Below are 102,512 nucleotides of genomic sequence, written 5' to 3'. Positions count from 1 at the left end.
CGGAGAGACTTGAACTCTCACATCCTAAGATACTGGAACCTAAATCCAGCGCGTCTACCAATTCCGCCACTCCCGCATTTTCACTTTGAATAATCAAAGGAAGGTAGTTATTTTAAACTCTTCATTGAGCAACAAAAGAAAAATGGTGGCTAAGACGGGATTTGAACCTGTGACCCCATCATTATGAGTGATGTGCTCTAACCAGCTGAGCTACTTAGCCATCTCTTTTGTTATCACTTCATCGCTGAGTGCGGGGCGTATTATGCTGATATGACCCAAATCCGTCAACACCTTTTTTGCAAAAAAACACTTAACAGGGTTTGTTTGCAGGAAAATTAAGCTAAGAGGCTAAATTTTAATAAATTTGCTGTTTTTTTAACTGTAAATCAACTGTCAAAGTACACTAAGTAATAACAACTTAAAACCGTTAATATAAAAACTGCTGAGTATTTCAGCAGTCGCTTTGCGATCAAGTTGTATTAAAACCGAGTTTATTGAGTATTTTAGCTATTGAATGAAGTTATGATACTTAACAACCAGGCTATGTAATCATTTTAAGTCGCCATAACGTGCGCTAGTTGCGTTAAAAATTACATATTAATCACCGCGTGGAGGCAGTTGGTAGGGCAATTTGCTTATTACTGATGCGTATTTCTTACGTTAAATAAAGTATTTAGCTTAGCTCGTTAGTATCATACCAATCCGTAATAATACTTATATCATTTTGTGGGACTAAACGTGTCGCTATCTGTGTTAAAAAATTCTCATTCAGAACAACTAAATAGCGAATTTTCCTAGCTATCAACAGGTTTTTCCATCAACAAAATAAATCACTTAATTATGCTAATTGCTATAAAAAGCCAAAAGTAATTAAGGCCATTTGTCTTTTGGGATAAAACTTATTTAGATAAAGGCATAAAAAAACCCGCATTAAGCGGGCTTTTATAAACAGATTGTTTAGGCGTAATTATACGTTGAACAAGAAGTTCATTACATCGCCATCTTTAACAATGTACTCTTTACCTTCTTGACGCATTTTACCGGCTTCTTTAGCGCCACCTTCGCCATTAAAGGCAATGTAGTCGTCATAAGCAATGGTTTGTGCGCGAATAAAGCCACGTTCAAAGTCGGTGTGAATTTTACCAGCCGCTTGCGGCGCAGTTGCACCTACTGGAATAGTCCACGCGCGTACTTCTTTTACACCTGCAGTGAAGTAGGTTTGTAAATGTAATAGCTCGTAACCACCGCGAATAACACGGTTTAGGCCTGGTTCTTCTAAACCTAGGTCTGCCATAAATTCAAGCTTGTCTTCTTCATCTAGTTCAGAAAGCTCAGATTCGATTGCAGCACACACCGGAATTACTACAGCATCTTCAGACTCTGCAATAGCACGTACACGGTCAAGGTGTGGGTTATTTTCAAAGCCATCTTCTGCTACGTTAGCAATGTACATAGTTGGCTTAATAGTTAAGAAGTTTATTGAGCTAATAGCTGCTTTTTCTTCTTTAGTAAGCTCTAAAGAGCGAAGTGTTAACCCTTCGTCTAAGTGTACTTTTACTTTTTCAAGTACTGCATTTTGCTCTTTAGCGTCTTTATCGCCGCCTTTCGCTTTTTTAGCGTTACGGAAAATTGCTTTATCAGCGCTGTCCATATCGGCAAGTACTAATTCGGTATTGATAACGTCAATATCGTCAGCAGGGTCAATAGTACCTGCAACGTGAATTACGTTTTCGTCTTCAAAACAGCGAACTACATGGCCAATTGCATCCGTTTCACGAATGTTTGCTAAAAATTGGTTTCCTAAACCTTCACCTTTTGATGCGCCTTTTACTAAACCAGCAATATCAACAAATTCCATACTGGTAGGTAGAATACGTTGAGGATTTACAATTTTTGCTAGCTCGTCTAAGCGAGCATCGGGTACCGGTACTACACCTGTGTTAGGTTCGATGGTACAAAAAGGAAAGTTAGCGGCTTCAATACCCGCTTTAGTTAGTGCATTAAAAAGCGTTGATTTACCAACATTAGGCAAGCCAACGATGCCACATTTAAAACCCATAGTAAGATACCTTGTTAAGATTCGTTTAAACGATTATGGTTTAAAAGAATGTAGTCTGTTTTGTGCTTTTAACACACCATCTTTTGCAAGTATTTCCATACAACGAACTGCTTCATCAACCGCTGCATCCATTTTTTCTTGGTCTTCTTTGGCTGCTTTTCCAAGCACCCAACCGGTAACCATTTCACGATGCCCTGGATGACCGATACCTATGCGTAAACGCATAAAATCTTTTTGGTTTGCCATTTTTGCAATAATGTCTTTTAAGCCATTATGACCGCCATGACCGCCACCTTTTTTAAGTTTGGCAACGCCTGGGTCTAAATCCATTTCGTCATGGGCAACAAGTATGTTTTCCACGGGGATTTTGAAAAAATTGGCTAAACTACCGACCGCTTTACCACTTAAGTTCATGTAGGTGGTGGGGATCAATAATTTGAATTCTTGGCCTTGGATGATCACTTTGCCAGTTAGGCCGTGATATTTAGGATCGTGTTTGAGCGTGCAGTTGTAGCGTGCTGCGAGTTCTTCAATGAACCAAGCACCTGCATTGTGGCGTGTGTTTGCGTATTCGGGGCCTGGATTAGCCAGGCCCACAAGCATTTGAATAGAATTCAAGGTGCAAGACCTTAAATATTATTCAGCAGCGTCTGAAGCTTCTTCTTCAGTAGGAGCTGCTTTGTTAGCTTTGATTGTAACTACTGACAGGTCGTGGCCTTCGCCTTTACCTAGTTCAACAGACTGAACACCTGAAGGAAGTTCAAGGTCAGAAATGTGAACTGAATCACCAACTACTAAATTAGAAACGTTAACTTCAACGAATTCTGGAAGTGCTTTAGGAAGACAAGAAATCTCAACTTCAGTTAACTGGTGAACAACAGTTGCGCCAGCTTTAGTAACTGCTTCTTCACCGATGAAGTGAAGAGGAACTTTAGTTACTAATTTGTGAGTTGCATCTACACGTTGGAAATCAAGGTGAGTGATTTTTGGCTTGAATGGGTGACGTTGAATATCTTTTAAGATAGCTTCAACAGACTCGCCGCCAACATTTAGCGTAAGAATGTGCGTGTAAAAACCTTCGCTTTCTTGTGCTTTGATCATGTCTTTATGAGCAAGAGTAAGCGATACCGCTTCTTTATCTGCACCGTAAAGGATAGCAGGTACTTTGTCTTCGCGACGTAGGCGGCGGCTCGCACCAGTACCAGTTTCTACGCGAAGTTCAGCGTTGTAAGTATAAGTTTCGTTAGACATAATGTCTCCAATAATTAAAAGTGTTAGGGCCTTTGCGACCAAGGTCCCTACCCAAAAGGCGCGCTATCATAACACCGCCCCCCGATAAAATAAACAACACATACAAAAAAAGCGCCAAAAGGCGCTTATATGTTCCAACGAATGTGTGATTTTAGTGTTCAAACATCGCTGAAATAGATTCTTCATTGCTGATGCGACGAATTGTTTCGGCTAACATGTCAGCAAGAGTCAGTACTTTTACTTTATCAAGCGCTTTTAATTCATCAGATAACGGAATTGAGTCAGTTACAATTACTTCATCAATTACTGAGTTACGAATGTTCTCTGCAGCTTTGCCAGATAAAATAGGGTGCGTTGCATAGGCAAATACGCGTTTAGCACCGTGTTCTTTAAGTGCTTCTGCGGCTTTACATAAAGTACCACCGGTATCAATCATATCATCTACGATAATACAGTCGCGGCCTTCAACATCACCAATAATATGCATTACTTGAGAAACGTTTGCTTGAGGGCGACGTTTATCAATAATAGCAAGGTCTGTGTCGTGAAGTAGTTTTGCAATAGCACGGGCACGTACTACACCACCAATATCTGGCGATACTACAACAACGTCTTCAAACTCACGCTCTTCCATATCTTCAAGTAATACAGGGCTACCAAATACGTTATCTACTGGTACGTCAAAGAAACCTTGTATTTGCTCAGCGTGTAAATCAACCGTAAGAACGCGGTCAACACCTACACTTGATAAGAAATCGGCAACAACTTTAGCGGTAATTGGAACGCGCGCAGAACGTACTCGACGGTCTTGACGTGCATAACCAAAATAAGGAATGACGGCAGTAATACGACCTGCTGATGCACGACGTAGAGCATCAACCATAACGATAAGTTCCATTAGGTTATCGTTAGTAGGGGCACAGGTTGATTGCAAGATAAAAACATCCGAGCCACGAACATTTTCATTTATTTGAACACTGATCTCACCGTCGCTAAAACGGCCAACAACAGCATCGCCTAATTCAATATACAAACGTTTTGCAACTTTTTGAGCTAACTCAGGTGTTGCGTTACCAGCGAAGAGCTTCATGTCAGGCACGGTAGGGTTCCTCAGGCACTGAATTTTTGGACTAACGGGTAAAATAGGTAAAACCCACTACGCGTTAACTTATGATTACTTGTACGTTACTTCATTGATCGAATATGGCGGCAAGCTCCGTATGAGCAGGTGAGACATTTGCGCTAGAAGCAGCAAAACCCTGCCAAGTATGGGGGAGGTTATCAAGTACATCTTGTGCTTGAACTTGGCTAGCAAATTCGACAAAACAACATGAACCTGTTCCGGTCATCTTCGACGGGGCGTATTTTAGCAACCACTGCAGGGTTTTTTCAACCTCGGGGCAGAGCTTTTTAACTAAAGGCTCACAATCGTTGGTTAATTTATGGGTTCGCCAATCACCTGAAATTTTTGGTGTATCGCGTTTTAAATCTGGGTGAGTGAATATTTTAGCGGTACTGACATGCTGATTAGGGTGCACAACGCAATACCATTTTTGTTCAAGCTCTACGTCAACCAATTGTTCGCCAATACCGTGTGCTATGGCGCTTTTACCACGAATAAATACCGGCACGTCGGCGCCTAATTGCAGGCCTAAGTTTGCTAATTCATCAATATTTAGTTGTGTATTCCACATTTTATTAAGTGCAAGTAACGTGGTGGCTGCATCAGATGAACCGCCTCCTACACCGCCACCCATAGGTAAACGTTTAGTGAGATTTATTTTTACACCTGATGAAATGCCACAGTGATTTTTAAGCAATAACGCGGCTTTATAGATGAGATTATCGCAATCTGCTATGCCTTTCGTATCACCCGTTATTAAAATAGTGGGCGCTTCGTTAACTGAAAAGTCGAGTGTGTCGCCAAAATTTAAAAAGGTAAATAAGGTTTCTAGTTCGTGATAACCGTCATCACGGCGCGCATTGATGTGTAAAAATAAGTTAAGTTTTGCCGGTGCAATGACCGAAAAAGCTGTTTTAGTATTCATACTTAATTAAATTGCCAATTGTAGAGTTGAATTTTGATTTTAATTTGCTGATGTTTTAGCGTGACATTGCCAGGAACCCAAAAGCCACCTTGCTGTTTATAGTTTGAATACGTTATTTGCCACTTTTTATTGCTGTTATCGTACCAAATAACTTGTTGTGCACGGCCAAGTTCGTCTACTTTTAATGTTTGCGACGTTACCGTGCCTTTTAACCAGTTATCGGCGTTATCAACTGGCAGGTCAAAACCGGTTAAGCGTTTTAATAATAACGCGGCGTTAGTGTCTGTGTATGTTTTATCGTCGTAATCAAGTACCGCACCTGTGCGGGTTTGTTTAAGCGACAATATACGAGTACCAATAAACGTAGTGAGCACTAAGTTGTTTTGTTTTTCGTCTTGTTGCCAATTTAAGTTTGCAGATTGGCGCTCATCAGGGCTTATAAACGCTAATTTACCTTGTGCTTGCCAGGTTTTTTGCGCTGCTAAGCGTGGTTTCCAATCATCGTAAAGCGTTGTTTTTGTATCAATTTGGTGGGCGCAGCCCGCTAAAAACAAAAAAAGAGTGAATAAAATTAAATAATGTCTAATCAAATGTTGTTCCTTACTTTCCATATTCCGCTGATTTTTGGTAAAATTGCCGCCTTTAAAGTAGGGCGCAGCAATATTTGGCAAATATGACCATCATAGCACTTGGTATAAATCACAAAACCGCATCCGTAGAATTACGTGAAAAAGTGGCTTTTTCGCCTGAGCAAATGTCTGAGGCGCTCCAGCAATTAAGCGGTCATGCCGACTTTAACGAAGCCGTTATTGTATCTACCTGTAACCGTACCGAAATCTATTGTAGCCTTGAGCAGTCAAATTCCCAAGCACTGCTAGCCTGGCTTGCCAGTTTCCATGGTTTGGATGAACACGAACTGAGCAAAAATATATATTGCCACCAAGGTGATGCAGCCATTAATCATTTAATGCGTGTTGCGTGCGGCTTAGATTCATTGGTATTGGGCGAGCCGCAAATTTTAGGGCAAATTAAGCAAGCTTATCATAGCGCCAAAACACACGATGCTGTAGGCGTTAAGTTTGACAGGTTGTTTCAAAAAACCTTTTCGGTAGCTAAGCAGGTCCGTACCGACACCGATATTGGTGCCAGTGCTGTGTCAGTGGCGTTTGCTGCGGTTAATTTAGCAAAACATATTTATGGCAAGCTTGATAAAACCAATGTGTTATTAATTGGTGCCGGCGAAACAATAGAGCTTGTAGCTAAACATTTATATCAAAATGAGCCGCAACAAATTACGGTTGCCAATAGAACCATTGAGCGTGCACGCGGTTTAGCGCAGGAAGTGTCGGCCGATGTGATAGCGCTGGCACAACTACCTGAGCGTTTACACAAAGCCGATATTGTTATTAGCTCAACCGCCAGTACGTTACCAATAATAGGTAAAGGGGTGGTGGAGCAAGCACTAAAACAGCGCCGCCATAAACCTATGCTGTTTATTGATATTGCCGTACCGCGCGATATAGAAAGCCAAGTAGGCGAGCTTGACGCAGCCTATTTATATTCCGTTGATGACTTACAAGCCATTGTAAGCGAGAATATGGCCGCGCGTGAACAGGCGGCAGAACAAGCACAATTAATAATAAGCGAGCGCGTAAAAGAATTTGAAATGTGGGTTCGCTCTCTCGATTCGGTTGATTTAATTCGCCACTACCGAAACGACGTACAAACCATTAAGTCAGAACTTGTTGAGCGGGCGGTTAGCCAGCTAAATACAGGTAAAGACGCAGAAAAAATTATATTAGAGTTGGCCAATAAATTAACCAACCGCTTAATGCACGCGCCTACCCGTGCAATTCAAGATGCGGCTAAAAAAGGTGAAGTGGCACAACTAACTCAGTTGAAAAAAATGTTAGGTATTGATCAGGAATAACAGTTAAATGAAAGAGTCTGTATATCGTAAATTAGAAACCTTAGTAGAGCGCTACGAAGAAGTACAAGCGCTACTGAGCGATCCGTCGGTCATTAGTGATCAAAACCGCTTTCGTGCTCTTTCAAAAGAATACTCTGAGCTTGAAGAAATTGTAAAAACATTTTTAGCATACCAACAAGCGCAAGACGATGTAGCGACTGCTGAAGAAATGTTAAAAGATTCAGACCCAGATATGCGTGAAATGGCGCAAGAAGAATATAAAGAAGCTAAAGCGCAAATTTTATCATTAGAAGATGAGCTACAAGTGCTTATGCTTCCTAAAGATCCTAAAGATAACAACAATGTATTTTTAGAAGTACGTGCGGGTACCGGTGGTGACGAAGCGGCTATTTTTGCAGGCGATTTATTTAGAATGTACAGCCGTTACGCCGAAACACAAAAATGGAAAGTTGAAGTGGTGAGCACCAACGAAGGTGAACACGGCGGCTACAAAGAAGTTATAGCAAACATTAGCGGTGAAGGTGTGTACGGTAAGCTTAAGTTTGAATCGGGCGCTCACCGTGTACAACGTGTACCAGAGACTGAGTCGCAAGGGCGTGTACATACCTCTGCGTGTACGGTCGCAGTAATGGCCGAAATTCCTGAAGCTGAAGCCATTGAAATAAACACCGCCGATATAAAAGTAGATACCTTTAGAGCCTCTGGCGCCGGTGGTCAGCACGTAAATAAAACCGACTCGGCAATTCGTATTACTCATATTCCAACGGGTGTTGTGGTTGAGTGTCAGGATGAGCGTTCGCAACATAAAAACCGTGCTAAAGCGATGTCGGTACTTGCCGCGCGTTTACAGCAAGCCGAAGATGAAAAACGTCATGCGGCTGAGGCCTCTGAGCGTCGTAACCTAGTGGGCAGTGGCGATCGCTCTGAGCGTATTCGTACTTACAACTACCCGCAAGGGCGTATTACCGATCACCGTATTAATTTAACGCTTTATCGCTTAAACGAAGTGGTAACTGGTGATTTAGGCGCAATTATCGATCCATTAATGCAAGAGCATCAAGCTGATTTACTTGCCGCAATGGGCGATGAGTAATTGTGAGCCACACGCTTGAGCAGGCAATAGCGGTTGGTGCAACTAAACTTGCACCAACTAGCGACAGCGCTAAATTAGACGCACAAGTACTGCTGTTACATATTCTTCAAAAACCCCGCAGTTACTTATTTACCTGGCCAGATAACCTACTTAGCAGCGACGAACAGCGCCAATATGATGAATTTTGTGAACGGCGTTTAAATGGTGAACCCGTAGCGCATATTATTGGCCAGCGCGAATTTTGGAGCTTAGCGCTCGAGGTGAATGCCACGACGCTTATTCCTAGACCTGATACCGAAACACTCGTTGAGCAAGCTTTAGCACTTACCGTGCCTGAGCAAGCAAAAGTGCTTGATTTAGGCACTGGCACCGGCGCTATTGCACTTGCACTTGGTAGTGAAATGCCAACATGGCAAATTACAGCAGTCGACAAAGTAGCAGATGCGGTGGCCTTAGCGACTCGGAATCAGCAGCGTTTAGCCATTAATAATGTGCAAGTTAAGCAAAGTAACTGGTTTAGCGCGCTGAAAAATGAGCAGTTTAATTTAATTGTGACCAACCCCCCGTACATTGAACACGACGATAAACATTTAAAAGAAGGGGATGTGCGCTTTGAACCTCTTTCTGCGTTAGTGGCCGATGAGGCAGGAATGGCTGATATAAAACAAATAATTACACAATCACGTGACTATTTGCTCCCTAGTGGCTATCTTTTAATAGAACATGGTTTTGAACAGGGTGAAGCTGTTCGGCATTTGTTTAAGCAAATGGCGTATATAAATATTAAAACAGTAAAAGACTTGGGAAATAACGATCGTGTAACGCTCGCACAGTGGCCTTAATTTGATAATAAACAGCCATGATTGTGTGTTCTATAAATGCATTAAGGAACCTTTAATATGATGGGTGATTTTTTATTTTCAGATGAGCCAGATGAGTTAGAAAGTGAAGTAGAGCTTGGCACTTGGAAAGTATTAATCGTTGATGACGAACCTGAAGTTCATGCTGTTACAAAGCTTGCGTTGAGTGATTTTGAATTTCAGAACAAACGTTTAGAATTTTTAAGCGCATACTCGGGCGCTGAAGCAAAAGAATTAATAAATGCGCACCCAGATGCCGCTATTGTACTGCTAGATGTGGTAATGGAAACAGATGACGCCGGGTTACAGGTTGCTAAATTTATTCGCGAAGAAGCTAATAATAATCATATTCGCATTATTTTAAGAACCGGTCAGCCTGGGCAGGCGCCTGAGCGCCAAGTCATTATTAATTACGATATTAACGACTATAAATCGAAAACAGAGCTGACAGCGCAAAAGCTGTTTACTGTGATTATGTCGAGCTTACGCTCGTATCGCGATATTATTTCTATAGAACAATCTCGCGAAGGGCTTGAAAAAATTATTGTTGCCTCGCGCGATATATTTGCCACACGTTCAATAGAGCAGTTTATTGAAGGGGTGATGCAGCAACTTACCTCGTTATTAGGCATTGCTGATCAAGCGGTGTATGCCACTACGTTAGTGGCGCAAAATACGCAAGAAAATAGTAACGATAAGCTAATTGTGCGCTCTGGTACCGGTGAGTTTGAGCAAAGCGAAGGCAAAGAGTTAGATGCGGTGCTGCAAAACGAGCAACTAGAGGCGTGTCATCAAGCACTTAAAGATAAAAGCATAATTTATAAAGATAACTATTTATTTGCTTATTGTAGTAGCGAGTACAATCACAATTCGATGTTATTTATATCGGGGATCCCTAAAAATATAACCGATACGCAACGTAATTTAATTGAGATTTTTTCGCAAAATGTACAACTAGCATTTGAGAACGTGCAACGACAACAACGTTAATCGTTACTATAAATTTAAAAAGCACATAGCCTTGCGACTATGTGCTTTTTAGTTTGTGAGGCATAATAGCCAAAGCAGTGCGTAGTACTTGGTATTATACCAAGCAGCAATAATACTTAATCATTTTGAGGGGGCTAAACGTGTTGCTATCAGCGTTAAAAAATTCTCATTTAGAACAACTAAATAGCAAATTTTTTGCCTAGCTATTAACACGTTTTTCCATCCTCAAAATAGATCACTTAATTAAGCGGGTTGGTATTAAACGCACTTAACTAATTTTAACAAAACAAAAAGTACTGAGGCTTATGGATTATTTAGCAGTAAAACACTCACACATGGCAATTGCTATGCTAAGCGTTATCTTATTTTACATCCGCTCTTTTTCGCGTATGGGCAGTGGCAAGCTTGCCAAAAATAAACTGGTTTTTATTGGCAGTCACAGCATTGACACTTTATTACTTATTTCTGCAATAACATTGGTGTTCATGGCAACAATAAACCCCTTTGAGCAACTATGGTTATTAGAAAAAATAGTGCTTGTAGTGATTTATATTGCGATAGGTATTATTAGTGCTAAACAAACTAATACGCTGCCAAAAATTATGTATGTGGTAGTTAACACGCTTGTGATTTTAGCGATAGGGTATTTGGCAACGGCAAAATCGCCGCTACTTTTATAATACCTACTTTGTTGCAAGTTAAGTGTCGGTGCGTGTATATACTTTTTAAACACGCACGATACTTAAAGGCAAGGGACTTATACGTAAGGAGCTTAAACCCCTAAGGAAATTACGTAACAGTTAATACAGTTAATACACCTCTGCACGCTTTATAGCCTTCACCATTTTTCAGCCAGGCTGGCCACTCCTTTTACTATAAAGTAACCCTCTGGGGTATAATTACGGGTGGGAGCTTCGCTGTATTGGTAACTATCCGTAAAATTAGGTAAACTACGCCTTCGTTTTTTAATAAATGTTGTAGTATTGATGACCACCCTCGGGTATGACGAACACGACGAATCTTATTTAGATGATGCATATGATGAATTTACTCCACCGCCACTTTATCGGTGTATTAATGCAGAGTCGAAATGGGACCCTCAAATAGATTTAGCGCCAACTTTTTCTGTATTAACTGACTTTGAGCAGCAGATCACTGCTATGTGCGCAAAGCAAAAAGACCCACACGATAGATTAGAAGCCCTTCTTGATATTTTTTATAGCAAATGGCTATTTAGCGCCTCTGGGCTAAAGGTGCCGGAGCATAAAATAAATAGCTTAAGCTATACACTCACTATGCGCAGCGGCTCTATAACCACATTAGGTATTTTATTGAGCCATTTGCTTGAGCAAGCGCAATTAGATGCCAGTGTGTGTATTAACCAGGGCGATATTAGTGTGCATGTCGCAATAAGTGATGAAGAGGGCTACATTATTGAGCCTAGCAGTGGGCAACAAAGCTGGTACATCATTCCTGAAAATGTGGATGAAGAAAATGGCCAAGAGCAAGAGCCACTTGAGCTTATTTATAACGATGAAGTTTATAAATTGTTTTTAGCGCAGCAAAAATGGTCGTTTATTAGCGAAAATAAATTTGGCCACGCGCTGGTATGTGTTGAGTTGCTAATGGAGCTATTAGGCGATGATCCGTACGAGAGACGCGACAGAGGTTACTTACTCAATCAGTTAGATTGTCCTAAAATGGCACGCGATGATTTACAGTTTTTTATTGATGAGTGCCCGGACGATCCGGCAATCGAGATTATTCAGCATCAACTAGAAGAACTTGAAGATAATAATAAAACACACCATTAAGAATAGGAACAAATATGGCTGATACTCACACTGCATTAATTACTAATGATGCTGTTGTACTAGGTTTGCTTGCTGTAATTTTAGGGTTCATTTTTAAAACCTCTAGCAGCGAAAACCCCAAACTAAAAGCATTTTATAAATATGTACCAGCATTATTGCTGTGTTACTTTTTACCTTCTTTACTCAATACGTTTGGCATTGTAGATGGACATAGTTCAAATGTTTACTATGTTGCTTCGCGCTATTTGCTGCCAGCATGTTTAATCTTACTTACCATTAGTATTGATTTAAAAGCGATTATTAATTTAGGCCCCAAAGCGCTAATTATGTTTTTAGTGGGCACGCTGGGTATTGTGATTGGTGGGCCTTTATCTATTTTAGTGGTTAGTGTATTTAGCCCTGATTTAGTAGGCGGCCACGGCCCAGATGCTGTTTGGCGTGGTATGACAACGGTTGCCGGCAGCTGGATTGGCGGCGGCGCAAACCAAGCTTCAATGAAAGAAATGTTTGAAGTGGGCGGCGATATATTCTCGGTTATGGTGACCGTTGATGTGATTGTGGCGAATATTTGGATGGCTGTTTTATTACTAATGGCTGCAAACCATAAAAAAATTGATGCCGCAACAGGGGCTGATACAACCGCCATAGAAGATTTAAAAAACCGTGTTGAGCAATACCATGCAGAGCATGCCCGCATGCCGACACTCAATGACTACATGACCATTATTGCCATAGCATTTGGTATAACGGGGCTTGCTCATTTTTGTGCCGACTTTTTAGGGCCGTTTTTTGCAAACAATTATGCGTGGGCTAAAGAGTACAGCTTAAACAGTAAATTCTTTTGGCTAATTGTTATTTCAACCACGATTGGTATTAGTTTATCATTTACTAAAGTAAGGCAAATAGAAGCGTTTGGCGCATCAAAAGTTGCTTCAAGCTTTTTATATATTTTAGTGGCATCAATTGGCTTACATATGAACGTAACCGCTATATTTAGTAACCCTGGGTTATTTTTAATTGGGGCTATTTGGATGCTAACACACGCAAGTTTAATGCTGATTGTAGCCAAACTAATAAAAGCCCCGTTATTTTATATGGCGGTGGGCTCGCAAGCTAACGTTGGCGGCGCTGCGTCGGCGCCTGTGGTGGCTTCTGCGTTTCACCCTTCGCTTGCGCCAGTGGGCGTTTTATTAGCTGTACTAGGGTATGGTGTAGGTACATATATGGCCTACATTTGTGGATTAATGATGCAAGCAGTTGCACCTTAAGGAATTTAAATGAACAACCAAGTAATTGATATTAATAACATTGAGCTGGCAAACGACAAACCATTTGTATTATTTGGTGGTATGAATGTTTTAGAGTCGCGCGATTTAGCAATGCGTATTGCAGAGCACTATGTAGAAGTAACGTCTAAATTAAATATTCCTTATGTATTTAAAGCCTCGTTTGATAAAGCGAATCGCTCATCAATAAATTCTTACCGCGGCCCAGGTATGGAAGAAGGCTTAAAAATATTTGAAGAGATTAAAAATACCTTTAATATCCCGCTTATAACCGACGTGCACGAACCACACCAAGCAGCGCCTGTTGCTGAAGTGGTTGATGTAATTCAGTTACCTGCATTTTTAGCACGCCAAACCGATTTAGTGGTAGCTATGGCTAAAACGGGTGCCATTATTAATGTGAAAAAACCACAGTTTTTAGCACCGCACGAAATGCGTCATATCATTACTAAATTTAATGAAGCGGGTAACAACAATGTTGCACTGTGTGAGCGCGGCTCAAGCTTTGGCTACAACAACTTAGTTGTTGATATGCTAGGTATGGATGACATGAAAGCCATGGCACCGGTTATTTTTGATGCCACTCATGCACTACAGCGCCCAGGCGGGCGAGCAGACTCTGCTGATGGGCGCCGTGCACAAGCTGCCGAGCTTGCTCGCAGCGGCATGGCACTGGGCATTGCGGGCTTATTTATTGAAGCGCACCCTAACCCTAATGAAGCAAAGTGTGATGGCCCATGTGCATTGGCACTTAGCAAGCTTGAAGGGTACTTATCGCAAATGAAAGCGGTAGATGATTTAATTAAAAGCTTTGCACCACTTGATACAAGCGCAAGCGATTTATAATTTAACACCTATTTAGGTAATAGTTAAAAAGCGACTTAGGTCGCTTTTTTTATTCCATTAATATACACACACAACGATGCTGTATATAATCTTACGCATAAGAAAAACTAATTCTAAGCTTGGTTACTATGTCAAGACGAGTCCCCCCATTAAACGCACTTAAAGCTTTTGAAGCCGCGGCACGCCATTTAAGCTTTACTAAAGCAGCGGAAGAGCTGTATGTAACGCAAGCGGCAGTGAGTCATCAAATTAAAACCCTTGAAGAGCATTTAGGCTTAAAATTGTTTTTACGTAAAAATCGCTCGTTATTATTAACCGAAGAAGGCCAAGGCTACTTTTTAGATATTAAAGAGATTTTTACCCAGCTGATAGATGCCACCGAAAAGCTACTTGCTCGCGGTGCGAAAGGCTCGCTTACCGTAAGTTTAACCCCGAGTTTTGCAATTCAGTGGTTGGTACCTCGATTAAGTTTATTTAACGAACTCCACCCTGAAATAGATGTGCGTATAAAAGCGCAAGACCAAGACGAAAACTCGTTAACCGATGATGTAGATATTGCCATTTACTACGGCCGAGGCCACTGGAGTGGAGTTCAAACTTACAAATTGCACACCGAGTATTTAGTGCCGTTATGTAGCCCACTGTTATTAAGCGGGCATAAACCGCTTAATCAACCGAGTGACTTAGCCCAGCACACTTTGTTACATGATACCACGCGGCGTAATTGGAAAACCTGGATGAAAACGGCGGGTGTACGTAATGTACAAGTGAATCAAGGCCCTATATTTAGCCACTCATCAATGGTGCTCCAAGCCGCGGTGCATGGCCAAGGCGTAGCAATAGGCAATAGTGTGCTTGCTAAACCCGATATTGACGCGGGCCGTTTAGTGATCCCATTTAGCCACAGCTTAGAGAGTAAAAACGCGTATTACTTAGTGATTAGAGAGTCGCAAACAGAGCTGGGTAAAATAGTCTCGTTTAAAGATTGGATGCTGAGCTTAGTTGAACAAGAACAAGAGTATTAATAATGATTGAATGGTTTAAAAGCGCAACGCAGCCGGCTATTGCACAGTTTATATTTGCGCATGGTGCCGGAGCTGGATCAGAATCTGATTTTATGCAGCATATGGCTAAACTCATTAGTGCGCAGGGGATTGATGTAGGTCTATTTGATTTTGAATACATGCAAATTGCTAAACAAACACAAAAACGTAGACCGCCAGAGCGAGCCCCTAAACTGTTAGCTTATTACGAGCAAGTACTAACAAATGCGCAACCTAATTTACCGTTATTTATTGGCGGTAAGTCGATGGGCGGGCGTATGGCATCTATGCTTGCTTGTAGCTCTACACAACCGATTGTAGGTGTATTAGCGTTTGGCTATCCGTTTCATCCGCCCGGTAAGCTAGATAAGCTACGCACCGATCATTTTGCAGACATACCTTGCCCGTTTTTAGTCTTACAAGGCGAGCGAGATACATTTGGCACCCGTGAAGAGCTTAAAACACTTTCTATGCCAAAACAGCCAAGTTATGTGTGGCTTAGCGATGGCGACCATTCACTCAAACCACGCAAAAAAAGTGGTGTAAGCGAGCTGCAAAATCGTGAAACTGCAGCGCTTGAAGCAGGTAAATTTATAGCCAATAGAGTGGAGCAATTATGATTAAATTATTTTTACTCACGGGCAGCTTTTTTTGCATGCTGTCGGTTATGTTAGGGGCGTTTGCCGCGCATGGTTTAAAAAGCCGTTTAACTGAGTATTCACTCGGGGTATTTAAAACCGCAGCTGAGTATCAAATGGTGCATGGTTTAGCGCTTATAGCCGTGGCGATTCTTATTAAGTGGGGTATTAATTTAACCGTGGCAGGAGGTTTTTTTATTGCCGGTACACTGCTTTTTAGTGGCAGTTTATATTTATTAGCCCTAAGCGGCATGAAGTGGTTAGGCCCAATAACCCCATTAGGTGGGTTATGTTTTATAATTGGTTGGGTTGTTATTTTAGTGCAAGTTGCACGATTTAAGTTTTAAAGAGTTTAAGGGTTAATATGTCTAGTGTTGTGATTTATTGTCGTAGTGGTTTTGAAAACGATGCGGCTGCTGAAATAACGTTTCATGCTGCCGAGCAAGGTTTTGCCGGCTATGTAAAAGCCAAACCAAATACCGGCTACGTGATTTATGAATGTTTTGAAGCGCAACACAGCGACGAAATAATCAAAAAGGTCGACTTTAAAAATATGGTATTTGCGCGCCAGTGGTTTGCTGGCACGTTAATCGAAAATATGCCGGTAGAAGATAGGGTCACTGCATTAAAAGAAGCCGCAAAGGATTTTCCTTTGTGTAGTGAGTTGCGCGTAGAAACCCCCGATACTAACGAAGGCAAAGAGCTGCTTACCTTTTGTAAAAAAATATCAACGCCGTTAAAAAAAGCACTCGAAAAACAAAACACGGTATTACGTGAGCCAAAGGCAAACCGCCCGGTAATGCATGTACTATTTTTAGCAAACAATGCCGCGTATGTAGGGTATTCGTATAGTTATAATAATTCGCCGTTTTTTATGGGCATTTTACGTTTACGTATGCCAAGTGACGGACCGAGCCGCTCAACGTTAAAACTTGACGAAGCCTTTAATGTTTTTATTCCTGAAAAAGAGCGAGAAGCGCGAGTACAACCAGGCATGCGAGGGGTTGATTTAGGCGCTTGCCCAGGCGGTTGGACCTATCAATTAGTACGCAGAGGCATGTTTGTTAGCGCAATAGATAATGGCCCAATGAACGATAGTTTGATGGAAACAGGCCAAGTTAAACACTTTAGAGCCGATGGCTTTAAATACCGCCCAGAAAAAAGAAATATTAACTGGTTAGTGTGCGATATGGTGGAAAAACCAACCAAAGTGACTAATCTAATGATTGACTGGGCAGTAAACGCATACGCTAAAGAGCTGATATTTAATTTAAAGCTGCCTATGAAAAAACGCTTTGATAGTGTTTATGAATGCCTAACGATGATCAAAGAAGAGCTTACTAAGTACGGTATAACCTATGAGTTGCAAGCTAAGCATTTGTATCATGATCGTGAGGAAATTACCGTTCATTTAAACGTTGTTAAGGTGCCCCAAAATTTGTATAGCTAAATCATAGAGGCATAAAAGTGGTATTAAATAATGTTTATAAATGGCTAGGATTACTTTTTTTATCACTTTTAATAGCCGGTTGCGGCGGCGGTGGCAGCGATAGTGACGCCACCGATAGTGGCTCAACTGGCAATACCGCCCCTACTGTGAGTGTTGATGTAAGCAGCAGCGTTATTGTTGCTAACCAAACCTTTACTATTACGGCTCAGGCAAGCGATAGCGATGGGCAGGTGTCTAGTTATCAATGGCAGCAGCTATCGGGGCCTGAATTTACCTTTACTGCCAATGGCAACATACTCACAGTAACGGCCCCCAGTGTAGAGAGCGACACTGATTTTAGTTTTTCGGTGCTAGTAACCGATAATGACGGCGCCACTACAGAGCAAGTGTTTTCTGGGACTATCACGGTTCAAAACACCCCTCCCACAGTTAATATTACAGGCCCAAGCAGTACACTGGCTAATACCCAAGTGAGTTTAATTGCTAATGCACAAGACATAGATGGCACAATTAGCACCATAGTGTGGGTACAATCTGCTGGCTCCTCCATCGAATTTAGCCAAATTGAAGGTGAATTAAGCTTTACCGCCCCAAATGTAAGTGAAAATGAAACGCTTGGTTTTAGTGTTACTGTAACCGACAATGCCGGGGGCACTGTACAAAGCAGTGCGACGGTACTTATTACGCAATTAAATAGTGCACCTAGTGTTACCTTAGCTGGGCCTGACGAGGCAATGCAAAATGAGTCAGTGACAATAATAGCCACAGCGCAGGACAGCGATGGCACCATTAGCGAGCTAAGCTGGCAGCAAACAAACGGCCCCGTGGTCGAATTTACGCAAACCGACTCCAGCATTACGTTTAATGCTCCAACGGTTGCTCAAAATACCAATATTACCTTTTTAGCCACCGTTAGAGATAACGACGATGCAACTAATAGCGCCCAAAAAACGGTGATTGTGGTGCCGCCTAACAATCCACCTGTGGCAGACGATGTAACCGTTGAGGTGCAATATAACTTAAGTGCTGAATTTAATTTGACGGTAAATGATGCCGATGGCGATACGGTACAAATTACGTTTCCAGATGACCTAGAAGGGGCGCAGGTGAGCGTTATTGATGCCCAAGCGCTGCGTTTTAGCTATACACCGCCTGTAAATAGTATTTCTGCAAAAAGCTACACACTGACTGCTAGTGATGGTGAAGACAGCACCAACTTTTTACTTAATACGACAATTATTGATACCAGCGCTGCAACGGTGACAGAAATAACGCCTAATGGAGCAGATAAACCGGTATTGGTTGACACTCCCATTAGCATTACGTTTTCTGATGTGATGCTGAGCAGTTCGTTAACTGTAAATAGTACTGCGGGGAGCTGTGAAGGCAGTGTTCAGGTATCAAGTGATGATTTTTCAAGCTGTGTGGAACTTAATGTAGAGAGCGTATCTGGTGCGCCTGATGAGACGAGTGACTATTTTAAAAACGTTAACTTAAGCGCTGATTTTTCAGAAAACACGCTTTACAAAGTGCGTGTAAATGACCAATTAGTTAATTTTTCTGGTACTGCTGCGACAGCAGGCCAAGTGAGTGAATTTACCACCTCAACCCAAGATTTAAAAATAACCGAACTCATATCGGTGCAATTTACTAATGATACGCCCTGGGTAGAGATTTATAACGGCACAGGAGAGGCTGTTAATTTACAAAACTATTCATTAAAAACGCGCGCAATTAATATGCTTGATAGCTCAGTGAGTGCAGAGCAAGTATTTACATTACCCAACAAAGTATTAGAAAACGGCAGTTATATTTTACTGCAAAGTCGTTTTGGTGATGAGTTTTTAGCAAGTGCGGCACTTAATAACCCTAAAATTGTGCTGGTGGGTAACCAAAGCGATGCGCTACGCCCATACTGGTATATAAATGGCTTTGCAGAGTTATTAAATAGCGCCGCCACACAAACAATCGACTTTGTTAAATTTGGTAATTCTACCCAACAACCGGTTAGTACCACGCAATGGCAAGGCGATAACGCACCACAAATGCAGGCCGAACAAGGGTCAAGCTTAAAACGTGCGCTTAATGCAACAGATACTAATCAAGCAAGTGATTGGGTTTACTCAGTGTTTAATACGCCGGCAGGGCAAAATGATATTAGCTGTGGTACCGATACAGATTTAGATGGGATCCCTGATTGCAGTGAGCAAGAAGGCGCAACGTTTGGCGGGCTGCCTTTATACGAATGGGGCGCACGGGAAAATCAAAAAGATATATTTATAGAAATTGATTATATGGACAGTACCGATATAGGTATTACGCCACAGCGTACAGCATTAGAAAAAGTAGTAAGCGTATTTGCAAGTAACGGTTACACAGTGCATTTTGATGTAGGCGATTTGTTTGACCAAAGCACAGGTATTTCCACCGCTAACTTTGATTTAGGAGGCGGTACAACCGTACCGTTTAACAGTTACACGCCCTTTGAATATGACCAAGGTACCGCTAATTTATTTGCCTATAAAATGGAATATGCCGATACAACGCGCCGCCCAATTTTTCATTATTTATTAATGGCAAACAGTGGTAACGAAGATGGCAGCATTAGTGGTTCGGGCATTGCTGAAATAAATGGTAATGACCTAATGCTGACTATGGGCGGATGGGGGTTATCGGTTGATGATCAAACATCACAAAATGTGACGAATAATTACCAAGCGTCTACTATTTTTCATGAGTTGGGGCATAATTTAGGGCTTTCTCATGGCGGCGACGAAGAAGTGAACTTTAAGCCAAATCATTTAAGCTCTATGAATTATCTATATCAATTAACGGGGCTTGCAAGCATAGGTAATAACGAAGGTGACCGTTATTACGACCGGTTTTATACCAACAACATTAACTGCGACCTTGTGCCAAATACTAATAATCAAACAGGATCAACGGATGATTTTATCATTGATTATTCAAACGGCAGCGCTGCAAATATAAATGAAAGTGCTATTGATGAAAGCGCAGGATTGAACAGGCCTGGCTCTGAGGCGGTCGATTATAATTGTAATGCAATTTTAGGCGATACATTAACTAACTTTGATGCAAACCAAGACTCGCAAATTACTGTATTAACGGATACCGATGAGTGGAGCATGATTAACTTACAGTTTTACTCACAAAGTGCAGGTAACCGATTTGGTGTGGCAAATACGATGAGCCATAAGCTGTATCAACAGCAGCGTGTTCAAGCTGTTTCTACTTCATTGCCTAGCTATATAAAAGAAGCAGCGCCAAGCGAGGCTATAATTAATCAAATTAAAGCAATTAAAGAGCGCTAAATGAGCTACCTATTTATAAAAGCTGCACTTTTACAAGGAGCTATTATTTGTTTAGTTGCTGCCTGTAGCCAAGGCGCTATTAATAAAGCCAGTAGTAGCCATAGTAGTGAATGGTTACTAACTGATGCGCTTTATTATAATAACAAGCCAGTAAATTGGCAGCAAAGGCGTGTAAACGGGTGCAGCACGTGTTTAATAAAAAACGACTCTGTACTTCAGCCCGAGGGCATAACGCGTTTTAATACGCTTTATAAAGATGGGGAGTGGGTTGCAGTACAGGAGCAAAGCAGTTTAAATGTTATAAGGTTAAAACTGCCTTTGCACACCCCCTATTTGTATGTTGAGCAATTAGCAAACGGTGAACTTAAACTGTTTAATCAGCAACACACTCATAAAACTAAAATAGGCGAAGTCATTAACATTACTTTTAAAAAGCAGTTATTCTCGATAGTGATCACAGCGTTTACTTTACAAGATGAAAAAAATGCAGCACTGCCAAGGCGCGCAAGACTAAACTACACTGCACTTAAGCTGATATAGATAAAATAAAAGCACCAAAAGGTGCTTTTATTATTTGCCGTAGTGTTATTTAGCCCGCTCGGTATTTAGAGCGATAATTATCTACCCACAAACGAGTAGCGCCACACACAGCAACGGGCATAACAATTAGGTTAATAAATGGGATTGCAGTGAGCAGCATAACAGCAAAGCCAAAGCCATAAGATAAACCTTGTTTAGACTTTAAATCGTCTTTCATTTGCTTAAAGCCTACTTTATGGTTATCGAAGGCAAAATCTTTGTATTGCACAGCATACATCCAACATGTAAATAAAACCCATAACACTTGTCCAATAACGGGTAAAATCCACAACAAAATAAAAAAGCCAATAGCGCGGGGTAAGTAATAGCAAAGCTTTGTCCACTCTCTGCCTACCATGCGTGGAATGTCTTTTACTAAATCAGCAAAACCGTCGTCATTTATTTTTTGACCCGTTAAATAAAGCTCTACTTTTTCGCTGAGTAGTCCGTTAAAAGGGGCCGCAATGAAGTTGGTTATTACCGTAAATAGCATGCTGTAACTAAATAGCACCACAAGCACGGCAAGGGGCCACATTAACCACTCAAGCCAGCTTAGCCATTCAGGTAACATGTTGTTTATATAATTAAAGCTGTCGCTTAACCAACCAAATAAAAAGAATAATGAACTACCAAACAATAAAATATTAAGTAAAAGTGGAATAAGCACAAAGCGCTTAAGGCCTTTTTGGCTAATTAATTTAAAGCCTGAAAAAAAATATTCCATACCTTGTATGATCTGCACAGTAACCTCAAAAAAGACTCATATCTGCATGCAGTATAATTAGACTGATAATTTTGAACAGCCTTTTTAAGTAACAAAGTGTTAAACCTGCAAAATTTTTAAAAAGTTTTAGAGTGTGTTGGCTGGATTGTTTTTGTTATGGATGTTTATTTTTTGTTGCAAAATAATGTAGGCTTAACGCATACTAAAGTTGTTTTTTTACCTATTTTATTAAAAAACAATTTCCATAATCGTAATAATAAAACTCGCGCTGTAAGTTTATTAACTATACTCATTTTAAATATATGAACTAAGAGCAGGAATTTGTTGATGCACTGCACTTTTTTAAAGTGCGTAGCAACATAAAAGTACCTAGATGCATGGTGAAGTATGAATACTGCAAAACTAAAACAATTGTTATCTCACCAGCAGGATATATTATCTAAAATCGCGTTAGGCATTGCCTTAGACGATATTTTACAAGATATTTGTTTAGCTATAGAGCAAGTTATTGAAGACAGCTCTGCAAGATGCTCAATACTGTCTTTAACAGGTAATCAGTTATTTCATCGTGCTGCCCCAAATATTGACGATGAATATTTAAAGGCAATTAATGGTGTGTTTATAGGCCCGAATGTGGGGGCTTGTGGCACCGCGGCTTATAAAAATGAGCGAGTTATTGTGCAAAATATTGACCTTTCGCCCTTGTGGGAAGGTTACAAAGATTTAGCGCACAGCTACGGTTTATATTCTTGTTGGTCAACCCCGATTATTTCAACCACCAGTGAAATATTAGGCACTTTTGCTATTTACCACGGCGCCCCTAAAGCGCCTACACAGCAAGATTTAGAACTCATTGACTATTTTGTACACTTTTCTAGCATAGCACTTGAAAAAAGCGCAGAGTCGCTCAAAGCTAGGCAGCTAGTGGCAGACCTGCAAAAAAGTAATGAAAAATTTAAAGCATTTACGCAAGTGATGCCCGATCTTATTTTGATTTTGAACGAAGAGGGCGTCTATACCGATATTTACGGTACCTCGAGTGACTTATTACTTGAATCGCCCACCGACTTAATTGGTCAAAATGTACAAGATTTATTCCCAATTAAAGATGCCGACATGATCATGGGGATTATTAAAAAAACCATTCGCACCAATGAAATGCAAATATTTGAGTACGATTTATCAGTGCCCAAAGGCCACATAACCTTTGAAGGAAGAGCGGCTGCACTTAATAACTACCAGCCAGAAAAACCAGAACTTAAGCACGTAGTGTGGATGGCAAGAGATGTAACCCTTCGCAAAAAAGCCGAGCAAGAAGTTCAACGGCTTGCGTTTTTTGATCCACTAACAGGGCTCCCTAATAGACGAATGCTCAGCGACAGCCTAGCAAAGTGTGTAGAGCGTATTAAACGTACCAAAAAAACGGGCGCATTGCTGTTTTTAGATGTTGATAACTTCAAAAGAATAAATGATTCATTAGGGCACGGCGCCGGAGATCAAGTATTAATAGAATTAGCAAAACGCTTAGGTGGCGTAATACGATCATCTGATACTTTAGCTAGAGTGGGCGGTGATGAATTTATTATTTTACTCGAATACATTGGCGAGCATAACCACCAAGCCTGTATTGAATCCGAAATAGTCGCTAAAAAAGTACAAGGCGTGTTTAATGATAAGTTTGCAATAGGAGAGCTGGCATTTCAAGTTAGTTGCAGTATAGGTATTTGTTTAATTAACGAAGAGCACACAGCCACCGATAACATATTAAAATTTGCAGATACTGCCATGTACCGCTCTAAGGCAAAAGGTGGCAATAGCTGCAGCTTTTATGACCCTAAACTGCAAACTTTACTCGAAAACCAAGCCGAATTAGAAACGGATATTGTAAGAGCAATCGCAAATAACGAATTTTGTGCGTATTTTCAGCCGCAAATTAGTATGCAAGGAAAGTTAGTAGGTGCAGAAGCCCTCATAAGGTGGATACGCCCTAATAAAGGGATTATTGCGCCTAATCAGTTTGTTCCTATTGCAGAGCAATATGGTCTTATTCAAAAACTGCAAAACATAGTGCTTCGCAATATATGCAGCCTTATTAATCAACTTAATGAAAAAAACATGATAGATGAGCACTTTAGTGTATCTATAAATATTAGTCATATACAGTTTAATTCTGCGCAGCTTACCCGTGAGCTATGCTCTACAATTAAAGAGTTCAACATAAAGCCGCAGCATATTAAACTTGAGATCACCGAAACCATGCTATCGGGCGATATTGACAGCACAATAAAGCAAATGACGGAGCTACAAGAACAAGGTTTTGTGTTTTCTATAGACGACTTTGGCACAGGGTATTCTTGTTTAGCCCATTTAAATGCTTTCCCCGTACAGGAAATAAAAATTGATAAAAGCTTTATCGATAAGATTTTAGATAAAGGCAAAGGCTTTAATATTGTTAATACGATTATAAGCCTAGGCAAAAGTTTAGACATTACCGTTGTTGCTGAAGGTGTAGAGCAAGAGGCGCAATTTGAGTTACTAAACTTGCTCAATGCAGATTGCATACAAGGCTATTTAGTCGCAAAACCTATGAACGCCAGTAATTATATTAAGTGGCACGCCCATCAATTAAAAAAGCAAAGCCTAAGTGCTTAGCAGGCTGTGCGTCGTTTTTGTAAATTAAGCTTACGTTTTAATAAAGCTATTTTTACCTTCTTAAAACATTTTGTTTAAACAACACTAGGAACACGCGTATTAAGTATATATTATGAAGCCACTATAACGATTCAAAATAATAAAATGGACGACAAGAGATGCAGTTAGTCGAATTAACCCCTAAGGATCCTGATGTAGTTAATGTGTTTGCAGATATAGATAGACTGATAAACTCCTTATACCCCGTGGCTACAGCCCAATCTCTCAAATTAGAAGAATTAAGCAAAGACAACGTTTACGCAATTGGTTTAAAAAACGAAGATGGCATTATTGCCTGCGGCGCTATTGTTAAGCAAAATGACGGCGCGCTATATGGCGAAATAAGGCGTTTATACGTAAAACCAAGTTACCGTGGTAGAGGTTTTTCAAGACGCATAATGCAAAACCTACTGCATTACGCCGGCGAAACAAAAATTCCACTTATCCGATTAGAAACAGGCCCAAAGCAAACCGAATCAATTAGTTTATATGAAGATTTAGGTTTTGCGCGCTGTGCAAGCTTTGGCTCGTATCAAGATAACCCACAAAGTGTATTTATGGAGCTTGCCCTGAGCCCTGAGCCAGAATAAATAAGCTATTTACTACTGTGTGCCTATAGCTGACTCTGTAGGCGCAAAAAATACTTCACTGTTTTTCACTGCTATCTTCGTATAAAATTCGCCACGTATATTTAATACCTGTGCACAGTAATACTTAATGATTTTAAGAGGCAAAACCTGGCTATAAACAAGCTTTTTTGCTTCAAAATAAATTACTTGATTAAGCAAACGGGTATAAACCTTTATTTAGCACTTCATAAGTGAGAATTTTATCTTTTTTAAAAGTAGCCCAAAACCAATGAGCGATTTAACAGTAGTAACCCACAGTGGTAATTTCCATGCCGATGACGTGTTTAGTATTGCGGTACTTAAGCATGTATTGCCTGCCTTTAACTTGGTACGAACCCGCGATAAAGCAGTAATAGAAAGTGCCGATATTGTTGTTGATGTAGGTGGTGAATACAACCCTGACACAGGACGCTTTGATCATCACCAACGCGGCGGCGCAGGCGAGCGCGAAAATGGCACGCCATACTCGTCATTTGGCTTAATTTGGAAAAAGTATGGTTTAGCGCTGTGTGATAATAACCAAGCGGTGGCTGATAGAGTTGACGCTGGTTTAGTCTCTACAATTGATGCCATAGATTGTGGCTACGTTAAAGGTGTGGTTGAGGGCATAACGCTTAGCCAAACGCTTTCTATGTTTAATCCAACATGGGAAGAGGAAGGCAACTTTGATGAATGCTTTGATGAAGCCGTTGAGTTTGCAGCGCGTCTATTAACCCGTTTTATTGCCTCAGCAAAAGGAAGTATTAACGCCAAAGATATTGTTGCAAAAGCAATAAAAGAGGCAAAAGATCCCCGCGTGATTATTTTAGAAAAATACACACCGTGGAAAAAAACAGTACACCATTTATCAAGCGACGCTTTATTTATGGTTTACCCTTCGCAAAACGGCCAATGGATTATTCAAACTGTACCAGTAGAGCCCGGCTCGTTTGAAGACAGAAAGTCACTGCCTAAAGCGTGGGCTGGTTTATCTGATGAAGAGTTCCAAGCTGAAACAGGCTTAGACGACGCTGTATTTTGCCACAATGGTTTATTTATAGCCGGTACTAAATCGTTCGAAAGTACAATGAAGCTGGCCGACGTGGCCCTAGCTGAGTAATCTGTTTTACTTAAATATGGGTAAAAATTTCTTACCCAGAATTCGCACTATTTTAGCTAAGTAACTAGTTTGCAGTTACTTAGCTTTATTATGCTCTCGTTATTTAAATCACGTCAGGTTTTATGTTTGAAGTAAAAACTATCGCGCTATTTATTATTACCGCACTGGCAGAAATTATTGGCTGTTACTTACCTTATCTTTGGCTTAAAGAAGATAAATCCATATTCCTTTTAATACCTGCAGCAATCAGTTTAGCACTATTCGCGTGGTTGCTAACGTTACACCCCGCAGCCGCTGGACGTGTGTATGCCGCGTATGGCGGTGTGTACATATGCGTGGCTTTACTGTGGTTATGGGCTGTTGATGGCGTAAAGCTTACAATGTGGGATGTAGTGGGCGGGGCGGTTGCCTTACTGGGCATGGCTATTATTATTTTTGCACCTAAAAGCGCTTAAAAAGTACGCCATATTAAAGGTAAAAAACGCCTTACATGCCACTGTTAACGCATATATCGCGCAATTAAATTGCCAACTACTTTTTTATAAGTAAGCGTTAAAGCTGGATTATCTATTAAGCTTGTTTGTACAACATGCCCAGTATATAAGCCATAAAACTCATACGCAAAAATGCTCGGCTCTTTGTCTTGGCAAAAGTAGCCTTGTGCTTGGCAGTTAACTGCAAGTTTAGTGAGGTAGTTAATCATTTTTAAGTGTTGGTCTTGCATAAACTGCCTTACCAAACAGTTGGGGCTTGCTTTAAACTCTACCGATGCTTTAATGAGCGGGCAACTTGCCTGCTTACCAGGCGATACCGTATCTAAAAAATTGAGCCACTCAAGCCAGCGTTGCTGAAAATTATTTAAATGAATTAACGCATCTTCATCAACAGATATATCAACAACCTGTTTTCTAAACTCTTCTTCGGTGTAGGCCAAAATAGCCACTTGCATATCTTCTTTATTGGCAAAGTGTGAGATCACCCCAGTACGCGACATGTTAGTCACTGCCGCTATTTTTCCTATCGACAAGCTATATAAACCATGTGCAGCCGCATAGGCCATTCCTTTGTGCAAAATATTGCGTTTAGTGCTCTCACTTTTTTTCATCGTTAATCCATAAAGCGTGTTATTTGGTCGTACACGTATTGGCTTTTTAAAATGCGCACGTGTCCCAGCTCTTGTGTGGTCACAAGTGTTGCGGGTGTGTTCTCAGTTAATAATTTTATTGCCTCAAAGCTTGCCACTGAGTCATTTTTATCATGAATAAACAACATGTTTTCGTTAATTTTATTTTTTGAATGATCAGGGTGAAGGTTTTGCCAGCTAATACCATATTTATCCGACACCTTATTAAGCATATTTTCTAGCATGAGCTCAGAAATACCCACTTGCCTGACCTTAGCAAACATGGCTTCAAATATTTGTGCAGGGGCAGAGATCATCACAATTTTTTTATTCTCTAAATAATGAGGCGCTAAGTTTAACAAAGCAACACCGCCCATAGAGTGTGTCACGACTCTATTAATTGTAATATTTTGCCCATTAAAGTACTCAAAAGCCGCTGTTAGCCCCTGCATATACCCGTATAAGTGCGAGGTATTGCCGTGCGAATAGCCATGGCCTATGTGATCAATTGAGTAAACATTAAAGCCTTTTTCAAGCAATTCATCTATTAAAGCAGTAAACCGATTAGTGCTATCGGCCCAGCCATGAGATAAAAATACCGTTTTAGTGTTTTCGGCTTGGCTAAAATAGTACAGGTTTACAGCGCCAAGCTCGGTAGTAAGTTTAATATTAATTGGCTGTATACATGTTCTAAATTCGTATTGGCGTCGGCTATGCGGATTACAAAATACCTTCATGGCAAGGCGGGCACTGAGTTTAGGAAATGTTTTGGTCAGACCAAAAGTGGCAGCCTTTGTTATTTTAGAAAATTTAGGTGGCTTGTTTTGATTAAAATAAATTTGTTTCATGTTTATACCAAATAAGTACAGTTGTTCTATTTTATCTTAAAAAAGTACAGCTGTACTTATTTTTTTAGCCGTATAACTAGCTTGCTTTACTAAAGGCGGTTGGCTGTAAAGCTAAGGTGTAGGTGTTTTTTCTCTCAACACTAAAAATCACTCGTTACGAGTAAAAATACTTGTTGGACTTAAAAGTCTATTTTTCTTTTAATGCGCGCACTTGGCCGAACCGGCATTCATTAAATACAAGAGAAAGATAAATGAAAGAGACAACATCACTAGAACAAGCTCGCACGAGTTACAATGTTCGTCATTGGAGCCAAGGTTTTTTTGGTATTAATGATCAAGGTGATGTGTATGTTGCGCCAAAGGCTCACGCCCCAGAGCAAACTATTGCACTTACAGATATTGCAAAACAACTTCAAGAAAAAGGCTTAAGCTTGCCAGCTTTAGTGCGTTTTCCACAAATTTTACATCATCGTGTGCACAGTTTATGTGGCGCGTTTAATACCGCGATTGAAAACTATGGTTATCCAAAAGATTACCTATTAGTTTACCCAATTAAAGTAAACCAACAACGCGAAGTGGTTGAAGAAATAGTAGCAAGCCAAGCCGAATTAGAAAAAAAACAATTAGGCCTTGAGGCGGGCAGCAAACCAGAGCTATTAACTGTTTTGGCAATGGCAGAAAAAACCAGTGCAGTAATTGTATGTAATGGCTACAAAGACAAAGAATATGTGCGCTTAGCACTGATTGGCGAAAAGCTAGGCCACAAAGTATACATAGTGCTTGAAAAACTCTCTGAGCTCGACATGGTACTTAGCCAAGCAAAAGCGCTAAATGTTAAACCACGTATTGGTATTCGCGTTCGTTTAGCATCGCAAGGCAAAGGTAAGTGGCAAGCAAGTGGCGGTGAAAAATCAAAATTTGGTTTATCAGCGTCGCAAGTTTTGCATGTAGTTAATCGTTTAAAAGACGCTGGCCAACTTGATTTAATGCAACTTGTGCATTTTCACTTAGGCTCGCAAATGGCAAACATTCGTGATGTGCGTTTAGGTGTAAGCGAGGCCGCGCGTTTTTACTGTGAGCTACGCAAATTAGGTGCAAGCATTGAGTGCTTAGATGTAGGGGGCGGTTTAGCTATTGATTACGATGGTACCCGCAGCCAATCACATAATTCAATGAACTACAGCTTAGCTGAGTATGCAAATAATATTGTGTACACCATAGGTGATACCTGTAAGCAGTACGCACAGCCCATGCCGACGATTATTTCTGAGTCGGGGCGTGCACTAACGGCGCACCATGCGGTGCTTATATCAAATGTTATAGGCACAGAAAGCTACACGCCAGAAGAGTTAGTAGCGCCAGCAGCAGATGCACCGCTTTTATTAAATAATATGTGGGCATCGTTTGTGCAGTTAACCGATTTAACGGATGACCGCGCACTGATTGAAATTTACCACGACAGCCAAGGGGATTTAGCTGAGGCGCATAACCAGTTTGCACTTGGACTTTTAGATTTAACGCAGCGTGCGTGGGCAGAGCAAGTTAACTTACGTATTTGTTATGAGCTTAACAAACACATGGATAACAAAAACCGTTTTCATCGCCCGATTATTGATGAGTTGAACGCACGTTTAGCCGATAAATTTTTTGTAAACTTTTCGCTTTTTCAATCGCTTCCTGATGCGTGGGGGATTGATCAAGTGTTTCCGGTATTGCCATTAAGTGGTTTAACCGAAGCACCAAAAAAACGTGCTGTATTACTTGATATTACCTGTGATTCAGACGGCGCACTTGAGCACTATGTTGATGGCCAAGGCATTGAAAGCACATTACCCGTGCCTGAGTACAGTGCTGATAAACCTTACTTAATGGGCTTTTTCTTAGTGGGTGCGTACCAAGAAATTTTAGGTGATATGCACAATTTATTTGGCGATACGCACAGCGCTATTATCAATATGGATGAGCAAGGCGTTGCCAGTATTAGTGAAATAAACCAAGGCGATACCGTAGCCGATATGATGCGCTATGTACATTTAGATGTTGAGAGCTTTCAACATTCGTACGCGCAGTTAGTGTCTGCAAAAATAGATAAAAATGAACAGCAAAGCGTTTTAGACGAGTTGCAAAGCGGCCTTAATGGCTACACTTATTTAGAAGAGTTATAAGCAATGTCTAGCTTGTTTGGTCATGTTGACCACTCATTGTATTCAAACGGGATGACGTTTTTACGTCGTCCTATGGTGCAAAACATTAATGCCATTAATGCAGATGTCGTTGTACTAGGCTTACCCTTTGACTTAGCAACATCGGGCCGCCCCGGTGCTCGCTTAGGGCCCGACGCCATTCGCAGAGCGTCGGTACATTTAGCCTGGGAAGACACTAAATACCCGTGGACATTTCCTTTATTTGAGCGTTTAACGGTTGCTGATGCGGGGGACTTTACTTATCCGGTAGGCGATCCTGAGTATTTTACGGCACAGCTAGAAATGGCCGCAGAGCAAATACTTCGCCAAGGGGCAACGCTGTTAGGCCTTGGTGGCGATCACTTTGTAACGCTTCCGCTATTGCGCGCGCATGCAAAGATTCATGGCAAAATGGCACTGGTTCATTTTGATGCGCACACTGATACATACAGCAATGGCTCACGTTTTGATCACGGTACTATGTTTTATCACGCACCCATGGAAGGGCTGATTGATGTAGAGCACAGTATACAAATTGGTATTCGCACCGACTTTGACCAATCAAAGCATGAGTTTGCAGTGATTGATGCAATGCAAGCTAACGATTTGCATGCTAATGAAATAGCAGCGCAAATACGCAAGCGAGTAGGCGACTTACCCGTTTACTTAACGTTTGATATAGATTGCTTAGACCCTGCATTTGCACCAGGTACAGGCACACCTGTATGCGGTGGATTAACATCAGATAAAGTGCTTAAAATACTGCGCGCACTCAAAGGCATAAATATGGTGGGTATGGATGTGGTAGAAGTATCACCTTCGTACGACCAAAGTGAGCTTACCGCGATTGCTGCAGCAACAATTGCCAGTGAATTATTGCACCTGTGGACACATAAAAATAAGTATTAACGCTATAAGTTAAACACTACAAAAAGGTATGCACTGGCATACCTTTTTTATTTTAAAGATACCTATTATTTAGTAATTTCTTTTAACCAAATAAAACTTAAGCCAATAAGCGGCAGGTTAGTGGTTACTGGGTTAAATGCTTCAATGAGTAATGGTGGCTGCATTACTACAACCGCTAACAAAAGCCCTACAAGGGCTAAAACATTTAAAATAACGATGTGCTTATTTTTATAAAACACTAATAAGCACACTCCAAATATAATTTCGCCAATACCCGCAGAACGTGTAATTAAGTCAGACACTTCTGCTGAAAAACCCGCACTACCAGTCATTAGTTTTTCAAGCGGGGCAATATGATAAAGCTTTGGAAAAAAGCCGTGAATGATACTAACCCAAATAACTATTTGAACAATTTAACGTACTAAATCAATTACTAACGTCGTTAAAAAATCTCTATTTAGAACCACTAAACAAAAAATTTTTTGCCTAGTTAATAAATGATTTATTTATCGTTAAAATAGCTCCTATAGTTAATCGAATTAGTATACCCAACTTAAACTCACTATGTAGCGAGCAATTTGTATATAACCGCGGTTATTTCCTCGCATTGTCTATTCGTTCTTGTGCACTTGGGTGGCTAGATAAATATTCGAGCAAATTATTTACCTTTTCAAGGTGTTCGTTTTCGCTGGTGTGCGCACCTTGTAATGCTTTAATGGCATCGGCAAAGTCGTTGCTTGAATACCCTAAGTTTTCAAGTTGAATGAGCGCATAGCTATCTGCCTCGCGCTCCATATCACGAGAAAACCCTTGCTGTGCAAAAGATGCCCCCGTTCCAAGTACCACTTCTGCTATGCCTTCTAAATCGCCAAATATAACCGCAAGTACAATGGTACTGGCTGCCGATTGCGCGGTCATGCGTACGCTATGCTGGTGGACTACATGGCCAATTTCGTGAAGTAATACGGCTTTTAATGCGTTGGGTTTATCGGCTAATAAATTTGCTAACTCATCGGTCACGACAATACGCCCGTGGGGCATTGCAAACGCATTCGCTCCAAAGGCCTCTGATTTATAAAACGATAACCTATAAACCGATGGCTCAAGCGAGAGCGCATTAAGCATGGTATTAAAGTGTTGTTGTACTTTAGTTTGTTGCTCATTAGGCAGCTCACTGTCATCAAGCGCGAGCTTTTCAATTAGGGTAAAGCTTTGTTCACCCATTTGCTCTACTACACTTCGCGGCAGAGTATCAACACTGTAAACAGCAATAGCGGGCACAACTTTATAAAGCATTAACCACATAAAAAGCGGTGTAAAAATAACGGCCGCGATAATAGCCCATTTACTTTTTTCAAGGCGCTCTAGTAGGTCATGCTTATTTGCTTTAAAAGGCCAGCGATAATTTACATCAGTAGGAATAAAGCGGCTGCCATCATTAAAATTTAGTTCATCAGCAAGCCCAGCTAGGCCAGAGGTGAGTGTTATATCGCTTATTGCATGGCTTGAAATAAGCTGGTCATCGTAGCTAATCTCAACACAGGTGTCGCTAATGTTAGCGACACCTTGCTGGTAATTGCTTGATGCCTTGGGGAAGTAATGTCCCTGTACGTGCATAATAAGCTCTTAGGTTAGCGATAGGTCAATATCAAATACATTGGCTGCTTCTTCAGCAAACGATGACTGCTCTTGCTGCGCGGTATCCACTAAATTTAGCGCACTTGGGTAAATATTAACGGTTGTAACCTCGGCAAGCATTCTCGATGTACGCACTTTGGTCCACGGGTAGGCAAGCCCTAAAGAAAACACAATGGCCAGCATATTGGTTAATAGTAATATGGCAAAAGGAATAGGCTTAAGCTCTGATTTAAATGACGCTACTTCTTCAAATTGACTGTTATCAAAAATATGGTTACGAATAGCCGCAGCCCACACAGCGGTTACTATCGCAATCATAAATACGTAAGCAATCATTAATCCACCAAACATAATGCCCATTTTGGCTGGATCTTGTGCAGCTTGTTGGTTTTCTACATTCATTAAATCAAGCCCAAATAAGCCTAATACAGCCATAAATATCACCATAGTGATAGAGCTCACCACAAAGCAAATGAGGGCGGTTAAGTAGTAGGTTTCACCTTTAAGGTTTACGGTTAATGGCGTGTCACCGTAGCTAATATTGCTATGTATGTACGTGTCGATACGTTTTAAAACATACGGCATTAATAAATAAAGGGTAAAAATACTGGCAATAGGTAAAAGAATAAAGTTAATGAAGGCTTCGCCGTAATCGCCTTTAAATGCAAAACGTACATTTCGATGACGGGTCATACGCATATTAAAGCGCAGGCCTTGGTTAATAATCCACGGCATTAAAAAGATAAAAGCAACCGCAAATAATAAGCCTACAAGAGGAAAAAAGCTGCTACCAAAGGAGTAAATTAAAAATACAATAACCGCTAAAATACGGCCTTTTAAAATTTGCATCGGGGTGGCTAAGTAGTCAAAGCTGTGTCCGTCAATGCGGGTGTGACCATAAAAGTATCGCATTGTGCGCACTTTTGCCCAAGCCGAGTAAATACCTAAAGTAAGTACGCTCAGTAAAATATTGACTATCCAAATACCAAAAAACTCACCGCCTTTACCGCTAAACTGTACTTTGCCGCTAAAAATAGGGGCAGCAGGTTCACTTACTGCAGGGGTGGTTTCTGGGGGAGTAGGGTGTATTGATTCCATTAAAATTATATCCATGTTGTTTTTTTGTTAATTTACCTAAATTTGGTGCAAAGCTCAATCTTTAATAGCCTTACAGCCTACAATGGCGCTGCTTTTAATATATGTGGTGCTGCACTTTAAATCATCTCTGGTATACTAGGGCGATAATTTTATGGGGCTGTTATGATTTCAAAAAACCAACTCAAGCTTATTCGCCAACTTGGCCAAAAAAAGTACCGAAAGCAATATAATCAATACCTTGTACAAGGTGAAAAAAACGTACTTGAGTTGTTAAACAGCCCATTAAAGGCGGTTGATATATTTGCAACACAGGCGTTTATAAATACTCACCAAAACCAGTTTCCAGAAGTAGATTTTACGCCAGCAGAAGAAGAGTCGCTGACTAAAGCCAGTACCTTAGTGAGTAATAACGCGGCCATTGCAGTGGTTGATATGCCAAAGGCTGATTTACCTAATAATACCGGCTTAATATTGGCGCTTGATGGAGTTTCTGATCCGGGGAATTTAGGCACTATTATCAGAGTTGCCGACTGGTATGGCATTAAACATATAGTAACAAGTACCGACAGCGCCGATGCTTACAACCCTAAAACAATTAGCGCTACCATGGGTTCGTTTGTCAGAGTGTCGGTAAGCCAAGTAGAGCTACCTGAATACTTACAAACATTAAATATGCCTATTTATGGGGCATTTTTAGATGGGCAAAGCGTACATACAACTGATTTTAGCGCAAAGGGTGTATTGCTTATGGGCAGTGAGTCGCATGGCATACGCGAGCAGTGTGCAAAATTAGTAAGCGACAAAATAACCATACCGGCTTTTGGTGAGGCAGAGTCACTTAATGTGGCAATGGCCACAGGTATTATTTTAGATAACTTTAAACGCCAAGCTTAACTTTTTAACTGTTTATGAGTTAAATTGTTTGTAAGTAATAACAATAATAATCGGTAATAACAATAAGATGCGCTTAAGCACTATTAAATTAGCGGGCTTTAAATCGTTTGTAGAGCCCACTAAAATTCCATTTCCTGATCAAATGACGTGTGTTGTTGGGCCTAACGGCTGTGGCAAATCAAACGTGATTGACGCTGTGCGATGGGTGCTTGGTGAAAGCTCAGCTAAAAACTTACGTGGCGATGCCATGACCGATGTTATTTTTAATGGCTCAACTAATCGTAAACCAATCTCGCAAGCCTCAGTAGAGCTTATTTTTGATAACACCCAAGGTGATTTACCTAATACATTTGCCGACAGAAACCAAATAGCGATTAAGCGTTTAGTAACACGCGATGGCCAATCGCTGTACTTTTTAAATGGGAGCAAATGCCGTAAGCGCGATATTACCGATATATTTTTAGGCACCGGGCTTGGCCCGCGTAGTTACGCAATTATAGAGCAAGGGATGATCTCGCGTTTAATCGAGAGCAAACCTCAAGAGCTACGCGTATTTTTAGAAGAAGCCGCGGGGGTGTCTAAATACAAAGAACGCCGCCGCGAAACGCAAACCCGAATTAAAAGTACCCGCGAAAACCTTGAGCGTTTACTTGATGTGCGTAAAGAATTACAAGCGCAACTAGATAAACTGGCTGTGCAGTCGGTTGATGCGAAAAAATACCGCGATTTAAAAGCGCAAGAGCGTACCTTAAAAGGCCAAGTAGCTGTATTAAAATGGCAAAAGCTGCATCAACAACAGCTTGAAAAAAGTGAACAAATCAAAAAGCTTAATGAGCAAATCGCCTTTTTTAAAACGGCCCACTCAGGCCACGACGATGTGCTTGCAAGCCTAGAGGCTCAAGTAAATGCAGAGCAAGATGCGCTTAACTATGCGCAGCATCAGCAACACGTTACCCACACAGAGTTGACCCGCGCCGAACAACAACACATTAATATTAAACAGCAAACGCAAACACTTAAACAAAGTGTGGTTAAGCTTGAGCAGCGAAAGCTGCAAAGTGAAGCGCTAAAAACACAGCAGCAAAATGTGTGTGAGCAGTTAGCAGTGAGCCACCAAGAGATAAGCGAGTACAGTTTAGAGTGCAGCGAGCAAGTTGAAGAGCTTACCCTTACACTTGCAGATTTAGCTGATGAAAAAAATAAGCACACAAACGCATGGCAAAGCCTTAATCAACAACAACACGCGCTTAATAATAAAGTACAGGCGCAGCAAAGTAGTGTTAAGCAAACAGAGCAAGCCTTAACCCATGTAAACACACAGTTAAGCCAACTAAATAACCAAATTGATGATATTAAAAGTAGCCAATTAGAGCAGCAACTAGCCGAGCAACAAAAATACAAACAAACCCTAACTCAAGAGCTTGCCAGTAAGCAAACGGCGCAAACACACTGCACCGCAGCGCTTAAAGAGCAAACCGATTTAGTAAATGACGCTGAGCAACAGCATCAGCAAAGCTTACAGCACGTTAATGAGCTAAAAGCTCGCATTGCTGGGCTTAAAAGCAGTTTAGGGATTGAAGATGACAATAAGCAGCACACTTTATTTAATCAATTACAGGTAAAACCAGGGTTTGAACATATAGTTGAACAGGCACTGCAAACGCTTGAGCACCTAAACGTAGCTGATGTGCAAAGCAACAATAGTGTGTGGCCGCATAAAAGTGAAATACCAGTCAATAGCGTTGCGGCGTTAGTTACTGAGGGTGTTTATCCCGATTTACTGACCCGTATTGCGTACAGCGAAAACGCTGAACTCGCTGCGTTAAATGATACGTTTTATATTGCGGTTATGGATAAAAGCGGTGCTTTACATGCTCGAAACTGGCACCGTAGCGCAGACAAAAACGCCGAAAACTCACAACTTTTAAAACACACACAGTTAAAGCAAAAAACAGCGAGCTTAGTAGAGGCCGAAAATAGCCTCGCAAGGGATTTTGAGAAACTTAATGCGCTAAAAACACAGCAGCAAAAGCTGAGTGATGAGTTAGCAGTACTTAAAAATGCAATTCATCAATTAGCACAAAACATGGCCGTGGCCACTACGCGCAGCGACATGTTAAAAGAGCAAGTAGCACAATTTTTACAGCAACTAGAAAAGTACCAGCAACAAAAGCGTGCATTAACCACTGAGCAATCACAATTATTAAAAACGCGCGATGAGCACAACAGTGCGCTTGAAGTGTTACATCAACAGCAACGTAATTTAGCTGCCGAATTGGCAAGCGCCGACGCCGCTTGCACACGCAGTAATACTGCATACAGCCAAGCTGCAGCTACACTTGAGCAATATAAAACACAAGCGCATCAAGCCACGTTAAAAGAGCAAAAAGCACACAGTGAGTGGCAGCTTAGTCAAACAAAGCTTAATCATGCTGAGCAAGAGCTCATGAGTGCGCAAGAAGAAGCGCAAGAGCTGCAAGCGCAAATGGAAGCGTTGCTAATACCCGAGCAAGAGCTCACTGAGCAAATAGCACAGCTTTTAATAAAACATCAGCAGGGCGAAGCTAGCTTGGTTGCGTTACAAAAAAAGCTTAACGAGGCAAAGCAAACACTTATAAGTAAACAAGCCAGCCTTAAGCACTCTCAAGGTGAGCTGACAGGTTTGCAAGAACAACATCAAAAGCTAAGCATTGAAGAGCAAAGCCTAATTATAAAAGCGCAGGCAGCACTTGAGCCGCTTGAAGAATTAAAGCAAAGTTTAAAAAGTGTTTTAGATACACTACCTGATTCACTGAGTTTAAATGCAGCGCAAAATCAGATCAGTGGGCTTGTGCATCAATTAGATAAGCTAGGTCCAGTTAATTTAGCCGCAATAGATGAGTTTGAACAAGCTAAAGAGCGCAGTGATTATCTGAATAATCAACTTGAGGATTTAACCAAAGCGCTAAATACGCTTGAAGGGGCGATTCGTAAAATTGACAGCGAAACCAAAACACGCTTTAAAGCTACCTTCGATCAAGTGAACAACGACTTTGCCGAGCTATTTCCAAAAGTATTTGGTGGTGGTAGCGCGTATTTAGAATTAACCAGTGACGATTTACTCGAAAGTGGTGTTAGTATAATGGCACAGCCACCAGGTAAGAAAAATTCGACAATTCATCTGTTAAGTGGTGGAGAAAAAGCGCTGAGCGCATTATCATTGGTGTTTTCTATATTCAGGCTCAATCCAGCTCCATTCTGTATGCTGGATGAAGTAGATGCTCCGCTTGATGATGCTAACGTGGTACGTTTTTGCCGTTTGGTTGAAGAAATGTCACAATCGGTGCAGTTTATTTATATTAGTCATAATAAAATTGCGATGGAAATGGCAGGGCGTTTAACTGGCGTTACCATGGCAGAGCCAGGCGTATCACGCATGGTAGCAGTAGATATAGAACAAGCAGTGCAACTTGCACATACATAACAGTTTATTTAAGCGTATTAGTGTTAATTAATACACGGGTTTAGGCATAACAAATAATAAAAGGTGAGGGGATGGCCGAAGAACTAAGATTGGTTTTAATTGTGATCAGTGTACTTGTCATAGGTGGCTTATTAGTACATGGTTTATGGTCAGTTAGAAAAAAAGACAGCCCAGAGGTAGCGCCTTCAGAGCGGGTTGAACCAATGCAAGACACACCTTCGCATACACCAGTTGAACCTAAAGAGCCGGTTGTTGCCCAGCGAGATGAGCCGCAATTTGGTGAGCTAAACTTTGATGCAAACGAGCCGCAAATAGATACTAGCGTGGCGCAAACACCCATTGAAGACGACCTGCAAGTAGTTCAAGAGCCAGAGCTAGAACCAGAGCCAGAGAGCGAAAAAGAAGCGCCAGCAGATGTGTCTGACTTTGTTATTGTGCATATTCAAATGCCTGAGGGGCTAAGCATGCAAGGCAGTAAGTTATTGCCTGCAGTAAATACCTTAGGATTTAAATATTCAGAAGAAGGCTTTTTTAATCGCCACATAGACCCTGCAGGGCAAGGTCCAGTGTTATTTAGATTAGTAAATATGTATAACCCAGGTACGTTTGATATTGATAATATGGAACAGTTTAGCACCGCAGGGGTTAGCTTATTTATGACTTTACCTTGTGAAGGCGACGGGCTAGCTGCTTTTAATATGTTACATAGCGCAGCTAAGAAAATTGCCGATGAATTTGGTGCACAAATTTTAGATGCCGAGCGTGAAGAAATGACCGTTGAGCGCGTTCGTCAATATGTTGAGCAGGTTCGTGCATTTTCTGCGTAATTTATACGCACACATTATTTTTATTAAGCCACTTACCTAAAAGTGGCTTTTTTTATGTTTTTTGAGGTTTAAATGTCTAGCAGCATTAGTGAGCAAATTAATCATCTTCGTAGTACGTTAGAGCAACACAACTACAATTATTATGTCCTTGATACACCCAGTATTCCTGATGCAGAATACGACAGACTATTGCGCGAGTTAAGCGCCCTTGAAAGAGAAAACCCAGAATTTTTAACGCCTGACTCACCCACTCAAAAGGTCGGAGGCGCTGCGCTGAGTAAATTTGAACAAGTTGCTCACCAAGTGCCTATGCTATCGCTTGATAACGCCTTTAGTGAAGAAGAATTTAGCGCCTTTAACCGCCGTATTAAAGAGCGTTTAATGAGCCAAGATGAGCTCACTTTTTGTTGTGAGCCTAAGTTAGATGGCTTGGCTGTGTCGATTATTTACCGTGACGGCGTGCTTGTGCAGGCCGCAACTCGTGGCGATGGTTTTACTGGCGAGAATATCACACAAAATGTCAAAACAATCCGTAACGTGCCTCTTAAGCTGCGTGGCGATTACCCCGCAGAGCTTGAAGTACGTGGCGAAGTATTTATGGATAGCGCAGGGTTCGAAAAGCTAAACAGCGAAGCCGAAAAACGTGGCGAAAAAGTATTTGTAAATCCTCGAAATGCAGCCGCAGGTAGTCTACGCCAGCTTGATTCAAAAATTACTGCTAAGCGCCCGCTAATGTTTTATGCGTATAGCACAGGGCTGGTGGCCGATGGCTCAATCCCTGAGGATCACTACCAACAATTGGCAAAATTAACTGATTGGGGTTTACCGCTGTGCCCAGAAACAAGGTTAGTTGAAGGTACGCAAGCGGCTTTAGATTACTACAGTGATATTTTAACGCGCAGAAGCGAGCTTAAATATGAAATTGATGGTGTAGTAATTAAAATAAACCAAAAAGCCTTACAAGAGCGTTTAGGGTTTGTTGCACGTGCACCACGCTGGGCAATTGCTTATAAGTTTCCTGCGCAAGAAGAAATAACCCAGTTACTTGATGTAGAATTTCAGGTTGGTCGCACAGGTGCAGTAACGCCGGTAGCGCGTTTAGAGCCTGTATTTGTAGGCGGTGTTACGGTATCAAACGCAACGCTGCACAATGGCGATGAAATAGCCCGTTTAGGCGTAAAGGTAGGCGATACAGTAATTATACGCCGCGCCGGCGATGTTATTCCGCAAATTACACAAGTAGTACTTGAGCGCCGCCCAGATGATGCACGCGACATTGTATTTCCAGCCAGTTGCCCCATTTGTGACTCACACGTTGAAAAAGTAGAAGGCGAGGCCGTGGCTCGTTGTACCGGTGGCTTAGTGTGCCAAGCTCAGCGTAAACAAGCGATAAAGCATTTTGCATCACGCAAAGCGCTTGATATAGATGGCTTAGGCGACAAAATAGTTGATCAGCTGGTTGATAGAGAGCTGGTAAAAACCCCCGCAGATTTATTTATATTAAAACAAGGTCACTTTGAGTCACTTGAGCGTATGGGTCCTAAGTCGGCTAAAAACTTAGTGGATGCGCTTGAAGCTGCAAAGACAACTACGCTTGCAAAGTTTTTATATTCGCTGGGTATTCGTGAGGTTGGCGAGGCTACAGCGCAAAACTTAGCAAATCATTTTTTAACACTTGAAAAGGTAACCCAAACCAGTATTGAAAGCCTTACGCAAGTGAGTGATGTAGGGGTTATTGTAGCAACTCATGTTCGTGGCTTTTTTGATGAGCAACATAATGTAGATGTGGTTAATGCTTTAATTGAACAAGGCATTAATTGGCCAGCGCTAACGCCGCCTTCAGAGGATGAGCAACCCTTAGCTGGGCTAACCTATGTATTAACTGGCACTCTTAATACTTTAAACCGAAACGATGCTAAAGCACGCTTACAACAGTTAGGTGCAAAAGTAGCCGGTAGTGTGTCGGCTAAAACAGATGCATTGGTGGCGGGCGAAAAAGCCGGCTCTAAATTAACTAAAGCACAAGATTTAGGCATAGACATACTTAGCGAAGACGACTTAATTGCACTGTTTGATAAGTACAATGCTTAGGGTAATAAAATGAGCCGATATGGACCCGAGTACTGGGATAAATACGGAAGCTACCGTACGCCAATTGCATTTCATCTAAGTTTATTGGTGTTACTACGTGCGTATTTTATTTGGGTTATAGCGGCGCTGAGTCGTCGCCCTGAGCTTGATTTAATGTCGCTATTTTTTAAATCTAAAAACGATTTTTTTATCGCAATTTCGATTGGCGCTATTGCGATAGTGCCCACTTTTTTATTTTGCTTAAGACGCCCGCGCGACTCTCATCAACAAAGTGCGCGTTTAGCGATGGTGTGGCGCTACATGCGCTGGCCGTTACTGGTGTGCGCAATAACCGACTTAAGCTGGTTAACAATACAAGCTGCACATAGTCATTACAGGTTTTCACTGTTTTTAGCTGTGCAAATGGTGATTGTGTTTTGGGTAATGTGGTACTTGGCAAAGAGTCGTTATTTGCAGGTGTTTTTTAACGATTGGCCAGAGCCTACCGAAAAAGCAGATGATAAAAACGCTAAATAAAAGGGAGCTAAATGGATAACATTAATAAAAAAATTGCCATTGTAGTGCTTGGTATTGGCATTATTTTAGGCGCTTTGGTGTTGTTTACATCGTTAACTGATCATATTTGGTTTTCTGCCGTAATAGGATTATGGTTATTTGTGTTTTGTTCGTGTTGTTACAGGCTGACACCCGCCTTTAAAAAGCGCAATACGCTTGATAATTTTATTCAGCGCGATGCACAGCACTTAATGTTATTTAGCTTGGCAGGTTTTTTTGATAAAAAATTTGGCCCGCAATGGCTTGTTATTGGCAACATTGAACATATAGAAAGTAAGAACGATGAGCTTATTATTCATAGCAATAACGAGCGACAATTTAGTGTAAGTTTACCCGCACAAAAAAATGACATAGACGCCTACATGAAGCGCATACTTTCAGATCAAGAAAAGCAAACTATTCGCTTTAGTTAGGGGCTGTTGAACTTTGCGGATTAAAGTTTGTTCAAACTAGGGGCTATTTAATCGCGGCGCGAAGTTTGTAACCTAGTGGGCTAAGTAAAAGCTGAGCAACAAAGAGTAAAAAGCCCCTAGGAAGAACCCGTTGGGCAGCGCCTGTTTGGCATTAATGCTACGTTATCGCCCAATTATGGGGAATAACCACACTGCATAGGCTCTGCCTTGCCTAAATACCAAACAGACTGCTGCAAATTTAACCTTAAAAGATCAACAGACCCTAATCACTTATTAATACCGAAGGAGGCTATTATGCTTACTTGGAATGATGTTATAAATTTTGCCAATAATGGCAACCCTACGCCACGCGAAAAGGTTGTAAAAACAGACGCGCAATGGCAGGCAATGCTAAGTGATGAGCAATATTATGTGACACGTAAAAAGGGCACAGAACGCCCTCACAGCTCACAAAGTTGCACATTACTAGAACCGGGTAAATACGCGTGTGTATGCTGCGATAATTTACTTTTTGATGCCGATGAAAAGTTTGATAGCGGCACAGGCTGGCCATCATTCACGCAGCCTGCAACTGTCGATGCAATTGGTTATGTGAACGATTTAAGCCATGGTATGCAGCGCGTTGAAGTGGTGTGTAATGTGTGTGATGCGCACTTAGGGCATATTTTTCCTGATGGGCCAGCACCGTCGGGTTTGCGCTATTGTGTAAATGCCGCTGCAATGAAAAAGCTTTAATTATATAGTTAGCTTTCAATCAAGATAAACAGCTATTTTTAGCCGCTAGTTAGCGCTAGGGGGATTGAATATCGAGTTTCATTTCTTTTGCCATATGCAAAATTTTATCTAATCGCTGCGACTGATCTGGCTGCAGTGTAGAATTACTCAAAAGGGCGTAACACTTTTTAGCAATAACCAAGTTAAAAGTGCCGCCTTTTTGTTTTGTCGAATCAAACAAACACTGTAATAAATTAAGCGCAATGCTTGGGTTACGCGGCATAACTCTAAATGCTTGTGTAAACGCCTCTAACGCCGTATTTAATTGCCCTCTATTAAATTGAGTTACTGCATGGTTGTTAAGCTCTTTAGGGCCCATTTTAATGTCGCGGCGCTCACTTTGCTGCTGTTGAATGTAACGCAGGTAAGTTGTATCACTCATATTAGGGTGGCGCTCACAATGGCTAATTATTTGGCTAAATAGTGTTTGTGCTTTTTGATGAAAACCCAGCTCGTGAAACGCTTTTGCTTTATCAAGCGCCCCATCTACAGAGCGTATTAACGTATCGTCGTCATCAAGTTGCTCTATCAAGCGCTTGGCTTTTTGGTGCTCGTCTTTTAAATAGTGCAAACGCGCATTAAGTACATCAATTTGAGATTGGTTTGCGTTGTTAGGAAACTGCTTTTTTAAATCATTTATGTATTTATTAGTTTGACGCGAAATACGTTGTATTTGGTCTGTTTGATCTGTGGTTAAAGCAAAGTCTATACCGGCACGGGCAGCATTGAGATAGATGTCGGGGCTGTCATGAATAGAATGACGCGCATAGCTGGCTATGTCTTTTTGGGTTAAGTAGCTTTTTTCGTAATCGTGGTTTATTAACGAAACATTGCTTAACGATTTTTGTCTTTGGATATTACGTGGCGCAATATTGACTGCTTGGCTTAAAAAATCTTGTGCCAATTCAAATTGGTTTAGTTTTATTTCTAATCGGCCGAGTAAATCCAGTGCAACTAAACGTGTTTCATGGCGCTCAAGCATGGTTTTTAACATGCGTTGAGCAAGAATATGCTCATTATTAGCAATCAGGGCTTCTACTAAACCAACTTTGGCCCAGGCAAATTTTTGTATGTCTAGCACCGAGGTAAAAAAGTCTTTAGCTTCTTCACTGCGGTTTAGCCTAAGCAATGCATCTCCTTTTAAGCGAAGGAGGATAGGGCTGTATATATTGTTTTTTTTATTTAAAGCGGCATCGATTACTTTTATTGCTTTAGAGTCGTTGCCATCATCTACTAATGTATAAATGCTCTGAAGCTCATTTTTACGTTTTAGAATACGCTCAATCCGCGTTTTTAACTCTTGTACCGTAAATGGCTTTACCAAAAAGTCGTCGGGTTGAAGCTCTAAAACGCTATGCACTAGCGCACCACTGGTTTCTGCAGAAATAAAAATAAACGCGGTGGAGTTTTTTATCAGTTGCTTAACACGGAGTTCTTCGTAGAGTTGGTAGCCGTCTTGGTGTTTGCTTAAATTAAATGAACATACAATTAAATCAAATTGCTCAACCAAACATTGCTCTTTTGCTGCAATTGCATGATCGGCAAAGTGCAATTGCCGAAAGCCAAGCCTTTCTAGCGACTGTTTCATATAGCTTTGAGCGAGGGGCTGCTCTTCCACTATCAGTATTTTGGCTTTGGCGTAGATCTTAGTTGGCATTGGCTTACATGTTGTTTGATTTATCACAGACTATAATCAACAGTTTAGCTGCTTACAAGGGAATTTAACTATTAGCCGAGGTTATTAGAAGATTAAGTTATTTTCATACGTTTAGATGGCTTCATATTATCCTGCCTTAGCGATTTAGAACGATTGCTTAATTAATAGGTAAAAAGCAGCCCAAGTAAGCGATTAATTATATGTTTGCTTATGGCGCAGTTTATAACCCATATAGAACTCTACATGTTACAGATTAATCGTTTTGCAAAAGACAAATTAAGAGTGATATTTATGGAATTTTTTAACTTAGGTATTTTGAAGTGTTTACATGTGGTGAGTGACTACTTGGCTTGATACCGGTGACACTCGCCATTATTTGTAAAGGGCGGCGATGCTCTCTTTTGCTTATAACTGGGTTAATTACTCAAATAGGATTTTTATAATAATTATTCAGAGGAGTTTTGATGCTTTAGAAGTGTTTATATGTGGTAGGTGATTACTTGGCTTGATACCGGTAACCCTCGCCATTATTTGTAAAGGGCGGCGATGCTCTCTTTTTCTTATAACTGAGTTAATTACCTTTATATAATTTTATAGCGTATAGATTAATCGTTTTGCAAAAGACAAATCAAGAGTGATATTTATGGAAGTTTTTAACTTAGGTATTTTGAAGTGTTTATATGTGGTGGGTGATACTGGACTTGAACCAGTGACCCTCGCCTTGTAAGGGCGATGCTCTCCCAACTGAGCTAATCACCCACATATAATAGATATGACTTTATAAATTTAACGTTTAGTATAATTTGGTGGGTGATACTGGACTTGAACCAGTGACCCTCGCCTTGTAAGGGCGATGCTCTCCCAACTGAGCTAATCACCCAAATTATATATTTAATATGCACCATTCTAAGAATGGTGGGTCGTACTGGACTTGAACCAGTGACCCTCGCCTTGTAAGGGCGATGCTCTCCCAACTGAGCTAACGACCCATATTACAATTTTAAAACGCGACTATTAATATAATAGGCTTTATATGTGGTGGGTGATACTGGACTTGAACCAGTGACCCTCGCCTTGTAAGGGCGATGCTCTCCCAACTGAGCTAATCACCCACATATAAATTAAAACGCTACTATTAAAAAATAGTACTGGACTTTAACCAGTGAACCTCACCCTCTTTTACTAAAAGCAGTGACGCTCTCTTTTCTAACTGAGCTAACAACTCATATAGAATTTTAGATGTGTACACTTAATAAAGTGGTGGGTGATACTGGACTTGAACCAGTGACCCTCGCCTTGTAAGGGCGATGCTCTCCCAACTGAGCTAATCACCCACATCTAAACAACATTACATTGCTGCGTTGTTGTGGGGCGCTATTATAGATAGAGTTGCAAATGTGTCAACACTTGAATGATAAAAATGTGCTGAATGAAGGTTTTATAAACAGCGCAGGGTGGTTGGCGTTTACTTTATCATCAAATTTAAGTTGTTAGGGTAAATTAACAGCTGAATCTGAACTAAGTGACTGCCTTATTTTTACTTACAATAAAAAGCATTACTTAAATAAGCTAATAAAAGGCGATGTTGAAATTGATACAGTAAGCGTGACGTTTTATCAAAAAGAAGATTTATGACTATATAAGGTTTTAAATTATTGAACTGGTTTAGGGTACTTTTTAAAAGGTAAGGGCATAAGCAGTTATCTGTATTGCCATTAGTACGAATAAACTTTAATTAACGCCATGGGTTTTGGCACAATGACAACAAAAAAGAGCCTATTACCCAAACTGGAACATAGTGTTTAAAAACAGCACGAATTATTTGCTAGCACTTTTAACGACGGCCTAATTCACTTCAATTTTTATATGTGTGTACAAGCAACTTAAAAAGGGAAGGGTTGAGCATTTAATAATAAGGTTATCGAATAGAGCCCTCGCATTTTAATAACACACTTAAATGCGGGGTTTAGCCTTGGTTTTAGTACTTTTTTAACCCCAACTCAATTTGCATATAAATGTATACCTTTTATGTTAAACATTATTACTTCATCAACGAGGTATAAATAGATAATTAACCTGTTTATAGTACTGTGAGATGAAGTACAGGCCAAATTTTGTCGAAATTGTATTTTTTTGCATGTCTGATAGCCAGTTTGTTGAAAATTAAACCATTTAAATAAAGTGGCATAAAAAACTGTTGACTTTATTTTGGGGGGTGCATAGAATGCGCCCCGCACTCAGCGATACACAACGTGTTAAACACGTTAGGTATTAAAAGGTTTGGGGCTATAGCTCAGCTGGGAGAGCGCTTCGCTGGCAGCGAAGAGGTCTGCGGTTCGATCCCGCATAGCTCCACCAAATCTTTGTGCATGTCCTAGGGTAGCAGTTTTCTGTGTCCCCATCGTCTAGAGGCCTAGGACACCGCCCTTTCACGGCGGTAACAGGGGTTCGAATCCCCTTGGGGACGCCACTTACTATTTATAGTAGGGTAGTGTTATTAATAAAACTCGCCTGAAACGAGTCAAACCATTCAGTTGTCCTAGTGACACTTTTTAGTGTCCCCATCGTCTAGAGGCCTAGGACACCGCCCTTTCACGGCGGTAACAGGGGTTCGAATCCCCTTGGGGACGCCACTTACTATTTATAGTAGGGTAGTGTTATTAATAAAACTCGCCTGAAACGAGTCAAACCATTCAGTTGTCCTAGTGACACTTTTTAGTGTCCCCATCGTCTAGAGGCCTAGGACACCGCCCTTTCACGGCGGTAACAGGGGTTCGAATCCCCTTGGGGACGCCACTTACTATTTTAGTAGTGTATAAATCTATAACTTCCTCAGCGCTATCCAGTGCATTAATTTCTACCGCTTATCCGTTAAAATTTTAGTTTTACACTTTTAATTTTCTTCAATATCTAAAAACCTATCTATTTAATTAATAATCACCTACGTATAATTTCTTTGGTTTTCAAGACCGATCCGCAATAATAATTATTCATTTACAGTGATAGATTTTTTGCTAGCTGCGTTAAAAATACATACTTATAACTGCATGTGTAGATAAAATGGATAGCACAACTAAATTTCAAATTACTCTTAACCATATTTATTCATCCTTTAAATAGCTTACTCAATAAAGCCTGTACAAAATATTCAGCATTTATAAAGCGCTGTGCTGCTAACCTTTTAGCTTAATTTCTTATTATTAGGAGTTAATTATGGCAAGTGGTTGGGCGCGTGATGGCGCAATTCAAGATCAAATCGATGCAAGTGTTAACGACGCAGTGCAATATGCAAGGCAAAATTTAATCTCAGGCGCGAGTGCTGAATTCTGTGATGAGTGTGATTGTGAAATACCACAGGCACGCAGGTTAGCGCTGCCAGGTGTTAGGCACTGTGTGGCGTGTCAAAGTGAGCTTGAGGCTAAAGGCAAAGGCGTTGCTGGCGTAAACCGCCGAGCAAGTAAAGATAGCCAACTAAGGTAAAGGTGCGACTAGGCACCTTTTTGATAAATTTTATTGCCTAGTGAGCTTTGTTCTTCTTTTTCTGAATAAGCTCAATTGAATAGCCATCAGGGTCTTTCACAAAAGCAATTTCTGTTGTGCCGCCTTTTACTGGCCCCGGTTCTCGACTGACGTTTCCACCAGCGGCCTTTATGTCGTCACATGCCTTGTATATATCGTCAAATTCAATAGCTATATGGCCATATGCATTACCAAGATCGTAGCTATTTTCATCCCAATTATAAGTAAGCTCTAATACAGTATTACTATCCTCTTCACCATACCCTACAAAAGCTAATGTATAACGATACTCTTCGTTGTCAGAACGGCGTAATTCTTTCATTCCTAAAATCTGTGTATAAAAAGAAAGTGACTTTTCTAAGTCGGCTACACGCAACATTGTGTGTAATAAACGCATTTAGGTTACCTCTGTGAGTTTAAATTTAAATAGGTGTGGAGCATAGCGTCTTTATGGGGTATCCATAACCGCATTGCAAAGGCCAGAGCCTGCCATATACCTAGAGGCTTATTTTACCTCAACTTTGAACAATAAGTTTATATTAACCAGCTATTTGCGCACTCATTGCGTCAAATTTACGTGCAATAAGCCCAGTTATTGCCGCGCAAGTGGCTTTGCCTTCACTGAAAACCTCGGCTTGTGAAATAAATTAAAATATCAGTACGATTTAATACGTAAGTAAACTTCTTAACCTGAGTTCGGGCAATTTAAGCTAAATGTGGGCAAGGCACTTACAACCACGCATTGCCATAATATTAGCACACTAAATTAGTGGTATTACCAACAATGGGTTAGTGCACAATGTAATTATAGCCACGCTATTTATACGAGTTTATAAAGTTGTTGCACTTATTGGTCAACCTATTTTTTATTAAGCTCTAACCAAAGAAGGGAAAAGTGCGTTGAATTAATTTGATTTCCATACTACCTATAACTAATTGTTTATTATTGTTATTTTGTTGATTTGAAATAAGTTGTAAATTACCTTGGTTTACAAAGTTAACTTATTGGTTGACAAGATTGGTGTATGGTAATACAGTTTTTACATACCAATTGGTAAGCTGCTTGGTTTTAGCTTCTCCAAGGTATTAATAAATAATCAAAGCAATGCTAAGCATAACGAAATAAATACGTAACCGGTCAACAATATACAGCGTGTAATCACTCTGTTTTTATTCGCTCAAATGGTAATAACGCGGCGGGTTACCTATTCAAACGAACATGCTCAGGGTTACTTTAGCAAATTGAATTAAACGACACAGCGTACCTATTTATGGGGTAAATCATTACTCGTACTCATAAAAGCACGCGCCATCATATTTAGGAGTTATTCATGTCTAAACCAGTAATCGGTTTTATCGGCCTTGGCTTAATGGGCGGCAATATGGCCGAAAACTTACAGAACAAAGGCTATGAGCTTATTGTTATGGATTTAAACAAAGATGCGGTTGCTGCATGCGTTAGCAGAGGCGCAAAAACAGCAAGCACTGCAAAAGAGCTTGCACAAGGTGCAGACATAATTATGTTTTGTTTAACAACATCAGCAGTTGTTGAAAAAATTGTGTACGCAGAAGATGGCATTTTAGCGGGTATTAAAGAAGGCGCGGTATTAATTGATTTTGGTACATCAATTCCTTCATCTACTAAAAAAATTGGTGCTGATCTAGCCGCTAAAGGCGCAGGCATGATTGACGCACCACTAGGGCGTACTCCAGCCCATGCTAAAGACGGCCTATTAAATATTATGGCAGCGGGTGATATTGACACCTTCAATAAAGTTAAACCTGTACTTGAAGATCAAGGCGAAAACGTATTTCACCTAGGTGAGCTAGGCGCAGGGCATACAACTAAGTTAATCAATAACTTTATGGGTATGACCACGGTATGTGCTATGTCACAAGCGTTTGCTGTAGCAGACAAAGCCGGTGTAGACCGCCAGCAACTATTTGACATTATGTCGACAGGGCCTTCTAGCTCTCCATTTATGCAATTTTGTAAAAACTACGCGGTAGACAATGTGAGCGACCTTGGTTTTTCAATTGCTAATGCAAACAAAGATTTAGGCTACTTCCTACAAATGGTGTCAGACCTTGGGACTGAATCAAAAATTGCTGAAGGGTCATCTGCTAACTTACAAGCGGCATTTGATGCAGGTATGGGGCAAGGCAACGTACCAGAAATTTTTGATTACTTTAAAACTCTAGAAAAGTAATACCGACAACATTGGGTGCTTTAACGTAGTTAAAGCACCAAAACACACACAACATCAATTGGCTAGATTTAACCTGCTTTGTGCAATGAGTGCAGCATTACTATTGATAAGGCATTACTTCCGGTCACACTGAAAAAGAGTTATCTATGCGTTTAATTAATATAATAAAGCTTAGCCTAGTTCTTATTGGGTGCACATCCACACAATTGGCAGCCAAAGATTATTTTGTAGACACTAAACAAGCTTTTCAAGAAATCTCTGACAAACTCGTTGCCGGCGATAAAATAACTCTCAAAGACGGTACGTGGTCTAATTTCGAAATTTTATTACAAGGCCAAGGAACCAAAAACGCCCCTATAAAGCTTACAGCGCAAACCAAGGGTAACGTTATTTTATCAGGGCAATCTAATTTAAGACTGGCGGGTTCGTATTTAGAAGTGTCAGGACTTGTATTTAAAAATGGGTATACGCCTAGCTCAGCCGTTATAGAATTTCGTAAAAATAAAGATGAGCTTGCTACTCACTCCCGCGTAACACAAGTCGTTATCGATAACTACAATAACCCCGATAAACGAGAATCAGACTATTGGGTGGCTCTATATGGTAAACACAATCGTTTTGATCACAGCCACTTAGTAGGTAAACGTAACAAAGGCGTTACGGTTGCAGTAAGGCTTAATAGTGAGCAAAGCCGACAAAACCACCATCAAATTGATCATAACTTCTTTGGCTATCGTCCTACTTTTGGATCTAACGGCGGTGAAACACTACGCATTGGTACTAGCCACTATTCATTAAGTGATTCATTTACCGTAGTTGAAAACAACTACTTTGAACGTACTAACGGCGAAGTAGAAATAATCTCGGTTAAATCAGGGAAAAACCAAATCCGCAATAATGTGTTTTTTGAGTCTCGCGGCACACTAACGTTGCGCCATGGTAATGGCAATATTATAGAAGAGAACGTTTTTTTTGGTAACGGTGTGGATCACACAGGTGGCATTCGCATCATTAATAAAAACCAAACAGTAAAAAATAACTACTTAGAAGGTTTAACAGGCTACCGTTTTGGCAGTGGTTTTACGGTTATGAACGGCGTACCTAACTCACCAATAAATCGCTACCATCAGGTAGAAAACGCGATAATTGAAAACAATACCTATGTAAATGTGCGTCATATACAACTTGGCGCAGGTAGCGATAGCGAGCGAAGCGCTGCGCCAATTAATAGCGTAATGAAAAATAACCTTATTATTAATCAAAATGGCGAGCAGCCTTTTACAACCTTTGATGATGTAAGCGGTATTAAATTTAGTAAAAATGTAGCTAATACCCAGGTATTAAAAGAGTTAAATTACGGTGTTAAACAGCAAAATGTAACACTAACCAGAGCTAGTAACGGTTTACTGTATCCTGAATCAAGCAAAATTAGTACAGGTGCTAAACGCGGTTTAAAAGTGCTAAAAAAGGCCGATACCGGCGTTAGTTGGTATCCAAAAGCAGAGCAAGTTGTGGCATTTGATACGGGTAAAACTCACCAGGTTAAAGCAACTGCAGATGCCTTACTTAACGCAATCAATGCAGCCCAAACGGGTGATGTATTAGAGCTTGCAGATGGTCAATACGATGTATCTAAACTCGTTAAAATAACAAAAGTGCTTACCCTTAAGGCTAAACATACTGGCAAAGCTAAGCTGACCTACCAACGCTCCACCTTATTCGAAATTCATGATGGCGGTAGCTTAAAGCTAGATGGTTTAGTTATCTCGGGTGAAAACGCACCTGATGCCATTAATAATAGTGTGGTACGTACTAAAAAGTGGGGCATGGTTGATAACTACCGCTTTGAAATATACAACTCACAATTAACTAATCTTGATATTAATCACTCATTTCACTTTTTTGTAACGGGTAAAGGGGCGATGGCAGATGAAATCACGTTAGTAAATAACACCTTTAAAAATGTAACTGGCGATATTTTACGTCTCGATACCGAAATAGAAGACTTAGGTATTTATAACGCAGAGTATGTAACACTTAAAAGCAATACCTTTAATGAGGTAGCCGGTGGAGTCGTTAAGTTATACCGAGGTGGAAGTGATGAAAGCACCTTTGGTCCGCATTTATTAATGACCAATAACACCCTAACTAAAGTAGGTTTAGGTAAGCGCAACAAGGCGCAAGCGAGTGTGTATGCGCACGGTGTACAAGTAACAAATATTGCAAGCAACGTATTTGAAAAATCGGCACCGATTAAAATTGAGCACACGGTTGGTGAGCCAATAACAGCCATTACAGATAACACCTTTGATGCAACTCAAGCACCAAACGTAAAAGAGTTACGTGTAGCGGGCCCGCACACGGCAACGATTAAAAATAACAACGTTTTAAATAAGGTGAACTAACAATGATGAATTTAACCCAAAATAAGTCATTATTTAAAACGCTGGGTGTTACTGTAAGTGCCTTAGTTTTATCGATAAACGCCTACGCAGCGCATCCAAATTTGGTAATAACCAATGATGATGTACAGCAAATGCGCCAAGCAATTAGCAACAACGAACAGGGCAAGTTTGCCAACGCATTTGCAGCGCTTAAGGCACAAGTGGATGAGCAAATTAAAAGCCCTATAACAGTGCCTGTACCAAAAGACGGTGGGGGAGGCTATACCCACGAACGACACAAAAAAAATTATCAGCTTATGTATAACGCCGGTGTTATTTATCAGCTAAGCCAAGATGATAAATACGCTCATTACGTACGTGATATGTTGCTTGAGTATGCCAAATTATACCCAACACTTGATGTACACCCTAAGCGCAAAGTTAAGTCGCAAAACCCAGGTAAACTATTTTGGCAAAGCCTTAATGAGGCCATGTGGCTTGTTTATACCATTCAAGCATACGATTTAGTGCATGATGCGTTAAGCGCCGCTAATATTAAAACCATTGAAAATGACTTACTGCGTCCAGTATCGTTATTTTTATCACAAGGCCAGCCATCAACCTTTAACAAGGTACATAACCATGGTACGTGGGCTACAGCCGGTGTAGGCATGGCAGGGTATGTGTTAGATGAATCTGAGTGGGTCGAAAAGTCTCTTTACGATTTAGATAAATCGGGCGAGGGTGGCTTTATTAAGCAGCTAGACATGTTGTTTTCGCCACAAGGCTATTACAACGAAGGTCCTTATTATCAACGCTTTGCACTACTTCCGTTTGTTACCTTTGCTAAAGCAATTGAAAACAACGAACCGCAGCGAGACATTTTTGAATATCGCGATGGCATATTACTTAAAGCCATTGATACCACTATTCAGCTAAGCTATAACGGTTTGTTTTTCCCGATAAACGATGCAATTAAAAGTAAAGGTATAGACACAATAGAGCTGGTACACGGTGTAACAGCCGCTTACGGTTTAACACACGATACTGGTTACTTAGATATAGCTAAAAAGCAAAATCAAATAATACTCTCTGGTGATGGCCTAAAAGTGGCTCAAGCGCTGGATAAAAATAAGCAAACCCCTTATGTATTTAAATCGGTAGCGTTTGGCGATGGTAACGATGGCGAGCAAGGGGCGTTGGTAGTAATGCGTACGCAAACTGGTGGCGACCAAGCACTTTTATTTAAACCTGCTGCACAGGGTTTAGGGCATGGACATTTTGATAAATTAACATGGCAGTTTTACGATCATGGCAATGAAATTGTATCTGATTATGGCGCTGCACGTTTTTTAAATGTTGAGGCTAAATACGGCGGCCGTTACCTACCAGAAAACGAAACTTACGCAAAACATACCGTGGCACACAATACGGTTGTGATTGATGAAACCTCGCATTTTAATGCAAATGTTAAAGTGGGTAATAACAATCATCCTACGCTTAATTTCTTTGAAACAAACCAATACGGAACGGTGTCAAGTGGGCAAATAAGCACCGCTTACAAAGGTGTTGAGCTTGAACGCACGTTAGCATTAATTAATTTACCTATGCTTGAAAGCACGCTTGCAGTTGATATTTTTAATGTGACTGCAGATTCCTCCCATAAAATTGATTTACCACTGCATTACAAAGGCCAATTAATTGATACCAGCTTTGAGTTACTTGGTAACACCAAAAGCTTAGCTGCGCTGGGTGATAAAAATGGTTATCAACATTTATGGTTAAAAGCACAGGCGCAACCAGATGAAGGCCTAGCAAAGGTAACGTGGTTAAACGACAACGGCCGTTTTTATACTCAAACTAGCCTAGTAAAAGGGGATGAGTCTTTCTTATTTACGCAAATAGGGGCAAACGATCCACACTTTAATCTTCGTAACGAAAATGGCTACATTCGCCGTGTAGAAGGTAAAAAACAGCATAAATTTATTTCAGTACTTGAGCCTCACGGTGAATACAACCCAAGTAAAGAATATACCCTAGAGGCTGTTAGCCGTGTATCGTCACTTAAGTATGACGCGCAAGAGCACTTAGACCTAATTGAAGTTAAAGTAAAAAATAATACCTATTTGGTTGCTATCAACAAAGCCGATAAAGCAGCTAAACACACATTCACATATCAAAATAAAGCATTCACCTTAAATGGCCGCCTTGGCGTTTATGCGATGAAGAATAATCAGGAGTAAACAGGATGCAAAAGCAAAGTGCACACTTTTCATTTGGTAACGAAACCGAGATTGAAGATTTAGGTAACGGCTTAAAACGCCAAATGCTTGGCTATAACGAAGAGCTAATGGCCGTGAAAATTTGGTTCTCAGAAGGGGCTATTGGTTATAACCATGCGCACAGGCATTCGCAAGTAACGTATGTAGTTGAGGGTGAGTTTCACTTTAACATTGATGGCGTAACTAAAATCTTAAAAGCGGGTGATAGCTGTTTTATTCCTCCTTTTGCTGATCACGGTGCAACGTGCCCAACTGGCGGTATACTGATTGATACCTTTAGCCCAGCTCGCGAAGACTTTCTTGAGGAATAACCTATGAAAATTCAAGGCTTACGCTGGTGGGTTATAGTGCTAATTGCACTTGCTACCATTATTAACTACATAGACCGTCAAGCGCTTAGCGTTTTATGGCCAGACATTGTGGAAGAGATGTTCCCTGATGAATCTGCGTTAGAGCGTAAACAAATTTACGCTAATATTTCTATAGTATTCGTATTTGCTTATGCATTTGGCCAGGCTATTTTTGGCAAAATTTTTGACTGGGTTGGCACGCGTTTAGGTTTTGTGCTTTCAATTGGTGTGTGGTCATTAGCCACTGTTGCCCATGCTTTTGCACAAGGGGTGCTTAGTTTAAGTATTTTCCGTGCAATTTTAGGTGTAGCCGAAGCTGGTAACTGGCCCGGTGCAGCTAAAGGTAATGCCGAGTGGTTTCCAACAAAAGAGCGTGCTTTAGCGCAAGGTATATTTAATTCTGGCGCAGCCATTGGTGGCATTATTGCTATCCCGCTTATTGCTTATTTAACCGTGTATTTTAGCTGGCAAATGGTGTTTGTATTTGTTGGTGCCTTAGGTTTTTTATGGTTAGTTCCTTGGATTATATTGGTAAAAGCGCCTCCAGGCTCTCACCCTTGGATAAGTGAAGAAGAGCGTGAGTACATTCTTACCGGACAAAGACGCGTTGATGACAACGGTGATGTAACAAGCGATGACGAAGAAGAATATAACCCGTCTACAGGCGAGTTACTCTCTCGTAAGCAAAGCTGGGGCGTAATTATAGCCTCTGCAGCTATCGACCCTATTTGGTGGTTATTTGTTTTTTGGATACCAATTTACTTAAACGAAGTGTATGGCATGGATGTTAAAGCGATTGGTATTTATGGCTGGGTTCCGTATGTAGGCGCTATGTTTGGTGCTTGGTTTGGTGGCTTACTTGCCCAAAACCGCCTTAAAGCAGGCTGGAATACCGATAAAACGCGTAAGCTGACCATCACATTAGGGTGTTTAATTATGTTGCCGGCGCTGCTTGCAATGGCAAACCCAGGCGAGCCGGTAATTGCGGTACTTATTATGGCTGTTATTTTATTTGGTTTTCAAACCGCCATTGGTAACGTGCAAACCTTACCAAGCGACTTACTGGGTAAAAAAGCGGTAGGTACGTTGTCGGGCTTCTCTGGCATGGCCGCAAAATTAGGTGCTGTAGGCCTTACGTCATTGGTACCTATTTTAACAGCGGATGGTAATTATACACCGGCGTTTGTGATAGGCGCGTCTTTAGCGATTATTGCAATGGCAGCTGTATGGATTTTAATTCCAAAAATTGAACCATTGAAAAAGCCTAACTAATTTGTTGGCAATGGCTGTGTTTCTCACAGCCATTTACTACCTAAGGTAAGTGATAATAATGAAAAATATTTACTTTATTGGCGAGTGCATGATTGAGTTAAGAGCGACTGTTCCCTCTACATTGCATCAGTCATTTGCAGGTGACGTATACAATTCGGCTGTTTACTTAAAGCGTTGTTTCCCACAAATCAGCACCTCAGTTATTACCGCTTTAGGGGAAGATAACTTAAGTAAAAAAATGCGTGAGCGTTTTGCAAGTGAGCAACTAAATACAGACTATGTATTTGCTCATAACAGTAAAGTCCCAGGTATGTATTACATAGAAACGGACGAGCAAGGTGAGCGCAGTTTTATTTACTGGCGTGATGATTCAGCAGCCAAAAAGGTGGTTGAATTTATCAGCCCTGAGCTCGTTAAGCAGCTGTCATCGGGTGATATGTTTTTCTTTTCGGGTATTTCTTTAGCCGTAATAGAAGAGCAAGCAAGAGCGCAGTTTTGGGACATAGTAAAGCAACTTAAAGCCGCGGGTGTAAAAATAGTATTTGACCCAAATTACCGTGCGCGACTTTGGGATAACGTTGAGCAAACTAAAGCGCAATACCATAGTGCATTTAGCCTAGCCGATATTACGTTACCCGGCGTTGAAGACTTAGAAACGCTTTACAACGTGCAAAGTGTAGAAGCGGTAATTGATTATTTGGCTTCGTACAACATTAACGAAATTATAGTAAAAAACGGCCCCGATTCAGTCATTACAAAAGAGGCTAATACAGTGCAAAGCCACAGTATTACGCCGGTTAAAAACGTTGTTGATACAACCTCCGCAGGCGATGCCTTTAACGGCGTGTATTTAGGAGCGCGCTTAGATGGGCGCCCAATTAGCGAAGCGGTTAAGCTGGGCGCGCAGGCTGCCGGCGCTGTTATTCAGCAACCCGGTGCTATTGCACCAAAAGGTGTTTTTCAACAAGCCATGGCTAAATCAGGTCTCTAACTGGCTAATTTACTCAATTTATAACACTAAGTAGCACGATTATTTAAAAATAAGGGAAATAACGCATGACTCGCTTTTCTGAACTAATGGCAGGGCAAACTCTGCTACCTATAATTCAAGCAGACACGCCAGAGCAAGGTGTAAACATTGCTAAAGCAATGGCAGAGGCAGGCCTAACTTTGGTAGAAGTTGTTCTTAGAACAGATGCATCAATTGATGCGCTTAAAGCCATAAAAGAACAGGTTCCACAGCTAAAAGTGGGCGCAGGCACCGTTATTAACGAAACAATTTTAAAGCAAGCGCTAGAAGCAGGCTCAGATTTTATAGTTACTCCCGCTGTATCGCCTACACTATTAAGTGAGCTGGTTAAGTGTAACGTGCCAGTATTGCCAGGTGTATCAAATACCGGCGATATATTAATGGCGCTTGAGTATGGTTTTGAAGAGCAAAAACTCTTTCCTGCTTCACTGGCTGGTGGTGCGCCGTTTGTCTCTGCTGTCTCATCTGTATTTCGTGCAGTGAGCTTTTGCCCGACCGGCGGTGTAAGCGAAAAAAATAAAATGGATTACTTGTCGTTAAACAATGTATTTGCAGTAGGCGGTACCTGGGTTGCTAAAAAAGAATGGGTAACGCAGGGTAATTGGCAAGCCATTACAGACTCTTGTATCGAGGCTTTAAAATAGCAAGGAGCAAAAAATGAATTATTTAGCCCCAACCATTGCACCAGGCGTTGTTGTTGGCGATGAAGTAAGCGAAGTGTATAAACACGCACGAACGCATCAGTATGCATTGCCTGCTGTAAACGTGGTGAGCACATCGTCAATTAATGCCACCTTAGAGGCCGCAAAAAAAATGAAGTCGCCGGTCATTATTCAACTATCTAATGGGGGAGCGCAGTTTTTTTGTGGTAAAGGTTTAGCACTCGAGGGCCAGCAATCTGCCGTTGTTGGGGCAATAAGTGCTGCACAGTATGTGCATAACGTGGCGAAGCACTATGGCGTTGCTGTAATGCTGCACACAGATCACGCAGCAAAAAAACTACTGCCCTGGATTGATGGTTTATTAGATGAAGGCGAAAAGTATTTTTCACAAACAGGCAAGCCGCTTTTTTCATCGCACATGATAGACCTGTCAGAAGAGCCACTGGAAGAAAATATAGAAATTTGTGAGCGTTATTTAGCGCGCATGGCAAAAATAGGCATGACACTTGAAATAGAGCTCGGGTGTACCGGCGGAGAAGAAGACGGAGTTGATAACTCGCACCTCGACAGCTCCGCGCTTTACACTCAACCAGAAGATGTAGCCTACGCCTATGAGCGACTTAGTAAAATAAGCCCTAATTTTATCATTGCTGCTTCGTTTGGTAACGTTCACGGCGTTTACAAGCCTGGCAATGTGGTATTAACACCTACCATATTACGCGACTCGCAAGCCTATGTAGCTGAAAAATTTAATTTAGAGCATAACGCTATTAATTTTGTATTTCACGGTGGGAGTGGCTCTGAGCACAGTAAAATTGCCGAGTCGCTCACCTACGGGGTGGTAAAAATGAACATTGATACCGACACCCAATGGGCGAGTTGGAACGGGGTATTAAACTACTACCAAGAAAAACAAGGCTACTTGCAAGGCCAAATTGGTAACCCTGATGGCGAAGATAAACCCAATAAAAAATACTATGATCCACGTGTGTGGTTACGTCAGTCGGAGCAGCATATGGTGGCTCGCCTGATCCAATGTTTTGACGACCTTAATTGTGTGAACAGGTATAGCGCATGAAAAGACTGAATAAAGTATTAAAGCAAGATGGGGTTGAAACCGACCTTATCATGTTAATTCGCACGCTATTAGCAACCACAAAAGAAATAGCGTTTAGAGTAAGCCAAGGTGAGCTTGCGGGTGTTTTAGGCTCTACCCTTAACGAAAATATCCAGGGCGAGGTGCAAAAAAAGTTAGATGTCATTGCCAATCAACTGTTAAAAGATACCTTAATTGATGATGATCTTGTAAAAACAGTGGCATCTGAAGAAGAAGATAATGCAGTAGGCGCCCACCCTGATGGTAAATATATTGTTGCATTTGATCCCCTTGATGGGTCATCAAACATTGATGTTAACGGGCAAATAGGCACTATTTTTACCATTTACCCAGCAAAAGCAGATGTGCCCTACGATAGTGATGAGCAATTTAATCAACCCGGTACTAACCAGGTTTGTGCAGGCTACGTGCTGTATGGGCCATCGTCGTTACTAGTAATGAGTACAGGTGGGCCAACCCGCTGTTATACACACGATTTAACCCACGGTGGCTTTTTGCTGACAAAACCAGAGCTTGCAGTACCGAGTAAAAGCCGTGAGTTCTCGGTTAATATGGCAAATTACCGATACTGGGATGAAGCAACACAAGTTTACTTTGATAAATTACTGTATACATCAGAAGAGTTTGCTAAAAGCTCAATTCGCTATAATGCAGCCATGGTTGGCGATGTGCACCGAATTTTATGCCGTGGCGGGGTATTTATGTACCCGCAAGATACGCGCGCGGGTAATGAAAACGGTAAAATACGCTTACTTTACGAAGCTAACCCACTGGCAATGCTCACTGAAAACGCAGGCGGTATAGCCACCTCTAAAGGCATGCGTATTTTAGATATTCAGCCCGATGAGCTGCATCAGCGTGTGCCTGTTATTTTAGGCTCTAGTGAACCTGTGACTTACTTTAATTCTACGGTTTATTAAACCTGACTAAGGCCTCAGTACAAAAGGGCGGTTATTGTCCCCTAACGCCTTTTAAATAAAACGTATGCCGCTGCTGACTAATAGTGAGTTAAACGCAGTGGCTACGTTATTTACACACCAAAAATTCATATCTATAGGCTATTACAGCTAAAGCTTTATGCCTGTATTTTCCACTCCTCCATTCTTTATGTCCTTATCGCGCTACGTATTAATTTAGAGTAATCCTTTCGGTAAAACCAATTGTTCATAAAGGTTGCTTGTTTATCTATTCGTGAAATTAATATTGGTAATAACGCTGCGTTATTAGGTATAGACGTAAGTTAACTTTCAGTTAATAAAATATGATGAATTTTGAACGAATATAGTGGTAAAAGTGTTTTTATTATGCTTATATTACCAAGTTGGTTAACAATGAAGCGTAAAAATAAAATAATTTGGTAATAACACACTGGGTATTTGGTAAATCACACATAACACCTGCTAAATACTAAACCACACAATTAAGGAGAATAGAGCCATGATGAAATTAAAACATTTTGCATTATGTGCTGTTGCAGCTGCCATTATAGGTTGTGACACGGATTCAAATAATAATAACAACACATTGGGCTCTATTGCTCTATCAGGCACAGCGTTAACGGGCGAAACATTGTCGACCAGCGTAAATGATGCCGATGGTATTTCTGGCGAAGTAAGCTACTACTGGTACGCCGACGGACAAGTTATAAGTGGCGCTAATGACGCAACTTTTACATTAACAGATGAGCAAATTGGTTTTGCAATTACAGCACAAGCACTTTATACAGATGACAGCGGTGTTAATGAGTCACATTTAAGTGAGCCCACCGATGAAGTGTCAGCTATTCCTTTTGCGGCCACGGTAGAAATTAACGGTGATGCAATTATAGGTAATGAACTAAGTGCTAATGTAGCGGATGAAAATGGTTTTGATCCGGCGCTTGTAGCATATACATGGTTTGCAGATGATGTTGAAATTGCCGATGAAACCTTAGCAACCTACACTATTACCGAATCGCAACTAGGTAAAGTTATAACTGTAAATGCAGCATTTGAAGATAACAGAGGCTTTGCAGAGTCAGCTACATCAACTGCCACAGCGCCAGTAGAGCGTGCAAATTCAGAAGGGTCGGTGGCGATTGTTGGCACACCTACGGTAGGTAATACACTTACAGCCGAAATAACAGATGAAGATGGCGCAAGCGGCACAATTACTTACCAGTGGTTTGCTGATGAGGTTGCAATTAGTGATGCCACGCAAAGCACTTACGTTGTAGATGAGTCATTATTAGGGCAATTTATTACCGTGCAGGTTACCTACACGGACGATCACGGTTTTACCGAAGACAACCTTTCTGAGGCAACCATTGCTGTTTCTGCAGAGGCTGTAGATGAAGCGGGTAGTATCACCATCTCAGGGGCTACGCCTTATTTAGTGACTAGCGAATTAACCGCTGAAATTAGCGATAACAATGGGGTAGATGAGCAAAACGTTACTTACACTTGGCTTGCTGATGGCGTAGCAATTGCAGATACCAACAGCAAAACATTTACGCCAACTAATCAAGCTGGCGCGATTATATCGGTCACTGCGAGTTATACCGATAACGATGGCTTTTCAAGCACAATTACCGGTGCCGCCGATACAGTAGTGTACACGCAAGTGATAAGCGACGCGGATGCGCTATTAGGTGCTATTAATGCGGGGCTTGGTGATGGCGATGTGCTTGGTTTAAATACCGGTGTATATGCCGATCTTGATGCCATTATGCTAACCAGCGCAGCAACACTTAAAGCTGTTGAAGGGCAAAGCCCGGTAATTAGTGGCGAGCTTTGTATTCATGTAGCCAGTGGGGTTGATGGCGCGGGTATTGAAGGCCTTACATTTAAAAATATTGATACTAAATCGGGTGGCTTTTGTGAAACCGAAGAAGATGCCGTTATTTATTCTGAGGGTGACAACTTCACCTTTACACAAAATACTATCGATGGTGAAGCAGAGACGTTAAATAATTCTACCTACCATTGGTTAATGCTTAAAGGCGACGCCGCAATGGTTGAGCGTAATACCTTTGCCAACCGCGATAAAGCAGAAAATGGTTCGGTGATAAAAATGTCTTCATCGAGCGCTAACCACGTTATTCAATATAACCTTTTCACAGGTACCAGCAGCAACCCAAATTTTGGTAACTCTAGTCTGCACTTAATTAACGCAGGGAGTACAACAGGTACAGGCTCTGCTGATGATGCAAACTTTACTATTCAATATAACCGAGTAGAAAACTTTGTTACAGGCCGACGTTTAATGCGCGTACAAACCTCTGGCGCGACGATTAAAGGCAATACCATTTTAAATCCTAATGGCGGTATTTCGCTTGAAGATGGTGGATTTAATACGGTATCAGACAACATTATTATTCGTACCACTGATATTGCAAGTTCAAGCGATCGTCCTGCTGGCGTGCTAATAACGCCTTTAGGTCACACTGTAAGCAATAACTACATCGCTGGTATTCGCTCAGGTAATAAAGAAGCCGGTGGTATTGTATTTACCGCTAACCCATTTTCACAAGCTGATGGCGGGGTGCCAAATGGAGGTAACCAAGCTGTGCTTGATGGCGCAGGCGACTTTACCCTTAATGTGACAAACAATACGGTACTTAACTCACAGCAACCATTTGTATTTAGTACAGAAATAGGTTCAAAGGCACCTGTTGGAGATTGTGATGAGCTTACCGCAGAAAATGCACCTGTACTGTATGGTTTAACTAAAAATGCATTTGAAATTAACTTCAACGGTAATTTAAATGCAAATGGGGTGGGCGATCAAACTGATGAAGACACCATTGAAAGCAGCGCGCTTGTTTATGGTTTCTTTTACCCTAACGAGCTGTCGAGCGATCACTCTTTTGAATACGACTGTGACCTAATTAACCATACTGAATCACTGTTCTCTAACAGCTTTGGCTTTAGTGACAGTTATGAGTCGGGCGATGCGAGCGACCTATGGGTTGATATTAGAAACGTAAATGGCAATGGTGAATACGACACCGATGGCGCTATTGACCAAAACCCAGAAGCAAATGGTAAAGAAATCCCAGAGTTTGTCACTGCTACAAGTACGCTGCTTGAGACTGACTCAAATGGAGCACAAGCCTTAGCAGGTGCAAGAAACTTATACTACATCCAAAGCACTGATGTAGGTGCAGGCTCTACGTGGGTGGCACAAGATGAATAAGCCCACACTGCACATTATTAATACTTATAAAAATAGCAAACTACGCACAACACACACAATGATAAAGGAGAACGCGGCATGTCGTTAAAAATGGATAGAAGACGTCAACATTCTACAAACAGCTCTGTTTGTAATCATTTTGCACTTTCACCTGCTGCTAAGTTAATTAGAGCAAGTTTACTTGCAGGTATGGCAGGCTCATTGTCATTTAATGCTTTTGCTCAGCAAGAAGCCCAAGAAAAAGTGACTGAAGTAGAGCAAGATGTAGAAATCATCAGCGTTACAGGTACTCGTAGAACCATACAAGATCAAATTGCAATTAAGCGTGAGGCAACAACAGTTGTCGATGGTTTATCTGCAGAAGATATTGGTGATTTACCCGCGCTGTCAATTGGTGAAGCGCTTGAGTCGATTACCGGTGCCGCATCTCATCGTGAAAACGGGGGCGCTACCGAAATCACCATTCGTGGTTTAGGCCCATTTTTAAGCGCAACCCATATTAATGGCCGTGAAGCTACTAATGGTAGTGGTGACCGCTCGGTTAACTTTTCACAGTTTCCATCAGAGCTTGTAAAAAAGGTCGCTATTTACAAAACCCAAGATGCTTCAATGATTGAAGGTGGCGTAGCCGGTGTGATAGCACTTGAAACGATTGCCCCGCTAGATTACGGCAAGCAACGCGTACAAGGCGAAGTTAAACTAAATTACAATCCAGATGAAAGTAATGTAGAAAACTCACTGCAAAGTGATACAGGCTATCGTGGTACGTTTAGTTATGTTGACCAATTTGAGTTTGCCGATGGCCAAGCAGTGGGTGTGTCTTTTGGTGTGCAGCGCCAAGATATTAGCCAACCAGAGGCCGAGTACAGAAGCTCAAGCCCATCGGGCTCTTCACTTTGGGCGTGTTTAAATGACCCAACTAATACGAATGAAGGCTTTTACAGAAGCAGCGCAGGTGATTGTGAAGACCAAGTAAATGGCAGTAACAATCAAGGTTATCAAACAAACATCGACCCAGAAACAGGCAAAGCCGAAAGCGATGGCACTCCATACGCATGGACAGGTAGTAGCCGCAGCTATCGTCAAAATGAAACCTCAGATGAGCGTGATGCAGTATTTATTGCAATGCAATATCAGCCGTCGTCTGAGTGGGATGTTAACTTTGATGCACAAATCTCTGACAGAACACAAAGAGAAGCACGCCACGATTTAATTTTTTTACAAAAACGCGCAACACCTGGTTTAACAGGCCCAACGCTTGTTACTAACGATGTAGGCGGAATTTTACATTGGGAAGGTGAAGAACGTATTGAATCGGCAGGCGAGCAATTCTCTCGTGAAGAAAACTACCAAGGTTATGGCATTAATATTGAGCACACGGTAACCGACCGCCTTACTGTAAATCTTGATTTAGCGTATTCAAAAACTGAGCGTGAAGAGCTACAAATTTCTAACCGTGGTAGAACCGCAGACCGTAATTTGTTTAGCTGGGATATGGGCGATGAAATTCCTCACTTCACGTTAACGGACTTTGATGTAACTGATATTTCTAACTTTACAGATAGCTTACGTACACGTTTAGACCGTGAAAACGTTCGCGAAAACGTAGTTAAATCGGCGCGTATTGATTTTGACTACGCGTTAGAGGGCGATATATTTACCAGTATTGAAGGGGGTATTAGAGCCTCAGAGTTAAGCTTTATACAGTTTGGTGGTAGCCAAGGTAATGGGTCTCGTACTGAGTATACTATAGGCGATGACTCAGCATTGGAGATACTTCAAGGCTGTCAAATTGACTTTCCAGAATCTGATTTTTTATCTAGCGTATCGGATGGCAACTTAGTAACAAATGTAGATAGTAGCGGTAATGTAATAAGCTCTGGGACAGGTTCTTCGTGGGCGACCTACGATAACGTCTGTTTCTCTCAAGCTGTAGCGGCTACAGACACTGATTATACAGGTGAATTTGGTTACCCTGATGTTGAGTACGAAAATGCCGGTACCATAGATGTTACTGAAAAAACCACCTCAGTGTACTTAATGGCAAACTACGACACCGAAGTATTTGGTAAGTTTATTCGTGGTAACTTCGGCCTGCGTATTGTTGATACTGATGTAACCTCGGTAGGCTTTAGAACAAATTACACTGTAGATGTAGATGAAACTACAGGCGCTGTAACCCTCGATGTAGGGGATTCACTAGAAAGAACCGAAAGCGGCGGTGGTTATACTAAATATTTACCAAGCTTTAACTTAGTAGTTGATTACAGTGAAGACATTTTACTGCGTGCGGGTATTTACCGTGGTATGTCACGTGCTGACCCATCTGATTTAGGCTATGATCGCGACTTTGTAACAGACGATCAATCTGTTGCGCTATCGCTTTCTGACTTATTAACCGTAGATGGTTCAGGTAACCCTGATACTCAACCATTAATGTCATGGAACTACGACTTAGCCTTTGAATGGTACCCTAATGAAGATTCTATTTTAGCACTAAGCCTATACTACAAACAGTTCCAAGGTGGCTTCCAGCAACAAACTGTAATTGAAGACTATGTGGTTGGCGGTGAAACAGTATCACTACCAGTGACAAATTCGGTAACAACCGATAATGATAGCGATATACTGGGTTTAGAAGCGTCGTTCTCGTACCGCTGGGATAATGGTATTGGTGTAAAATTTGGCTATAACTTTGCAGATACTGACTTTGAGTTTGAAGATAGCTTATATGGCGATACATACGTTACCGACCTAGATGGCAATACTACTCAATTAACTGCCGGTATTATTGAACCTGGCTCGGTGCCGGGCTTCTCAGAGCATGTATTTAGCAGCCAACTGTATTACCAAATTGGTGACTTTGATACGGCTATTATTTACAAATACCGTAGTGAATACTTCCAACCATATACCAGTAATGGTACCCGCTTACGTTATGTTGATGCCGTAGGTGTATGGGAAATGCGTGCATCGTATAAAATTAACGAGCACTTTAGAGTTAAAGCTGAAGCCATTAACTTGTTTAGCGCACCTAAGTCACAAGACTTCTTTGTGGAAGATAACCTAGGTGAAGTAAACGATTACGGCCCACGTTTATTCTTAGGAATGAGCTTTAAGCTATAACACAAAACCAGTGATCCCCACTTTAAAGCCCAATTAGCGTATGCCGCTAATTGGGTTTTTTTGTATGTGCGTGTGGGCTATTAAACCTAAGCTTTTTGAATCGCGGCGCACTCTCTTAACTAAATCTTGGTTAAACCTTTTTACCTAAAGCGCAGCATTACTAAACTCAGTGTTAGTAACGCTGCGTTATTGGCAGGCTAATTAGTTAGCCAAAAGTCTACTATCTTTATCTTGGTTGACCAATTAATTCGGTAAAAGCGGCTAAATATAAAAATAACGCGGTATATATAAAAAAAATATATCAGGCAGGTTGAGGGGGTTTTAATCTATTTTTGTGTGTTATTTAACCTTGATTGAGATTTAAAAGCACATTAAATACAAGTGGTTATATTATGGTCAGTAATGAAAGTGTTTTTGTCATGCCGAATTGGCTTTTATTGGTAATGACTGTTTTTGCTTTTTTTACAAAAAATGGTTTACCAATAGGTTGACCTTTGGTGTTTTTGCTGTAAATATTAAGTTAACCATTTAGATAAATGGTAAGGCGTTTAATAAAAAATATATAGCGAGTTACACATAGCACTGACACACACAGGAAAAACTATGAATCACAAGTTATCAAAAATTACGCTAGCAGTTATATCTGCCACAGCATTAAACCTTTCTTTGTCCACACACGCACAGGAAGCCAAGCCAATTGCAGAAGATGATGTAGAGATCATCGAAGTATCTGGCATTCGTCAATCACTTACTAATGCACTTGCTGAAAAACGCTCTGCAGATAGCCTAGTTGAAATTATTCAGTCAGAAGATATTGGTAAATTACCCGATCAAAACCTCGCTGAAGTATTAGAAAACGTAACGGGTATTCAAATTACACGTCAAGCGGGTGTAGGCACAGGTGTACAAATTCGTGGTACCGATGCTAACCGTACCGAAATTAACGGTGTATCAACGGTGGGCTCAGGCTCTGGTCGAAGTGGTATTAGCTTTGAAGATGTATCAGCGTCAATTATTTCAAGCTTAGAGGTAATAAAGTCGCCTGAAGCGAAAACAATAGAGGGCTCTGTAGGCGGTACTATTAACCTTAAAACGATTCGCCCACTGCATTTAGGTGAGCAGCTAGCCACTATTAGAGTGCAAGGTGAGCACAGTAGCTTAAGCACTGATAGCGGTTTGCAACCACGTTTTTCGGGAACTTTTGCTGATAACTGGGAAGGTGATTACGGTAAATTTGGTGTGTTAGTGAGCGGCAGTTACGCAGAGCAAGATGTAACGGCGTTTCGCCCACGTGCAGATAGAGATAACATTATCACTGCAGATAGCGGTGTAGCCAGCGCTCAGTCTTTTGACTTTTTACCGATTCAATTTTTTGTACAAGATTACGATAACTACGAATACGAAACTAAAAACTTTGTAGGTACCATTGAATGGGCGCCAAACGACAACACAAAGTTTTATTTTGATGCTGTGGTTAACGATCAAGAACGTCGCCAAGAAAGTTCTCGTGTACAGGCTTCTGGTGTAAGTGCGCTTAATGATATTTCGGTTCCTGATGAATTTGAAACCGTAAACTTAGGCTCACTTGGCGGTACCAACCTTGGCTCTATTCAAGCGGCCTTACGCGGTGTCATTCCGGTTAATTTAGAAAACGATGATGACGATCCTAACCTTCGTTTTTCAAGTGATACAAACTCGCGTGTTACCGACAGTAATATTTTTAGACTCGGTGGCGAATGGCAAGGCGATAAGTGGTTTGTTAGTGCTGAAATTGCTTCGTCATCTTCAGATACAACTACGCCTAGCTTTAATACAACGCTTAACTTTATTAACCCTAATGTGCCGTTAGATGCTGGTGGCGGTAATGATAATAGTGTGCCGTTTGAGTATGACTTATCAGGTGGCGCATTGGCATTTGGTATTGCAGAGGGGGCAGAGTACGCGCCAACGGTTGAACAACTACTAGACCCTGCAAATGTAGTGCTACGTGATGTAAATATTGGTCAAGATACCGTTGAAAACTCTGAAGATGCGTTCCGTATTGATTCAACCTATTACACAGACTCAATTGTAACCTCTATTGATTTTGGTTACCGCTACAGTAAATCACAAAGCAAACAAAACGAAATTACCTCAAGCATTGGTTTAAGAACCATGGCTGATAGCCCAACAGGTGATTTATTTGCCGACTTATTAGTGGCAGGCCCAGATAACTTTAACGAAGCTGATGGCCGCTCGTTATACATAGGCGACTTTTTACTTATTGATCCAGAGCTTGTGGCGTCAGACCCTGATGCGGTACTTGCCACATTACAAGCAGCGATGACTGCGCACGGTTCAAGCAAAACATTAAATGCACCTACTTCAAGTTCTGCAGGTTTTTTTGATATAGAAGAAACCACCCATGCGCTATATGCACAAGCTAACTTTGAGTACGAAATGGTGCGCGGTAACATTGGTGTGCGTTACATTCAAACAGACGTAGAGTCTACGGGCAACTCAGTTACTCAAGATGGTAGTGGTAATGAACTGGTAACGCGTATTACCAATGAATCAGACTATGACTTTATTTTACCTCGTTTAAACCTTGTCGCTGATGTATCGGAAGATGTACTTGTGCGCTTTGGTGTAGGTAAAGATATTCGTCGTCCTGATTATAACGACTTATCAACGTCTATTACCTACAGCACAAGTCCAAATGACGAAGTTGAATTTGGTAACCCAGCACTGAAACCTGAAGAAGTACTGTCTTACGATTTATCGGCAGAGTGGTATTTTGCAGAGGCAAGTGTATTTAGCGTAGGTATTTTTCATAAAACACGTAAAGACTTACACGTAAATCAGTTAACCTCGCCAGTTGAAGACCCTGTAACAGGGTATCGCGACTTAACAGACCCATGTGAAGGTGGCGGTATATTTAACCCCATTGCAGATATAAATGTATTTGGCCCTGAGAATGGCCGTGGCGTATGTGTTGGCACAGAAACAAAAGTAAACGATAGTGGTGAAACTACCCAAAAAGGGATTGAGTTTGCCTTTCAATATGACCTATCAGGCTTTGAAAAAGACCTAGGGTGGGCATCTGGCTTTGGTGTATTAGCTAACTATACAATTCAAGAGTTCTCAGGTGGTGAAACCGAAAACTCAGCAACCTCAAGAGCAAGTAATGTATTTGCAGCAACCACCGGTACGCCAGGTATTGAAGTAAGTGAAATTCAAGGCTTACTTAACCTTTCTGAAAACGCGTATAACTTTACGCTGTACTACGAAAAATTTGGCCTATCAGCACGTATGCGTTACACGTGGCGTGAAGGGTATCGTTCAAATGACTTTGGTAGTACGTCTAGCTTCCCTTGGGGTTTCCCAGTGGTACAAGAAGACCGTGGCCAGCTTAATGCAAGTATTAGTTACGATGTGAACGAGCAACTTAATATTGGCTTAGAGGCAGTAAATATTACTGAATCTGAAATTAGCCAATCATGTGTAAACGAAAGCGCACTATTGTGTTTCCAAGGTTTAACTGACCGTCGTATTACACTGGGTGCAAGTTACCGTTTTTAAAAAGTATGTTGAGAGTGTGTAGCCTTTGAACGGGCACTAAAAAGCAAGCCACATGGCTTGCTTTTTTTTACCTAAAATTAGCCGCAGTTAGGTGGTTAATAATGGGCCGTGGTTCTTTGTGTTGGGGGGTAAAAATGCACCTGTTTGTAAAAAATAAAGTGTGTGTTGTATTACTTGTTGGTTGTAGCGCATTCCCGTGTGGCTTACATCAAGGGTAATAAAATCACGCATATTAGTAGGGCGTGTTGGTATTTGATGGTTGAATTTGCAGCAGTGTGTTTGGTTTTTAGGCAAGGCAGAGCCTGTGAAGTGTGGTTATTCCCCATAAATAGGCGATAACGCTGCATAAATGCCAAACATGCGCTGCCCTTTGGGTTCTGCCTAGGGGCGATAAACTCTTTGTTGCCTACATGGATGTAGGTAAGGGGCGTGAGCAGGACGCGGAAGCTTTACTTGGTTTTTACTTATTCTTACAGGGATGTAAGTCATTAGAATAACGCAGGAGCAGTTATCGAGCCCACTAGGTTACAAACCTCGCGCCGCGATTTAATCGCCCCTAGATTGAACAAATTTCAATCCGCAAAGATCAACACGCCCTCAGTTTGGCTGATTCTACAGACACCAAGCCATCGTTTTTACCTTTAAAATAATGCTGTGTCAGGGGGGATGCTTTAGTGCCGGCTATTACGCCTAAATCAATGTCCAGCTCATTTATGGTGTTGCCCTCTTACTGCCTGTAATTAAAGATTGGCTTACACTGCCGGCTATATGCATTAGCCATGAACCATTTAAATGATTAGCTAATTCGCTGCCTTTGTTAGGCGTGCCAATTAACACGACATTTCCAAGTGTATTACCATTAAATACCCGAGGGTTATTTTGCAAGTAGGCTCTAATAACTAAGCCACCTAGGGAGTGGCCTACAAAATGTACTTTACTCGCATTAGCAATACAGGCATTAATTTGTGTGGTTGTTTGCGTAAACACAGCCTCAACACTTTGCCCTAAAGAGGCGTAATTTAGGCTGCATACCTTATAATGTGCACGTTTAAGCTGCTGGGCAAAATATCGCATTGCCCAATCGCTTCTGCCTAACCCATTGGCAAGTACTACCAGCTCATCATCAGGTTTATACTGCACAGGGGGGTTATTGGTACTTTTACAGGCGGTTAGGGAAAGTAAAAGTATTAGGCAGATTACTAATGGCTTTTTCATTACTTTTACACCCTACACACGTTCTCTATTAGCAATTATATTGTCCATTTAAAAGCAGTGTGCTGCTCAGTAACTGCCCATAATTTGCTTAGCACAGGCTGATCTAAAGCAAACGGCTCAAGTTTGCATATTCCTACGGGGCCGCTCCAATTCCATCTTCCTGATGGGCCATAATACGCACGCTGTTTTAGGTTATGCTCGGTGGCACACATAACCTCAGGGTATGCACCTTGCTCTGCCGATTGTGCTAAGCCCATTTTTACTATTAGTGACCAGGTAAATCGGGTTGCAAAGTTAACATTATCGCCAATAAGAGAGGTATTAGCTGCACCTGGGTGACACACAAACACCTGCACATTTTTATTGGCGGCGGCTATTTTATTTTGCAGCTCATAAGCAAACATCATTTGTGCAAGTTTACTGTGGCAGTAGGTTTTATTTGGGTGGTAGTTTTTATTCCAATTCATGTCATCAAATTGAATCGTTTTAAGCCCCATTTTGTAGCCTTCACTGGCCACTACAACAATACGCCCGCTAGATTGCTCTATTTTATTAAAAAGTAAACCACACAGTAAAAAGTGCCCATAGTGGTTAACCCCTAACTGACTTTCAAAGCCGTCTTTAGTAAATTGCTGAGTCGCGACCTGCGCAATAGCACCGTTACAAATAAGTGCATCTATGTGTGGCACAGTTTGTAATACCTCGTTGGCTGCATGGCGCACAGAGGCAAGCTCTGCTAGGTCCATTTTTATAAAGCTCACATCGGTACTATTGCCAAACTCCTGTTTTAACTTAGCAATAGCTTCATCTGATTTTAAAGGGTTACGATTGAGCATAACTACTTTTGCGCCTTTAGCGAGTAATAGTCGGGTTGCTTCAAAGCCTGCGCCTGTATTTGCTCCCGTTATTAGATAGCATTTACCAACTAAAGAACTGAGTTGGTCGGGAGTCCAGCCAGAAGGGCCAAATGGGTTAGTTGCGCTCATTAGTTAAATTCCTATCAATATAAGTATAAATATGCAGTACAGGGCTATGCGCATTGTTCCACATTGCTTGTTAGGTAATATAACTCTCGCTACTAGGTGTAACTAGGCGATATCCTCTTTAAAATATGCCTATTTGTATCGCTGCATTGAGAATGTGTATTTACGGTGCTAGATTGGATTTATTCACTATTTAAAGGGTATGGGTGAATGAGCAAACACCACATTAAGCAACTTATACAAAATAGCCTGTCTTTTAACGATGTAAACAACGATGAAAATTATGCCCAGGGGCTAATAGAAACGGGTATTAAAGGTGTTCAGTTGTTTAAAGTAACGCAGGCTATGCGCTGTGCACCTGCGGTATACGAGCCGTGTATTGTTGCTATAGTCAGTGGCGCTAAAGAAGCCATACTCGATGGTAAGCATTTTATATACGATGAAAATAATTATATGTGCTGCCCTATGTCTATGCCGGTAGAAGCGGGTACACCCACGGCTTCACCTGAGAACCCCTTGCTAGGCGTTATTGTATCGCTAGATACAAAAGTGATGACCGAATTATCTATTACCATGGCTGCACAAGGTGTAAAAAAACACGCATCAGGCCCCAAAACGCAAGGGCTTACACTCGCAGCATGGGATGACTCATTTATCGATTCATTACTACGATTGCTGCGACTTGTAGGCAACCCTGTAGATATTGCGGTTTTAGGTGAAGGGCGACTGCGAGAATTATATTACGCCATATTAAACGGACAGGCAGGTAGTAGTGTGCACCAAGCCTTTGGCGTAGGAAACGACATAGCACGCTCAATTGATTATTTGGCATCTCGATTAGATGAAACCATAACCATAGACGATATGGCAGCAAAAATTGGCGTAAGTAGGGCAGTTTTGCATCGAAAATTTAAGGATGCGACCAGTATGTCGCCGATTCAATTTGTTAAATCTATGCGCTTAAATACCGCTGCGATGAAAATTGCAGCGGGTATGAACGTAAGTTCGGCGGCCATGTCGGTAGGCTATGTTAGCTCATCACAATTTAGCCGAGAATTTAAACGTATGTATGGGCAATCGCCAAAGCAGTGGAGCCAAGCAAAGGAGTTACCTCAGGAGCTTGTTGAGCAATCGATTGCTCAAACAGTTGATCAAACAACCAGCCTGAGGGATTGATCATGGATAATATAGTCATTTTTAGGGTTGTTGGTGCGGTATTAATTATTTTTGGCATAGTGTTAGCTGTCAACCCTGAGCTGATAAGCAATAAGCCAGTTCCTAATGATATTTTTAAGGCCGTAGAGCGCAGAATTTGGTGGGGGTTATTTATTGGTTTTGGCTTATTACTGCAATTTCATTTTCAGCTTGTACCTTGGCAAGCTAGCATAGCGGCAACACTGTCATCGTTACTCGTAGGACTATTAATTGCAAGGCTTATTGGCATTATGTTAGATGGCTCGGTAGCAAAACAGTGGCTAAATGTGGGTATTGAAATAGTGATACTGGCGCCTCTAATTTGGTGGTATTTAAAAGTACGCAGCTAGTATCAAGCTTGTTAATTTTAGAAACTAAAAGTAATTTTAGTTTCTGTGTTTTTTAAAGGAGCGGTAAAGTGAAACTAATCTGTCGTTTACTTTTACCTATGAACTAAATAATGATGAACCTCGATTACCTAAACTTATTTGTCAGAGTAGCTGCAACTAATAATATATCAAAAGCTGGAGCTGAACTTGGCTTGTCATCGGCTGTAGCAAGTGCTCATCTTAATAAATTAGAAGAGAGTATTGGAGTTCGGCTAATACACAGAACTACACGAAAAGTATCGCTTACTGATGAAGGGAAAGAGTTTCTGCCCCACGCAAAGGATGTGCTTGTTACTGCTGATATCGCGCTAACGTCTGTAAAGAGCGAAAGAGCAAAAATAGCAGGCAAATTGAGAATAACAGCCCCTGTTTCTTTTGGTCATATTCATCTCATTCCTGCGCTAAATAAGTTTATGGATCTTTACCCTGATTTAACCGTAGAGCTTCGCCTTAGCGATACAATAGTAGATATGGTTGAAGGTGGGTTTGACATTGCTATTCGTAACGCAGAGCTTAAAGACTCTACATTAGTCGCAAGGAAGCTCGCAACTGACAACAGAATTATATGTGCATCACCAGATTACCTTAACAAGCATGGTATACCTACCAATCCCGAAGCGCTTTTACAACATAACTGTATTAATTTAATAGGCAATGAGCATTGGCATTTTAAAACGCCTAGTGGGTCAAAGACGGTTAAAACCAAAGGGAGCTTTGCCTCAGATAATGGAGAGGCGGTGCGCAATGCGGGTATTAATGGCATGGGGGTAATCATGTGCTCTACTTGGATTGCCTATGAGCAATTAAAAGCAGGTCAATTAGTACAAATTCTAAGGGATTACCCGTTAGAGTCTCATGCTTCTATATGGGCGGTTTACCCGTCTTCAAAATTAGTGGCCCCAAAGGTGCGGGCATTTATCGACTTTTTTTCAGCCAGCTATGGCAGCCCGCCTTATTGGGATAAAGTATTGGAGAGTCAAAACGGTCAGTGAGCGCTGACCGTTTTGAGTGCATCATTATTTTAAAGACACTGTTGATATAGTAAACGGTGCGTCAGCTTGCGTGTTGGCCATGTTTGGTGCATCAAACACTGCATCAAAATTTGTAATATACACGGTGTTGCCTCTAACAATCGCTTCTCCAGGTCCATCTAACTCATTATTTGTACCGTCGCTGTCTTTATTTTTTGTCAGTAAAGTTGTTTTACCATTTACGTCAATACTATAAGCAGCATTGTCAAATAAGTCAGTAATATATAAAGTCTGAGAGTCTTCACTCCACTGAATACCGTCACTTGCAATCAAGCCTTCACTAAATAGCGTGGTTGATTGTTTAGTGCCATTTTTACTAATGGTGGTTTTATACACCGTCCCTTCTTCCATAATACCGGTATATAAGTTACCAAGCTCATCAACAGCTAAACCATTGGCACCAAAACCTAGGCTTCCATCTGAGTAAAAGACTTCAAATAAATGTGCGTCAAAATTATCTTTTCCTTTATACGCAGCGATCTGTAATGGATTTTTTGGGTCTAATTCCTCTAAACTTACTTTGTACACACCGCTGGTGGTTGAGCTGCCTTTTTCAGTTGCAAGCACTGTATCTGAGATGAATAAGTCGTTACCGTGCCACGCTATGGCATTAGGAAAAGAAAGCCCTTTAGCAACAACATCAACAGTGGTTGCTTTGCCGTTTTGTACATTAACGCGTTATAAACGCGATTCGCCACCAAACCATAATTGCATATCGGCTACGTAAATGTTGCCATCTGGCCCCATAGCAATACCCATAGGCGTAACAACTCCGCTGGTTGGTTCAAGATCGCGGGGCTTAAATGTATACCATACTGATACGCGATCGTTTTCATCAATTAGGCCAATCGTTGGCGCTTGGGTATTTTGTATGACCCCTTTTTCGATAAGTGTTTGATTATGTAAATTTGGTGAAGTAAATAAAATATTGTTATTAGCATCAAGTGCAAAGCTGGCAGGAGAATTAAACTGCGCAGGTAAATTTTGTAGTGAATAAGTTTGTTGTGCTGGTGGTGTTTGCGTACAGGCAAAAAGAGCACCTGAAATAAGCAGTAAACTTACTATTTTTGTGTATTTATTTAAACTTTTCATAGTATCCCTTTAAATGGCAATGGATGTTTAAAACATGGCCGGTAATCATAATCGATATAAAAACCGGCATTTGGAGCTACTAGTTATTTAGCAAAACCACCCAATGGTTTTAGTAATAGTGGCGAAAGTGCAGCATGCATATCTCGTAACTCTTTAGGTAAGTCACCTAAATGGACCATACGTGTTGGGGTTGCTGCTTTAATCCACTGCTCGGCATGGTCGTTCCAATTTTCAATATGAGTGAAGGATGACTCTAAATCACGAAAGCGCTCATAAACCAATACGTCACCTTCATCAGATAGGTAGTATTGATAGTTTAAAGTGCCAGGCTCTGTTTTAGCTCTTTCTACTTGCGAATTCATTACCGCCTTGAATGCTTCAAGTTGGCCTTCGTTTAGTTTAGCTTCAACAATCCAACCAAAATTTTCGAAGGTTGTGCCATTGTCAGTGTTAATCATGCTTGTTTCATCTATTTCTCGAGCAAAGCCACCTAATGGTTTTAGCCATGTTGGTGATAGCGCAGCGTGACGCTCTCGTACATCATCAGGTAAATCGCCAAGATGAAGCATACGAGTTGGCTCAGCAGCGGCTATCCAGCGCTCAGCATGTGCATCCCAGTTTTCAATGTGTTCGTGTGAAGCGTGTGCATCAGCAAATCGCTCGTAAACTAAAACATCGCCATCATCAGACAAATAGTATTGGTAATTAAGCGTACCTTCTTCAGTCAATGCGCGGTTAACTTGCGAATTCATCACCGCTTTAAAGTTCTCTAATTCGCCTTCTTTAAGTTTTGCCTCAACGATCCAACCAAAATTCTTAAACATAATATTCTCCACAGTATAGGAAGATACATTTCTTCCGAATTAATCTACATTGTCTTGAGTTGACGAAAGAGAAGATAACAAAGTTAATTGGTATTGATAATGAAGGTAATTAAGAATCACTTCGTAGTTTTTGTTGGTAATTTATTTTAATAATAATTGTGATTATTTTAGCGATACTGCGAATAACTAAATAAGAAGGTTAGGTGAGTATTATGGTAAAGCTAAAATGTTTATATTTAACCGTGTACAGGTTTCGTTGAATAGGCCAAAGCGCCGCACTTTATTACTTTTAAAAACAGATGCATTAGCACTTAAACACAATAAAACTGCGATGAAAAAATACGTGATGAGATTAATTTAGATGATGGATTTATGCGTAAATGAACACTAATAAAAAACCACTGTTTGCTCAAACAATGGAGCAGCATAAAGGCATTATTTATAAAGTTGTTAACTCTTACTGTCAAAACCAACACGACAGGCAAGACCTAGCGCAAGAAATACTCACCACCATGTGGCTTGCTTATGATAATTACGACAAAGACTATAAGTTTTCTACGTGGATGTACCGAATAGCACTGAATGTGGCGATTTCCTATTACCGCAAAGACAGTAAACGAGAAGATAAAGCCAATGAAAGTGAGCAGTGCATTGTGCACATAGCCGACCTATCAGCGCACAATGATAAAAGCGAAGAGGTTAAGCAGCTTTATGAGTTTATAGCAAAGCTCGATAAGTTAAATAAAGCCATAGTATTGCTGTATTTAGAAGGCGAACCCCATCAAAGCATAGCGACGAGTTTAGGCATAAGTAAAACCAACGTCGCTACGCGAATTGGCCGCATTAAAGAAACACTAAAAAATCAATTTGAAAAACAGGGGGCTTAATATGAATTTAGATAACATTAAAAACACATGGCAGCAGCAAAATAGTGTTAACGAATCGGCCATTACAATAAACCAATCACTGCTGAGCGAAACAAAAGTGAATACACAAATGAAAGAGCTTAATATTATGAAGTGGGCACGTATTATTGAAAGCGCAGCCTTCTTTTTTATTATTGTTTTATTGGGGCAGTATATTGCAAATAACTTTAGTGTTTCAGCGCCTTCAATATCTGCGTTGATACTGAGTGTATTTTCCATTGCTGGCCTTGCAGGTAATATTGGCCAAATAGTGCATATTGCTAACATTGATTATGCAAAGCCAATTAGCCAACTTCAAAAAGACGTTTACCGCCTTTGCTCACATAAATTACAACTAACTAAGTTGTTGCTTATGTCTGCACCTTTTTATATGGCTTATGTTTTTATTGGCTTTGACGTGCTATTTGAAATTGACTTGTATGCTCACCTAGAGCAACACATGGTTTGGTTTTACAGCGTGTCATCGCTTCTACTTTTAATAATTACAAGCTGCGTATTAGCTAAACTAAACTACACAAATATTAAAGTGCCTTGGGTTAAACGCACCATTGCATTTATTGTCGGTGAGCGTTTAGTAAATATGGCGCAATTTATAAATAGTATAGAATCAACAGACAGCTAAACGATTAGATGCCGGATTACTGCAGTGCGACCAGAAGTGGAATAGCTAAGGCTTAAGCTGTTAGTTATCAAATACGATAACTTGATTTTTACCAGCAGCCTTAGCTTTATATAATAGTTGGTCTGCGTTTTCATATAACCTTTCAAACTTAGAGCGTTTTGTATCACCTTTATCTACACCCGCACTAATTGTGACTCCTGTTAATTCAGGCGATATGTCATTTAAATTAAGGCTAGCAATGGCTAATACAAGCCTATGTGAAATCTTTTTTACGGTTTCAACATCATTGCTTGGAAAGAAAACTACAAACTCTTCTCCGCCATATCGTCCAACAATATCTTTTTCTCTAGTTTGAACTTTTAAAGCATGAGCGACCCTTTGAAGAACTTTATCACCAGCATTATGTCCAAATCGATCATTAATGAGTTTAAAGTTATCTATATCTGCAATGAGTAAAAAACCACTTTGTTTATCTAAGCGAGAAACTTGTTCATGAAAGCCTTTTCTATTTAACACTTTTGTCAAAGGGTCGATTAACGATTCATTAGTGATTGTTATATTAAGTCGTTTTAATTTTTTAATATGACGAATTGAGAAAAACAAAATGAGAATGAAAAGGCCAAGGTTAATAAACAGAATTATATTTAACCTAATATGATCAGCCGCTTTGCTTTGCCAATCAATTTCGCTTGCAAATGCAAAGCTACTAAATAAAGAAAGACTAAATAGTACTAATTTTAAAATATACATTTTTTGAAAAGGTAAAAACACAAATTAGGCAACTTATAAACGAATGTAATAACAGACCTTGAATGCCAATACTTAAATAGGGCCCAATCATCTTAGCATCAGATACATCTAGCAAAACACCCCATGAAACAACCAAGTATAAAAATCCAATTAAGAGTAATGATAAAGATATTGTTTCAGATTTTAATTTACTGACATACATAGAAAATAAAGCTATGAGAAGTAATGAGCCTAACGAAGATAAAATAGTCATCGGCTCAAACCATAAACCAGGGGCCTCAATGAAAGAGTGATTTGCATTAGCTTCCCAAAACTCAGGAAAAGCCAAAACTTTTAGAATATCGACGTGTGAAAATATGAGCAAAAGTTCTTCAAATTTCACTCCCGCAACAGACTCGTTAAAAGCAATAAAGGTGATAAAGCCATTCGAGAGCCATATAAAAAACGCTGAAGTAATGGCTAAAAGCAAATTGTATAATTGTGCTTTATTGCTATAGCTTTTCAATTATTAGTCCGTTTTTTCTTTAAACTCACACAAGTCTTCAATAATACAGCTGCCGCATTTAGGCTTACGGGCAACGCAGGTATAGCGTCCGTGTAGTATTAACCAGTGGTGAACGTCTACTTTGAATTCTTTAGGAACAACCTTTTCAAGTTTTTGCTCAACGGCGACTACATCTTTGCCCATAGCAAATTTGGTGCGGTTTGAAACACGAAAAATATGCGTGTCTACGGCAATGGTCGGCCAGCCGAAGGCTGTGTTGAGTACTACATTTGCGGTTTTTCTGCCAACACCGGGTAGGGCTTCGAGGGCTTCGCGGTTCTCGGGAACAATGCCGTTATGTTGATCAACCAATATTTGGCACATTTTGTACACGTTTGCGGCTTTTGAATTAAATAAGCCAATGGTTTTTATATAATCGCGAAGCGCATCGTGGCCAATATCTAAAATGGCATGTGGCGTATTAGCAACCGGAAATAATTTACGGGTGGCTTTATTTACCCCTACATCGGTGGCTTGTGCAGAGAGCGTAACGGCTACTAGTAGCTCAAATGGGCTTGAGTATTCAAGCTCGGTTTCTGGATGCGGGTTTTGCTCGCGCAAGCGCGAGAGTATTTGGTGACGTTTTTCTTTATTCATGCAACTTAAAACGCATTAGCTAATAGCGTTAATGCGTTTTCCCCTTAAGTTAAGCTAGTAACACGTGCGCGTGGGCCTTTTTCGGCTTCTGGCGGCGTTACTTGTTTTGATTTTATTTGTGCGTCAATAACATTTTTTGCTGCTATTAGCAGCCCAAGCCCTAAAAAGGCGCCGGGTGGTAAAATAGCGAGTAAAAACTGGCTATCGAAACTAAATATTTCCAAGCGTAGGCTTTGTGCCCATGGCCCTAGAAGCAAATCGGCCCCATCAAATAATGTACCTTGGCCTATCAGTTCGCGCATTGCACCGAGTACTAACAATACGGCCATAAAGCCTAAGCCCATCATCAGGCCGTCGAATGCAGACAGGTGCACAGGATTTTTAGAGGCATATGCCTCTGCACGGCCAATAATGGCGCAGTTAGTTACTATTAGTGGAATAAATATGCCTAATGATTGATACAAGCCAAAGGTGTACGCATTCATAAGTAGCTGAACTATGGTCACAAAGCCTGCGATAATCATTACAAATACTGGTATACGAATGTCTTTAGGCACCCAATTACGCACAACTGAAACAGTAATATTAGAGCCTACTAAAACTAATAAAGTAGCTAACCCTAGGCCGAGCGCGTTGGTTACAGTTGATGTAACAGCTAAAAGCGGACATAAACCGAGTAGCTGCACTAGCGCGGGGTTATTAGCCCATACGCCTTCTTTGTATAAGGTTTTTAACTCACTCATTGGGTTACCTCTTGGCAAGCATTAGGCTGTTTAAAAATGGCGGCAAAGTTAGTTTTTGCAAATAATACGGCATTTTTTACCGAGCCTACCACGGCGCGAGGGGTAATTGTTGCGCCGGTAAATTGGTCAAACTGGCCACCATCCTTTTTTACCGCCCAACGGGCATCGTCTTCACTTTGAACCGTTAAATCGTTAAATGTAGTGATCCACAGCGACTTTTTAACTTCTACTTTATCGCCTAAGCCGGGCGTCTCTTCGTGCTTAGTAGTACGAACGCCGGCAATGGTGCCATCAGCAAGTACGGCGGTTAATAAGTTAATATCGCCACTGTAACCACTAGGTGTTATGTGTCTTATTACAAGTGCAACAGGTTGCTGATTTTTATAAGCGCGGTAAATAACTTGCTCGGGGTAAGGACCCAGTTGTTCATCGCTCATAATTACGCAATTTGTATTGAGCTGATTATCGTAGCTGCTTGGGTTTAATACCTCTTGTAATTGTGAGGTTAGTTGCAAGCGTTCTTGCTCGGCAATCTTATCGGCGGTAAAGGCATCAATTGAGGCAACTAAGCCTGTTGTTATCAGTGCAAAGGCGGTTAATATCGCGCCATTTTTAGCCATTGATGAAATAATCATTTTACTGCTCCGTGGCCATAAGTGCGTGGTTGGGTGTAGTAATCAATCAGCGGTACGGCAATATTAATTAATAATACACTAAAGGCTACCGCATCAGGGAAGCCACCAAAGGTGCGAATTAAATACACCAACAAGCCAATTAACGCGCCATAAATTAAGCGCCCTTTATTGGTAGTTGCAGCCGAAACAGGATCGGTGGCGATAAAAAATGCGCCCATCATGGTCGCGCCACTTAATAAGTGAAATACCATACCCGGCTCGGTACCCGGAGCGGCAATATAGCCAATGGCACTGCACAGCGCTAGTGAGCCTATAAAGCTTACTGGAATATGCCAGTTTATAATTTTAGCTTTTAAAAGGTATAAACCACCGGCTAAAAAGCTTAGGTTAACCCATAGCCAACCAAGCCCAGCCCATTGAGAAAAAATCGGTTTTTGCATGCTTTCGCTAACAGTTAGACCATGAGCTACATCGGTTTTAACTGTATCAAGCGGGGTGGCCATGGTGAGGCCATCAACGCCGGCACGGACTTGATCAACACTAAAGCCCAGAGCGGTAAAATCAGTAAATATAAGGCGTAATTGGTCAATAAAGCCAATTGGGACGTTAAGTAAATCGGTAACGGGTAACCAAGCGGTCATTTGCACCGGAAACGAGACTAAAAGTAGTACGTATGCGGCCATTGCTGGGTTAAATAAGTTAAACCCAAGCCCACCATAAAGTTGCTTTACAATCACAATGGCAAATAAACAGCCAATAATAATGACCCACCAAGGCGCCAGCGGCGGAATACTCAGTGCTAACAGCACACCAGTAAGCCAAGCACTACCATCACTCAATGCAGGCCAAACAGGGCGTTTACGCATTAACATAATGGCTGCTTCAAATACGCTTACAGCAACAAGTGCCAGTACTAACTGAATAAGTACGCCAGTTCCAAAAAATACCACTTGCGCTATTAGCCCAGGAATACACGCAGCAATTACGGTTAGCATTAATCGCGTTAACGACTTATGGCTATGGTTGTGCGGCGAACTGGCCATGGTTAATTTCATGACTGATCATTTCCTTCTTTTTGTAACTTTTTAGCTTTGGCGCGCGCTATTGCGGCGGCCACGGCGGCTTTTTTCTTCTCTGCTGCAGTTTGCTCAGAGGCCGTTTTCTCAGAGTCTGAACCGCTGCTGGTTTGTGGCTCATTGCTGTGTTCAGGTGCGCTGTGTTCACTTGCTGCTGATTGCTCTGCTTCTTTAGCGGCTTTTTTTGCTTTAGCACGGGCAATAGCAGCAGCTACGGCCGCTTTTTTGTCATCAGCAGGAGAGCGTGTTTGTGAGTTTTCAGGCTCAACTTCACCTGTTTGCTCAGCAGCACTTGGCTCATCTGATTGCTGGGATTGCGCAGCCGCTTTAGCGGCTTTTTTAGCTTTAGCACGCGCAATAGCTGCAGCTACCGCTGCTTTTTTATCATCTGCGGGCGCGGGGGCTTCATCGCTTTGTGGCTCTGCATTTTGCTCAGCTTGCGCCGCTTTTTTTGCTTTAGCACGGGCAATAGCAGCAGCTACCGCTGCTTTTTTATCGTCTGCGGGCGCTTCATCGCTTTGTGGCTCAGGGCTTTGCTCAGCTTGCGCCGCTTTTTTAGCTTTAGCACGCGCAATAGCAGCAGCTACCGCAGCTTTTTTGTCATCAGCTGGGGCGGGAGCTTCATCGCTTTGTGGCTCTGCACTTTGCTCAGCTTGCGCCGCTTTTTTAGCTTTAGCACGGGCAATGGCAGCAGCTACCACTGCTTTTTTATCATCAGCTGGGGCGGTTGCTTCATCGCTTTGTGGCTCAGCATTTTGCTCAGCTTGCGCCGCTTTTTTCGCTTTAGCGCGTGCAATAGCAGCAGCTACGGCTGACTTTTTATCATCAGGTGTTGGTGATGACTCGCCCTCGGCAGCTTTTTGTTCTTTATATTTACGTGCTTTTTCTTTACGTAGTGCGCGCTCTTTAGCTACTTCACTGTTATCTGGCTCTAGCTCTTCACCTTGCTGTTTTTTCGCTTTGGCGCGGGCAATTGCAGCGGCTACAGCAGATTTTTCATCGCCATCTGATGATTTGCTCTTAACGCGGGCAAGGGCATCCGCTACTTTTTGCTTTTCATCTGATGTTTTTGCCGCTGGTTTACGTTTATGGCGGTTTTGACGTTCTTGTTGCTCGCGCTCTAGGCGCTCTTTACGGGCGTCAAAGCGCTCTTTTGCTCTATCGGCTTTAATTTTTTCGGCTTGTTGCTCTTTTATTTCTACTTTTGCTACACGGTAATACTGCACCAGTGGAATTTCGCTCGGGCATACATACGCACACGCGCCACATTCAATACAATCAAATAAGTTGTGCTCTTGTAATTTGTCGTATTCTTTTGATTTTGCAAACCATTGTAATTGCTGTGGTAATAACGAAGCAGGGCAGGCATCTGCACAGGCACTACACCGTATACAGGCTTTTTCAGGGCCAGGCTCTGCCAGCTCTTTATGATCGGGGGCTAAAATACAGTTGGTGGTTTTAATTACCCCAATACGCACAGTCGGTAAGGTAAAGCCCATCATCGGCCCGCCCATTACAACGCGCTGCTGGGGTACGGGTGAAAAACCTTGGCAATCAAGCAGGTGCTTAACTTCGGTGCCTAATAATGCCCATACATTACCTGCATTATGAATGGTGTTACCTGTTACTGTAACAACGCGCTCTATAAGCGGTTTACCTTCGTACACCGCTTGTTGCACAGCAAACAAAGTTCCTGTGTTGTGCACTAAAATACCAATATCGGCAGGAATACCGCCACTGGGTACTTCACGGTTTGTAAGTAATTTAATTAATTGTTTTTCGCCGCCCGATGGATAAACAGTAGGCACCGTTTGAATAACAATATTGGCGTTGTGCTCTGCGGCACTTTTCATAGCCGCTATGGCTTCGGGCTTATTATCTTCAATGCCAACAATACACAGTGTCGGGTTTAAAATTTGTTGCATTAGCTCAATGCCTTGCACTACTTGCTTGGCATGTTCACGCATTAACACATCGTCGGCTGTTATGTATGGTTCGCACTCAACAGCATTAACAATTAAAAACTCAATAGGTTGTTTTATATCGGCTTTTACATAAGTAGGAAAGCCTGCTCCACCCATACCGCTTATACCTGCTTGATGAATTATATCGACTAATTCATCGTGGCTAAGCTCACTTGGGTTAGGTATTGGGGTTAGTTCGCACCATTGATCTTTGCCATCAGGCTCAATAATAATACTTAGCTCAGGTAAAGCCGATGGATGTGCCGAAGGCATAGAAGCAATATCTGTTATGGTGCCAGAGCTGGGCGCATGTACAGGCACAGACCAATTCGCAACGGGCACGGTTAGTGCTTGGCCTTTTAATACCTGTTGGCCTTTTTCTACAATCAATTTACCGTTAGCACCAATGTGCTGTTTAATTGGTACAACTAACTTATCAGGTAGAGGAAGCCTAGCAATACGCGCACTGTTAGAGAGTGTTTTTTGTTGTGGTGGATGCACGCCGCCCGGGAATGCCCAAACAGTGCCTTTTTTAATTTGTTCAAGTAACTTTTCCACTCAAACCTCTAATCTATTTGCGTGACAGGAATAGCATCAAGTTGCCATTTCCAGTTTTGTTTTGTTTCGGCTACAGGCAGCATATCAATGCAATCTACAGGGCAGGGCTCTACACATAAATCGCAGCCGGTACATTCTTCTATTAGTACAGTGTGCATTTGGCGTGTAGCACCAACAATGGCATCCACAGGGCATGCCTGAATACACTTAGTACAGCCTATGCACTCGTCTTCGCGAATATAGGCCACTGTTTTTATCGGCTCTGCTTGTTCGCCACCGGCAAGCGGTTTAGGCTCTACGCCCATTAAATCGGCTAGCTTTTTAACCGTTGCTTCTCCGCCTGGTGGGCATTTATTAATTTCATCCCCGTTGGCAATTGCCTCAGCGTAGGGGCGACAGCCCGGATAGCCACACTGGCCACACTGGGTTTGCGGTAAAATGGTATCTATTTGCTCAACAATTGGGTCGCCTTCTACACGAAAGCGAATAGCTGCAAAGCCTAAAATAAGTCCAAAAACAAGCGCTAGCGAGCCAAGCGCTATCAAGGCATACATTAAGGTCATATTAAAACTTCACTAATCCGGTAAAACCCATAAACGCCATCGACATTAAGCCGGCAGTGATCATGGCTATTGAGGCGCCTTTAAACGGGGTAGGAACATCTGCAGCAGCAAGGCGTTCGCGCAGCGCTGCAAATAATATAAGTACTAATGAAAAGCCAACGGCTGCGCCAAAACCATACACGGCCGATTGTAAAAAGGTGTGATCTTCTTTTATGTTAAGAAGCGCAACACCTAATACCGCACAGTTAGTGGTGATCAGCGGTAAAAATATACCCAGTAAACGGTATAAAGTCGGGCTAGTTTTACGCACAACCATTTCGGTAAATTGCACCACAACGGCAATCACTAAAATAAAGCTCATGGTGCGTAAAAATTCGATATCTAGCGGCGCTAAAATATATTGATTAACTAAATAGCTTGTAACAGAGGCAAGAGTAAGCACAAACGTGGTTGCTAAAGACATACCAATAGCGGTATCAAGCTTGCCTGATACACCCATAAATGGACATAAGCCTAAAAATTGTACTAATACAAAGTTATTAACTAGAACGGTTCCAATCAATAACAAGACATATTCTGTCATGTGTGCCTCGCGCTATTAAAATCCTGTGTATTATCCTTTTTTCTGCCCCGATAAACAACATATGCGAGTCGTTATCAGTTAAATAAACACAGTAAAATAATTAAGCGATCACAAAGCTGTAAAATTTATGTGATTTTAAAGTAAGCGAAAAATTAAACAGTTAAACGCAAAAAAGAGCACATGTGCTCTTTTTTACTTTCATTAAGGGGAGGTGCTAAATATCTTTAGGTTTTTCTATGTAATAACCTTGTACGCCGTCTAGGCAAAGCGTTTCTACTATGTGTTTTTCTTCTTGGCTTTCAACGCCCTCTGCAAACACACTCACACCAATGCGGTGGGCTAAATCAACCATTAGGCGCATAAAGTATTGATTGTTTTTATCATCTTCTAGGCCGCGGGTGTAACTGGCATCCATTTTAATAAAGTCTGGTTTTAAATCACGGAAAAACTTAAACGACGTTAGTCCTACACCAAAGCGTTCAACCGTTACGCGGGCACCTACGCGATGCACCATATCAATAAAGCGTTTACTGGCTTTAATATTTTGCTGTAGGCCAAACTCACTTACTTCAAATACTAATTTAGAGGCTATATGCGTATCTTTTAATAAGCGGCGCTCTAACCAAATAACAAATTGATCATTATGTGCACTTGAGGCGGTCACATTCAGGCCAAAAAACTTTTCAGAGAGGTTACGGCTTTTAATTTTTTCAAGTGATGAGTCAATAATTAAGCGGTCAATTTCTATGGCCATATCGAGTTTTTCAGCCATGGCTAAAAACGAGGCCGTAGGAAGCACTTGGTTATCTTCGGTTTTAAAGCGCACTTGTATCTCTGCATACGCCTTAATGCTTTTACCAAGCGGCATAATATTTTGCATTACTAAGTGAACACGTTTTGATTCAATCACTTCGTTAATCACTTTACGCCAGTTTTGGTTACCAAACCCAGCACTTACATTATTAACTAAATCGGTTTCGCGTTGCACATGCCATGCATTTACTTGCTTAGATTGCGCCATGCTCATTGCGTTATCGACAACCGATAATAGCTCACCCAGCGGTTTGCCTTTTTCGTAGCCCACAATACCTGTATTAGCCACAGAGCTGAGCTCTTGATTTTGTTGATATTGAGTAAAGCGCGATTGCAGGTTTTCACCAAAACGCTCTGCTTCTTTAAGTGGGGTATTAGGCAGTACAATGGCAAAGTCTGAGCTATTTAGCCTAAATACTTGGCTGCCGGTGTAAGTGCCGCTTATATGCTTAATTATATCCGCCACACCTTTAACGTAGTCATCACCTTTTTGGTAGCCACGGCTTTGGTTTATAGTTTGCAGCTCACTACAGCGTACAAGCGCTAACGAACCAAACGTACTGCGCTCACTGTTTTCAATGTGTTTTTCGTAATATTCAACAAACATATTACGGTTACCTAATTCGGTAATTACATCTTTATAGGCTTCTTGTTTGATACTTAGGGCAGCGTTTTGAATATCATCATTTTTATTTTTTAAAAAATGCGAAAGGCGATTAAAGCTCGGGACTAAATCTTTACCAAGCTTTTTCATTTTACTTGCATCAAGTGCGGTGTCTAAGTCGTCGCCAATTTGATTTTGGTTAATATAAATGTCTATTACATCGGCAACGGTCATGCTGATATTTTTATTTAAGCTAAGAAAAATAGACTTCATTAATATGATAGGAATAATCACTAAAAAGGCAGAAATAAATATAACTATAAATAACGAGGTTTGTAGCTGCTGCGCTAAACGTTCAATGTTGAGGGTAAATTCTACTTTTATATCTGCAGCGTCGTTAACGGCAAACTGTGGGCGAACCGAATTAAAGCTAGATTGAATAAATTCAGCAAACATGGGCAGCTGGGTAGGGGAGTTAACTGAAAATACCTCAGCCCCTTGGTAGTCTCTTAGTATAAAGCTTGAAAACGTTTTACCATCGCCAATCGCTTTTTTTATACTTTCAGGCGAAAGCTCATCACTTGTTAAGCTGTTAATGTAACGTGTTACGCTGGTTTGCGCTGAAGTTTGTGCTTCACTTACTGCATTATTAAAGCTTACAGATATGAAGTAGCTTCCAGCCGCAACACATACAAGCCAAGACAGGATTTGTATAAAAATAAGTTTTTTAAAGCCAGCCATGTTATCAATCTTTTAATAGTTCAAAAGGAAAGGAATCAGGTCCTTGATCATTCAACTAATAGCAACACATTAGAATAGATATTATGTTTTAGTTATAAAGCAGAAGAGTAGTGGAAAATTACTGAAATGTCTATGAAATTCTTATGATTGGCTCCCCCTCCCCGACTCGAACGGGGGACCTGCGGATTAACAGTCCGTCGCTCTAACCAACTGAGCTAAGGGGGAACAAATAGAGATGTAATTTTATGATTTGGCTCCCCCTCCCCGACTCGAACGGGGGACCTGCGGATTAACAGTCCGTCGCTCTAACCAACTGAGCTAAGGGGGAACTACATCATAAACATAAACTTGGCTCCCCCTCCCCGACTCGAACGGGGGACCTGCGGATTAACAGTCCGTCGCTCTAACCAACTGAGCTAAGGGGGAATCGTTTATGATTGAAAAAACTTGGCTCCCCCTCCCCGACTCGAACGGGGGACCTGCGGATTAACAGTCCGTCGCTCTAACCAACTGAGCTAAGGGGGAAGCGTCATGCCTTTCAACGGGGCGAAATATTAATGATGGAGCCGCAAAGTGTCAACATATAAAAGTCATAAATTTAAAAAAGAAGTTTATTCGTTGTTTTTATGTTCGATCTGCGCATTTTATAACTCTATTTATGCAAAACACGGCGGTAAATCTCTATTTAGACTCACACCAATGTGAAAAAAACCGCGCCCATAAAATAGCCATTGTTTAATTTATGTGTAAAAAATGCCGCTGAGACAAAATTTATCGCGGCAAATCAGTAAATTTGTATTTAACCTGGTTGTCATAAAACCGAGTATAAATTTAGCTAGCAGATCTTTTTAAAAAATCCAGCAAGGTAGTTTTTTCGTATTACGGTATTTAAGAGGGGTTAAACTAATAAAGCCGTGGCTGAAAACTTTATTTTAAAAAGCTGTACAAAAACAAAACAATCAATAAGTTGCTAAATATTTGCGTTAACTAATTAAGTCACTTATAGCTGTATTAGGCACAAAGATTTGGCTTAGCTTAATTTTTTGTTTGCAAGCATTGATAAGTTTTTAACTTTAACTTTGAGCAAAGGTTGGCCCTGAGCTGAATTTTAGCCAGCGCGCAAGCCTTTATAAATGCGGGCTGAGCTGAGTTATCCACGGTTTCTGTGGATAACTCTGTTTATGAAACTTTAAGAACACTGTCCCGACCAGAGTTTTAGGGCGCTACAACGATTTCAAGCTTTTAAAACGATTTTTTTATTACTATAAAAAACATAGGGTTATAAATGCATGCTGAATTACCATGCAACGATGAGTAAATTAATTCGTTACGATAAAGATTAATACCGCGCTGTGTAAAAATTCAGCGAATTTGCAGGGTTAAATGTTAAAAAAGTAATAAAAATGTTCACTTATTGTTTTTTGGCGCTCTAAGGGCGTATTTGTGCACAAATGCTTAAAAATTCAACTTTAGCTATTTTTTTAATTGTTGCTTTATTATTAGTATGAAATCCATTGATAAATCCGTGGCTTGAATTGCTATGATGCTTTAAAATGGCTCGCTCAGTAAAAGAGGCTTATTTATTCCATGCGCGAAACTTCACATTCTCAATCACGCCCAGATTTACTTAACGATCCCATCTTGCCTACATTGAAAAAAATGACCATCCCGATGATATTTGGCATGGTCACGCTAATGATGTTCAATATAGTCGATACATTTTTTATCAGTATGTTGGGCACAGAGCCCCTTGCGGCAGTAAGCTTTACGTTTCCGGTAACCTTTACGGTAATAAGCCTAGCCATAGGTTTAGGTATTGGCACATCAGCGGTGATAGCGAAAGCCTTAGGCAGTAATAAAATAGAAGAGGCGCGTTTTGATGCCAGTGTGTCGCTTATTGTGGCGCTACTATTAGTTATTTTACTTTCGTTTGTTGGATATTTACTAATCGACCCAATATTCACTTTATTAGGGGCCGGACAATTAGTGCTGCCACTTATTCATGAGTATATGAATATTTGGTTTATTGGCAGCGTATTTTTAATTACCCCCATGATAGGTAATTCGGTATTGCGAGCCAGTGGCGATACTAAAACACCCAGCATAGTAATGGGTGGGGCAGGGCTTATTAATGCCATACTCGATCCTATTTTGATATTTGGCTGGGGCCCAGTACCGGCATTAGGCATTCAAGGTGCCGCTATTGCCAGTGTTATTGCCTGGGGCGTAGCGGTTATTATTATTTTATATGTGCTGGGCATTAAAAAGCGGCTATTAAGCTTAAAAGCCGGTAATCAAACTGCGGCAAGCGCAATTAAAAAAGTACTTAAAATAGGTTTACCCGCAGCGGGGGCTAACATGCTTACCCCAGTAGCAATGGCAGTGATGACCGCACTCGTTGCCAATCATGGACCCGAAGCGGTTGCCGCTTTTGGTGTGGGCAGCCGTATTGAATCAATTGCCAGTATCTTAGTGCTGGCCTTATCGATGACATTGCCTCCTTTTGTTAGCCAAAACTTTGGGGCGGGTAAATTAGGCCGCGTAAAAGAGGCGTACATTGGTACGCTTAAATTTGTGATGATATGGCAATTTGCTATTTATATTTTACTCATTGCGCTGTCAGGGGTAATAAGCCAATTATTTGGTAAAGAACAAGCTGTAATCGATGTTATTAAGCTCTTTATATACACCATACCGCTAAGTTATGGTTTTCAAGGGGTGATCATTTTATCAAATTCATCGTTTAATGCTTTACACAAACCTATGAATGCATTGTTTTTAAGTATTATTCGTTTGTTTGTTTTTTACCTGCCTTTTGCTTATGTAGGCAGTATGCTAGGTGGCTTGATTGGTTTATTTATTGGCGCTGCAATCGGTAATGTATTCACAGGTTTAGTCGCGTACAAATGGTTTGTAAAAGAGCTAGATGCAATATGCAGTAACACGGTAACGGAGTAAATGAATGAGTGATCACTTTGAGCTAAAGTCACAATTTAAACCCGCGGGCGATCAACCCACAGCGATTAAACAGCTTGAAGAAGGCTTAGAAGCCGGGCTTGCGCATCAAACCTTACTCGGTGCCACAGGTACAGGTAAAACATTTACCATGGCCAATATTATTAGCGATTTAAATCGCCCAACAATAATAATGGCGCATAATAAAACACTAGCCGCGCAGTTGTATGGAGAAATGAAAGAGTTTTTTCCTAATAATGCAGTTGAGTATTTTGTATCTTACTACGATTACTACCAGCCAGAAGCCTACGTGGTTGCCAGCGATACGTTTATAGAAAAAGACGCCTCTATTAATGAGCACATAGAGCAAATGCGTTTAAGTGCTACTAAAGCATTGCTTGAGCGCCGCGATACCATAATAGTGGCCTCTGTGTCGGCTATTTATGGTTTGGGCGACCCCGACTCATACATGAAAATGATGCTGCTTTTAAAAGTAGGCGAACAGGTCGACCAACGCGATATGCTGCGCCGCTTAGCGGAGCTGCAATATACCCGTAACGACATTGACTTTAGCCGTGGTACTTACCGTGTACGTGGCGAAGTTGTTGATATATTTCCTGCCGAGTCAGACACCTATGCAGTACGCGTAGAAATGTTTGATGACGAAATAGAGCGCCTTAGTATTTTTGATCCCCTTACTGGTGCGGTAGAAAAACACATAGTACGTGCCACTATTTACCCTAAAACGCACTACGTAACGCCTCGCGAAAAAATTCTTGATGCCATAGAAAAAATAAAAGCTGAGCTTAAAGAACGCAGAGCACAATTATTAAGTGCCAATAAATTAGTAGAAGAGCAGCGCATAGCGCAGCGTACACAATACGACATAGAAATGATGACCGAGCTTGGTTATTGCTCGGGCATAGAAAACTACAGCCGTTATTTGTCGGGGCGTACACCGGGCGATCCGCCACCCACATTACTCGATTATCTTCCTGATGATGCATTGATGATCATCGATGAATCGCACGTAACCGTATCGCAAATAGGTGCCATGTATAAAGGCGATAGAAGCCGTAAAGAAAACCTAGTTGAATATGGCTTTAGAATGCCATCGGCGATGGATAACCGCCCATTGCGCTTTGAAGAATTTGAAGCCATAGCACCGCAAACGATTTATGTATCGGCAACGCCGGGTGATTTTGAATTAGAGCGCAGCGCAGGCGAAGTAGCAGAGCAAGTTATACGCCCAACGGGCCTGTTAGACCCAGAAATAGAAATACGCCCTGTAGGCACTCAAGTAGATGATTTACTCTCAGAAATTTATAAATGTGTAGAAAAAGGTGAGCGGGTACTGGTAACCACCCTTACCAAGCGTATGTCGGAAGATTTAACCGATTACTTAAGCGAGCACAACGTAAAAGTGCGTTACCTGCACTCAGACATAGACACAGTAGAACGCGTTGAAATAATTCGTGATTTACGCGCCGGTGTGTTTGATGTGTTAGTGGGTATTAACTTATTACGAGAAGGCTTAGATATGCCCGAAGTGGCGCTAGTTGCCATTTTAGATGCCGATAAAGAAGGCTTTTTACGCTCAGCACGTTCGCTTATTCAAACCATTGGTCGTGCTGCTCGTCACCTCGACGGGCGCGCCATTTTATATGCCGACAAAGTAACTAAATCGATGGAAAAAGCGATTAGCGAAACCCAGCGCCGACGCGAAATACAACACGCCTACAACATAGAGCACGGCATTGAGCCACAAGCCTTGGTTAAAAAGATCACCGATATTATGGATGTGGGCGAAGAAGCCGCACCACAAGATAACCTTAAGCTGGTACGTAAAGAGTCTAAAAAAATACTCAGTGCGAAAGAAATTGCCTCACAAATTAAACAGCTTGAAAGCAAAATGCATGCTTATGCCAGCGACCTTGAATTTGAAAAAGCCGCGTCTGTACGCGACGAAATACACGAACTACAACAACAGTTGATTAACTAAATGACACCCGATTTTTCGCCCCTAATAAGCGCGCTTGAAGATGCGCCATTACTACAAAACGAACTATGCCGCGTATTTCATGGCCGCGGCCATAGCGTGGCATCGCTAAGCCATATTAATTTAGACTTTTATCCGCCAAGCTTGTTTTTAATTTCGTACGAAGAAATTGACGAAGCCACGTTAAATACACTGACCAGTACCCTTTGGGCGTGGGCGCAGCAGCATCACCCTGAATTGATATCTGCATTGGTGTATCAACAGCGCGCGGGTGTACAAAGCAGCAATCGTTTAGTGCATGGTAATCTTCCCTCGCCACATGTGGTTAAAGAAAACGGTATTGGTTTTTTAGTGGATTTAACAAGCCGCCAAAACACCGGAATATTCCCCGATATGCGAAGTGGGCGTGAGTTTGTCTCTGCTAATAGTAAACATGCAAAAGTACTTAATTTGTTTTCATACACGTGTGGTTTTTCGCTTGCGGCAATGCAAGGCGGGGCTGATCACGTTATGAACATGGATATGAGCAAAGGCGTACTTAAAGTAGGTAAGCAAAATCACCAACTTAATGGTTTTGAGCGCGGAGTGAGTTTTTTACCGCACGATATTTTAAAGTCGTTTGGTAAATTAAAAAAAGCAGCGCCGTTTGATTTAATTATTGTAGACCCGCCAAGCTTTCAAAAGGGCAGCTTTATTCTAACTAAAGATTATCAAAAGGTGCTGCGCAGATTGCCCGAACTACTGTGCGATACCACACAGCTTTTATTATGCGCTAATAGCCCAGAGCTTAGCGAAGATGCGTTTAAAGCTTTAATAAACGAGCACACCCAAGGAGCAATAGAATTTGTTAAGCGCCTTGCACCAACGGCCCGTTTTGTAGAAGTAGACAGCAATAAAAGCTTAAAAGCGTTAGTGTATAAAACGGCGCATACCGCAACTTATACCAATTCGCAATAATACTTAATCATTTTAAGGGGCTAAACGTGTCGCTATCTGTGTTAAAAAACTCTCATTTAGAACAACTAAATAGCGAATTTTTTGCCTAGCTATCAACACGTTTTTCCAGCCTCAAAATAGATCACTTAATTAAGCTAATTGGTATTAAATGAAACTGAGTAAGCGTTTAAACGCAATTAATGCGTTAATTACTAACCCCGTTGATGTTATTTGGGATTGCTGCTGCGATCATGGTTACTTAGGCATTGCACTATTAAAGCGCCGCGCTGCAAAACAGGTTAATTTTGTAGATGTGGTAGATAAAATAATGGCCGAGCTGAGCGAGCACCTTACAAATATTAGCCAAACACTGCCAAGTGATGCGCAATATAAAGTACATTGCCAAGATGTAAGAGAAATAAAGCTCGTTCCAAATGCGTTAAATACTGTGGTTATTGCAGGTGTTGGCGGCGAGCTGTTACTAAAACTTGTTGCCGGCATTATTAAAAACAATTGCGCTGCATCTGTAGCAAGCACCCGCTTTATAGTTTGTCCTATACACCATACTTATCATTTGCGCAGTGGTTTAGCCAAATTAGGCTTAGGCCTTGAAAGCGAGCAATTAATCACTGAAAACAACCGCTATTATGAGCTTATAGAGGTAAGTCAACGTAGCACAACGTTGCTCACATCTACCGGTAACAGCATGTGGGATTTAAATCATGCATCGCACAGGCAATACCTTAAACAGTTACTCAATCATTATAATAAAATGCTTAATAAAGATGAGCTTTATTATCAAAAAGTTATAACAGATTATAAAAAGCTCAGCGACGCTTAAAAATGGCTTATTTAGCGCTAATAGTGTGATCTAATGCAAGGCGCAAAAACGTAACATCAACATAGATTATATCGCCTTGCGCGAGTTTATTTGGTTTATGTATGTCAGATAAAAAAAGTCGCATTGAGCCGCTGCTCAGTGCAGAGCAAAAATGGCAAAACAGTTACGAGCAGCCAATTTCGTATGCTCCATTAGTGCAACTTGCTAATAACAGCTGGATAGTTCCACAGCACTTTTTACGCTATAAACACACCTTACAAAGCGTTAATCAAGTACTAGAAAATATAAATTTTTCAGCGCACTTTAGAGTGCTTGCTGCACAAAAAGATGAGCAACTTTATTTACAAGTTGCCGTACTCAGCCCCGATAATTACAAAACCAGTAGTTACGCGGGTGAGGGCACAGCAAAAAAATTACTGTTTGGCAGGCGCTGGATAGTAGAGGAAAACTTACCAACCTCCGAGCTTATTCAAACAGCGTTTTTAGCGCTTAAAATAGCGCGAGAGCACGAGGTAAGAGAGCTGTTTCAACTTACTCACAGCAATAATACCACCAGCACGCCATTTAATAATCACCATGATTTACCGGTTATGGCACAAAATGCAGAGCTTGTTATTGCACACGCGCCGCAGGGCAATGAGCAGCATTGCACAATTGAGCAGCTATTAAAACGGGTGGTATTTGCAGGTGCTAAGGTATCGCTAAGTGCTATGCAGCAAATAAGCTCGCAGCAGTGGTTATACACCTTAAAATTACACTGCAATACTTGTCAGCTTACAGAATTTAATAATAAAACCTTTGCATTTTTAACCAGTGATAGCAGCGCAAATAGCTTTTTACATGGCCTTATTAATGCCCTGGCTGATATTAGTAATGAGTATGTGAGTGAGCAATTTAAATACCAAGGGTTTGCCCGATTTAGTAAACACAATTGCGTAGAAAAAATTGGTGCACTTAGTGTGGCAATGCGCTCGCCAAAAGTGTTGGGGCTGTGCTCGCTTGGCAAGCAACATGCAAATAAGCTTAATTTTGAAATTGATAGTTCGCGTGCGCCACAAGGTTGCGGCCAAGCTATAGATGGGTTTTTAGCTGCCCACGGTATAGAGCAGCCAGAAAATGCACATTTATATCGTTTTTAAAGGCGGTTAATTTCTTCTTTTGTGGTGTAGCTTGAGTCTGTCACTATGGCCTCAAGCGTTTGCACGCGCTCTTTTAAAGCAACTACTTGGGCACTTACCTCGGCCAGTTGTTTATTTGCATCTTGGTTGCTATCTTGCATTTTGTGTTTAAATTCAAGGTGCTTTTTGTACATATCGTAAATAACTCCAGAGCCAACCGATATAAGCACAATAAGTACTATCATTGTAGTGCCTGACATAACCACTTCCTTTTTATAGTTTTAACTGTTGCATAAAGTATAACCATATTTAGCAGCGGTTAAACCTGACAATTGTAACTTTATTTGTCGATTGCAGCGTGGAGTTGTGTTCATCATTGATACACCTGCGTTATTGTTTAATAACTAATGGCATAATTAATAAGTCTATTTGAGATTAAACCGTGTGACTTTAAAGCCAACATTTTTATTGTGTTGCTTTGATCAGCAGTTTTAACGCGCTCTATGCCAGCGTTAACCTTGTATTTAATTGTGTATTAATGCAAACGGGTATAGTGTTTACAGACTTCTAGAACTATATTTTATAATCAATACAGTGAGTTGCTATGTTAAATAATAAAATACCTCCGGTTATTGTCGTGCTCGTTTTTGCAGGGATTATGGCGTTAATAGCCCATTACAGTGTGATTGATTTTACAGCGTTTATTGCCTATTTAGCAGCAAGCTTAGTCATTATAGGGTGCGCATTTTGTATAGCCGGGGTAGTAAGCTTTAAATTTGCACGTACCACAGTTAATCCAAATAAGCCTGAGCAAGCATCAAAGTTGGTAACCAGTGGTGTATATAAAATTTCACGTAATCCTATGTATGTAGGCTTTGCGTTTATTTTAGCTGGCTGGGGTATTTGGCTTAGTTCGCTGTGGGCACTTTTATGTGTTGCTGGGTTTATTGCTCATTTAACGTTTTTTCAAATAATTCCTGAGGAGCGGGCGCTTAGCAAATTATTTGGTCAAGAATTCACAGAGTATAAAAACAAAGTAAAACGCTGGTTGTAATTTACAAGCAAATACAAAAAAGGCTATCGAGATGATAGCCTTTTTGCGTTCAGCGCTAATAAACTAACCGTGCTTTCACTGAAAACCCCATAACTAGCGTTATTCGTACTCGATTGGATCAGTGACGTTATTAAGCGAAAATGCCTCTAAACGTTCTTGGCAGGCGCCACATTTACCACAGGCTTTTTCGCGTCCGTTATAACAAGTCCATGTTTGGCTGTAGTCTAAGCCCATTTTTATGCCATCGGTTAAAATATCAATTTTTGTGTTATTTAGGTACGGGCTAAAAATTTCTACAGCGTCGTAGTTAGCAATACGACATACATCATCCATTTTTTGCACAAACTCAGGACGGCAATCAGGGTAAATAGCATGATCCCCCGAATGCGCGCCATAATATACTTTGCTCGCTTTTAAAGACACAGCGTAACCAACCGCCAGCGAAAGCAAAATCATATTACGATTAGGCACTATGGTGCTTTTCATGCTTTCTTCTTCGTAATGACCTTCTGGTACATCAATATCATCAGTCAGTGATGAGCCACCAATAAGCTGGTTAATAGCTGATATATCTACAATTTTATGTGGAACGTTGAGTTTTTCACACACGTTTGCAGCCACTTCAAGCTCTTTAACATGACGCTGACCATAGTCAAATGAAAGGGCATAAACATCATGGCCTTGTTGTAAGGCTTTATTTAATACGGTAAACGAATCCATACCGCCGGAATAAATAACAACTACTTTTTGCGTCATATCTGGATTGCTCTTTAGTTTTAATAGAGGTTTATATCAGGGCGCGATATACTACACGGCCGCAGCTTAAATAACAATTTTTGGGCAGCGCTTTTTCGTCTTTTATAGTAGCAATTTTGCAGCTAGGCAGTAAGTGAGATCTCTTTTGTACAAAATTAATGAAGTGTTTGAAACCATCCAAGGTGAAGCAAGTTTTACCGGCACACCCTCAATATTTTTGCGTTTGCAAGGCTGCCCAGTGGGCTGCGCATGGTGTGATACTAAACAAACTTGGGAAGTCGATAACGTGTACAAAGTATCGCTTGATGAAACGGTAGAAAAAAAAGCCGATTCAGATCATTGGGCCGATGCCAGCGCCGAGCAAGTACTTGAGCTGTTTAAATCACGTGGCTATACAGCCAAGCATGTTGTAATTACCGGCGGCGAGCCGTGTATGTACGATTTAAACGCAGTGTGTAAGCTATTGCACGATAACGGCTTTACGACACAAATAGAAACCAGCGGCACCTTTGAAATACTTGCCCCTGAGCAAACCTGGGTTACCGTATCGCCTAAAATTAACATGCGCGGCGGCTACGAAGTACTTACCAGCGCCATGAAGCGCGCCAACGAGATAAAGCACCCAGTAGCGATGCAAAAGCACGTAGATGAGCTTGAAGCGCTATTTGCCAAAACAGGTGTTAATCCTAAGCTTGTATACTTACAGCCAATCAGCCAAAAAGTGTCAGCCACCAAATTAGCCATCGACACTTGTATTGCCAAAAACTGGCGCTTATCGGTGCAAGTACATAAGTATTTAGGGATTAGCTAAAGCGAAAGGGCAGCTGTAAGTGCTTAGCTGTAAGCGATAAGCTGCTCGGCGTTAAGTTATATTCCGTAGATACAAGGTTGGGTTTGGTGAAACGAAACCCAACACCATAACCCCATTACTCACTCTTTATATAAACCACCACACCAGCGTATTTAAACACGTAGGTCGGATAAGCGAAGCGCCATCCGACACAAAAAATTGAATACCGTAAAAATAAATTGGTTTCTGCTAAAAGCTCAGCAAGGGTAGCAACGCTTTTAATTTAATCTTTCTTTAGATATTCAGCTACCTCAAGCACTTGCTCATGAGTGCCTGTAGGTAAAAGTTTGTCTACATTGTAGTCGTAGCATAAATACTCTTCTTTACTCCAAACTGAAGACGTTTTGCTTCCAACTAAAAGCTTACTACCACTCGCGCATTGGGTATAACCATTAGCGCGAGCTGCAATTTGCCAAGTTACATAATTCGCAACAAGCGTTACTATTGAAACCACTAGCATTACACCAACAGCTTGTCCCAATTTCATTTTTACTTTTTCATAAATAGGCTTTTTAAATAACTTCGATAAAATATCAAAAACACCGACAAATGACCCCAGCCATAAAACTATACTGCCTGGAATCATTAAAATATCAGCGGTAGACGAAACAATTATTGGATAAATACTATATGGGTATAAAATCCCTTGTATTATTTCGCTAAAAAGATAAGAAATCATTAGCCAAGTAATACCAACACTTAATAGAATTGTAAACACAACAGCAAATATAAAAGTAGGATCTAAACTATTTAATCGTAACTTAAATGAATCTACCATGGGTTAACTAGCTCACTTAAAAAGCTGCTGAGATCTTTTCTTGCTTTGATCTTTATAGATTTCAGGAATGAGTTTACCGTGGCTATATAAACCCTATGAATTTCTTCTCCAGTAGTTTTCATTAACTGTCTTTCTTTATACTCTAGATATTTTATGAATGATTTGGTTATTTTAAGCCTTTCATCAATTGAATTTAGTCCCATACTTACAATAACCCCTATAATAATCCCCGAACCAATAGCTACAACAGCTACTGTTCCACTAGCAAGTGCTATACCTGCCAAAATACCAGCCAGTGCCCCTATAACAGCTTTAACGATATCAGTACTCGTTGTTGCCAACCAGTTTGTCCAACGATAATCCTCTTCAAAAAGCCAATTTATGCTATTCAGAGTCACAGAAAAAAATACTGAAATATAAAAACCGCTTTTAGCTCCTTGTTTCAAAGCCTCTTTACCTACACCAACGTTTACTACTTGTGTATTATTAGCAAGATACCTTGTTCCTCTAAGAATCGTCCTAACTTTGTGATTACCTTTAAAAACGATATATTTCTTTCCATTGCGAGTAATGGGCTCGTATTTACCAAAGATGTTTCCTGAACGCTTAAAGTCGTTATATATAGCTAAAAAAGAAGGTGTGTCTTTTATTGCAGAGCCAAATGTAGCAGCATTTGCTAACGATATTTGAGCAAGAGACAAGCCTGTAACTTCTGAAAGATACTGTTCAATTTCCGCTTGAGATTTTCCACGCGCAGATTGAACTGCCACCCAGAGTTTTAAAAACTCTTCGTGGGTAAGTACAAAAATATCTGTTTGGTATTTATTAAAGTCACTCTCTAGATTCGAACGCAGTTTATCTTTGTTGATACTTGGATGATTGTGAGGTTGATAATTCAGAAATGGACCTGGCATGCATTTTTATCCTTTAAGTAATTAATTTAATCCTTTAATTTAGTACCCATTATAAAAGATGCATTGTCTAAAACAACCCCAATGTATAATAATAGTCAAAATTTACCATCCACATGAAATACAATAGCCACATCAACAATGCTCAATAGATAAGTGTCTGTTTAATAATATATTATTAAACACTAAAGTTGTTCATGTGACCATTTCCAAAAGTTTAGGAACTTAGTTGATAGTTACTAAAATAATTTAAGTGATGAGTAACTCATATGGTACTTTTTAAAGTAAGTAATTTATTTCTTTTGATATAAATATTTTAATCCCTTTTTATATTGCTCTTGAATACCAAGCCTATGATAAGCCGCTCAACTATAGTGGCTAGGCTTATTAAAAACTCATACCATCATCACAAAACGTAATCATTAATATCATATTTGATAATTTTTTGTCCTTACTATATTCATTTATCATGGCAAATTAATTCCTTTAATTACATTTAACGCCTTTGCCGTTAAGGAACATGCCATGAGTAAAAAAGAGCTAAATCGAAGAGACTTTATGAAGTTATCGGCTGCTGGGTTGGGTGCTGCCGCGCTGCCTATGCTGTTTACAAGTTTAAATGCTAATGCCAACCTGCAAGCAGCTGATAAAGGCGAGCAAGCAAATGGCTTAGCTGATTCGCCAATGCCTTACCCGCGCACGTTTTCGCATATTGGTGTGTCAGTGCCAAACTTAGAACAAGCCGTTAAGTTTTACACTGAGGTGTTAGGCTGGTATTTAATTATGAAACCCACACAAATAACAGAAGATAAATCACCGATTGGTGAGATGTGTACTGATGTATTTGGTGCTGGGTGGGGCAGTTTTAAAATAGCCCATTTATCAACAGGGGATAGGGTGGGGGTTGAGCTATTTGAATTTAAAAATCAGCAAAACCCAAAAAATAATTTTGAGTATTGGAAAACGGGAATATTTCATTTATGCGTACAAGACCCTGATGTAGAAGGACTCGCTGATAAAATAGTGGCTGCGGGCGGTAAAAAGCGTATGAAAGCGCCGCGCTATTATTACCCAGGGGAAAAACCATACCGCATGATTTACATGGAAGACCCGTTTGGCAATATTTTAGAAATTTATAGCCACAGTTACGAGCTTATATATTCAAGTGGCGCTTATGGTTAATTAACTATGTAACGAGTCACTGTACTTTATTCAATAAACGCTAATAAAAAAGCGTTGCCCTAGAGCAACGCTTTTTCTATTTTTTGATAGCTGATAGCTGATAGCTGATAGCTGATAGCTGATAGCTGATAGCTGATAGCTGATAGCTGATAGCTGATAGC

84 protein-coding genes, 14 tRNA genes and 3 pseudogenes are annotated in these 102,512 nt (G+C 41.0%); 58 read left to right on the top strand and 43 right to left on the bottom strand.

The features are described from left to right. Nucleotides 1-143: 143 nt before the first annotated feature. From OIZ54_RS09325 to lolB, 7 genes are all read right to left on the bottom strand, one after another. Nucleotides 144-220, bottom strand: a tRNA-Met gene (locus OIZ54_RS09325). A 747-nt stretch (nucleotides 221-967) separates the two neighbouring features. Continuing rightward, nucleotides 968-2,059, bottom strand: a complete 1,092-nt coding sequence (gene ychF, locus OIZ54_RS09320; RefSeq protein WP_264390238.1) for a redox-regulated ATPase YchF — start codon at nucleotides 2,057-2,059, stop codon at nucleotides 968-970. 33 nt (nucleotides 2,060-2,092) lie between these two features. Beyond that, complete coding sequence (gene pth / locus OIZ54_RS09315) at nucleotides 2,093-2,677, bottom strand: aminoacyl-tRNA hydrolase (protein ID WP_024033868.1); 585 nt, start codon at nucleotides 2,675-2,677, stop codon at nucleotides 2,093-2,095. 18 nt (nucleotides 2,678-2,695) lie between these two features. Continuing rightward, nucleotides 2,696-3,310: a 50S ribosomal protein L25/general stress protein Ctc gene (locus OIZ54_RS09310; RefSeq protein WP_004588831.1), complete on the bottom strand. Its 615-nt coding sequence runs from the start codon at nucleotides 3,308-3,310 to the stop codon at nucleotides 2,696-2,698. A gap of 151 nt (nucleotides 3,311-3,461) precedes the next feature. Continuing rightward, nucleotides 3,462-4,409, bottom strand: coding sequence for a ribose-phosphate pyrophosphokinase (locus OIZ54_RS09305; RefSeq protein WP_004588832.1), 948 nt, complete (start codon nucleotides 4,407-4,409; stop codon nucleotides 3,462-3,464). A 91-nt stretch (nucleotides 4,410-4,500) separates the two neighbouring features. Continuing rightward, complete coding sequence (ispE, locus tag OIZ54_RS09300) at nucleotides 4,501-5,358, bottom strand: 4-(cytidine 5'-diphospho)-2-C-methyl-D-erythritol kinase (RefSeq protein ID WP_264390237.1); 858 nt, start codon at nucleotides 5,356-5,358, stop codon at nucleotides 4,501-4,503. 2 nt (nucleotides 5,359-5,360) lie between these two features. Then, nucleotides 5,361-5,948 carry a lipoprotein insertase outer membrane protein LolB gene (gene lolB / locus OIZ54_RS09295; protein WP_264390236.1) on the bottom strand — a complete coding sequence of 196 codons (588 nt, stop codon included), beginning with the start codon at nucleotides 5,946-5,948 and terminating at the stop codon, nucleotides 5,361-5,363. An 83-nt stretch (nucleotides 5,949-6,031) separates the two neighbouring features. On the opposite strand from lolB, the gene hemA reads away from it, so the two are divergent. From hemA to OIZ54_RS09225, 14 genes and pseudogenes are all read left to right on the top strand, one after another. After that, nucleotides 6,032-7,288, top strand: a complete 1,257-nt coding sequence (hemA, locus tag OIZ54_RS09290) for a glutamyl-tRNA reductase (RefSeq protein WP_004588835.1) — start codon at nucleotides 6,032-6,034, stop codon at nucleotides 7,286-7,288. Between the two features lie 7 nt (nucleotides 7,289-7,295). After that, nucleotides 7,296-8,381, top strand: a complete 1,086-nt coding sequence (gene prfA / locus OIZ54_RS09285; protein WP_004588836.1) for a peptide chain release factor 1 — start codon at nucleotides 7,296-7,298, stop codon at nucleotides 8,379-8,381. 2 nt (nucleotides 8,382-8,383) lie between these two features. Continuing rightward, nucleotides 8,384-9,223, top strand: a complete 840-nt coding sequence (gene prmC, locus OIZ54_RS09280) for a peptide chain release factor N(5)-glutamine methyltransferase (RefSeq protein ID WP_248534271.1) — start codon at nucleotides 8,384-8,386, stop codon at nucleotides 9,221-9,223. 57 nt (nucleotides 9,224-9,280) lie between these two features. Next, nucleotides 9,281-10,222 (top strand): annotated as a pseudogene (locus OIZ54_RS09275) (DUF3369 domain-containing protein); the annotation flags it as partial. 314 nt (nucleotides 10,223-10,536) lie between these two features. After that, nucleotides 10,537-10,911 (top strand): SirB2 family protein, encoded by a 375-nt coding sequence (locus OIZ54_RS09270; RefSeq protein ID WP_264390235.1) that lies wholly within the window; start codon nucleotides 10,537-10,539, stop codon nucleotides 10,909-10,911. 306 nt (nucleotides 10,912-11,217) lie between these two features. Beyond that, nucleotides 11,218-12,045: a tetratricopeptide repeat protein gene (locus OIZ54_RS09265; protein WP_264390234.1), complete on the top strand. Its 828-nt coding sequence runs from the start codon at nucleotides 11,218-11,220 to the stop codon at nucleotides 12,043-12,045. A 14-nt stretch (nucleotides 12,046-12,059) separates the two neighbouring features. Further along, on the top strand, nucleotides 12,060-13,313 hold the full coding sequence (locus OIZ54_RS09260; RefSeq protein WP_064384855.1) for a DUF819 domain-containing protein: 1,254 nt from the start codon (nucleotides 12,060-12,062) through the stop codon (nucleotides 13,311-13,313). Between the two features lie 9 nt (nucleotides 13,314-13,322). Beyond that, a complete protein-coding gene (gene kdsA, locus OIZ54_RS09255) occupies nucleotides 13,323-14,177 on the top strand; it encodes a 3-deoxy-8-phosphooctulonate synthase (RefSeq protein WP_264390233.1) in 855 nt (284 codons plus the stop codon). 128 nt (nucleotides 14,178-14,305) lie between these two features. Then, nucleotides 14,306-15,202: a transcriptional regulator GcvA gene (locus tag OIZ54_RS09250; RefSeq protein WP_004588843.1), complete on the top strand. Its 897-nt coding sequence runs from the start codon at nucleotides 14,306-14,308 to the stop codon at nucleotides 15,200-15,202. Nucleotides 15,203-15,204: 2 nt separating this feature from the next. After that, nucleotides 15,205-15,840 carry an alpha/beta family hydrolase gene (locus OIZ54_RS09245; protein WP_264390232.1) on the top strand — a complete coding sequence of 212 codons (636 nt, stop codon included), beginning with the start codon at nucleotides 15,205-15,207 and terminating at the stop codon, nucleotides 15,838-15,840. Then, a complete protein-coding gene (locus OIZ54_RS09240; RefSeq protein WP_024034182.1) occupies nucleotides 15,837-16,205 on the top strand; it encodes a DUF423 domain-containing protein in 369 nt (122 codons plus the stop codon). The genes OIZ54_RS09245 and OIZ54_RS09240 overlap by 4 nt, the downstream gene beginning before the upstream one ends. A gap of 17 nt (nucleotides 16,206-16,222) precedes the next feature. After that, nucleotides 16,223-17,308 (top strand): 23S rRNA (cytidine(2498)-2'-O)-methyltransferase RlmM, encoded by a 1,086-nt coding sequence (gene rlmM, locus OIZ54_RS09235; protein WP_004588846.1) that lies wholly within the window; start codon nucleotides 16,223-16,225, stop codon nucleotides 17,306-17,308. Between the two features lie 17 nt (nucleotides 17,309-17,325). Further along, nucleotides 17,326-20,640 (top strand): PKD domain-containing protein, encoded by a 3,315-nt coding sequence (locus tag OIZ54_RS09230; protein WP_264390231.1) that lies wholly within the window; start codon nucleotides 17,326-17,328, stop codon nucleotides 20,638-20,640. Continuing rightward, nucleotides 20,641-21,180, top strand: a complete 540-nt coding sequence (locus OIZ54_RS09225; RefSeq protein WP_264390230.1) for a hypothetical protein — start codon at nucleotides 20,641-20,643, stop codon at nucleotides 21,178-21,180. Between the two features lie 49 nt (nucleotides 21,181-21,229). Here the strand turns inward: OIZ54_RS09225 and cysZ are convergent, their stop codons facing one another. After that, a complete protein-coding gene (gene cysZ, locus OIZ54_RS09220; protein ID WP_171038581.1) occupies nucleotides 21,230-21,943 on the bottom strand; it encodes a sulfate transporter CysZ in 714 nt (237 codons plus the stop codon). 387 nt (nucleotides 21,944-22,330) lie between these two features. Here cysZ and OIZ54_RS09215 point away from each other — a divergent pair, with 387 nt between their 5' ends. The 4 genes from OIZ54_RS09215 to OIZ54_RS09200 all read left to right on the top strand — a co-directional run bounded on the left by OIZ54_RS09215 (nucleotide 22,331) and on the right by OIZ54_RS09200 (nucleotide 26,817). Further along, nucleotides 22,331-24,595, top strand: a complete 2,265-nt coding sequence (locus OIZ54_RS09215) for an EAL domain-containing protein (RefSeq protein ID WP_264390229.1) — start codon at nucleotides 22,331-22,333, stop codon at nucleotides 24,593-24,595. 158 nt (nucleotides 24,596-24,753) lie between these two features. Further along, complete coding sequence (locus tag OIZ54_RS09210) at nucleotides 24,754-25,224, top strand: GNAT family N-acetyltransferase (protein ID WP_004588851.1); 471 nt, start codon at nucleotides 24,754-24,756, stop codon at nucleotides 25,222-25,224. 268 nt (nucleotides 25,225-25,492) lie between these two features. After that, entirely contained in the window at nucleotides 25,493-26,362 is an 870-nt protein-coding gene (locus OIZ54_RS09205; protein WP_138579189.1) for an MYG1 family protein, read from the top strand. A gap of 122 nt (nucleotides 26,363-26,484) precedes the next feature. Then, a complete protein-coding gene (locus tag OIZ54_RS09200) occupies nucleotides 26,485-26,817 on the top strand; it encodes a YnfA family protein (RefSeq protein ID WP_029772735.1) in 333 nt (110 codons plus the stop codon). Nucleotides 26,818-26,861: 44 nt separating this feature from the next. On the opposite strand, the gene OIZ54_RS09195 is transcribed toward OIZ54_RS09200, so the two are convergent. Beyond that, the gene (locus tag OIZ54_RS09195; RefSeq protein ID WP_096041442.1) at nucleotides 26,862-27,467 is read right to left on the bottom strand and encodes a TetR/AcrR family transcriptional regulator; all 606 of its coding nucleotides are present in this window, start codon (nucleotides 27,465-27,467) and stop codon (nucleotides 26,862-26,864) included. A gap of 2 nt (nucleotides 27,468-27,469) precedes the next feature. Further along, a complete protein-coding gene (locus OIZ54_RS09190) occupies nucleotides 27,470-28,333 on the bottom strand; it encodes an alpha/beta hydrolase (protein WP_096041443.1) in 864 nt (287 codons plus the stop codon). Between the two features lie 251 nt (nucleotides 28,334-28,584). On the opposite strand from OIZ54_RS09190, the gene speA reads away from it, so the two are divergent. Further along, the gene (gene speA / locus OIZ54_RS09185; protein WP_264390228.1) at nucleotides 28,585-30,498 is read left to right on the top strand and encodes a biosynthetic arginine decarboxylase; all 1,914 of its coding nucleotides are present in this window, start codon (nucleotides 28,585-28,587) and stop codon (nucleotides 30,496-30,498) included. Between the two features lie 3 nt (nucleotides 30,499-30,501). After that, nucleotides 30,502-31,425: an agmatinase gene (gene speB / locus OIZ54_RS09180; protein ID WP_264390227.1), complete on the top strand. Its 924-nt coding sequence runs from the start codon at nucleotides 30,502-30,504 to the stop codon at nucleotides 31,423-31,425. A gap of 52 nt (nucleotides 31,426-31,477) precedes the next feature. On the opposite strand, the pseudogene OIZ54_RS09175 reads toward speB, so the two are convergent. The 3 genes and pseudogenes from OIZ54_RS09175 to OIZ54_RS09165 all read right to left on the bottom strand — a co-directional run bounded on the left by OIZ54_RS09175 (nucleotide 31,478) and on the right by OIZ54_RS09165 (nucleotide 34,161). Then, nucleotides 31,478-31,838, bottom strand: a pseudogene (locus OIZ54_RS09175) (DoxX-like family protein). Nucleotides 31,839-32,019: 181 nt separating this feature from the next. After that, nucleotides 32,020-33,042 carry a M48 family metallopeptidase gene (locus OIZ54_RS09170; protein ID WP_264390225.1) on the bottom strand — a complete coding sequence of 341 codons (1,023 nt, stop codon included), beginning with the start codon at nucleotides 33,040-33,042 and terminating at the stop codon, nucleotides 32,020-32,022. A gap of 9 nt (nucleotides 33,043-33,051) precedes the next feature. Next, nucleotides 33,052-34,161: a YjgN family protein gene (locus OIZ54_RS09165; RefSeq protein WP_264390224.1), complete on the bottom strand. Its 1,110-nt coding sequence runs from the start codon at nucleotides 34,159-34,161 to the stop codon at nucleotides 33,052-33,054. Between the two features lie 162 nt (nucleotides 34,162-34,323). On the opposite strand from OIZ54_RS09165, the gene OIZ54_RS09160 reads away from it, so the two are divergent. The 7 genes from OIZ54_RS09160 (at nucleotide 34,324) to msrB (ending at nucleotide 43,139) form a co-directional block, all read left to right on the top strand. Further along, the gene (locus OIZ54_RS09160; RefSeq protein WP_264390223.1) at nucleotides 34,324-35,055 is read left to right on the top strand and encodes an RNA methyltransferase; all 732 of its coding nucleotides are present in this window, start codon (nucleotides 34,324-34,326) and stop codon (nucleotides 35,053-35,055) included. A 67-nt stretch (nucleotides 35,056-35,122) separates the two neighbouring features. Then, on the top strand, nucleotides 35,123-38,518 hold the full coding sequence (locus OIZ54_RS09155) for a chromosome segregation SMC family protein (RefSeq protein WP_264390222.1): 3,396 nt from the start codon (nucleotides 35,123-35,125) through the stop codon (nucleotides 38,516-38,518). Nucleotides 38,519-38,589: 71 nt separating this feature from the next. Further along, a complete protein-coding gene (gene zipA / locus OIZ54_RS09150) occupies nucleotides 38,590-39,345 on the top strand; it encodes a cell division protein ZipA (protein ID WP_004588864.1) in 756 nt (251 codons plus the stop codon). 72 nt (nucleotides 39,346-39,417) lie between these two features. Continuing rightward, a complete protein-coding gene (gene ligA, locus OIZ54_RS09145; RefSeq protein WP_264390221.1) occupies nucleotides 39,418-41,436 on the top strand; it encodes an NAD-dependent DNA ligase LigA in 2,019 nt (672 codons plus the stop codon). 9 nt (nucleotides 41,437-41,445) lie between these two features. Then, nucleotides 41,446-41,952 (top strand): DUF2919 domain-containing protein, encoded by a 507-nt coding sequence (locus OIZ54_RS09140; protein WP_004588866.1) that lies wholly within the window; start codon nucleotides 41,446-41,448, stop codon nucleotides 41,950-41,952. Between the two features lie 11 nt (nucleotides 41,953-41,963). After that, entirely contained in the window at nucleotides 41,964-42,404 is a 441-nt protein-coding gene (locus OIZ54_RS09135; RefSeq protein ID WP_004588867.1) for a hypothetical protein, read from the top strand. Between the two features lie 294 nt (nucleotides 42,405-42,698). Next, nucleotides 42,699-43,139: a peptide-methionine (R)-S-oxide reductase MsrB gene (msrB, locus tag OIZ54_RS09130; RefSeq protein WP_004588868.1), complete on the top strand. Its 441-nt coding sequence runs from the start codon at nucleotides 42,699-42,701 to the stop codon at nucleotides 43,137-43,139. 55 nt (nucleotides 43,140-43,194) lie between these two features. Here msrB and OIZ54_RS09125 read toward each other — a convergent pair whose 3' ends face one another. The 6 genes from OIZ54_RS09125 to OIZ54_RS09100 all read right to left on the bottom strand — a co-directional run bounded on the left by OIZ54_RS09125 (nucleotide 43,195) and on the right by OIZ54_RS09100 (nucleotide 46,169). Next, complete coding sequence (locus OIZ54_RS09125; RefSeq protein ID WP_264390220.1) at nucleotides 43,195-44,835, bottom strand: tetratricopeptide repeat-containing response regulator; 1,641 nt, start codon at nucleotides 44,833-44,835, stop codon at nucleotides 43,195-43,197. Nucleotides 44,836-45,518: 683 nt separating this feature from the next. Then, a tRNA-Val gene (locus OIZ54_RS09120) sits at nucleotides 45,519-45,594 on the bottom strand. A gap of 45 nt (nucleotides 45,595-45,639) precedes the next feature. After that, nucleotides 45,640-45,715, bottom strand: a tRNA-Val gene (locus OIZ54_RS09115). A gap of 33 nt (nucleotides 45,716-45,748) precedes the next feature. Then, nucleotides 45,749-45,824 (bottom strand) — tRNA-Val (locus OIZ54_RS09110). Nucleotides 45,825-45,871: 47 nt separating this feature from the next. Then, nucleotides 45,872-45,947: transfer RNA gene (locus OIZ54_RS09105), tRNA-Val, on the bottom strand. A gap of 146 nt (nucleotides 45,948-46,093) precedes the next feature. Then, a tRNA-Val gene (locus OIZ54_RS09100) sits at nucleotides 46,094-46,169 on the bottom strand. 948 nt (nucleotides 46,170-47,117) lie between these two features. Between OIZ54_RS09100 and OIZ54_RS09095 the strand changes: the two genes are divergently transcribed. From OIZ54_RS09095 to OIZ54_RS09075, 5 genes are all read left to right on the top strand, one after another. After that, nucleotides 47,118-47,193, top strand: a tRNA-Ala gene (locus OIZ54_RS09095). A gap of 36 nt (nucleotides 47,194-47,229) precedes the next feature. Beyond that, nucleotides 47,230-47,305 (top strand) — tRNA-Glu (locus OIZ54_RS09090). Nucleotides 47,306-47,392: 87 nt separating this feature from the next. After that, nucleotides 47,393-47,468 (top strand) — tRNA-Glu (locus OIZ54_RS09085). 87 nt (nucleotides 47,469-47,555) lie between these two features. Then, nucleotides 47,556-47,631 (top strand) — tRNA-Glu (locus tag OIZ54_RS09080). Nucleotides 47,632-48,048: 417 nt separating this feature from the next. Further along, nucleotides 48,049-48,315, top strand: coding sequence for a DksA/TraR family C4-type zinc finger protein (locus tag OIZ54_RS09075; protein WP_024034161.1), 267 nt, complete (start codon nucleotides 48,049-48,051; stop codon nucleotides 48,313-48,315). Nucleotides 48,316-48,352: 37 nt separating this feature from the next. On the opposite strand, the gene gloA is transcribed toward OIZ54_RS09075, so the two are convergent. After that, nucleotides 48,353-48,751 carry a lactoylglutathione lyase gene (gloA, locus tag OIZ54_RS09070; RefSeq protein WP_004589277.1) on the bottom strand — a complete coding sequence of 133 codons (399 nt, stop codon included), beginning with the start codon at nucleotides 48,749-48,751 and terminating at the stop codon, nucleotides 48,353-48,355. A 934-nt stretch (nucleotides 48,752-49,685) separates the two neighbouring features. Between gloA and OIZ54_RS09065 the strand changes: the two genes are divergently transcribed. The 12 genes from OIZ54_RS09065 to OIZ54_RS09010 all read left to right on the top strand — a co-directional run bounded on the left by OIZ54_RS09065 (nucleotide 49,686) and on the right by OIZ54_RS09010 (nucleotide 70,524). Then, nucleotides 49,686-50,564: an NAD(P)-dependent oxidoreductase gene (locus OIZ54_RS09065; RefSeq protein ID WP_024034160.1), complete on the top strand. Its 879-nt coding sequence runs from the start codon at nucleotides 49,686-49,688 to the stop codon at nucleotides 50,562-50,564. Nucleotides 50,565-50,710: 146 nt separating this feature from the next. Further along, nucleotides 50,711-52,969: a chondroitinase-B domain-containing protein gene (locus OIZ54_RS09060; protein ID WP_264390219.1), complete on the top strand. Its 2,259-nt coding sequence runs from the start codon at nucleotides 50,711-50,713 to the stop codon at nucleotides 52,967-52,969. 2 nt (nucleotides 52,970-52,971) lie between these two features. Beyond that, complete coding sequence (locus OIZ54_RS09055) at nucleotides 52,972-55,191, top strand: heparinase II/III family protein (protein WP_413680487.1); 2,220 nt, start codon at nucleotides 52,972-52,974, stop codon at nucleotides 55,189-55,191. Between the two features lie 5 nt (nucleotides 55,192-55,196). Next, nucleotides 55,197-55,541 (top strand): cupin domain-containing protein, encoded by a 345-nt coding sequence (locus tag OIZ54_RS09050; protein WP_004589273.1) that lies wholly within the window; start codon nucleotides 55,197-55,199, stop codon nucleotides 55,539-55,541. Nucleotides 55,542-55,544: 3 nt separating this feature from the next. Continuing rightward, complete coding sequence (locus tag OIZ54_RS09045) at nucleotides 55,545-56,852, top strand: MFS transporter (RefSeq protein WP_024034157.1); 1,308 nt, start codon at nucleotides 55,545-55,547, stop codon at nucleotides 56,850-56,852. A gap of 58 nt (nucleotides 56,853-56,910) precedes the next feature. Then, a complete protein-coding gene (locus tag OIZ54_RS09040; RefSeq protein ID WP_264390218.1) occupies nucleotides 56,911-57,843 on the top strand; it encodes a sugar kinase in 933 nt (310 codons plus the stop codon). 65 nt (nucleotides 57,844-57,908) lie between these two features. Then, the gene (eda, locus tag OIZ54_RS09035; RefSeq protein WP_024034155.1) at nucleotides 57,909-58,526 is read left to right on the top strand and encodes a bifunctional 4-hydroxy-2-oxoglutarate aldolase/2-dehydro-3-deoxy-phosphogluconate aldolase; all 618 of its coding nucleotides are present in this window, start codon (nucleotides 57,909-57,911) and stop codon (nucleotides 58,524-58,526) included. 13 nt (nucleotides 58,527-58,539) lie between these two features. Beyond that, on the top strand, nucleotides 58,540-59,622 hold the full coding sequence (fbaA, locus tag OIZ54_RS09030) for a class II fructose-bisphosphate aldolase (RefSeq protein WP_264390217.1): 1,083 nt from the start codon (nucleotides 58,540-58,542) through the stop codon (nucleotides 59,620-59,622). Next, nucleotides 59,619-60,581, top strand: a complete 963-nt coding sequence (locus tag OIZ54_RS09025) for a class 1 fructose-bisphosphatase (RefSeq protein ID WP_029772406.1) — start codon at nucleotides 59,619-59,621, stop codon at nucleotides 60,579-60,581. The genes fbaA and OIZ54_RS09025 overlap by 4 nt, the downstream gene beginning before the upstream one ends. A 520-nt stretch (nucleotides 60,582-61,101) precedes the next feature. Continuing rightward, nucleotides 61,102-63,837, top strand: a complete 2,736-nt coding sequence (locus OIZ54_RS09020; protein WP_264390361.1) for a poly(beta-D-mannuronate) lyase — start codon at nucleotides 61,102-61,104, stop codon at nucleotides 63,835-63,837. A 78-nt stretch (nucleotides 63,838-63,915) separates the two neighbouring features. Then, nucleotides 63,916-66,963 carry a TonB-dependent receptor gene (locus OIZ54_RS09015; RefSeq protein ID WP_264390216.1) on the top strand — a complete coding sequence of 1,016 codons (3,048 nt, stop codon included), beginning with the start codon at nucleotides 63,916-63,918 and terminating at the stop codon, nucleotides 66,961-66,963. A 603-nt stretch (nucleotides 66,964-67,566) separates the two neighbouring features. Next, entirely contained in the window at nucleotides 67,567-70,524 is a 2,958-nt protein-coding gene (locus tag OIZ54_RS09010) for a TonB-dependent receptor (RefSeq protein WP_264390215.1), read from the top strand. 711 nt (nucleotides 70,525-71,235) lie between these two features. Here the strand turns inward: OIZ54_RS09010 and OIZ54_RS09005 are convergent. Next, nucleotides 71,236-71,739, bottom strand: a complete 504-nt coding sequence (locus OIZ54_RS09005; protein WP_264390214.1) for an esterase/lipase family protein — start codon at nucleotides 71,737-71,739, stop codon at nucleotides 71,236-71,238. 35 nt (nucleotides 71,740-71,774) lie between these two features. Continuing rightward, nucleotides 71,775-72,725: an SDR family oxidoreductase gene (locus OIZ54_RS09000; RefSeq protein WP_055255652.1), complete on the bottom strand. Its 951-nt coding sequence runs from the start codon at nucleotides 72,723-72,725 to the stop codon at nucleotides 71,775-71,777. A 207-nt stretch (nucleotides 72,726-72,932) separates the two neighbouring features. On the opposite strand from OIZ54_RS09000, the gene OIZ54_RS08995 reads away from it, so the two are divergent. From OIZ54_RS08995 to OIZ54_RS08985, 3 genes are all read left to right on the top strand, one after another. Then, nucleotides 72,933-73,898, top strand: a complete 966-nt coding sequence (locus tag OIZ54_RS08995) for an AraC family transcriptional regulator (protein ID WP_264390213.1) — start codon at nucleotides 72,933-72,935, stop codon at nucleotides 73,896-73,898. A 2-nt stretch (nucleotides 73,899-73,900) separates the two neighbouring features. Then, complete coding sequence (locus OIZ54_RS08990; RefSeq protein WP_264390212.1) at nucleotides 73,901-74,266, top strand: DUF4345 family protein; 366 nt, start codon at nucleotides 73,901-73,903, stop codon at nucleotides 74,264-74,266. A 110-nt stretch (nucleotides 74,267-74,376) separates the two neighbouring features. Further along, nucleotides 74,377-75,297 carry a LysR family transcriptional regulator gene (locus tag OIZ54_RS08985; protein ID WP_264390211.1) on the top strand — a complete coding sequence of 307 codons (921 nt, stop codon included), beginning with the start codon at nucleotides 74,377-74,379 and terminating at the stop codon, nucleotides 75,295-75,297. Nucleotides 75,298-75,321: 24 nt separating this feature from the next. Here OIZ54_RS08985 and OIZ54_RS08980 read toward each other — a convergent pair whose 3' ends face one another. The 3 genes from OIZ54_RS08980 to OIZ54_RS08970 form a co-directional block, all read right to left on the bottom strand. After that, nucleotides 75,322-75,903, bottom strand: a complete 582-nt coding sequence (locus tag OIZ54_RS08980) for an SMP-30/gluconolactonase/LRE family protein (protein WP_264390210.1) — start codon at nucleotides 75,901-75,903, stop codon at nucleotides 75,322-75,324. Nucleotides 75,904-76,014: 111 nt separating this feature from the next. Next, a complete protein-coding gene (locus tag OIZ54_RS08975) occupies nucleotides 76,015-76,428 on the bottom strand; it encodes a hypothetical protein (protein WP_264390209.1) in 414 nt (137 codons plus the stop codon). An 83-nt stretch (nucleotides 76,429-76,511) separates the two neighbouring features. After that, entirely contained in the window at nucleotides 76,512-77,252 is a 741-nt protein-coding gene (locus OIZ54_RS08970; RefSeq protein WP_264390208.1) for a putative quinol monooxygenase, read from the bottom strand. 380 nt (nucleotides 77,253-77,632) lie between these two features. On the opposite strand from OIZ54_RS08970, the gene OIZ54_RS08965 reads away from it, so the two are divergent. Both OIZ54_RS08965 and OIZ54_RS08960 read left to right on the top strand, forming a co-directional pair. Next, nucleotides 77,633-78,139, top strand: a complete 507-nt coding sequence (locus OIZ54_RS08965; RefSeq protein WP_264390207.1) for a sigma-70 family RNA polymerase sigma factor — start codon at nucleotides 77,633-77,635, stop codon at nucleotides 78,137-78,139. A 1-nt stretch (nucleotide 78,140) separates the two neighbouring features. Beyond that, nucleotides 78,141-78,800 carry a hypothetical protein gene (locus OIZ54_RS08960; protein ID WP_264390206.1) on the top strand — a complete coding sequence of 220 codons (660 nt, stop codon included), beginning with the start codon at nucleotides 78,141-78,143 and terminating at the stop codon, nucleotides 78,798-78,800. A 60-nt stretch (nucleotides 78,801-78,860) separates the two neighbouring features. On the opposite strand, the gene OIZ54_RS08955 is transcribed toward OIZ54_RS08960, so the two are convergent. The 14 genes from OIZ54_RS08955 to OIZ54_RS08890 form a co-directional block, all read right to left on the bottom strand. After that, the gene (locus OIZ54_RS08955) at nucleotides 78,861-79,571 is read right to left on the bottom strand and encodes a GGDEF domain-containing protein (protein ID WP_138580048.1); all 711 of its coding nucleotides are present in this window, start codon (nucleotides 79,569-79,571) and stop codon (nucleotides 78,861-78,863) included. Continuing rightward, nucleotides 79,522-80,055: a hypothetical protein gene (locus OIZ54_RS08950; protein ID WP_138580049.1), complete on the bottom strand. Its 534-nt coding sequence runs from the start codon at nucleotides 80,053-80,055 to the stop codon at nucleotides 79,522-79,524. Before OIZ54_RS08950 ends, OIZ54_RS08955 begins: the two co-directional genes overlap by 50 nt. A 3-nt stretch (nucleotides 80,056-80,058) precedes the next feature. After that, a complete protein-coding gene (gene nth / locus OIZ54_RS08945; protein ID WP_264390205.1) occupies nucleotides 80,059-80,691 on the bottom strand; it encodes an endonuclease III in 633 nt (210 codons plus the stop codon). 44 nt (nucleotides 80,692-80,735) lie between these two features. Further along, on the bottom strand, nucleotides 80,736-81,434 hold the full coding sequence (locus OIZ54_RS08940; RefSeq protein ID WP_004589483.1) for an electron transport complex subunit E: 699 nt from the start codon (nucleotides 81,432-81,434) through the stop codon (nucleotides 80,736-80,738). After that, on the bottom strand, nucleotides 81,431-82,069 hold the full coding sequence (rsxG, locus tag OIZ54_RS08935) for an electron transport complex subunit RsxG (RefSeq protein WP_138580050.1): 639 nt from the start codon (nucleotides 82,067-82,069) through the stop codon (nucleotides 81,431-81,433). The genes OIZ54_RS08940 and rsxG overlap by 4 nt, the downstream gene beginning before the upstream one ends. Next, a complete protein-coding gene (gene rsxD, locus OIZ54_RS08930) occupies nucleotides 82,066-83,124 on the bottom strand; it encodes an electron transport complex subunit RsxD (RefSeq protein WP_264390204.1) in 1,059 nt (352 codons plus the stop codon). Before rsxD ends, rsxG begins: the two co-directional genes overlap by 4 nt. After that, on the bottom strand, nucleotides 83,121-85,667 hold the full coding sequence (gene rsxC / locus OIZ54_RS08925) for an electron transport complex subunit RsxC (RefSeq protein WP_264390203.1): 2,547 nt from the start codon (nucleotides 85,665-85,667) through the stop codon (nucleotides 83,121-83,123). The genes rsxD and rsxC overlap by 4 nt, the downstream gene beginning before the upstream one ends. Before the next feature lie 8 nt (nucleotides 85,668-85,675). Further along, complete coding sequence (gene rsxB / locus OIZ54_RS08920) at nucleotides 85,676-86,230, bottom strand: electron transport complex subunit RsxB (RefSeq protein WP_004589479.1); 555 nt, start codon at nucleotides 86,228-86,230, stop codon at nucleotides 85,676-85,678. A 1-nt stretch (nucleotide 86,231) separates the two neighbouring features. Then, nucleotides 86,232-86,813 (bottom strand): electron transport complex subunit RsxA, encoded by a 582-nt coding sequence (rsxA, locus tag OIZ54_RS08915; RefSeq protein WP_264390202.1) that lies wholly within the window; start codon nucleotides 86,811-86,813, stop codon nucleotides 86,232-86,234. A 214-nt stretch (nucleotides 86,814-87,027) separates the two neighbouring features. Next, nucleotides 87,028-88,971, bottom strand: coding sequence for an EAL domain-containing protein (locus OIZ54_RS08910; RefSeq protein ID WP_024034192.1), 1,944 nt, complete (start codon nucleotides 88,969-88,971; stop codon nucleotides 87,028-87,030). A gap of 148 nt (nucleotides 88,972-89,119) precedes the next feature. Further along, a tRNA-Asn gene (locus OIZ54_RS08905) sits at nucleotides 89,120-89,196 on the bottom strand. 26 nt (nucleotides 89,197-89,222) lie between these two features. Next, a tRNA-Asn gene (locus tag OIZ54_RS08900) sits at nucleotides 89,223-89,299 on the bottom strand. 21 nt (nucleotides 89,300-89,320) lie between these two features. Then, nucleotides 89,321-89,397, bottom strand: a tRNA-Asn gene (locus OIZ54_RS08895). Nucleotides 89,398-89,419: 22 nt separating this feature from the next. Continuing rightward, a tRNA-Asn gene (locus tag OIZ54_RS08890) sits at nucleotides 89,420-89,496 on the bottom strand. A gap of 1,062 nt (nucleotides 89,497-90,558) precedes the next feature. Between OIZ54_RS08890 and OIZ54_RS08885 the strand changes: the two genes are divergently transcribed. The 5 genes from OIZ54_RS08885 to OIZ54_RS08865 all read left to right on the top strand — a co-directional run bounded on the left by OIZ54_RS08885 (nucleotide 90,559) and on the right by OIZ54_RS08865 (nucleotide 96,841). Next, entirely contained in the window at nucleotides 90,559-91,929 is a 1,371-nt protein-coding gene (locus OIZ54_RS08885) for an MATE family efflux transporter (protein ID WP_055255642.1), read from the top strand. A 4-nt stretch (nucleotides 91,930-91,933) separates the two neighbouring features. Continuing rightward, on the top strand, nucleotides 91,934-93,928 hold the full coding sequence (gene uvrB, locus OIZ54_RS08880; protein ID WP_264390201.1) for an excinuclease ABC subunit UvrB: 1,995 nt from the start codon (nucleotides 91,934-91,936) through the stop codon (nucleotides 93,926-93,928). Further along, complete coding sequence (locus tag OIZ54_RS08875; RefSeq protein WP_264390200.1) at nucleotides 93,929-94,882, top strand: class I SAM-dependent methyltransferase; 954 nt, start codon at nucleotides 93,929-93,931, stop codon at nucleotides 94,880-94,882. It abuts the gene before it with no gap. A 148-nt stretch (nucleotides 94,883-95,030) separates the two neighbouring features. Next, complete coding sequence (locus tag OIZ54_RS08870) at nucleotides 95,031-95,702, top strand: tRNA (adenine(22)-N(1))-methyltransferase (protein ID WP_264390199.1); 672 nt, start codon at nucleotides 95,031-95,033, stop codon at nucleotides 95,700-95,702. A gap of 101 nt (nucleotides 95,703-95,803) precedes the next feature. After that, entirely contained in the window at nucleotides 95,804-96,841 is a 1,038-nt protein-coding gene (locus tag OIZ54_RS08865) for a hypothetical protein (RefSeq protein ID WP_264390198.1), read from the top strand. Here the strand turns inward: OIZ54_RS08865 and OIZ54_RS08860 are convergent. Next, nucleotides 96,838-97,080, bottom strand: a complete 243-nt coding sequence (locus tag OIZ54_RS08860; protein WP_024034198.1) for a hypothetical protein — start codon at nucleotides 97,078-97,080, stop codon at nucleotides 96,838-96,840. The genes OIZ54_RS08865 and OIZ54_RS08860 overlap by 4 nt on opposite strands. A gap of 344 nt (nucleotides 97,081-97,424) precedes the next feature. On the opposite strand from OIZ54_RS08860, the gene OIZ54_RS08855 reads away from it, so the two are divergent. Further along, nucleotides 97,425-97,874 carry a methyltransferase family protein gene (locus OIZ54_RS08855; RefSeq protein ID WP_264390197.1) on the top strand — a complete coding sequence of 150 codons (450 nt, stop codon included), beginning with the start codon at nucleotides 97,425-97,427 and terminating at the stop codon, nucleotides 97,872-97,874. Nucleotides 97,875-97,973: 99 nt separating this feature from the next. Here the strand turns inward: OIZ54_RS08855 and queC are convergent, their stop codons facing one another. Next, complete coding sequence (queC, locus tag OIZ54_RS08850) at nucleotides 97,974-98,630, bottom strand: 7-cyano-7-deazaguanine synthase QueC (protein WP_004589469.1); 657 nt, start codon at nucleotides 98,628-98,630, stop codon at nucleotides 97,974-97,976. Between the two features lie 145 nt (nucleotides 98,631-98,775). Between queC and queE the strand changes: the two genes are divergently transcribed. Further along, a complete protein-coding gene (gene queE / locus OIZ54_RS08845) occupies nucleotides 98,776-99,441 on the top strand; it encodes a 7-carboxy-7-deazaguanine synthase QueE (protein WP_264390360.1) in 666 nt (221 codons plus the stop codon). Nucleotides 99,442-99,703: 262 nt separating this feature from the next. Here the strand turns inward: queE and OIZ54_RS08840 are convergent, their stop codons facing one another. Both OIZ54_RS08840 and OIZ54_RS08835 read right to left on the bottom strand, forming a co-directional pair. After that, nucleotides 99,704-100,258, bottom strand: a complete 555-nt coding sequence (locus OIZ54_RS08840; protein WP_154946033.1) for a hypothetical protein — start codon at nucleotides 100,256-100,258, stop codon at nucleotides 99,704-99,706. Continuing rightward, nucleotides 100,252-101,172 (bottom strand): hypothetical protein, encoded by a 921-nt coding sequence (locus OIZ54_RS08835; RefSeq protein ID WP_064386661.1) that lies wholly within the window; start codon nucleotides 101,170-101,172, stop codon nucleotides 100,252-100,254. Before OIZ54_RS08835 ends, OIZ54_RS08840 begins: the two co-directional genes overlap by 7 nt. Nucleotides 101,173-101,694: 522 nt before the next feature. On the opposite strand from OIZ54_RS08835, the pseudogene OIZ54_RS08830 reads away from it, so the two are divergent. Continuing rightward, nucleotides 101,695-101,775, top strand: a pseudogene (locus tag OIZ54_RS08830) (twin-arginine translocation signal domain-containing protein); the annotation flags it as partial. 78 nt (nucleotides 101,776-101,853) lie between these two features. After that, a complete protein-coding gene (locus tag OIZ54_RS08825; RefSeq protein ID WP_029774549.1) occupies nucleotides 101,854-102,351 on the top strand; it encodes a lactoylglutathione lyase family protein in 498 nt (165 codons plus the stop codon). Nucleotides 102,352-102,512 lie beyond the last annotated feature (161 nt).

Origin of the sequence: Pseudoalteromonas sp. A3, assembly GCF_025942345.1 — a bacterium.
In the GTDB taxonomy this organism is placed as follows: Bacteria; Pseudomonadota; Gammaproteobacteria; order Enterobacterales; family Alteromonadaceae; genus Pseudoalteromonas; species Pseudoalteromonas atlantica.
Note: the sequence above shows the minus strand (reverse complement) of the source record. Positions and strands in the feature narration are given on the sequence as shown.

What these genes read in the sequence shown, in the direction of transcription:
- ychF (WP_264390238.1), bottom strand. Translation starts at nt 2,059, where the DNA reads ATGGGTTTTAAATGTGGCATCGTTGGCTTGCCTAATGTTGGTAAATCA.
- OIZ54_RS09310 (WP_004588831.1), bottom strand. Translation starts at nt 3,310, where the DNA reads ATGTCTAACGAAACTTATACTTACAACGCTGAACTTCGCGTAGAAACT.
- ispE (WP_264390237.1), bottom strand. Translation starts at nt 5,358, where the DNA reads ATGAATACTAAAACAGCTTTTTCGGTCATTGCACCGGCAAAACTTAAC.
- hemA (WP_004588835.1), top strand. Translation starts at nt 6,032, where the DNA reads ATGACCATCATAGCACTTGGTATAAATCACAAAACCGCATCCGTAGAA.
- prfA (WP_004588836.1), top strand. Translation starts at nt 7,296, where the DNA reads ATGAAAGAGTCTGTATATCGTAAATTAGAAACCTTAGTAGAGCGCTAC.
- OIZ54_RS09270 (WP_264390235.1), top strand. Translation starts at nt 10,537, where the DNA reads ATGGATTATTTAGCAGTAAAACACTCACACATGGCAATTGCTATGCTA.
- OIZ54_RS09265 (WP_264390234.1), top strand. Translation starts at nt 11,218, where the DNA reads ATGACCACCCTCGGGTATGACGAACACGACGAATCTTATTTAGATGAT.
- OIZ54_RS09260 (WP_064384855.1), top strand. Translation starts at nt 12,060, where the DNA reads ATGGCTGATACTCACACTGCATTAATTACTAATGATGCTGTTGTACTA.
- kdsA (WP_264390233.1), top strand. Translation starts at nt 13,323, where the DNA reads ATGAACAACCAAGTAATTGATATTAATAACATTGAGCTGGCAAACGAC.
- OIZ54_RS09250 (WP_004588843.1), top strand. Translation starts at nt 14,306, where the DNA reads ATGTCAAGACGAGTCCCCCCATTAAACGCACTTAAAGCTTTTGAAGCC.
- OIZ54_RS09245 (WP_264390232.1), top strand. Translation starts at nt 15,205, where the DNA reads ATGATTGAATGGTTTAAAAGCGCAACGCAGCCGGCTATTGCACAGTTT.
- OIZ54_RS09240 (WP_024034182.1), top strand. Translation starts at nt 15,837, where the DNA reads ATGATTAAATTATTTTTACTCACGGGCAGCTTTTTTTGCATGCTGTCG.
- rlmM (WP_004588846.1), top strand. Translation starts at nt 16,223, where the DNA reads ATGTCTAGTGTTGTGATTTATTGTCGTAGTGGTTTTGAAAACGATGCG.
- OIZ54_RS09225 (WP_264390230.1), top strand. Translation starts at nt 20,641, where the DNA reads ATGAGCTACCTATTTATAAAAGCTGCACTTTTACAAGGAGCTATTATT.
- cysZ (WP_171038581.1), bottom strand. Translation starts at nt 21,943, where the DNA reads ATGGAATATTTTTTTTCAGGCTTTAAATTAATTAGCCAAAAAGGCCTT.
- OIZ54_RS09215 (WP_264390229.1), top strand. Translation starts at nt 22,331, where the DNA reads ATGAATACTGCAAAACTAAAACAATTGTTATCTCACCAGCAGGATATA.
- OIZ54_RS09210 (WP_004588851.1), top strand. Translation starts at nt 24,754, where the DNA reads ATGCAGTTAGTCGAATTAACCCCTAAGGATCCTGATGTAGTTAATGTG.
- OIZ54_RS09205 (WP_138579189.1), top strand. Translation starts at nt 25,493, where the DNA reads ATGAGCGATTTAACAGTAGTAACCCACAGTGGTAATTTCCATGCCGAT.
- OIZ54_RS09200 (WP_029772735.1), top strand. Translation starts at nt 26,485, where the DNA reads ATGTTTGAAGTAAAAACTATCGCGCTATTTATTATTACCGCACTGGCA.
- OIZ54_RS09195 (WP_096041442.1), bottom strand. Translation starts at nt 27,467, where the DNA reads ATGAAAAAAAGTGAGAGCACTAAACGCAATATTTTGCACAAAGGAATG.
- OIZ54_RS09190 (WP_096041443.1), bottom strand. Translation starts at nt 28,333, where the DNA reads ATGAAACAAATTTATTTTAATCAAAACAAGCCACCTAAATTTTCTAAA.
- speA (WP_264390228.1), top strand. Translation starts at nt 28,585, where the DNA reads ATGAAAGAGACAACATCACTAGAACAAGCTCGCACGAGTTACAATGTT.
- speB (WP_264390227.1), top strand. Translation starts at nt 30,502, where the DNA reads ATGTCTAGCTTGTTTGGTCATGTTGACCACTCATTGTATTCAAACGGG.
- OIZ54_RS09170 (WP_264390225.1), bottom strand. Translation starts at nt 33,042, where the DNA reads ATGCACGTACAGGGACATTACTTCCCCAAGGCATCAAGCAATTACCAG.
- OIZ54_RS09165 (WP_264390224.1), bottom strand. Translation starts at nt 34,161, where the DNA reads ATGGAATCAATACACCCTACTCCCCCAGAAACCACCCCTGCAGTAAGT.
- OIZ54_RS09160 (WP_264390223.1), top strand. Translation starts at nt 34,324, where the DNA reads ATGATTTCAAAAAACCAACTCAAGCTTATTCGCCAACTTGGCCAAAAA.
- OIZ54_RS09155 (WP_264390222.1), top strand. Translation starts at nt 35,123, where the DNA reads ATGCGCTTAAGCACTATTAAATTAGCGGGCTTTAAATCGTTTGTAGAG.
- zipA (WP_004588864.1), top strand. Translation starts at nt 38,590, where the DNA reads ATGGCCGAAGAACTAAGATTGGTTTTAATTGTGATCAGTGTACTTGTC.
- ligA (WP_264390221.1), top strand. Translation starts at nt 39,418, where the DNA reads ATGTCTAGCAGCATTAGTGAGCAAATTAATCATCTTCGTAGTACGTTA.
- OIZ54_RS09140 (WP_004588866.1), top strand. Translation starts at nt 41,446, where the DNA reads ATGAGCCGATATGGACCCGAGTACTGGGATAAATACGGAAGCTACCGT.
- OIZ54_RS09135 (WP_004588867.1), top strand. Translation starts at nt 41,964, where the DNA reads ATGGATAACATTAATAAAAAAATTGCCATTGTAGTGCTTGGTATTGGC.
- msrB (WP_004588868.1), top strand. Translation starts at nt 42,699, where the DNA reads ATGCTTACTTGGAATGATGTTATAAATTTTGCCAATAATGGCAACCCT.
- OIZ54_RS09125 (WP_264390220.1), bottom strand. Translation starts at nt 44,835, where the DNA reads ATGCCAACTAAGATCTACGCCAAAGCCAAAATACTGATAGTGGAAGAG.
- OIZ54_RS09075 (WP_024034161.1), top strand. Translation starts at nt 48,049, where the DNA reads ATGGCAAGTGGTTGGGCGCGTGATGGCGCAATTCAAGATCAAATCGAT.
- gloA (WP_004589277.1), bottom strand. Translation starts at nt 48,751, where the DNA reads ATGCGTTTATTACACACAATGTTGCGTGTAGCCGACTTAGAAAAGTCA.
- OIZ54_RS09065 (WP_024034160.1), top strand. Translation starts at nt 49,686, where the DNA reads ATGTCTAAACCAGTAATCGGTTTTATCGGCCTTGGCTTAATGGGCGGC.
- OIZ54_RS09060 (WP_264390219.1), top strand. Translation starts at nt 50,711, where the DNA reads ATGCGTTTAATTAATATAATAAAGCTTAGCCTAGTTCTTATTGGGTGC.
- OIZ54_RS09055 (WP_413680487.1), top strand. Translation starts at nt 52,972, where the DNA reads ATGATGAATTTAACCCAAAATAAGTCATTATTTAAAACGCTGGGTGTT.
- OIZ54_RS09050 (WP_004589273.1), top strand. Translation starts at nt 55,197, where the DNA reads ATGCAAAAGCAAAGTGCACACTTTTCATTTGGTAACGAAACCGAGATT.
- OIZ54_RS09045 (WP_024034157.1), top strand. Translation starts at nt 55,545, where the DNA reads ATGAAAATTCAAGGCTTACGCTGGTGGGTTATAGTGCTAATTGCACTT.
- OIZ54_RS09040 (WP_264390218.1), top strand. Translation starts at nt 56,911, where the DNA reads ATGAAAAATATTTACTTTATTGGCGAGTGCATGATTGAGTTAAGAGCG.
- eda (WP_024034155.1), top strand. Translation starts at nt 57,909, where the DNA reads ATGACTCGCTTTTCTGAACTAATGGCAGGGCAAACTCTGCTACCTATA.
- fbaA (WP_264390217.1), top strand. Translation starts at nt 58,540, where the DNA reads ATGAATTATTTAGCCCCAACCATTGCACCAGGCGTTGTTGTTGGCGAT.
- OIZ54_RS09025 (WP_029772406.1), top strand. Translation starts at nt 59,619, where the DNA reads ATGAAAAGACTGAATAAAGTATTAAAGCAAGATGGGGTTGAAACCGAC.
- OIZ54_RS09020 (WP_264390361.1), top strand. Translation starts at nt 61,102, where the DNA reads ATGAAATTAAAACATTTTGCATTATGTGCTGTTGCAGCTGCCATTATA.
- OIZ54_RS09015 (WP_264390216.1), top strand. Translation starts at nt 63,916, where the DNA reads ATGTCGTTAAAAATGGATAGAAGACGTCAACATTCTACAAACAGCTCT.
- OIZ54_RS09010 (WP_264390215.1), top strand. Translation starts at nt 67,567, where the DNA reads ATGAATCACAAGTTATCAAAAATTACGCTAGCAGTTATATCTGCCACA.
- OIZ54_RS09005 (WP_264390214.1), bottom strand. Translation starts at nt 71,739, where the DNA reads ATGAAAAAGCCATTAGTAATCTGCCTAATACTTTTACTTTCCCTAACC.
- OIZ54_RS09000 (WP_055255652.1), bottom strand. Translation starts at nt 72,725, where the DNA reads ATGAGCGCAACTAACCCATTTGGCCCTTCTGGCTGGACTCCCGACCAA.
- OIZ54_RS08995 (WP_264390213.1), top strand. Translation starts at nt 72,933, where the DNA reads ATGAGCAAACACCACATTAAGCAACTTATACAAAATAGCCTGTCTTTT.
- OIZ54_RS08990 (WP_264390212.1), top strand. Translation starts at nt 73,901, where the DNA reads ATGGATAATATAGTCATTTTTAGGGTTGTTGGTGCGGTATTAATTATT.
- OIZ54_RS08985 (WP_264390211.1), top strand. Translation starts at nt 74,377, where the DNA reads ATGATGAACCTCGATTACCTAAACTTATTTGTCAGAGTAGCTGCAACT.
- OIZ54_RS08975 (WP_264390209.1), bottom strand. Translation starts at nt 76,428, where the DNA reads ATGAAAAGTTTAAATAAATACACAAAAATAGTAAGTTTACTGCTTATT.
- OIZ54_RS08970 (WP_264390208.1), bottom strand. Translation starts at nt 77,252, where the DNA reads ATGTTTAAGAATTTTGGTTGGATCGTTGAGGCAAAACTTAAAGAAGGC.
- OIZ54_RS08965 (WP_264390207.1), top strand. Translation starts at nt 77,633, where the DNA reads ATGAACACTAATAAAAAACCACTGTTTGCTCAAACAATGGAGCAGCAT.
- OIZ54_RS08960 (WP_264390206.1), top strand. Translation starts at nt 78,141, where the DNA reads ATGAATTTAGATAACATTAAAAACACATGGCAGCAGCAAAATAGTGTT.
- nth (WP_264390205.1), bottom strand. Translation starts at nt 80,691, where the DNA reads ATGAATAAAGAAAAACGTCACCAAATACTCTCGCGCTTGCGCGAGCAA.
- OIZ54_RS08940 (WP_004589483.1), bottom strand. Translation starts at nt 81,434, where the DNA reads ATGAGTGAGTTAAAAACCTTATACAAAGAAGGCGTATGGGCTAATAAC.
- rsxG (WP_138580050.1), bottom strand. Translation starts at nt 82,069, where the DNA reads ATGATTATTTCATCAATGGCTAAAAATGGCGCGATATTAACCGCCTTT.
- rsxD (WP_264390204.1), bottom strand. Translation starts at nt 83,124, where the DNA reads ATGAAATTAACCATGGCCAGTTCGCCGCACAACCATAGCCATAAGTCG.
- rsxB (WP_004589479.1), bottom strand. Translation starts at nt 86,230, where the DNA reads ATGACCTTAATGTATGCCTTGATAGCGCTTGGCTCGCTAGCGCTTGTT.
- rsxA (WP_264390202.1), bottom strand. Translation starts at nt 86,813, where the DNA reads ATGACAGAATATGTCTTGTTATTGATTGGAACCGTTCTAGTTAATAAC.
- OIZ54_RS08910 (WP_024034192.1), bottom strand. Translation starts at nt 88,971, where the DNA reads ATGGCTGGCTTTAAAAAACTTATTTTTATACAAATCCTGTCTTGGCTT.
- OIZ54_RS08885 (WP_055255642.1), top strand. Translation starts at nt 90,559, where the DNA reads ATGCGCGAAACTTCACATTCTCAATCACGCCCAGATTTACTTAACGAT.
- uvrB (WP_264390201.1), top strand. Translation starts at nt 91,934, where the DNA reads ATGAGTGATCACTTTGAGCTAAAGTCACAATTTAAACCCGCGGGCGAT.
- OIZ54_RS08875 (WP_264390200.1), top strand. Translation starts at nt 93,929, where the DNA reads ATGACACCCGATTTTTCGCCCCTAATAAGCGCGCTTGAAGATGCGCCA.
- OIZ54_RS08870 (WP_264390199.1), top strand. Translation starts at nt 95,031, where the DNA reads ATGAAACTGAGTAAGCGTTTAAACGCAATTAATGCGTTAATTACTAAC.
- OIZ54_RS08865 (WP_264390198.1), top strand. Translation starts at nt 95,804, where the DNA reads ATGTCAGATAAAAAAAGTCGCATTGAGCCGCTGCTCAGTGCAGAGCAA.
- OIZ54_RS08860 (WP_024034198.1), bottom strand. Translation starts at nt 97,080, where the DNA reads ATGTCAGGCACTACAATGATAGTACTTATTGTGCTTATATCGGTTGGC.
- OIZ54_RS08855 (WP_264390197.1), top strand. Translation starts at nt 97,425, where the DNA reads ATGTTAAATAATAAAATACCTCCGGTTATTGTCGTGCTCGTTTTTGCA.
- queC (WP_004589469.1), bottom strand. Translation starts at nt 98,630, where the DNA reads ATGACGCAAAAAGTAGTTGTTATTTATTCCGGCGGTATGGATTCGTTT.
- OIZ54_RS08840 (WP_154946033.1), bottom strand. Translation starts at nt 100,258, where the DNA reads ATGGTAGATTCATTTAAGTTACGATTAAATAGTTTAGATCCTACTTTT.
- OIZ54_RS08835 (WP_064386661.1), bottom strand. Translation starts at nt 101,172, where the DNA reads ATGCCAGGTCCATTTCTGAATTATCAACCTCACAATCATCCAAGTATC.
- OIZ54_RS08825 (WP_029774549.1), top strand. Translation starts at nt 101,854, where the DNA reads ATGCCTTACCCGCGCACGTTTTCGCATATTGGTGTGTCAGTGCCAAAC.